Here is a 115,343-nt window from a genome sequence, read left to right on the forward strand (position 1 = left end):
CGCCGCGCGAGGCCAGCAGCCAGAGCTGGCTCAGCCACAGCAGCATGACCGGCAGCAGCAGCCAGAGACGCACGCCGTGATGGTAGAGTCGCACGTCGACCGCCGAGATATAGAGCGTGAGCACGACGACCGAGGCGTATCCGGCCGACGTGCCGAAGGACCGCAACTGCTCGATGTCCGCGACCAGGTAGCCGCGTCCGTTGGCCGGCGCGAGGCCTCGGCTGTGCAGGCTTTCAAGCTCCGCGAAGCGTTTGACGAAGGCCAGCGAAAGAAAGAAGAAGATGCTGAAGCCGCCCAGCCACGGCGAGATGGGAATCCCCGTCGCGGCCGCGCCGGCGATGATGCGGATCGTATACAGACCCGCCAGCACGATGACGTCGACCATGACCACGCGCTTGAGCAGGAACGAGTAGGCCGAGGTGACGAAGGCGTAGAGGATCAGCCAGCCGAAGAAGCCCATGGGCTCGATCAGGGGCTGGCCCAGCCGCGCCGCGGCCACCGGCAACAGCAGGGCGAGTCCGGCGGAGATGGCGAGAAACAGCGCCACGACCATCACACCGGAGATCGCCGAAAGATTGCCTGCGGCGAAGGGGCGGTTCCGCTTGCGCGCGTGCTGACGGTCGGCCTCGAGATCCAGCAGATCGTTGACGATGTAGGTTGCCGACGCGCAGAGGCCGAAGCTGACGAAGGCGATCAGCGACGCCACGATGGACCCGGCAAACCAGCTATGCGCCAGGATGAGCGGCGCGAAGATGAGGACGTTCTTCGCCCACTGGTGCAGCCGGATGGCCTTCAGCCACGCCTTGATCGGCGAGCTGGTGTCCATGAAGCTGCGGACGGGCGTGACCTTCGCGGACTTCAGCCCGGCGCGCAGGCCGGCGGTCGGGTTGGCGACCATCGGGTCCAGGCACGCGGTCAGCAGCGGGATGTCCGGGCTGGCGTTGCCGACGTAACTGAATCGGTCGCCGAAGCGCTCGCGGAAGGCGGCGAGCTTGTTCTTGCCGGCGAGGTTCACCGCGCCGTCCGACGCGAAGACCCCGGCGAAGATGTCGAGGTGTGCGGCGACGCGTTCCGCCATGACGCGGTCGGCGGCCGTGGCCAGGTAGAGTTCGCGGCCTTCCGCATGCTGGTGGTAGAGGTATTCCAGCAGTTCGCGGTTGTAAGGCAGCGCGGCGACGTTCAGCTTGACCGCCTCGTTGACGTGGCGCTTGAACGACGCCTTGCCCTGGGCGATCCAGCCGGGGATGCGCAGGACGTGACGAAAGTCCTGCCGGGCGAGCACGAGCACGGCGTCGACGAGGGTGTCGGACTTGACGAGCGTGCCGTCGAGGTCGACGCAGAGCGGCGCCAGGTCTTCGGCTGCCTTTGGGCTGTCTGCCTGGCCGTTGGTGGTTTCCTGCAAAAGACTCTCCTGTGCGCGTGCGGTCTCACGATCATAAAGCCCGCGTCGCAATTCCACGCATGCGCAGGTAGTCGGTTGTATAATAAAAGATGGTTGTTGGGCCGAGGAAGAATGGCCGAGGACCTGTGTACGTTGCGCTTAAGTCGCTGATCTCCCTGCTGGTGCTCATGCTGCTGTTCGAGGGCATGGTGACCGCCTTTCACCTTCTCAATCTGCCGAGCGATGTGGCTGTCCGTGAGGGCATCGGCCTTCTGTTGCTGACTGCCGTCGGCGGTTTCCTGGCCTTTCGCGGGATCTGGAAGCGTGCGACATGAGCGCGGCTCTGAAGTTGGAACGCTCGAAATAATAGGTTGACAATTTTTTGCTGGACCGGCTCGGCAGTTACTCTGCGCCGAGCCGCCCCGCTGCGCGCCGGTGGGTTTGCCTGCGCTCAGCTCGATGGATTACTGTGTCGGTTTCTGCCGAGGAGGCTGTATGGCGATGTTCGATTCTCTCAATAACGATGGCAATAAAAGTGGACGTCACTTCGATGCGAGTAAGTTCGACGGCCAGACGAAGATGGTTCGTTCGCTTGTCGGTATGGGTGCGGCTCTGGTCGTGCTGGTGATTGGCGCGGCGATCTTCTTCAACTATATCGCTTCGCTCACCCGGATCGGCGCGGGCATGGTGGGTGTGGAGGTCGTGCTCAGCGGCTCGCAACGTGGCGCGTCGGAGATTCCGATTCGCACCGGCTGGGTCTTTTATAGCCCGCTGCGCTCGCAGATTATTGAATTCCCGACCTACGTGCAGACGGTGAAGTGGACGCGCGATATGAACGAAGGCCGTGCGAGTAACGAGGAGATGAGCTTCAACTCGAAAGAGGGTATGGAGATCTATTCGGATGTAAGTCTGAGTTACGCCATCGAGCCCCGCCGCGTGCCGGATTTTTATGTGAAGTACCGTGTCAGCGACCTGGATGTATTCACGCACGGAATTCTGCGCGATATTGTGCGTAACTCGTTGAACGAGGTCGCTTCGACTTACTCGGTTGAACAGATCTACGGCGAGCAGAAGACGGAGTTTCTCTCTAAAGTGCAGGCGCTGATCCAAAGCAAGCTGGACCCCGTCGGTGTAGGCGTGCAGCAGTTTGGATTCATCGGCGCGCCGCGTGTCCCGACGGTGATTGCATCGGCCATCACGAGCAAGGCGCAGGCGATTCAAGATGCGGAGCGCGCCCGCAACGAACTGGCGAAGACGCAGGCGGAGGCGGCCAAGACCGTCGCCGAGGCCGAGGGCAACGCCAAGGCCGAGGTTACTCGCGCGCAGGGTGAGGCTGAGGCAAATAAGATTCGTCAGACAAGTCTTACGCCGCAGTTACTCGAACTGCGTAAGATCGAGAACCAGAAGGCGCTGATCGAACGCTGGAACGGCCAGTTACCCACGGTGCAGGCAGGCAATGGGCAGATGTTGATGGAGCTGCCGAAGATGGGTCAGTAAGTCGTTCGGGGCGATAAGAGGCCGGGCTGGATAGCTCGGCCCCTCATCTTCCACTTACCTTCCCGTCTGGAATTAAAGATAAAGCCGGAGTTATTCCGGCTTCCAGTGATCGGGCCCGGCTAAAAAGGACATAGGTTCGTATTTCGCCGCCTCAGCGGGAGTAAGTTGGTGAGTATGTGGATCGCGAGCCGAGGGTGTGGCGCCCGGGCCGGTCGACCGATACTCCGCATAAAAGGCTGTGTCGAGATACTTTGTATCTCCAGGATGCCACTCTCGCCAGCCCGCGGGCACGATATGCGCGCCCATCTCGGTATTCAGAAAGACGACCGAAGCATAGGGACGCCACGGCCTGCCAAGGTAGACATTCGTCTGGCCGGGGACTGCGGTGAGTCTGCAGCGGCTGAAGACGAAGGCGCTCCGCTGGGTGGGCGCGTACCTGCCCTGCGCGCTCAGGTAGCCGCCGGCGGCATGCTCGGTCGAACGTATCTCGCACTGATAGAAGACCGCGTTTGCATCGCCATAGCATGTGCATGGCTTCACCGCGTGGGGCGTGCTGATCGACACCCCGAAGTGGGCGCGCAACACGGACGGCATCGCGCGGCGCGACGACGATGCGCGCATCCTGCGCGCGAACCGCCGTCACCGAGAGGAGGCAGGCAAGCAGGAGACAGAGAGGAAGTGGTCGGACCATAAGGCGTCCTGTGTAGACCTGCGATGCAACATCCGTCTTGTGGCGTCGATGCGGCGGTGCGGTAGATCTCAATTTGCGTGGCTATTTTGGTACGAATTGGGTAAGATTTTCTCCGTCCCCCGGCCCCTCCAAAAATTCATTCTGGATGTTCATCCATGTCAGTCGTCTTTTCTGGTGTTGCCCTGCCGGGCGCGGCGGTGCGCCTGTGAGCCACCCGCATCGTAAACATGCTCCGCGAAATTCTCTCCGTCGGCCGACGCGCTTTGTGCCCGAGGACTCGGACAATGCTCATGGCCGCAGGCTCGATCCAGTGACCGGCCGCAAGAAGGGCGGCTCGCATCTCGGCGCGCTCTTCGTCGCGGGCGGCGGCATCTTGTTTGTCGCGTACATCTTCAACTACCAGGGCGTACAGACCACGCTCGACGGCTTCTTCAACGATCTTTATCGGGGCTCGCAGACGCATACGGGCGAGGTGCAGACGGGCTTCGACGCCGTCCTGCCGATCGTCGGCTACGTGCTGGCCGGGGTGATCGGGCTCGTGGTGTTGCGCACGCTGTTTCGCGGCGCGGGTTCTCTCTCGCAGAGCCTTCGACTCTCGCGCAGGCAGGAGGTCAGCCTGCACGATTTCTGTGCCGATGCTCAGAAGCACGACATCAGCATCAAGGTGGCGCGCGAGGCATACAAGCTGATGGAGCCGCTCTGCCGCGGCAGAATGCGGGCAGGTCTGACCGACCGTCTCGGCGGCGACCTGCGGCTCTCCGAGCTGCAGCGGGACGACCTCTACGACACGCTCCTGCTGATGACCGATCGCAAGGCCGACCCGGCCAAGGCCAGACCGGCGATGGAGACGCTGCTCGAGATGATGACGGTTGTGCAGGACAGCCCGCGCCGGTCGGTTGGGCAGTCGGTCATTCGGCCGGTCGCTGCGGCCTCGCCCGTGGTGCATCCCGTACGGCTGTCGGAGAAAGAAAAACAACTGCGTTGATGTGCGGCTAAAGTGGCATGGCGAGGGTGGGTCGTCCGACATAGGCTGGGATTGTTCCCTGCTGCGACGTCTAAATTCCGAGAAGCGAGTTTCTCCCCATGGCTGCTTTGATCTCCCGCTTTGCCTTGAGTGCCCCGACGGTGCGCCTGTGAGCGCCGCCCCGATCATGACGCCGGAGCGCAGAAAGCTGGCGCGCAAGCCGACGCTGGTGGCGCCGAAGTTCGCACCCGTGGACGTGAAGGCCAGCCGCGCGCACGATCCGGCTGACGCGCCCGACGGTCCGAAGTCGTACACCGGCCTGCTGATTGTGGCCGTGGGAGGCACGTGCTTCCTGGCCTACATCTTCAACTGGGCCGGGCTGCAGACAACGCTCGATGGCTACTTCAATGGCATCTACGCGCAGACCCAGGGCCAGACGGACGCTGTGGGCAACGGCATCGCCACGGCGGCGCCGTATGTCGGCCTCGCGGTCGCTGCGCTGCTGGTCTATATGGTCATCGCGGCGGTGATCCGGTCGATGCCCGCGAAGAAGCGCAAAGGCCCGCCGCCGAGACGCGAGCTGACGCTGCACCGCTTCGTCGACAAGGCGCGCGAGCACGCGCTGGATGTGGTGATGGCGCGCGAGCTGTACCGCATCTTCCAGGCGGAGTGTGGCGCGGGCTGCCTGCCGGCGGAGCTCGAAGACAGCTTTTCCAATGAGCTGAAGCTGCCCGAAGACCGGGTGCAGGCGATCTACATGGCGTTGCTCCAGAAGGTCGAGCGCAAGCCGGACCCGAAGGCTGGCGAGCCGAAGCTGGGTACGGTGCTGGAGCTGATGACAACCGTGCAGGCCTCGCCGCGCGGCCTGATGAAGCCGGCGGTGCTGCGTTCGGCGGCGAAGGCCGAGCAGCCGGTGGTGATGTCCGGTGCGGCGTTCGTGCGACCGGCCAGGCCGACGGCGCCGGTGGCTGCTGGGCGGTAGCGATCAGACCAGACGGATGGGGCCGGGGTACTGAGCGACCTTGGGGTCGACGGTAAGCAGCGTGATCTCTTCGACGCGAGCCTGTGCTACCAGCAGACGGTCGAAGGGATCGCGGTGGATCATGGGCAGACCGACCACGCCGAGGGTGTGCTCGACACGAATCTGTATCTCGCGAAAGTTCTTTTCAAGAAGACCGTCACGCAGCACACGAGGATGGAATTCAAAGTCCGACCGGCCAAGATTGAATTTGATCGCGGTCTCCCAGACGCTCACCGTGCTGAAGAGTACATCATCGGTCTTGTCGGCGATGAGCGCCCGAACAAATTGGGGACAACGTGCATCTCCGGATGCCCACCAGATTAGGAGATGAGTATCGAGCAGATATCTCATCCCTCGTCTTCACCCTCGAACATCGCGATGATTTCGTGATCTACAAAGTCTGGATCGAAGTTGTGGGTGCCGAGCTGGCCCTTCAAAAACCCAAACCCGCTGCTCACGATTTTGGCTTCCAGATCCACAGGGCTGACCTGCACCATCGGCTTGCCTGCCCTGGCGATGATGAACGGTTCGCCCTTGGCTGCCTTCTCGATCAGCTCGGAGAGATCGGCCGGGACTTCCTGAATATCGATGGTCTGCATGGCGCTCCCTCCGGGTGAATTTCATCTCCCTTTAGACTAGTCCACCCGGAACGAAATGCAATAGCTACTTCTGCCCGTACGTGGCGTTTGCGCCGTGCTTGCGGAAGTAATGGCGGTCCAGCAGCGCCTGCGAGACGCAGTCGGCGTTGGCGCGCAGACCGATCGTCCGATAGGCCATGCGCGCGACAGCTTCGAGCACGACGGCGTTGTGCGCGGCATCGTGCGCGGTCCGGCCCCAGACGAAGGGCGCGTGGCCATTCACCAGGCAGGCGGGCACGGCAAGCGGGTCGATGACCTCGGGATTGCGGAAGCGCTCGACGATGGCCAGACCGGTCTCGTGGACGTAGCGGCCGCCGATGGCCTCGTCGGTCAGCGGCGCGGTCACGGGCACGGGGCCGTAGAAGTAGTCCGCGTGCGTGGTGCCAAAGGCGGGAATCGGCAGGCCGGCCTGCGCGAAGCTGGTCGCGAACTCCGAGTGTGTGTGGACCACCGCGCCGATCGTCGGAAACTCGCGGTAGAGCAGCGTGTGGGTGTCGAGGTCGGAGGACGGGTTCAGGTTGCCTTCGACGATCTTGCCGTGCAGGTCGGTGACGACCATGTGCTCCGGCCGCAGATCGTCGTAGTCGACGCCCGAGGGCTTGATGACGACGAGGCCCTGCTCGCGATCGACGCCCGATGCGTTGCCGAAGGTGTAGAGGACCAGGCCGCGTTTGACCAGTTCGAGGTTGGCTTCGAGGACGTCTTTGCGGAGTTGTTCTAAAAGCATTTATTTCTCCGTGAGCTTGAAACGAAAAGCAGATTCCCTTCGGGAATGACAAACAAAAGGACAGGCAACGGCAAGTGCAAAAGCAGATCCTCCGCTGCGCGAAGGATGGCAAAAATCAAGAGGTCTGACGGGCCTTCGCGGCAACCTCGCGAAGGGTCTTGAGGATCGTGGCGAGACCCGCAGGCGTGGCTGTCTCGTCTCCGAAGGCGAAGTAGACCTGCCGATAGAGCCGGTACAGCTCCTCGTAGACCGCGGCTGCGGCGGGGTTGGGCTGGAAGCTCTTGTGCTTCGGACACATCGCCGCCTGCGCCTCTTCGATCGTCGTGAAGATGCCTGCGGCGAGCTGCGCGAAGATGCCCGAGCCGATGCTGGTCGGGATCGAGTCCGGCACCACGACCTCCTTGTTCAGCACGTCGGCGTAGACCTGGTTCAGCCGCGCGTTGTGCTGCGGTATGCCGCCCGCGTTGATGATGCGTTCGATCGGCACGCCATACTCGGCCAGCCGGTCGAGGATGATGCGCGTGTGGAAGGCGGTGCCTTCGATGGCGGCGAAGAGCTCGTCCTGCGCGGTCGTCAGCAGGTTCCAGCCGAGGGTGATGCCGCCCAGCTCGGATTTCACGAGGACCGTGCGGTCGCCGTTGTCCCAGGTCAGCCGCAACAGCCCGGTCTGGCCGGCGCGGTAGTCGTCGAGGCCTGCCGAGAGTGTTTTGACATCCGTGCCGGCGCGTTTCGCGATGGCTTCGAAGATGTCGCCGACGGCCGAAAGTCCTGCCTCGACGCCAGTGTAGCCAGGGTGGACAGAGCCGGGGACGACGCCGCAGACGCCGGGGATGAGCACGGTTTCGGGCTGCATGGCGATGATGCAGGTGCTCGTGCCGACGACGTTGACCACATCGCCCGTGCGGCAGCCCGCGCCGATCGCGTCCCAGTGCGCGTCGAAGGCGCCGACCGGGATCGGGATGCCGGCGCGCAGGCCGAGCTTCTCCGCCCATTCCGGCGAGAGGCGGCCGGCGAGATGGTCCGAGGTCAGCACCTCGCCCGCCAGCTTCTCGCGCACGCCGTCGAAGAGGGGGTCGAGCTTCGAAAGAAACGCCTGCGGCGGGAAGCCGCCCCACTTCTGATTCCAAAGCCACTTATGGCCGAGCGCGCAGACGCTGCGCTTGACCTCGGCCGGATTCGTGATGCCGGCCAGCGTCGCGGCGACCATGTCGCAGTGCTCGAACGCGCTGGCGAAGTGCTCGCGCCTGGTTGGGTTGTGGCGCAGCCAGTGCAGCAGCTTGGCGAAGCCCCACTCGTGCGAGTAGACGCCGCCGCACCACTCGATGGCTTCGAGCTTCTCCGCATGGGCCAGCCCGGTGATCTCCTGCGCCTCGTGTAGCGCGCGGTGGTCGCACCAGAGATAGTAGTCGTCGAGCGGCTGCATCTTCGCGTCGACCGGGATGACGGAGGAGCCGGTCGTGTCGAGCGCGATGGCCTCAACCTGATCGCCGGAGATGCCCGTCTCGGCGAGCACCTGGCGCATGGCGGCTGCGAGCGCGGTCATATGGTCGGCGTGCGACTGTGTGGCGTAGTCGGGGTCCTCGCGCTTGCGGTGCAGCGGATAGCTGGCGGAGGCGGTGCCGAGGCGGCCCTTCGTGCTGTCGAGCAGGGTGGCGCGTGTGCTGAGGGTTCCGAAGTCGATGCCGGCGACGATGCGCATGTTGAGCTGGAGTCCTTTGTCAGGGCGATAGGGGCCCGCGTAAGTATAGTAACCGTTTTCTCGAAATCTGTGCTTCCGCTGAAGGCCAATGTCGGTGGCCTCGGAGATCATACCCAATGGCAGACAGCGGTGTCAGTATCTATCTCGCCGACCGCGCGATGGAGACCAGTTAATATAGACCCCAGGAGTCGCGATGAAGACGGATGTTGCGTTTGGCAGGACGGGTTTGACGCTGGACTTGCCCGAAGGACCTCGGTACGAGGTGTTGCACGCGCACTCGGCCGCAGCCATTGCGGATGTGGACGCGGCTCTCGCGGCGGCGCTCGATGCTCCAATCGGCTGCGCATCGCTGGCCGAGCTGGCTCGGGGCAAGAGGACGGCGGCGATCTCGGTCTGCGACATTACGCGGCCCGCGCCGAACCGCGTCACGCTGCCGCCGTTGCTCAGGCGTCTGCACGCCGCCGGGATGCGGCATGAGGACATCACGATCTGCATCGCGACGGGTCTGCATCGCGAGGCCACGCGGGCCGAACTCGACATCATCCTCGGGCCGGAGATCGCGGCGGCTTATCCGATCCTGAATCACGATGCGAAGAACAAGGCCGCCCACCGCTATGTCGGCGATACGAAGCGCGGTACGCCGGTCTGGATCGAGCGGCCGTTTCTCGATGCCGATCTGCACATCACGCTGGGGTTTATCGAGCAGCATCTGATGCTCGGCTTCTCGGGCGGACGCAAGCTGATCGCGCCAGGCCTCGCCGCGCAGGAGACGATCAAGGTCATCCACTCGCCGCGCTTCATGCGCGAGGCGCTGGCGACCGAGGGCTCGTACGAGGACAATCCGCTGCACGCGGAGCTGCTCGAAGTGGCGCGGATGGCGCGGCACGACTTCATGCTGGACGTGACGCTCACCCAGACGCGTGAGATCTCGGGCATCTTCGCGGGCGCGCCGGAGCAGGCGCACCACGCGGGCGTGAACTTCCTGCGCGGCTCGTCGCTGGAGTATCTGCCCGAGTATGTCGACGCGGCGATCACGAGCGCGGCGGGCTATCCGCTGGACCTGACCTTCTACCAGACGATCAAGGGCGTCACGGCGGTGCAGCACATCCTGAAACCCGGAGGAAAGATTCTCGTCGTCTCGGAGTGCGCGGAGGGTATCGGCTCGCCCGAGTTCGCCGAGATGGTCGCCGGGTATGAGGGCGCGCAGAGCTTCCTGGACTCGATTGCCGACACCCCGGTCGTTCCGGATCAATGGCAGTTGGAGCGGCTGGCGCTGGTGGCGCGCAAGCACCCAGTGTCGTTCTACGCGCCGGGCACGACGCCCGCGCAGCTTGGCGGATTGGCGGCGCAGAGCTTCGCCACGGCGGAGGAAGCGGTCGACGATCTGCTCGCCGGGCTGCCCGCGGATGCGCGCATCGCGGTGATTCCCGAGGGTCCGTACGCCTTCGCCCGCGTGGCCGGATAAGGCCGGAAAAGTGATCGCCTGCATTGGTTGAGCCGGAATCAAATGCACGGTCATGCCGCCGGAGTTATAGTTCTGGCATGCGTTGTGTGGCTCGACTTTCGGTTGCTTTGCTGGCGTGCGTGGTTGCGCCTCTGCTGGGGCAGACGCCCGACGTCTGTGGGGTTCCGCCGGACGGCGCGGCGGCGGCGTATCTGCATCTCTCCGCGGGCCAGATGAAGAAGGAGCTTGTGGAGCTGCATGGGCTGAAGCCCGCCGAGGACGGCGACGCGGACGCGATCCTGCGACAGACGAGCACGGTGCTGGGCGGGATGCTGGCGCATGTTCCGAACCTGCTGGCCCAGGAGCAGTTGAGCCAGAGGACCGTCGCGCTGCCCTACGTGCTCAATGAAGCGGAGCGTTCGAGCGGGGCGAAGATGGGCGCATCGCGCAGCTCGGGCGCGCAGCAGATGAGCGGTAACTCGCGGGCGCTGGAGGGGCAGGATCTGGAGCAGGCGCTCGACGAGATGCTGACCACCTCCTCGCAGCAGAACCGCTTTCTCTATCGCGTCACCTCTGTGCCGGACCCGGTGCTGGGTCATGTGCTCGAGGAGTCCCGGACGAACGAGGCGAACGAGGCTGTGATGCTTTCGAGCAGGGCAGGCAGCCCGCACGGCATCGGGTTCAGCAAGGAGTGGCTGATGTTCATTCCGGCGAACCTGCCGCAGCTTCGTCTGCGCTTCCTGGGGCGGCAGAAGATCGACGGGCGGGAGACGCTGGTGGTGGCGTTCGCGCAGATTCCGGGAAAGGTTTCGCTGCCGGCGGAGATTCAGACCGGCGCCGGATCATGTACATACTTTACCCAGGGCGTGGTCTGGATCGACCGCGATGCCAGCCAGATCGTGCGCCTGCGGACGGATCTGCAGGCGCCCATCGAAGGCATCGGCCTGCAACGGATGCGGACCGGGACGCAGTTCTCCGAGGTGAAGATCGAAGGCGCGAACCTGTCGCTGTGGATGCCGGCGCAGACCGAGATTCTCTGGGCGACGAAGGCGAACGCCGGCGGAGAGCTGCACCGGTACTCCGGCTACAGGCTCTTCAGCGCGAAGGTGACGCTCCGGCCGGCGCCTTGAACGGTAGGTCTAAGGTGTAGGCGCGGATAGCTTGCGGACGAGGTTCGTCGTGGAGAAGCCCTCGACCGTGGCGACGATCTCGACGCGGCCGCCGTTGGCCAGGACGTCCTCGTGGCCGACGACGGACTCCACGGTGTAATCGCCGCCCTTGACCAGCACGTTCGGTTCGAGCAGCCGGATGAGTTCGAGCGGCGTGTCCTGATCGAAGAGCACGACGGCGTCGACGTTGCCGAGCGCGGCCATCACGCGGGCGCGCTCGTTTTCGCCGACGATGGGACGGCTCGGACCTTTCAGGCGGCTGATCGACGCATCGGTGTTGAGGCCCAGCACGAGCTTCGAGCCGAAGCGGCGGCACTCTTCAAGCAGGGTGATGTGGCCGACGTGGAGCAGGTCGAAGCAGCCGTTGGTGAAGACGATGGTCTCGCCGGCGGCGCGCCACTCCGCCACGCGCAGGCGGGCGCGGGAGAAGTCGAGGATTTTTTCGGCGGAGGTAAGCGTCGCCGAACGCGTCAGCGCGGCGACCAGCTCATGCGCGGCGATCGGCACGGTGCCGACCTTGCCGACGACGATGCCGGCGGCGACGTTCGCCAGTTCGACCGCCGTCTCTCGCTTCAGACCGCCGGCCAGCGCCGCGGTGATGGTCGCGATGGCGGTGTCGCCCGCGCCTGAGACGTCGAAGACCTCTCGCGCGCGGGCTGGCGAGTGGTATTCGCCTTCGGGCGCCAGGATGCGGATGCCCTTCTCGCTCATGGTGACGGTGAGGTAATCGAAGTCGTGCTCGGCGAGCAGTTCGCGCGCGGCGGCGAGCAGCTTCGGCGTATCCCAGGCGGGAACGCCGGTGGCGACCGACAACTCGGCGAGGTTCGGGCAGACGGTGGTCGCGCCCGAATATTTGTTGAAGAAGCGCGTCTTCGGATCGACGACGACGGGGATGCCGGCCAGCCGCGCGGCGCGGATGACGGCCTCGCAGATCTCGTCGGTTAGCGCGCCCTTGGCGTAGTCGGAGAGGATGACGGCGTGCATCTTCGCGGTCAGGGCGGTCGCGCGCTCCTGCAACTGCGTGGATTCGGTCTGCGGCGGCAGCTCGCGGCTCTCGATGTCGAGCCGCAGAATCTGCTGCGAGCGGCCGATGATGCGGGTCTTGGAGGTGGTCGGCAGGGTGCTGGAGACGACGCCAAGGGTGTCGACCTGGGCGGTCTTGAGAAGCTGCGCGAGCACGGCCTGATCGCCGTCCGCGCCCCACAGCCCGGCGAGGAAGGTCTGGCAGCCGAGTCCGGCGAGGTTCATCGCAACGTTGGCCGCGCCGCCGGGCCGCTCGTAGCGCTCGGCGTGGCGGATGATCGGCACCGGCGCCTCGGGCGAGATGCGCTCGACCTCGCCGAGGATGTAGCGGTCGAGCATGAGATCGCCGACGACGAGGACGCGGAGCTGAGCAAATCCGCCTTCGAGCAGATTGAGGATGGCGGGGACTTCAGGCAGCATGGTCGGGGCGAATCTCCTTCACGCCAGTGTAGCGCGGTCTATTTTTTGGAGCGAAGAATGTGTTCTCGAATACTGTTGTTTCTGAAATTTCTGTTTATACTGAAATTGAATAAATGGGGAACACGCATGGCTCTGTCGAAGGCGGCAAATGAATTCATCCTGCACTGGGGCGAGATGGGCAGCCGTTGGGGCGTCAACCGGACGGTCGCGCAGGTGCATGCGCTGCTTTATCTTTCGCCCGAACCGCTGACGGCGGAGGAGATCGGGGAGGCGCTGTCGGTTGCGCGCTCGAACGTCAGCACCAGCCTGCGCGAGCTGCAGAACTGGGAGCTGGTGCAGGCGACGCATCGCATGGGCGACCGCCGCGACTTCTTCTCGACCTCGCACGACGTCTGGCAACTGTTCCTGACCGTGCTGGAGCAGCGCGTGGAGCGGGAGATCGAGCCGACGATCGCGGCGCTGGGAAGGCTTGCGGTAGAGGCGCGCGCGGAGAATCAGCCCGAGGTGACGGCGCGCATCGCCGGCATGCATGCGTTCCTGAACGAGATGCATGGGTGGTACCGGCAGATGAGCAAGCTGCCTCCGAACACGCTGCGCAGCCTGGTGAACCTGGGGGCGGGCGTCACGAAGTGGCTGCCGGGTAAGGCGAAGGGAGAGCAATGATGGCTGCCAAGGTCAACGTCATCGCAGAGGCTGCGGCCCGGCCTGTCAGCGCCGCAGAGGCCGAGCCGAGGGTCGGGCTGGAGCAGTACTACAGCGAGGCGGGGCCGGACTATGCCGCTTGGAGCCGTGAGTTCAACATGCACTTCGGCTACTACCGCATGGGCGCGAACCCGCTTGGGCGCGAGGCGATGCTGGAGCGGATGAACGCCGAGGTGCTGGCGCGGCTGCGGGTTGAGGGTATTGGGGCGCCGAAGCTGCTCGACCTGGGCTGCGGGCTGGGCGCGACGCTGCGCAGCTTTGCGCGCCGCATGCCGCAGGCCCGGCTGCTGGGGCTGACGCGTGTGCCGTGGCAGGTGGAGCAGGCGACCGCGCTCAACCAGGCGGCAGGGTGCGGCGAGCGCGTTCGCATTATCGAAGGCGACTACGAGGATACGATTCTGCCGCGCGCCGGATACGACGGCGTCTATGCGCTGGAGAGCAGTTGTCACGCCCATGGGGCGGATAAGGCGGCGCTGCTGGCGGAGGCGCACCGGTTGCTGCGGCCCGGCGGCCGGCTGGTCGTGGCGGATGGTTTTCTCACCGGCCGCGGGTTTGTGAACGGGCTGCAGCGGCGCGTCTATCGCAAGCTGTGCGAGTGCTGGGTGATCGAAGAGCTGGCGCGGCTCGACCTCTTTACCGCGCGTCTGGAGGCGCTTGGTTTTACCGAGATCGCCGTGGAGCGTCTGCAGTTGCGGGTGGCGCCGTCGGTCCTGCACATCCCTTGGGTGACTGTGAAGTTTCTGGTAACGGACGTGCTTTTTGGCAAGGGAAAGATGACGAAGGCGCGTTGGAACAATGTGCTGGCGCCGGTGCTGCTGCCGCTGGTGGGCGCGCCGCTGGGGCCGATGGGGTATTGCATGGTGACGGCGACGAAGCGTTGAGCGGGAGACTTCCGGTCGTGCTTGTCTATGGCTGGGATAGAGTTTGAACGTGGATGGCTTCGGGTGCTGTTAGATTAGGGGGATTCACCGAACCTTTTCGCACGAGGACTCGCCCGTTGACGCTTCTGAATGCTGTTCGCCTCTCGCTTGCCTGTTGCACTCTCTCCGGCATCGTCGCCTCCGCCCAAACCCGCACGATCACGACGCCGAAGGAGTCCATCGGCTTCAACATGGGCGACGACTACATGATGGCGAACTACACGCAGGCCGAGGCCTACGTGAAGAAGCTGGCGACCGAGTCCGACCGGATGAAACTGGTCGACATGGGTCTGACGGCCGAGGGGCGGCATCAGTGGATGGCGATCATCTCTTCGCCCGAGAATCTGGCGAAGCTCGACCACTATAAGGAGATCGCGAAGAAGCTCTCGCACGCCGAGGGTCTGACCGACGCCGAGGCCCATGCGCTGGCCGAGGAGGGTCGCGCCATCGTGTGGATCGACGGCGGTCTGCATGCGTCGGAGACGGTTGGGTCGCAGCAACTGGTCGAGACGATCTACGAGCTGAACTCGCTGACCGATCCCGAGACGCTGCGCTTCCTGAAGGACGACATCGCGCTTTGCGTCTTCGCCAACCCGGACGGCATGGAGCTGGTCGCGAACTGGTACATGCGCGAACCGGATCCGAAGAAGCGCGTGATGGATGGGCCGGGACAGGGCACGCCGCGGCTGTGGCAGAAGTACGTGGGGCACGACAACAACCGCGACTTCTACATGAACAATCAGAACGAATCGATCAACATGAGCCGCGCGCTGTTTCGCGAGTACTACCCGCAGATCATGTACAACCATCACCAGACGGGGCCGGCCGGTACGGTGATCTTCATGCCGCCGTTCCGCGATCCGTTCAACTTCCACTACGACCCGCTGATTCCGCTGAAGATCGAGGCGGTGGGTACGGCGATGCACGAGCGGCTGGTCGAAGAGGGCAAACCGGGGTCGGGCATGCGGTCGACCGCGCCCTACAGCACCTGGTACAACGGCGGCCTGCGGACGGTGACCTACTTCCACAATATGACGGGCATCCTGACGGAGATCATCGGCAGCCCGACGCCTTCGCCGCTGCCGCTAATCGCCGCGCGCCAGTTGCCGACGGGCGACGAGCCGTTTCCGGTCGCGCCGCAGATGTGGCATTACAAGCAGTCGATCGACTACGAGCAGACGAACAACCGGGCGATCCTCGACTACGCCTCGCGCGAGCGGGAGCATCTGCTGTACGACACCTACCTGATGGGCAAGAACTCGATCCAGCGCGGCAGCGAGGATAGCTGGACGATTACGCCGAAGCGGATCGATGCGCTCGAAGAGGCCGCGGCCAAGGCCGCCGAGGGCAAGGAGACGCGAGGGGCGCGGGCTGCCGGGCTGCCGGCGGAGTTGTACAAGACGGTGCTGCATGATCCCGAGCATCGCGATCCGCGCGGCTACGTGCTGCCTTCGGATCAGCCTGATTTTCCGACTGCGGTGAAGTTCGTCAACGCGCTGATGAAGAGCGGCGTGACGATCGAGCGTGCGACGGCGGCGTTCGAGGCCGAGGGCAAGCACTATCCGGCGGGCTCGCTGTTCATCTCCTGCGCGCAGGCCTATCGGCCGCAGATTCTCGACATGATGGAGCCGCAGGATCATCCGAACGACTTTGCCTATCCCGGTGCGCCGCCGACCAAGCCCTACGACGCCACGGGCTGGACGCTGGCCTACCAGATGGGTGTGACCTTCGACCGCATGTATACGACGGTCAAGGGTCCGTTCGAACCGATCGCGACCGATCTGGCCGCGCCGCCTGCGGGAACGGTCTCGGGTGGAAAGAAGGTGGCGGGCTACGTCGTCAGCCACGAGTTCAACGACGCCTACACCCTGACCAACCGGCTGCTGAAGGCGAAGCTGCCGGTCTACTGGCTGAAGCAGCCGCTGAAGGTGGACGGGCAGAGCCTTGCCGCGGGCGCGCTGTGGGTGCCGTACTCGGCGACGGCGCAGGGGCTGATCGAGTCGGCGGCGAAGGAGCTGGGCGTCACCGCGCATGGCGTCGCGGCCGTGCCGGCGGGCGAGGCGCTGCTGCTGCATCCCGAGCGGATTGGCCTGTACGACCAGTACGGCGGGTCGATGCCTTCGGGCTGGACGCGCTGGCTGCTGGAGCAGTTCGAGTTTCCGTTCACGGTCGTCTATCCGCAGACGCTCGACGCGGGCGATCTCCATGTGAAGTTCGACGACCTGATCTTCGCCGATGGAACCTTCCCCAATCTCGCCGCCGATGCGCCGCGCATGGGCGCGCAGCCGAAGCCGGAGGCGATTCCGGCGGAGTTCCGTCCCTGGCTTGGCCGGATCACCGCCGAGAAGACCGTCCCGCAGATCGCGAAGTTCGTCGCCGACGGCGGCACGGTGCTGGCGATCGGCAGCTCGACGCGCATCTACAAGGCGCTGCACCTGCCGGTGCGCGACGGCCTGACCGAGGTGGTGAAGGGCAAGGAGCAGCCGGTGCCTTCGGAGAAGTTCTATATTCCGGGCTCGCTGCTGCAGGTGCAACTGGATAACACGCAGCCGGTCGCGTATGGCATGCCTTCGTCGGTGGATGTGTTCTACGACAACAGCCCGTCATTCAAGGCCTTGCCCGACGCCGCGGCGCATGGTCTGCAGACGGTGGCGTGGTATGGGCAGGGCAATCTGCTCGACAGCGGCTGGGCCTGGGGACAGGCTTATCTGAACGACACGATCGCGGTCGCGCAGGCAAACGCCGGCAAGGGCAAGGTCATGCTCTTTGGGCCGGAGATCGCCTTCCGCGGCCAGCCGCACGCTACGTTCAAGTTCCTGTTCAACGGCATCTTGTATGGGGCGGCTACGCCTGCGACTTTGCGGTAAGGGGTCTTTTCGAGAGCTTTAAGCTGGGAGCTATAAGCTTAAAGCTCCGGAGTCTATTTTGTGGAGGTAGGAGGTGCGGTTCATGGAATGCGCGACGAGCATAGCCTTGTCGGATCGAAGGAAGGCCTGGCTGGACTACCTTGTCTCCGGACCGGTAGCGTCGGCTGAGTTCATGGAAAGGCTCGATGAGCTGACGCTTCAGGAGCGAGAACAGAAGGCATACCCCAGGGGCTAAAGCCCCGCTTACCTGCTGACCGGGAGAGCCAAGGCTGAAGCCTTGGCCTACCTGAAGGCAAGAGCAACGGCAAAAGAAGAAGCAGATCCTCTACGAGGATGACAAGCAAGAAAAGCAAGAACAAAGCCCCGGGTTACCCGGGGCTTTGCTTGCTTACTTTACGAAGGATTTGAAGTAGTCGAGCGAGAGGCCGAGGCCTTCCTTGAGGAACACCTTTGGCTCCCAGCCGAGCAGATTCCTGGCCTTGGTGATGTCGGGGCGGCGGCGCGTGGGGTCGTCCTGCGGGAGCGGGTGGAAGACGATCTTCGACTGCGAGCCGGTGACGGCGAGGATCTCCTGGGCACACTCGAGCATGGTCCACTCGACCGGGTTGCCGATGTTGACCGGCGTGTGCTCGTGGGTCTTCGAGAGCAGGACGATGCCCGCGACGAGGTCCGACACGTAGCAGAAGCTGCGAGTCTGCATGCCGTCGCCGTAGATGGTGAGCGGCTCGCCGCGCAGGGCCTGCATCATGAAGTTCGAGATGACGCGGCCGTCGTTGGCCTGCAGGCGCGGGCCGTAGGTGTTGAAGATACGCACCAGGTGGGTGTCGACGCCGTAGTAGCGGTGATAGGCCGTGACGGCGGCCTCGGAGAACCGCTTGGCTTCGTCGTAGACCGAGCGCGGACCGACCGGGTTGACGTTGCCCCAGTAGGTCTCGACCTGCGGATGGACCTCGGGATCGCCGTAGCACTCCGACGTCGAGGCGTGCAGGTAGCCGGCGTCGTACTTCTTCGCGATCTCGAGCGTGTTGATGGTGCCGGCGGAGCCGACGAGCAGGGTCTCGACGCCGAGGCGATGGTAGTCGACCGGGCTGGCGGGCGAGGCGAAGTTGAAGACGTAGTCCACCTTGCCGAAGTCGAAGGGTCTGGTGATGTCGGCCTCTTCGAAGGCGAAGCGCGGCTCGTTCGCCAGGTGCGCCAGGTTGACGGGGTTGCCGGTACACAGGTTGTCGACGCCCAGGACGGAGACGCCCTCGGAGAGCAGCTTGTCGCAGAGATGCGAGCCGAGGAAGCCTGCGGCGCCGGTGACGAGAATTCTTTTTTCGGACATGCTGGAAGACCTTCCTGAAGTGCAGATCCTCGGCGGCTGCGGGAAACCTTCGAGGATGACAAGAGAAGCAACTTACGGTGACCCGGGTTTAGCGTGGCTGGGCTTTTACTCTCTCGATTGTAGGCGTTTCCAGCGCGCGCGGGAGATGCGCCTGGCTAGAGTGGGTTGCGTATGGGTACAGCAGGAACAAGCAACGGCAAAGGCCAAAGCAGATCCTTCGCTACGCTCAGGATGACAAGCATTCGGGGCGGGCGCCGTTTCTCCGAAGCAATCCAACCTACCCACGCGCGACCAGCCAGGCCTCGACCTCGGCGAGCGTATCCACCGCCAGGTAGTCGCCGGCACAGCTTTCTTCCGTGCCCTTGAGCAGGAATGCCTGGGCCAGGCCGGCGGCGTTCGCGGCGGCGATGTCGGTCGCGCGGTCGCCGATCAGGACGGACTCAGCCAGCGAGAGGCCGAACTCGCGCGCGCCGCGCAGGAGCATGCCGGGGCTGGGCTTGCGGTCTTCGTGCTCGCGCTTGTACTCGCCCAGGCCGTGCTCGGGGTGGAAGGGGCAGTGGTAGACGGCATCGAACTCCACGCCTTCGCGGCGGAACTCGGAGCGCATCCAGGCCATCAGCTCCTCATACTGGATCGCGGTGTAGAGACCGCGGCCGATGCCGGCCTGGTTGGTGACGACGATCAGTCGGTAACCCAGTCGCTGCGCCGTGCGGCAGAGGGAGAAGATGCCGTCGACGAAACGAACCTTTTCGCTCTGGTGGATGTATCCGGTCTCCACGTTGATGACGCCGTCGCGGTCGAGGTAGAGGGCTCTGGATTCGGGGTGCATGGGGTCTCTTTCGGGGATTGTGGCGGGAGACGCAGGTCCTTCGCTTCGCTCAGGATGACAGGCTTTGTGGTTGTCGGCTACGGTTCGCCGAAACTACAATTCGCCGAAGAGGATGCGCTCGACCAGGAGGCAGAGAGTGTGCTCGAGCGAGAGATGCGCCTCCTGGATGTTCATCGTGACGTTGGAGGGGACGGCGATGAGGCAGTCGCAGAGCGCGGCCATCCGCCCGCCGCCCTGTCCGGTGAAGCCGACGGTGAACATGCCCTGCTCGCGCGCCCTGGCGAGTGCGCGCAGGATGTTCGGCGAGCTGCCGGAGGTGGAGATGGCGAGGAAGACGTCGCCGGGCTGGCCGAGGGCTTCGACCTGCCGCTCGAAGAGGGCGTCCGCGCCGAAGTCGTTGCCGATGGCGGTGAGGATGGAGGTGTCGGTGGTGAGCGCGACGGCGCGCAGGGCGGCGCGGTTGGCCTTCAGGCGCACGACGAACTCGGCGACCAGGTGCTGGGCGTCGGCCGCGGAGCCGCCGTTGCCGGCGACGAGCAGCTTGTGGCCGGTCTGCATGGCCTCGGCGGTCTGGCGCGCGATCTCGACCAGCGTGCGGTGAATGGCGGGGTCGGCCTGTACGGCCTGCATAGTGGCGATGGTCGCCTGAAGCTGGGTGTAGACCAGGTCAGTCACTGCTTGGACTCCGTTTCCTTGTGCATCATACCGGTTCGCCCCGGCTCGCGGCGAAGCGCCTCCGCGAGGCAGAGCTCCAGGTAGCGCGCCTGCTCCACGCTGCCCATATGGTCCGGGTCGAAGAGGTAGTTCAGGCTGAGGCCGTCCATGATGGCGCAGATGGCGAGAAAGTCGGGCAGCTCCGGCACGGCGTGCGCGGCGTCGAGCTGCGGCAGCAGGGGGATCAGCTCAGGAATCGAGCTGCGCAGGCGCATCATGCCGTAAAGGTCGGCCAGCCGGCGGAGATCCTGCGGATGGCGGATGGCGTAGAGCTTGAATTCGAGGTTAAGCAGCGTCCGCTCGCGGTCCTCGCTTAGTTGGCTCAGATATTTGGCGAGGGCGGCGACACGCTGTTCGGTCGTCGGCAGGTCGAGCAGCAGCGGGGTCAGGATGGCCGAGTCGTGGTCGATGTTTTCCTCGAAGATGGCGAAAAAGACGTCTTCCTTATCCTTGAAGTGGTCGTAGAAGGCTCCGCGCGTCTTGCCGGCGCGGAGCGCGATCTCTTCGATCCGGGCGACCTCGAAGCCGTCACGTGCAAAGATAAACCGTGCGGAATGAAGCAGTTCCTTGCGAGTTGCGAGACCTCGCTTCTGCCTGTGAAATCTTCCCGCGCCGTCCTGGTCTATATTTTTTGCATCAACCATAGGTTGCCCTGCGTCACATCTTAGAACACAAAACATACGCCTGTGTATGTTTTCGAATATCACAGTGGAGATCGTCCAAATGAGCCAGCGGCCCAGACTTGCGCCAACAACGACCGTATTCAACCGTACCCGATGGATGCCCGCCGCCGGTGCGCTGGTTCTCGGAACTACATTTTTTATCGGCTGCGAGAAGAAGCCCGCGCCCGCCGGCCCGCCTCAGGCGATGCCGGTCTCGGTCGTGGACATCGAGCCGCAGGACGTGGCGATCGCGAACGAGTGGGTCGGCACGCTCGACGGCTTTGTGAACGCGCAGATTCAGCCGCAGGCCAGCGGCTACCTCATCAAGCAGGACTACAAAGAAGGCACGCAGGTGACGAAGGGACAGGTGCTCTTCGAGATCGATCCCCGTCCCTTCCAGGCGGCGCTCGACCAGGCCAACGGCCAACTGGAGCAGGCCAAGGGCCAGGTGCTTCAGGCGCAGGCGCAGCTTGGACTCGCCGAGATCAACGTGAAGCGCGATACGCCGCTGGCCGAGGCTCGCGCGATCGCACAGAGCACGCTCGACAACGACACGCAGCAGAAGGCGCAGGTAGAGGCGACGGTAAAGTCCGCGCAGGCTTCGGTGAGCGCGGCGCAGGCGGCCGTGAACAACGCCAAGCTGAACCTCGGCTTTACCTATGTCCGGTCGCTCATCACGGGTATCGCCGGTCAGGCGACGACGCAGGTTGGCAACCTGGTCAATCAGCAGTCGGTGCTGACCTCGGTCTCGCAGGTGAACCCGATCAAGGCGTACTTCTCGATCTCGGACAGCGAGTACATGGCGCTGACCGCGCGCGCCACGCATGGCAGCGGCGACCTGTTGAAGAACGCCGCGGCCGTGCCGTTGACGCTGACGCTGGCGAACGGCCAGGAGTATCCGGAGAAGGGCAAGATCGCCTTCGTCGACCGCCAGATGAACGCGCAGACCGGCGCCATCCGCATCGCGGCCTCGTTTCCGAATCCCGGCAACGTGCTGCGTCCGGGCCAGTTCGGCCGGGTGAAGGCGGACACCGAGGTCAAGCATGGAGCGTTGCTGGTTCCCGCCGTCGCGGTCTCCGAGCTGCAGGGCATGCAGCAGGTCTTCGTCGCCGGGCCGGACGGCAAGGCGCACAGCACGACGGTGGTGCTCGGCCAGCAGATCGGCACGAACTGGGTGGTGGAGTCGGGCCTCTCGGCCGGTCAGCAGGTCATTGTGGACAATCTTTTGAAGCTGCGCGAAGGCGCGCCGGTTGCGCCGCATGCGGCCGCGCCGACGGCCACCGCAGCCCCAGCCAGCCCTTCGGCCGGGAGGTAATCGATGTCGAAGTTTTTCATTCGCAGACCCATCGTCGCTATCGTCATCGCCATCCTGACCGTGATCATCGGTACGGTGTCGATGTTCACGCTTGCCACCGCGCAGTTCCCGGACATCGTGCCGACTGAGATTCTCGTGACGGCGACCTACCCCGGCGCCGATGCGAAGACGCTCAGCCAGGCTGTCGCCACGCCGATCGAGCAGCAGATGAACGGCGTCGACAACATGCTGTACATGGATTCGGTCAGCGCCAATAACGGCGTCGTGCAGCTCTTCGTCGACTTCGACGTGAAGACCAGCCCGGACATCGACCAGGTGCTCTCGCAGCTTCGCGTCGACCAGGCGCAGTCGCAGCTTCCGGCGCAGGTGACCACGGCCGGACTTACGGTGCAGAAGGCGCTGACCTCGCCGCTGATGCTGGTCGCGATCAACTCGCCGGGCAACAAGCTGAGCCAGGACTTCCTGACCAACTACGCGATCATCAACCTGCAGGACCAGATCACGCGCGTCAAGGGAGTATCCCGCGTGCAGATCTTCGGCGGCCAGTATGCGCTGCGCATCTGGGTCGACCCGGCCAAGCTGGCGAAGCTGGGCGTGACCGCGCCTGAGGTCATCCAGGCCATCCAGACGCAGAACAACGTGAACCCCGCCGGACAGATCGGCGCGGAGCCGATTCCCAAGGGCCAGCAGTTCACCTATACCGTCCGCACGCAGGGCCGTCTGGTGAAGCCGGAGGAGTTCGGCGCGATCATCCTGCGGGCTAACCCCGATGGATCGATCCTGCACCTGTCGGATGTGGCGCGCGTCGAGCTGGGCGATCAGGCGTATGCGATCTCCGGCCGCTACAACCAGAACCCCTCGGGTGTCATGGCGGTCTATCAGTTGCCGGGTTCGAATGCCGTGCAGACGGCCGCCGCGGTCAACGCACGCATGCAGGAGCTCTCGAAGACCTTCCCGGCCGGCATCGCCTATGACGTTCCGCTCGATACGACGAAGGCGGTCAGCTCGGGTATTCACGAGATCGTGCTGACGCTCGTCGAAGCGCTGGGCCTGGTCGTGGTCGTCGTGTTCATCTTCCTGCAGGGCTGGCGCGCGACGCTGATCCCGCTGCTGGCGGTGCCGGTTTCGCTTATCGGAACCTTCATCATCTTCCCGGCGCTGGGCTTCTCGATCAACACGCTGTCGCTGTTCGGTCTTGTGCTGGCGATCGGTCTGGTCGTCGACGACGCCATCATCGTGGTGGAGGCGGTCGAGCACCATATCGAAGAGGGGATGGACCCCGAATCGGCGACCATCAAAGCCATGGAGGAGGTGGGCGGACCGGTTGTCGCCATCGCGCTCATCCTGGCGGCGGTGTTCATTCCGACCGCGTTCATCCCCGGCATCACGGGCCGTCTGTATCAGCAGTTCGCGGTGACGATCGCCATCTCGGTGCTCATCTCGGCGTTCAACGCGCTGACGCTTTCGCCCGCGCTGGCCTCGCTGCTGCTGAAGCCGAAGAACAAGGAACAGAGGCCGGGCCTGCTGGGCAAGGGCTTCGGTCTGTTCAACAAGTTCTTCGGCCGCACGACGGACAGCTTCGTTCACACGTCCGACGTGCTGATTCACAAGTCGTACTTCGCCATGATCGGCATCGTGCTGATGGGCATCCTGGCGGTCTTCCTGGGCGGCAGTCTGCCGGGCGGCTTCATCCCGACGGAGGATCAGGGCTACATGTTCCTGGCGCTGCAGCTTCCGGATGGCGCCTCGGCGCAGCGTACCGATGCGGCGCAGCAGAAGATCACCGCCGCGTTGTTGAAGACGCCGGGCGTGCAGGGCGTCATCGCGGTCACCAACTTCTCGCTGCTCACGCAGGTGCAGAGCACCAACCAGGGCTTCTTCTTCGTCGCGCTGAAGCCGTGGGAGGAGCGCAAGAGCAAGGAAGAGCAGCTCGAATACATCACGGGTGAACTCGGCAAGCAGCTTGCGGGCAACCCCGACGGCATCGCCTTCGCCTTCCCGCCGCCGTCGATTCCGGGTATCGGAACCTCGGGCGGTGTGACGATGGTGATCGAAGATCGCTCCGGTCAGGACGATCCCGAGACGTTGTCGAAGAACCTGATGACGTTCCTTGGCGCGGTCAGCCAGCGGCCGGAGATCGCTGTGGCGATCCCGTCCTACTCGCCCGCCGTGCCGCAGCTCTTCGTCGACGTGGACAAGGAGAAGGTGCTGCAGCAGCAGGTGCAACTGACCGACGTCTACACCACGATGTCGACCTTCATGGGCGGCTACCTGGTCAACTACTTCAACCGGTTCGGCCGTCAGTGGCAGACCTATGTGGAAGCCGAAGGCACGTCGCGCGTGGACATCAACAACATCAACCAGTTCTATGTCCGCAGCGCGAACGGAAGTCAGGTGCCGATGTCCTCGCTGGTGAAGGTGAAGAAGATTACAGGACCGGAGTACATCTTCCGCTTCAACGAGTTCAACGCGGCGCAGGTGAACATCACCGGCAAGCCGGGTTACAGCTCGGGACAGGTGCGCGCGGCGCTCGAAGATGTCTTCGCAAAGACCATGCCTCCGGGCGCGGGCTTCGACTACTCCGGCATGTCGTACCAGGAGGAGCAGGCGCAGAAGGGCGTGCCGACGTGGGCCGTCTTCGCGTTGTCGCTGCTCTTCGTCTTCCTCATCCTGGCGGCCTTGTACGAGAGCTGGACGCTGCCGTTCAGCGTGCTGCTGAGCACGCCGGTCGCCATCCTGGGCGGATACATCGCGCTGCATGCCCGCCTGCTCGAGAACGACATCTTCGCGACCATCGGCATGGTCATGCTGATCGGTCTATCGGCGAAGAACGCCATCCTCATCGTCGAGTTCGCGAAATCGAACTATGAGAGCGGGCAAAGCATCTCCGAGGCCGCGCTGCACGCCGCACGGCTGCGCTTCCGGCCGATCGTGATGACCGCGCTCGCCTTCATCTTCGGCTGTCTGCCGCTGTGGACGGCGACCGGTGCGGGCGCTGCTTCGCGGCGCATTCTGGGTACGGTAGTGGTCGGCGGCATGTTGCTTTCGACCGCGATCGGACTCATCTTCATCCCCGTCACCTTCTCGGTGGTCGAGTATCTCTCGCACCGCTTCAGCAAGGGCGGAAAGGGAACGACGATGGATTCAAAGTCCGACTTCGACCCGGTCGAAGCGGGCCGCAAGGCCGGCATCCACAACCAGCCGCCGACGCAAGGAGGTCACGCATGAAGCACACTCTGGTTTGGCTCAAATCGGTGCGCAACGCCGCAACCGGAGGCCTGCTGCTGGCGGCCATCGCCGGCTGCAATGTAGGGCCGAAGTACACGCGTCCCGTGGTTCCGGCGCCGCCGGCCTTCCGCGGCGCGGACGATGCCGCGGTCGCGAGCGATGCAGCGAACTCGCTCGGCGATCAGCAGTGGTCGCAGGTCTTCAGAGAGCCTGAGCTGCAGGCGCTGATTGCCACCGCGTTGAAGAACAACTTCGATGTGCGCATCGCGGCGCAGCACATCCTGGAGCAGCAGGCGCAGGTGCAGATCACGCGCTCGCAGCAGTTCCCGACGCTGAGTGTCGGCGGCACGGGCATCGGCGCGGATATCCCCGCGTTGAACTCGGGCAGTTCGTCGAGTTCCAGCTCATCCAACTCTTCCTCTTCGAGCGCGCTCAGCAGCCCGCTGGTCGAGGGCGCGTTCACGCTTTCGGCCTCGTGGACGCCGGACTTTTGGGGTCTTTACCGCAAGCAGACCGAGGCCGCGCGCGATCAGTTGCTCGCGCAGACCTGGGCGCAGCGCGCGGTGCGTATGAGTCTCATCCAACAGGTGGTCACGGCGTATGTGCAGTTGCGTGCGCTTGACCGTCAACTCGAGATCACGAAGCAGACGCTGAAGGTGCGACAGGACTCGGTCGATCTGACCACGAAGCTCGCGAATGGCGGCTCCGTACCGCTCTCCGATCTGCGCCAGGCGGAGCAGCTCCTCTATACGGCGAGTTCGCAGCTACCGCAGATCGAGCAGCAGATTCAGCAGCAGGAGAACTCGCTGAGCGTGCTGCTGGGCGCCAACCCCGGGCCCATCGCGCACACCAGTCCCACCGCGCTTACGCCGCCGCCCGAGAACCTGCCCACGGGCATCCCATCGCAGCTACTCGAACGCCGGCCCGACATCCAGCAGGCGGAGGCCACGCTGAAGCAGGCCAACGCCAACATCGGCGTCGCACGCGCGCAATTCTTCCCGCAGCTCTCGATTAGCGGGTCGGCCGGCATCGGCGGCAACAGCTTCCCGAACATCTTCAGCAGCAACTCGCGCACGATCTACGGGCTGGGTTCGCTGGCGCAGCCGATCTTCGCGGGCGGCAAGCTGACCGGGCAGTTGAACCTGTCGAAGGCGACCAAGGAGGAGATGGTGATTACGTATCAGAAGACGATCGCCGGCGCCTTCCGCGACGTCTCGAACGCGCTGGTCGCGGTGAACAAGCAGCATGCGTATCGCGAGCAGCAGGAGAAGCTGGTCGCGGCGGCGCAGGACTCCACGCGTCTCGCACGGCTGCGGTATGAGGGTGGCGCAACCTCTTACCTTGAGGTGCTGACGACCGATTCGAGCCTGTTCTCGGCGCAGCTCAACCTGGTGAGCGCGCAGCAGGGCGAGGCGCTTACGCTTGTGCAGCTCTACAGTGCGCTCGGCGGCGGATGGCAGTAAGGCTTATTGCCATGCTTCGTCACGGGTGATGTGCATTTTGGGTAATGGGCAGCAAAAGGAGGCGATCCACACTGAGAGTGGATCGCCTCTTGATTGAAGCAACGTAGTTCGGTGAGCGGGAGCTACAGCTTCGGCATCTGCGTCGTATCCCAGCCGCCGCCAAGCGCCTTGATGAGCATCACGCTTGCGTCGAGTTGTCGCTGCATGAGGATGAGGTCGTTGCGTTGGTTGGTCAGCGCGGCGGTCTGCCAGGTGACGACCTGCAGGTAGGTGTCGACGCCGCCTTCATACCGTGTCTGGAAGAGGTCGAGCGACTGCTCGGCGGAGTCCGTGGCCTGATGCTGAAGCTGGGCCTCGTTCGACAGCACACGCAGCGCGGCGAGGTTGTCCTCCACCTGTTGAAAGGCCGTGAGCACGGTCTGGCGATAGTCCGCGACCGTTCCGTCATACTGCGCGACGGTGGTCTCCTTCGCCGAACGTCTGCGGCCCGCGTCGAAGACGGTCTGCGATAGCTGCGGCCCGACTGCCCAGAAGCGGCTCGGCCAGCTGAGCCAGTTGACCGCCGACGTGCCCTGAAAGCCCGCGATGCCGCTGAGCGAAAGCGTGGGGTAGAACGCGGCTTGCGCGATGCCGATCTGCTCGTTCGCCGCCGCCATGCGGCGCTCTTCCGCCGCGATGTCCGGACGGCGTTCAAGCAGCACGGCCGGCACCGCGCCGGGGATGTGTGGCATCGAAGGAGCCGCGATATTCAGCGGCGTCGGCGCGATGGTCAGCTCGGCCGGCGGCTTGCCGATGAGCACGGCGATGGCATGCTCATACTGCGTGCGCTGCACCTCGAGATCGGCAAGCTGAACGCGCGCCTCGTCGAGTTGCGTGCGCGCCTGTGCTACGTCGGACTTCGGCGCGGCGCCGCCTTCGAAGCGATCCTGCGTAAGCTGCAGAGCCCGCTCGTAGGACTTGACCGTGTCGGCGAGCAGCCTGGTCTGCGCATCGTCCGAGCGCAGGCCGTAGTAGTCCATGGCAAGCTCGGCGTGCAGGCTTAGACGCGCGTTTTCAAGATCGGCATCGCTGGCCTGCGCCTGCGCACGGGCAGCGGTGACGCCACGGCGGACGCGTCCCCACAGATCGATCTCGTAGTTGAGATCGACGGGCAGGGTGAAGTTGCCCGTGCCGGCATTCGCAAGGCTGGAGTTGAAGTAAGGCTGATGCGCGGAGTCGCGCACGCCCTGCACCGACGGACCTACGCCGATGGTGGGCGCCTCGCTCGCGCGTGCAAAGCCGATCTGCGCGCGTGAGGCGCGGAAGTTGGCCTCGGCCGACTTCAACGACTGGTTGGCGGTATCGACCTGCGTCTCCAGTGCGTTCAAGCCGCCGTCGTTGAACAGCGTCCACCAGTCTCCTTTCAGCTTCTGATCGCCGGGCTTGCCTTCGGTCCAGCCATCCTCCGCTGTCAGTGTGGTTGGAGCCTCTTTGAACGTTGGCGCAAGGATGGCGGCTGGCGTCTTATAGTTTGGCCCGACCTTGCAGCCGGCGAGCGGCAACAGCGCGAGCGCGAATATGTAACCGTAATGGATCTTCATTCCCTGGCCCCGCTTTCAACACGTACGCGCTCGCCCTGCGCCAGCGAGTCCGATGGGTTCTGGATGATGAGGTCCTGCGGCGAAAGGCCGGAGACGATCTCCACCGTCGCGCCGTAGTCGTGCCCGATCTTCACCGGCACAAGCTCGACATGACCATCGCGTACGACGCCGATGCGCAGGCCTTCGCCGCGGAAGAGAACGTCGCCCGCGGGCACGGTCAACGATGAGCTGGATGGAGGAATCGGCAAGTGGATGAAGGCGTATTGTCCCGTCAGCAGCTTGTGGTCGGCGTTGTTCACGTCGACTTCAACATTCAACGTGCGGCTTGCGATGTCGATCGAATCCGATGTGCGTACGACTGTACCGGCGATCTTCAGATCGGGCGAAGCGTCCGAGGTAACCTCGATCTGCTCGCCGTTCTTGACCGACGCCGCATAGACCTCGGGCACGGGAACGAAGAGACGCAGCTTGTCGGTCGAGGCCATGTGAAACAGCTCGGACTTGGCCGTGCCGCTGTCACCGCCCTGGATCAGCGCTCCTACATCCACATTGCGCGCGGTGATCGTGCCGTCGAATGGCGCGACGATCTTTTCGAACCCCTGCATCTGCTGCAGACGCCGTACGTTGGCCTGAGCCGAAGCCACGGCCGATGTGCGCGCGGTCAGATCGCTGTTCGCCTGGTCCGACTCCTGCTTCGACACAGCGTCCTTCGCGAGCAGCTTCTTCCAGCGCTCGGCCGTGATCTCGGCGATGTGCAGGTTCGAGGTTGCGGTGGCGAGATCGGACTGCGCCTGTTGCACCTGCTGGTCGAGCTCCGGCGTCTCGATGTCGGCGAGCACCTGTCCCTGGCGAACATGAGCGCCGATGTCCGCATACCAGCGGCGTAGATAGCCGTTCGTGCGGGCGTAGATGGGTGTGTCGATGAAGGCCTGCGTGTTCGCGGGCAGCACGATCTCAAGCGCCTTCGAGCCCTGCGTCGGCTTGATGACCGAGACGTCGCGGATGGCTGCGTCGTCGGTCGTCTTGACCAGCGTCTGCTCTGCATTGGCGCGCGAGCGAATGCCGAGGAAGATGAAGATGGCGAGCACGATGAAGGCCGCGCCCAGTCCGAAGATGGGACCGCTTCCGAGCTTCCTGTCGAGGTCGAGCTGGATGGGAGGCTCGGTCTGAATCTGATGTCCAGCGGCGTCGTGGCCTGGAGGAACGCCGCCTTCGCGTGTGTCGTGCATATTCTGCTGCTGTTCCATATATGTCATCCTTTCTTGATTGTCGATGCCGATGTGTCGATAGCCTTATGCGTGCTGTGGCTGCGCTTCCAGCTCTGCCTGTTCGGCGCCCGAGCCCTTCTTGACGCCATGAAGCAGGCCGAAGACCGCGGGTACGAAGATGAGTGTGGCGACCGTCGCGCAGAGAAGACCGCCGATGACGGCGCGTCCAAGCGGAGCGTTCTGCTCGCCGCCATCGCCGAGACCAAGCGCCATGGGCACCATGCCGATGATCATCGCGATGGCCGTCATGCAGACGGGGCGGAAGCGCGTGGCGCCTGCTTCGATTGCGGCAAGGATGGCGTCGCCATGGTCCTCATATCGAATCTTCGCGAACGAGACGACGAGGATGCTGTTCGAGGTTGCGACCCCCATGCACATGATCGCTCCCATCAATGCGGGCACGCTGAGCGTCGTATGCGTGAGGAAGAGAAAGACCACGATGCCGGCAAGCGCCGCGGGCAGCGCCGTGATGATAATGAACGGATCGAGCCACGACTGGAAGTTCACCACGATGAGCATGTAGACCAGCACGATGGCGAAGACGAGGCCGCCAAGCAGCGAGACATACGAGCTGCGCATGGTCTGCACCTGTCCGCGCACCTGGATGAACATGCCGCGCGGCAGGCTCTTCTCATGCTTGTGTACGATGGCTTCGACATCCCTGGCTACCGCACCGAGGTCGCGATCCTGCACGCCGCCATAGATGTCCACGACGCGGCGAATGTTGTAGTGCGAGACGATCGCCATCTCGTGATCGCGATGGATGGAGGTGAGATCGCCCAGCACCTCGGGCGTAGCGCGGGGCGTTACAGTCGTCGAATTGATGGGGATGTTCTGTACATCCTGAATGGTGTTCATGTGATACTGCGGGGTCTGCGCGACGAGGTTGTAGTCCACGCCATTCTTATAGTTCAGAAAGAACATGGGCGTGATCTGGAAGCTGCCGCTGAGGCTGTTGAGCATGCTCTGCGAGACATCGCGCGTGGTGAAGCCGCCCTGCTGGGCCTTGGTGCGATCGATATCGACGAACAGCGTGGGGTAGTCTGTGGGTTGCTGGATGCGCAGGTCCGTGAGACCGGGAACCTTCTTCAACTCCTGTAGCATCGAGGTCGCTTCAGCGGTGCTCTGTCCGATGTCGTTGGCCTGGATCTGTATGTCGATCGGCGCGGGCAGACCGAAGTTGAGAATCTGCGTGGTGATGTCGGCGGGCAGGAAGTAGAAGAGTGAGCCGGGGAACTCGCGCGGCAGGTCTTTACGGAGCTGGCGCACATAATCCGCAGTGGGATGATGCTTCTCATCGAGCGTCACCATGATGTCGCCATCGCCTGAACCCACCATGCCGTTGGTGCTGTGCATGGTGTTCATGGGGCTATAAGGCAGGCCCAGATTGTCGAGGATGTTGTTCAGCTCCTTGCCTGGAATCTTCCTGTGTATGGATGTTTCGACTTGGTCGGCGAGACGCGCGGTCTCTTCGATGCGTGTGCCGGTACGTGCGCGAAGATGCAGGATGAAGCTGCCTGAATCGGTGTTGGGGAAGAAATCCTGACCGAGGAACCCGACCAGCAGAAAGGCGCAGCAGCAGCCCAGCAGGAAGACAGGGACGAACAGTTTGCGACGCAGTACAAGACGCGTGAGCAGCAGTTGATAGGCGGTGCGCACGCGCTCGAAGACGACCTCGAACTTCCGCTGAAAGACGACGAACGGGTTGCGCGAAGGCGCGTGGCTCTTGTGTTGCAGCAGGTACATCGCCATGGTGGGGACGAGCGTACGAGAGAGGATGTAAGAAGCGATCATGGCGAACATGACTGCCTCCGCCAGCGGTGCGAAGAGGTAGCGCGAGACGCCGGTGAGGAAGAACATCGGCAGGAAGACGATGCAGATGCAGAGCGTCGAGACGAGGGCGGGCACGGCGATCTGCGCGGCGCCGTCGAGGATGGCCTCATGCAGTTCGTAGCCGTTCTCGAGGAAGCGCTCGATGTTCTCGATGGTCACGGTGGCGTCGTCGACCAGGATGCCGACGGCAAGCGCAAGACCGCCGAGCGTCATGGTGTTGATGGTCTCGCCGATGAGGCCGAGCACGATGACAGAGGAGAGAATCGAGAGTGGAATCGACACCGCGATGATGACCGTCGAGCGCCAGCTTCCGAGGAAGAGCAGGATCATCACGCCTGTCAGGCAGGCTGCGATGACAGCCTCGCGGATGACGCCCGTAACGGCTTCACGCACGAAGATGCTCTGGTCGGCGAGTGGCGTCACCTTGAGGTTGGCCGGCAAGGTCTGTGTGACGCGCGGCAGCATCTTGCGTACGCCTTCGACGACGCTGAGCGTCGAAGCGCTGCCCGATTTGAGGATGGTGATGAGCACGCCGCGCCGGCCATCCTGACGCACGACGTTCGTCTGAAACGATGCGCCGTTGCTGACTGTCGCGACATCGCGCAGATAGATGACCGCGCCGTTGACCTGCTTGATCGGCATCATCGCGAGGTCGGCGATGGAGTGCGGCGCCGCGTTGCTGCGAATGTCGTACTCTTCGCTGCCGAGCTTCGCCGTGCCGCCGGGCATGACGACGTTCTGCGCGTTCATGGCGTTCAGGATGTCGCCCGGAGCGATGCCCTTGGACTGCATCTTCTGCTGATCCATGTTGACCGTGATCTGCGGCTGCTTACCACCGTAAGGCAGCGGAGAAACAGCGCCCGGAACGGTGACCAGCGGCGGGCGTACGAAGTTGGTGCTGAGGTCCGAAAGCTGCTGCTCATCGAGTCCGCGGCCGGAGACGCCGAGCTGCAGAATGGGCACGCTCGATGCGCTGAAGTTGATGATCTCCGGCGGCAGCGTGCCCGGCGGCAGTTGCCGCAGCAGGTACTGCGAGGCGGCGGTGATCTGCGCGTTGGCGGAGTCGAGGCTGGCGCCGGGCTGTAGGAAGACCTTCACCACGGCCACACCGTTGTAGGTGGTCGACTCCGTGTGTTCGATGTTGTCGACCAGCGTGGTCAACGACTTCTCATACGGCGTGGTGAGGCGTCCTTCCATCTCCTCCGGGTTCAGGCCGGTGTATTGCCACGCGACAGCGATCACGGGAATGTTGATATTCGGAAAGATGTCGGTGGGCGTGCGCAGGATCACCACAGGGCTCATGATGAGGATCAAGAGAGCGAGGATGATGAAGGTATAGGGCCGATTGAGTGCTAATTTGACGATCCACACGGTGCGTCGATCTCCCTCTGGCGGGTTCGTAAACCATCGGAAGAACCGCGCATATCTATAGATACATCTTCCCGGGGCCACGAAGCGTAGTTTGTTCCGAAGCAAATCATCGGAAAAAACGATGCTCGCGCGGTTTTAATTTAGAGTGGAGAGATGGAACTGAGACATCTTCGATATTTCGTCGCTGTTGCTGAAAACAAGGGGTTTGGAGTGGCTGCACGCCTGCTCTCCGTCTCGCAGTCCGCGATCAGCGAACAGGTGCGCGACTTGGAGGATGAGGTCGGAACCGCACTGTTCGACCGGTCAAACCGACGCATCGGTCTAACCGCTGAAGGAGAGCAGTTTCTTGAAGATGCGCGGGGCATCCTGCGGCTCGCCGATCAGGCGGTGGAGAATATCCAACGTTCGCTTCGCGGCGAGGTGGGCACGCTGACGATCGGGTTCTTCACCGGAGGCACCGGTTCGTTCTTTCCTCAGCTCATTAAGGAGTTCCGCAGGCGGTTCAAGGGAGTCCGGGTGCAGTTGATGGAGATGCCGCCCGGTCTGCAACACCGCGCGTTGCAAAATGGCGCGCTCGATATCGGCTTCACACGGGCGGTGCAGTCGGTCGACGCACGGGTGCTGTCTTCGGAGCACTTCCAGACAGAGGCGATCTATGCCGTGCTGCCGATCGATCATCCGCTCGCGAAGCGGCGATCGATCCTGCTGCGCGATCTTGCGCAGGAGCAGTTCGTCCTGAACGACCGCAAGTATTCGCCGGCGGTCGCGGACAAGATCTTCGCGCTCTGCGCGCAGGCCGGCTTCTCGCCGCAGCTTGGGGCGAGCGCCACCAACGCGCCGGGAGCGATTGCGCTGGTGCAGGCCGGTGAGGGAATCGCGATTCTCCCCGGTGGCTCGCGCCTGCTCAACAATAAGGATGTTGTCTTCGTGCCGCTGGCCGACAAGGGCGCCACGGTCGAACTGGTGATCGCGTGGTCGTCGCAGCACGAGACGCCGGTGATCCGGTCGTTCCTGGAGCTGGCGCGGAAGAAGAGCCGCAAGACGGATCGCACAGGATGACAGGCATCTGGGCGATGCTCAGGCGGAGATTCGAACTTACTCGCAGGCGTTCTTCGGGCGATGCTTTGCGCCGGCCAGTTCGTTGAGGTAGGTCTCCAGATTGCTGTAGCCCGTCTTCCGGTCGATCTTCTGGCCGTCCGAAGTGTTGTGCGGATCGAGGCCGTGGGCGCTCTCCCAGGCGTCGGGGATTCCATCGCCGTCGCTGTCGAGCGGCGCGGCGACTGGGTGTGGTGCAGACTGCGGTCCGTCTTCCGACTCATCGGCGATGAGCTTACCCTGCTTGCCGTAGGAGAGAAGTTCGTCGATCAGCTTCCGGTCCACGGCGTCGCGGCAGAGGGAGTCGCCCGCGTCGTCGGCGACGAGCGCGACGAGATCGAGGGCCGGCACGCTGTGGACGGGAACCTCGGGTTTGGCGAACGGTTCGGCGACGACGTCGGCGTTGACCTGCTCGAAGTCGGCGGCGGTGACTGGGCGACCGTCGAGCCTGCCGTTGCGGTCGAGGTCGGCGTAGTTGCCGGTCTGGTAGGTGTGGTCGGTCTTGGTGAACTCGCCGATGAAGCCGCCGCTGGAGTTCGGACCGGCGATGAAGTAATTGTTCACCAGGTCGGCGTAGTGGCTCTCCGCTCCGTGGCCGCCGACGTATCCCGCGACGCCCCAGTTGTACACGACGTTGTTCACGTACTGGATGTGGCCCTTGCCCTTGGGGTTGCGGCTCTTGTTGTCGATCCACAGGTTGTGGCTGAGGGTGAGGTAGTCGCTTTCGCAGAGGCAGCCGAAGCGCTGCGGAACGATGCCCTGGCCGACGATGGACCTCTGAATCGTCGAGTAGCTGTTGCCATTGGTCTGAATGTTGTCCCATCGACCCCACTCGATGGACAGGTGATCGAGCATGACGTGGTCGGCGTCGGCCAGGTTCAGCGAGCTGACCTTTGGCCCCTCGGCCAGGCCGCCGCGAAAGCGCACATAGCGGATGACGATGTTGTGCGATTTGCCCATCGACACCTTTGCGCCGGCGATGGTGATGCCGGCGCCGGGCGCGGTCTGGCCGGCGATGGTCAGGTTGCTGCCGAGATCCATGTTCGACTTGAGATTCACCACGCCGTTGACGGCGAAGACGACCGTCACGTTCGATCGGCTGGCCGCGTCGCGGAACGAGCCGGGGCCGTCGTCACGCAGGTTGGTGACCGTGACGACTGGCTTGCCGCGTCCGCCGGAGGCTGTGGCGCCGAATCCCTCGGCGCCCGGGAAGGCGATGGTGTTGGATTGGGCAAGGGCGCATGCCGCGCCGAGAGGAAGAAGCAGACCGGATAGAGCGAGGAGTGATCTCACGGGTATCGAACGTCCTTGTGGCTGGGGTATTGGCGTCGTCTGGCGCGCCAGTTTTGCAGTCGAATCATTGAACCACGACGTTTTCGCGGCCGCCACGCTACAAATTTCGGCTTCGCCCGTTTGTTCCATTAAGACGATTGCTTTCAGTTGTTTATCAAGACGTTTGCTGGGGCTTTTCGGAGTGTATCGGGCGGTCCGGTCGGTGTTTCGGGCTGTGATAGATTGGTGCGCAGGGGATACCATGAGGTATGGAGATTGTCGCTCAAGCTCGAACAACTGAGGAGCTCACTCCAGACCAACTCCTGCAGGTGAGGCAGCACCTTAAAGAGGTGCTCGCAAGCCCTGCGTTTTCCGCCAGCAAACGCGCCCAGGACTTTCTACAACTCGTTGTGAACCATGCTCTTGAAGGCGAGTACGACTCGCTGCGCGAGCGGATGATCGGCGCCGAGATGTTCGGCCGGCGGGTCGACTACGACACCGGCAGCGACTCGGTCGTGCGGGTAAAGGCGACCGAGGTGCGCAAGAAGCTGGCGCAATACTATCTCGAATCGGGCGCGCACGAGGTGCGGTTGGAGCTGCCGAGCGGATCGTATGTGCCGCGTTTCGTCTTTCAGCCGGTGGAGAGCGTCGATGCGGCTGCGGTTGTGCCGGTCTCGTCGCTCGCGACGCCGACGGCTCCGTCGACAGCTTCGGGGCAGATCTCGGAAGCTGCGGTGGATCGCCCTGAGGAGGATGCGATTCATGCCGCGGCGCCGTGGAAGCGGCTGGCGCGCGTGTCGCCCTATGTCTGGGCGGGGCTGGTCCTGCTGGCGGTGGCAGCGATCTTTGGCATGCGGCGGTGGGTCTTCGGCAATGGCGCGACGGCGATCCGGTCGGTCGCGGTGCTGCCGCTCGAGAATCACTCCGGCGTTCCCGCGCAGGAGTACATCGCCGACGGCATGACCAAGGAGCTGGTGAGCGATCTGGGGCAGGTTGGCGCGCTGAAGGTCGCGACCATCGGCTCCGTGATGAGCTACCAGGGCACGCGGAAGAGCGCGACCGAGATCGGCAAGGAGCTGGGAGTCGAGGGCATCGTTCAGGGAAGCATCCTGCGCGAAGGGACGCGCGTGCTGGTCTATGTGCGATTTATCGATGCGCGTGCGAATCGTGTTCTGTGGATGCACAACTATGTTCGCGATCTGAAGAGCGCGCTGGCCTGGCAGGGCGAGGTCTCGCAGGCGATCGTGAAGGAGATCGCCGCAAGCGCGACGCCGCAGGGTCAGGCCAGAAGCGCGCACAGCCATCCGGTCGATCCGGTGGCGCAGGATCTGTATCTGCATGGCCGGTATCTGCTGGAGGCGGAGGATTGCGTGAATGCGGCGGACTACTTCCGCGCCGCGCTGAACGTGAACTCCAGCTACCCGCAGGCGCAGGCGGGTCTGGCGTTCTGCGACGGGCATCTCGGCGAGACGGACCGTATCAACTCGAACGACGCCTTCGCCAACCAGAAGATCGAGGCGCTGAAGGCGATCGAACTGGATCCGACGGTCGCGGAAGGGCACGCTGAGCTGGCTAACGCCGCGATCAACCTGAACTGGGACTGGGCGACTGCGGGCGCGGAGTTTCGGCGGGCGCTGGAGCTGAATCCGAAGTCTGCGTCGATCCATGAGGAGTACGAACGCTACCTGGTGCGGACGGGCCGTGTGCGGGAGACGCTCGCGGAGGTGCAGCGCAGCGAGGATATGGACCCGACCTCGAGCCGTTTGTATCACCTGGAGGGCGTCATTCTGTACTACTGCAGGCAGTACGACCAGGCGCTGCTGCTGGTGCAGAAGGTTCGGACGATGGATATTCCGCCGCCGAACTGGCACTTTCTGATGGGCGAGATCGACGCGGAAAAGGGCGCCTATGCCGACGCGATCTTCGAGTTCCTGCACGCCGGCAGCCGGCCGCAGACGCTGGGCCATCTGGGCAATCTGTACGCGCGGGCTGGGCAGGTCGACAATGCGCTGGCGATCATTCCGCAGCTCGAGGAGACGGTGAAGAACGAGGGCATAGGCCGGTACGAGATTGCGCTGGTCTACGCCGGACTGGGCAGGAAGACCGAGGCGTTCAAGTGGCTGGAGGAGTCGTACAAGGCCCACGACGAGGGGATTACCTATATTAAGGTGGAGCCCTGTCTCGACCCGCTGCGCGGCGATCCCCGGTTCAACGATCTGCTGAGCCGGGTTGGGCTGACGCAGTAGTTCTCCAGGGCACATGCTACCTGCGCCAGGCAGGAACAAACAACAGCCAAGGCCAAAGCAGATCCTTCGCTGCGCTCAGGATGACACGATTTGTGAGGGATTCTTATCCGTGGAGCCTGCATTCTGGTGCAGCAAACGTCCCCGATTGCCCAGCAAACGTCCTGCCAAGTAATTGAAAGTAAAGAGAAATTTGGCGGAATCGGGCGGCCAAGCCGTTAGTAGCGTGTTCAGCGGTTAAATCGCGATGTTTCAATGGCAACACTTTTTCGAGGGACAAAGCCGGCGCGGTCTACGCGATGCTTCGCTCTCGATCATCCTCCAGGCCATTGAAAGAGCTTCGCCATGAATCAGCAGATATCACGCTTCATCCGCTTTACCTTCTCCTTTGTCCTTGTGCTTCTGTTGCTTGTGGGCGGACGGCTCACCGCGCAGGAGTTTCGCGGAACCATCAGCGGAACCGTCAGCGACTCGGGCGGCGCCATTATCCCGCAGGCCGCGGTCACGGTTCGAGACACCGATACGGGCGCCGTCTATAAGGTGAAGTCGGACGACAAGGGCTTCTACTCGGCGTCGTCGCTGGCTCCGGGCAAGTACGAGGTTCGGGTGGAGTCGCCGAGCTTTCAGGCGTACATCCGCAATGGCATCACGGTGCAGGCGGGCGATCATGCGTCGATCGACGTGACTCTGACGGCGGGCGACGTGTCGCAGTCGGTCACGGTGACGTCGGATGCGCCGATGGTCGATGCGACCAACGCCGCCATCGGGCAGAGCATTTCGACGAAGGAGGTGGAAGATCTGCCACAGAACGGCCGCACGCCGGTCGTGCTGGCGCAGCTTGCGCTCGGCGTTTCGAGCACCTCGCCTCCGGCGCAGGTTCGTCCGTTCGACAACGGCGGCGCGGCGTCGATCACGGTGGCCGGCGCGAAGAACCAGACGACCGAGACGCTGCTCGACGGCTCGCCCGACACGGACAGCCAGTTGAAGGTCGCGTACAGCCCGCCGCAGGACGTGGTGCAGGAGGTCAAGGTCTATGCCTTCCAGGTGGACGCGGCTTACGGGCACTCCGGCGGCGGCATTATCAACCAGGTGACCAAGGGCGGCGGAAACCACCTGCACGGCTCGATCTACGAGTACAACCAGACGGCGGCCTTTACGGCGAACAACTACTTCAGCAAGCGCAACGGCACGCCGCGGCCCAACACGCACTACAACCAGTATGGAGCGTCGTTTGGCGGCCCGGTCTATATCCCGAAGCTCTTCAATGGGCGCGACAAGGTCTTCTTCCAGTTCGGCTATGAAGGCATCCGCGACTCGCAGCCTTCGAGCGGCTACCTGCATGTGCCGACGGACCCGGAGAAGAACGGCGACTTCTCGGACCTGCTGGCGGCTGGCGGCGCGAGCTACACGATCTACGATCCTTCGACGGCGGTGCTGGCCGGCACGACGGTGACTCGCACGGCGTTCGCGGGCAACAAGCTGACGACGCCGGTGAACCCCGTCGCGGCGGCGCTGTTGAAGTACTATCCGGAGCCGAATGTTCCGGGCGCGACGGCGGCGACGCTGAACAACTACTTCAACAACTTCGCGAGCACGGATACGTATGACAACCAGTTCGGCCGCATGGACTTCAACATCACGACGCGGAACAAGCTGTTCTTCGACGTGCGCCACAACAACCGCGTGCAGTCGACGTCGAACTACTTCGGCAACGCCGCCACCGGCGCGCTGCTGACGCGCGTGAACTGGGGCGCGGTGGTGGACGATGTGCATGCCTTCAACGCGTCCACGGTCGGGAACGTGCGCTTCAACTGGACGCGCTACGCGTCGCTGACGGGTGGGCCGAGCCAGGGCGCTGACGTGACCTCGGTCGGTTATCCTGGGTCGCTGGAGACGAATACGAACCTGAAGCAGTTGCCGAGCGTCGCCATCGGCAGCACGGGGGCGTGCAACAAGACCAGCACGGAGACGACCTTCGCCTGCCTGTTTACGCCCAACAACACGCCGAACGCGAACTGGAACGACAGCTTCCACATCTTCGGCAGCGTGACGAAGGTGCTGGGCAATCACTCCATCAAGGCCGGCGCGGATGCACGTGAGTACCGCATCGAGAATATCTCGTACGGCTACCCGACGGGGCAGTTCGTCTACGGCACGAGCTTTACGCAGCAGTCGAGCACGTCGGCGGCGGCGCCGTTCGGACAGGATCTGGCGGCGTTCGAGCTTGGCCTGCCGACCTCGGGCAGCATCAACCGCAACGTATTCACCGCGACGTGGAACCGGTACCTGGGCGTCTTCGGTCAGGACGACTGGCGCGTGGCCAAGAGCCTGACGCTGAACATCGGTCTGCGCTTCGATCACGACTTCCCGCTCTATGAGCGGCACAACCGCGCCATCTCCAGCTTCGATCCGACGTTGACGACGCCGGTGGGCACGGCTGCGGCGACGGCCTACAACGCCAACCCGATCTCGCAGATTCCGGCGGGCCAGTTCCAGGCTCCGGGCGGGGTGGTGTACGCGAGCGACGCGCGGCGCCAGCTCTACAACACGGACTCCTATACCTTCAGCCCGCGGCTTGGGTTTGCGTGGACGCCTCCGAACCTGAACGGCAAGACGACGGTCACCGGCGGCTTCTCGATCTTCGTCTTCCCGGTGCAGAACCTGGCGACGATCAACAGCACGGGTTACAGCACGACGACGGCGTATGTGGCGACGAATAACAACTACCTGACGCCCGCGACGACGATCGCCAACCCTTTCCCGACCGGCCTGATCCAGGCGGCGGGCGCGAGCGGCGGCGCGGCCACCAACCAGGGGCTGGCGACGCAGACCTTCAATCAGCATATGAAGAACGGCTACTCCGAGCGGTATGCGCTCTCGGTGCAGCAGCAGTTCGATGCGAACACGGTCTTTCAGTTGGCGTATATCGGCGCGCACTATGTGAAGCTGCAGGTGGGGTCCATCTCGTTGAACCCGATTCCGCAGCAGTATCTCAGCGCGTCGCCGGTGAAGAACGTGGCGCAGGCGGCGGTGTTGACGGGTTCTGTCGCGAATCCGTTCGCTGGGTTGCTGCCGGGCACGACGCTGAATGCGGCGACCATCGCGCGTGGACAGTTGCTGACGGCCTATCCGCAGTATCCGATCAGCGGCCTGACGCTGGCCGATGTGGACAACGGTTCGAGCAACTACAACAGCCTGAACGCGCGTATCCAACACCGTATTTCGAAGGGTCTTTCGGTGATTGCGAACTACACCTATTCGAAGAATATCGAGCAGGTGACGAAGCTGAACGACAGCGATACGAAGTACGAGAAGCGCGTCTCGTCGTTTGACTATCCGCACAAGCTGGTGATCGCAACGACGTATACGCTGCCTTACTCGGCGACGGGCGGAAGTGGCTTTGCGAGCCATGTGACGCATGCGGTGCTGGGCGGATGGGCGGTGAGTGGGATCTATCTGCTGCAGTCCGGCGCGCCTATCGGGTTCGGCAACATTATCTACTCGGGCGGTCCGCTGAACCTGAACCCGCGCCAGACCGCGCCGAAGACGCCTGCCTTCGACGTCAGCCAGTTCGACACGGCGACCGCCGACCAGCCGACGGCGTCGGTGAACGGAGTGACGGTGCAGACCAACATCCGCACGCTGCACTCCACGTTCGGGCAGTATCGCGCGGACAAGGTAAACAATATCGACGCGTCGGTCGCGCGGCAGTTCAAGTTCCGCGAACTGGTTACGGGCGAGCTTCGGATGGAGGCGTTCAATGCGCTGAACCATGCGGAGTTCGGGGCGCCGAACATGACGCCGACCAGCGGCGTGGGCACCTTCGGCACGATCAGCTCGCAGGCGAACAACCCCAGGGTGGTGCAGCTCTCGGGGCATATTCGCTTCTAACGGTTTTCTCCACAAGCCGGGCACGACACTGGCAGTACGGCCCGGCTTGTATTTTTATCTGGCACGGATTGCAGGAAGGAAATACGCGTGACTAATCGTCGAGAGATGCTTCGCCTGACCGGGATGGGCGGGGCTGCGGCAGGTTTGCTTTACTCCCCATCGCTTGGGGCTGCGCCTTTGCATGCTGCCCCGGCTCTCGTCGACTTCGACGTGCGCCGTTATGGCGCGAAGGGCGACGGCGCCACGATCGACTCGCCCGCCATCAACGCCGCCATCGATGCCGCCGCCGCGATCGGCGGGGGTATCGTGCGGTTTCCGGCGGGCACGTATGCGAGCTACTCGGTCCGTTTGAAGAGCAACATCGTGCTGATGCTCGAACCCGGCAGCACGCTGCTGGCGGCGTCCGTGCCGGAGCAGGGAACCACCACCGGCGGCTACGACGCGGCGGAGCCGAACGAGTTCGAGCAGTATCAGGACTTCGGCCACAGCCATTGGCACAACTCGCTGATCTGGGGCGAGGGGCTGCATGATATTGCGATCCTGGGCACGGGTCTGATCTATGGCAAGGGACTGTCGGTCGGGCGGAAGAACGAGCCTCCGCTGGCCGAGCTGCCGGGCGTCGGCAATAAGGCGATCGCGCTGAAGAACTGCCATAACGTGACGCTGCGCGACTTCAGCATTCTGCAGGGCGGGCACTTCGGCATTCTGGCGACCGGCGTCGACAACCTGACGATCGACAACCTGAAGGTGGACACGATGCGCGACGGCATCGACGTGGACTGCTGCCACAACGTGCGGATCGTCAACTGCAGCGTGAACTCGCCGTGGGATGACGGCATCTGCCCGAAGTCGTCGTTCGCGCTGGGCTATGCGCGGACGACGGAGAACCTGACGATCTCGAACTGCTTCGTGACGGGCAACTACAAGCTGGGCGCGATGCTCGACGGCAGCTACACGCACTTTGCGCCGGGCGAGCATGGCAGCCCGACCGGGCGCATCAAGCTCGGGACGGAGTCGGCGGGAGGGTTCAAGAACGTCGCCATCTCGAACTGCGTCTTCGACCAGTGCGCGGGATTTGCACTGGAGAGCGTGGACGGCGCGATCGTCGAGGACGTGACCTTCACGGGCATCACGATGCGGGAGTGCGCGGGGTCGGTGCTCCTGCTGCGTCTTGGGCGGCGCATGAGGGCGCCGGCGGGGACGCCGATCGGGACGATGAAGCGGATTATCATCAGCGATGTCGTCAGCTCCAACTGCAAGTCGAAGCTGGCTTCGACGATCAGCGGCATTCCGGGACACCTGATTGAAGATGTGAAGTTGAGCAACCTTTACCTGCATCACGACGGCGGCGGTACGGCTGCGGCCGCGGCGATTCTGCCGCCGGAGAAGGAGGATGCCTATCCTTCGTCGGGCATGTTCGGCGCGCTGCCGGCGCATGGATTCTTCGTGCGGCATGCGCGGAACCTGGAGTTTTCGAACATCGAGATCGCGTGCGCGACGCCGGATATGCGGCCTGCGTTCTGGCTGCAGAATGTGGATGGCGCGGACTTCTTCCGCGTCAAGACGCCGCGTATGGGGAGTCCGCGTGTCTTCGATCTGCGGGATGTGATTAACTTCAGTGTGTCTGCTGGCCGGGGTGTGAAGGATTTGGCGAAGCCCGAGAAGGTGACGGAGAAGATCGATCTGGGCTGAAGAGCCTTGTGGGTTGAAGGCGGATTACACTGTTGTCCCGAGCAAGAACAAGCAACGACAAAAGCCAATGCAGGGCCTTCACTTCGCTCAGGATGACAAGCGTTTTGGGCGTGATGAACTGAAAGGGAGATACCATGGATCGCCGCACTTTTCTGGCGCAAGCCTCCGCTGTCGTCGCCTCGGCTTATGCGCCTTCCGCTTCGGCGTCTCCCGCCGCAGCCATGCCGTATCCTGCCTTTCCCGACAAAGATCCGAAGTGGAAGCGGACGTGGGATGCGGCGCTTGAAGCGCTCGCGGGCAACATCAAGGTTGTGCCGAAGTACGATCAGCCGGTGCTGCTCGAAGGCGCGGTCTACCCCGGCGTGTGGCAGGAGTGCGCGCCGCAGGAGGGACTGGTCTACGGGACGCTGGCGCGGTACATCGCGCCGGTTGAGGGGTGTCCCGCGCCGCTCGAGATCGCGCGCAACAATCACATGGCGTTCTTTTCGCTGCAGAAGCCGGATGGTCAACTGCCCTGCTCGGTGAAGATGTTGGCCACGGGTTACGGGCAGATTCAGATGGTCGTGCCCATCGCCGCGACGGCGTGGGAGCTGGTGCAGGCGACGCACGACGAGCAGTTTCTCGCGACCGCCTACACGGCCTGTTCGCGGTGGGATGCTTGGCTACGCGAGTTTCGCGATACGCGCAAGACCGGCCTGACCGAGGGCTTCTGCATCTACGACACGGGTCACGACAATAGCCCGCGGTGGACGGGCACGCCGAAGCAGTGTCCGCAGGCGGATGCACACCTGTACGATCACACGGTCGCGACGCTGCCGCGGCTTTGTCCCGATCTTTCGGCGACAACCTACGGCGGACGCGTGGCCCTGGCCGCGATGGCGAAGGCGCTGGGGAAGAAGGACGAGGCGGCGCGCTGGCAGGCTGATGCCGAGACCATCCGCAGGCTCATCATCGACAAGCTCTACGACCCGAAGGACGCAGCGTTTTACGACCTCGACGCCCAGGGCAACTTCGTCCGCGTGCGGTCGGATGTCATCAGCCGCGTGCTGGGCGAGCATGTGCTGAAGCTCGACGACCGACACGACCGCGCGATCTTCGACGCCGTCTGGACGCGGCAGATTCATAACCCGAAGGCGTTCTGGGCGCCGTTTCCGCTGACGTCGATCGCGCAGGACGACCCGGTCTTCGTGCGGCCGATTCCGCGCAATAGCTGGGGCGGCGCATCGCAGGCGCTGACCGCGCTGCGGGCGCCACGCTGGATGTCGCACTATGGTAAAGATGTCGAGCTGAACCACCTGATGTACCAGTGGTGCGAGGCGATCAGCCGGTACACCGAGTTCCGCCAGCAGATGGATCCGCTGACGGGCGACTTCACGCGCGTGGACGCCAGCGGTTACTCGCCCGCGGCGCTGGCGTATCTCGACTTTATCGTGCGTTTACAGGGAGACGCGGGCCGCAGACACGGATAGCTGACCCGCCGGTCATTTTCTTACTGTTTCAACATCTATTCATGAATCCAAAGGACTCTTTCGCGACATCTGATTTAAAGTAGTCACGAAAGAAGTCGAACAATGAACGTTCCATCAAGCCGCCGGGTAAGCAGGACCGGCTCGCATCGCATCTTCGCACTGGTTTTTGTTGCAACCTGCATGGCCATTCCGGTTCATGCACAGATCGGGTCGGGTTCGCCCAACGCCTCGGCCCGTGTCCAGGTACAGACGCAGGCTCAGACGAAGGTCGACGAGTCGACCGAGCCGCCACCGCTTTATCCTGGGGAGGCGCTCGACCAGGATGTGGCCGTGCTGTCGAAGGTTCCTGCCGACCCCCTCTTCAGGACCGATCCCTTTCATCCGGTGCTCCGGCCGTTCGACAGCGCGATGAACGATCTGCGCAAGGCGGAGCGTCTCAGCTTTGGCGCCACGTACACCGTGGTGAATCAGTATGCGACGGTGACGCCCGAGGGGGTTCGCCATAACTGGGCCACGGGGCGATTCGACCTGGCGGGCGGCTGGAAGGCATACGACCATGGCGGCAACGCCGGATCGTTCAGCCTGCTGGTGCGTTCGGGGACGAATATCGGGGTGAGCGAGCAGTTCAACCTGAGCGACAGGCTGGGTTCGGGGCTGGTGCTGAACTGTCTGCCGGGCGGCGGCCCGCAGGAGCCGATCACGCTGAACGTACTTTACTACCGGCAGGACTTCTACCGGCGGAAGATGGCGTTCTACATCGGCAAGATTCACCCGAACGAGTTCATCAGCCTCAGCCTCTACAACAATGACGAGCGCACGCAGTTCCTGAATGCGGAGAACGACGGCAACCTGACGATTCCGTCGGACGGCACCTATGCCGGCGGCGCGGCGCTGGAGTACCAGGCGACGGAGCACATCTACATTCATGCCGTGACGGTCGACACCGAGGGCGCGCAGCAGAAGGGTCTGAAGACGCTGGCGGACAAGAAGTATATGAATGCGGTCGAGCTGGGTTGGAAGAGCGGCGCGCCGACGAAGCAGGAGCATATCTTTCGGCTGTTGCTGTGGAGAGACGACACGGCCAAGCTGGGCAGCGGCGCGGGGGCGGGCTTCGGCTCCGACTATGAGTTGAAGAGCGGCTGGGTTCCGTTTGGCCGCGTCGGCGTGGCGACCGACACGGGCTCGAATATCAAGCGCGTCTTCGATGCGGGCGTGGTGAATATCCATCCGTTTGGACGGCGTGGAGATATGTTCGGCGCATCGTTCACCCTGACCGACCCGAGCCACGGCGCGCTGCATCACGAGAGCCTGTTCGAGACGTTTTACCGGGTGCGGATGACGCAGAGCCTGGAGCTTGGACCGGACCTCGAGGTCGACATCCATCCCACGAGCAGCGCGAAGCAGTACACGACGGCGCTGCTGGGGGCGAGGATGCGGATCATCTTCTGAGTGTATTCGCTTCCTGGAGCGAGGTAAGAACATACAACGGAAAAGGCCAAAGCAGGTCCTTCGCTACGCTCAGGATGACAGGCATTTTGGGTTGATGGACAACAGGGTAAGCAGCTCTAGGCGAGGGCTTTGGGTATGGCCTCTTCCCAGCGGCCCTGCGACTTCAGGATCAGTTCGATGACCTCGCGCGCGGCGCCACGGCCGCCTCCGCGCTGCGCGGTGTAGTGGCAGACGGCCTTCAACTCAGGCACGCCGTCGGCGACGCAGACGGCGAGTCCGGCCCGGCGTGCGAGCGGGATGTCGGGCAGGTCGTCGCCCATGTACGCCGTCTCTTCTTCGGTGACGCCTGCGAGCTGCAGGCATTCTTCAAAGGCCGCGGTTTTGCTGGCCTGTCCGAGATAGACGTAAGGGACGTGCATCTCCTTCGCTCTCTGGCTGACGGCCGGCGAGCGTCGGCCAGTGATGAAGCCTGTCTGGATGCCCATGGTGTGGGCGAGCGAGAGACCCTGTCCATCCTGCGCGTTGAAGACCTTCATCTCGGTGACGACGGGCTCGCCGGAGCCGGGCGCGGAGAGGGTGGAGACGAGGCAGATGCCGCCGTCGGTGAGCGTGCCGTCGACGTCCATGAGGAAGAGCTTGATCTTGCGGGCCCGCTCCAGAACATCGGGGGAGACGGAGGCCAGTTCGGTAGCGGGCATACGGGTGCTCCTTCATGAATGACCGGCTTCAAAAGGGGTCTCGTCGGATTATAAGCCGCGGCGGCTCATGAACGCCCGACACGTTGCATGACACGATCGGTAGAGGCGGCGTCGCGGCAAATTCGCGGTTACACGAAAGGATTACCGGCGCATACTGCTCTCAAGCGTTTCGCAATGGCGTGGCTCTTCTAGACTTGGAACTTGAGAGATGAGGTCCGGTTTTATGCCACTGGCGATCGACATAAGCAGCAGTGGGAAAAGAGGCAACGTGGGAACATCACACCGTATCAAGATTCTTTGCGTGGACGATCACCCCCTTGTACGCGACGGGATCGCATTCGCTCTTCAGTTGCAGAGCGACATGGAGCTGGTCGGGGAGGCGACCGACGGTCTGGACGCCGTCAGCGCATTTCGCCGCCATCGACCGGATGTGACGCTGATGGACCTGCAGATGCCGAACATGAACGGCGTTGAGGCGACGGTGAAGATACGCGAGGAGTTTCCCAACGCAAAGATCATCGTGCTGACGACTTACTCGGGCGACATCCAGGCGTCGCGCGCGTTGAAGGCCGGCGCGGTGGGGTACATCCTCAAAAACATGCTGCGCACGGAGCTGATGGATACGATTCGTCGCGTGTATGCGGGGCAGCGACGCATCCCGGCGGAGATCGCCCAGCAGATCGCCGAACATATCAGCGCGGATGAGCTCTCCGCGCGTGAGATCGAGGTGCTGCGTCATGTCGCGGGCGGCTGCTCGAATAAGGTGGTCGCGGACAATCTGCGTCTGTCGGAGGATACGATCAAGGCGCATATGCGGAGCATTCTCGAAAAGCTGCAGGCCAACGATCGCACGCATGCCGTGACGATCGCGATGAGGCGCGGGCTCTTCGAAGGCTGACTGGTAAAGGGCGCCGGACTGCTTCGCCGGTTGAAGCTACGTAAGAGATTTGCTGGTCTATGATCGATCCCATGAGCTCGTCTTGCAAGCCCCACCATGCACGGAGCCGGACCATGAGAACGGCGCTCCTGTTCGTGTGGCAGGTTCTGCTGATGGGCTCCGTACTTCGTGGCGAGCCGAAGAAGACGCGTGCGCCCTTCCTGCCTGAGATGATTCCGCATGTGGCGCATGTGGGCTGGACCGAGCGCGACGGCGCTCCACTGAATATCGTCGCGATCGCGCAGACCGACGATGGCTATCTTTGGGTTGGCTCTCCCTTTGGGTTATACCGCTTCGATGGCGTCACCTTCGCGAGTTATCCGGTTACGCCGCTCGATGCTCCTCTGCCGGTAACCAATGTCGGCGCGCTCAGCTCCGATGGGCAGGGCGGACTGTGGATCGGTTACGATCATGGCGGCATCAGCCACCTGACGCGTACGGGCGCGCTCGTGAACTACAACCCGGAGAACGGACGCGGACCTAACTCCGCGAGTAAGTTCATCCTGCGGCCCGATGGGTCGGTATGGTGCCTGGGCGATAACAAGGTGTTGGTGCTTGACGGCGATCGCTGGGTCGACTTTGGGAGTAAGTCGGGTCTCACTCACAATCAATACCTGTCGCTTTTTTTCGACAGCCGCGGCGATCTATGGACCTCCGCGCGGGGGAAGTTATACGTTCTTCGTCATGGCGAGACACACTTCAGCTTATATCCGATGAAAAGTTTTATTATCGTCGACTTAGCCGAGGCGCCCGATGGCCGTATATGGATCAGCGATGGCTGGCGCTCGGTTCATCCGCTCGACTCGGAGACGAAGCAGATACCCACGAACGGATACGTGCGCATTGTGGAGGCGGATGGAACGCTGTGGATGGCGCAGGATTACAAGGGTGTAAGTCACGTGCGGCAGACGCAGAGCGCCGATCGCTTTTCGGAGCTGGTGAAAGAAAAAGATATGAGCGCGGAGCAGACGAACGCTATCTTCCGCGACCGGGATGGAAGCATATGGGTCGGCACTTCCAAGGGACTCGACCGCTTCAGACCCTCTGTTCTGCGCAAACTTACCAATGCCGAGATTGAATATTATCCGTCTCTCGCACGGGATGCGAGCGGCATGGTGTGGGTCGGCGTGCTCTCTCATCCGGTGGCGCACAGCGAGGGCGGCGGCCTGACAGCGGTCGGCCCATGGGTCGGCTCAAGCCCCATGATCGCGGACGACGCAAAGCGGCTATGGCTGGTGGATCCTTTTCTCAACGCGATCTTCTGCTATGGTCCAAACGGCGTGACCCATGTGCCGATACCGGCCGACGTGCATGGGGTTCCGGCACAGAGCATCGGACTCGATCGCGACGGCGCGGTGCTGGTGTCGTTCGACGGTGGCGGACTCTGGCGCTTCGATGGTGTGTGGCGGCCGGTGGTCGACATGAAGCTGCCGCTCGATGAAGACCCCATCTCGATCTTCCGCGATCCATCCGGCAAAGTGTGGTTCGGCTACACGGGCAAGGTGGCGATGCTTGACGGAGCAGGCTTCCATTTGCTGAACGATGCGCGGATCGCGGGCTTTGGCAGCTTCCTTACCTTTGCGATGTCGCATGGCAGATTATGGGCGGGTGGTTCGCAAGGCGTGGCTTACTTCGACCAAGGCTCGTTTCATTCCGTCGTACTGCAACGTGGGGGCACGCTGAAGGGTGTGTCGGGTATCGTCGAGGACGAGGCCGGCAACCTATGGTTCAACGCGAGTGTCGGCATCGTGCGGTTGAAGGCCGAAGATGTTGACGAGGCGTTGCGCGGCAGGCCGGTGGACTACGACCTGCTGGATCAGCGTCGCGGCGTCGAGGGCGTGGCGACACAACTTCGGCCGACGCCGTCCGCGGTTGCGGGCATGGATGGACTGCTCTGGTTCGCACGCCTGGGCACCGTGTTCACGATTCAGGCGGCACAGTTTTCGCCCAGCGCGGCGGCCCCCATTCCTCTGATCGAAGGCGTGTCTTTGAACGGCGTTGCCGTGAGGGACAGGGAGCATCAGACGGCGCCGCTCGCGATCGGCGCGGCGCATCTGCGCGGCCTGGAGTTCGACTACGCATCGCTCGACCTGATCGCCGCCGAGACGCTTCGCTATGAATACATGCTTGCGGGCGAAGACAAGGGTTGGCAGGAGGCTGGGTCGAGAAGGCAGGCGTTCTATAGCCGCCTTGGCCCGGGCGCGTACCAGTTCCACGTGCGCGTCTCGTCCGCGAAGGGCCAGTGGGTGGAGTTGAGTGCGCCGCTGTTGTTGACGATCCGGCCGGAGTTCTATCAGACGCTGTGGTTTCGCGCGCTCGTCGCGGTGCTGGCGCTGACGCTGCTGTATGCGCTCTACCTGGCGCGAATCGGCTATGTCACGGGGCAACTGCGGGAGCGGCTGCAGGTGCGCGCGGGCGAGCGGTTGCGCATCGCGCGCGAGCTGCACGATACCCTGCTGCAATCGATCCACGGCCTGATGCTGCGCGTTCATTTCGCGACAGACACGTTGCCCGAGGACGACGCCGTCCGCAGCTCTCTGCAACATGCGCTCAAGAGCGCCGATTCGTTGATCCTTGAAGGCCGCCGCCGTGTGCAGGATCTGCGCGAGGAGATACCCGAGGAAGGCGAGTTGACGGTGCGGATCGTGAAGGTCGCGGAGGAGCTGGAGCTTGAGAAGCTATGCTCGTTTCGGCTGGTCGAAGAGGGCAGCCCGAGGAAGCTGCAGCCGGAGATACAGAGCGAGCTATGCCGCATTGCGCGCGAGGCGCTGAGGAACGCGCGATACCACTCGCAGGCAAGCGTCGTCGAGGTGAAGCTCATCTACGAGGCCGCGCAGTTCCTGATGAAGTGCTGCGACAACGGGGTCGGCATGCCGCCGTCGATTGTGGCGACGGGGAATCGTCCAGGGCATTGGGGACTGGCCTCGATGCGCGAGCGAACGAACGTGATCGGCGGCCAGCTTCAGGTGTGGAGCTCGGCTGAGTCGGGCACGGAGGTGATCGTGAAGCTGCCCGCACGCAAGGTGTATGAGGCTCCGGCCGCGCGCTGGATTACGCTGCTGCGAGCGCTGCATCTGGTGAAGCAGGCCGCACCATAACGCAAACGGGCCAACCCATGCGGGCGGCCCGTTCGCATACGACGAGTTACGACTTGAGGAAGGCGAGCAGGTCTGCGTTGATCACATCCGCATTCACCGTACACATGCCGTGCGAGAAGCCGGGATAGACCTTGAGCGTTGCATTGGGCACGAGCTTCGCGCTCAGAAGGCCCGCCGCGGCGATGGGGACGATTTGATCGGTGTCGCCATGCAGGACGAGCGTCGGCACGTCGATCTTCTTCAGATCCTCGGTGAAGTCGGTCTCGGAGAACGCTTTGATACAGTCGTATGCGCCCTTGATGGACATCTGCATGCCCTGCATCCAGAACGAATCGCGTACGCCTTCGGAGAACTTCGCACCCGGCTTGTTGAAGCCGTAGAAGGGCGTGGGCAGATCCTTGAAGAACTGCGACCGGTCATTGACGACGCCTTCGCGCAGACCATCGAAGACGGAGAGAGGCAGGCCGCCAGGATTCTTCTCGCTCTGCACCATGACCGGGGGCACGGCGCCGATCAACACGGCCTTGGCGATACGCTTCGAGCCATGCCGGCCGATATAGCGCGCGACCTCGCCGCCGCCGGTGGAGTGGCCTATCAGCGTCACGTCATGCAGATCGAGTTTCTCGAGCAGCTCAGCGAGATCATCCGCATACTGATCCATGTGGTTGCCTTCCCAGGGCTGGCTAGAGCGTCCGTGTCCACGGCGGTCGTGTGCGATGACGCGATAGCCGTGTTGGCCGAGGAAGAGCATCTGGGCATCCCAGGCGTCCGCGCTGAGCGGCCAGCCGTGCGAGAAGACGACAGGCTTGCCCGCGCCCCAGTCCTTGAAATAGATGCTGGTCCCGTCTTTGGTTTCGATACGGTCGGTAAGCATGGATAACTCCTGTGCGTCACGAGAGCTGACGTCCGGTTGTATGGTTGTAAGTCGGCGGCTCTCGATCATAAGAGCGGATTCGTTGCTGGATAACTGTTGGGCCGACCACTTACTCCGGCGCCGTTTCTCAAGCATAGGCGTGGGTCTTATGGTGTCAAAGGCCCCTTTCGCCTAGTGGCGGCTCATCCTTTTGAGTAGCGCCGAGGAACTGGCTGAGAGATTCGTTCATGCTCGACCGGCATGGCTTCGTGTTTACGGCGGCGGCTTCTGCGCATAGCACTATGCGGCCAGCATGGAGGGCGTAAATGCTTAGGGGGTCTTGCCCTGGACTGCATCGTCGAAGACGACATGATTGCTCTCAAGCAGATTGCCGAGCGCGCGGTCGAGTGAGAGGCGAGCCTTCATCCAGTCGGAGCGCGCCGCTACCTCGGTTGAACGCGCCTGCGCAAGGTAGGCTTCGTCCTGCACGATCAGGAAGTTGGTGCTGGCGCCGACGGAGAACTTATCGATCTCGGCCTGTAGCAACTGCTGTTGAAAGTTGCGGCTCTCGACCGCTGCCGCATAGGCCTGATGCGCATTCTCAAGCGCGATGGCGGCGTTCTCGACCTGCTGGCGGATATCGTTCTCCAGCTTCTGCGCGCGGCTCTGCGCCTGTCGCACCTGGATTGCATCGCGTGCGGAGTCGGCCTGCGCGATGCGATTGCGTAATGGCATGTTGAGCTGCAAGCCGCCCTGATAGATGGTCGAAAGCCGCAGGCCGCCCTGCGAGAGCGCTGGGTTGACCGCCGTTAGACCGGTGCCGGGCGAGCCCAGCGTCTGATAGGGAACAAGCGACGAGCCGCGCGTCTGCACGTTGCCATAGACGTTTAACGAAGGCCTCACGTTATTGCGCGAGCCATTGGCCGCGATCTCGTTGGCCTTCAACTGCAGCCCGGCCTGCGCGAGGTCGGGACGGTTGGTGAGTGCGTCCTGCGTAAGGCCCGGCACGTCGAGCGCGGGCGGCGCATCGGGCACCTCGATCTTGTCGACAGGAACGATGGACAGCACATTGGCCATGGGATCGCCGAGGCTGCGCACGAGCTGCTCCCGCAGGATTGCCTCCTGCTGGCGATACTCGCCCTGCGCCTGGATGAGATCGAGGCGGCTTGAAGACAGCAGCGCCTGCGCGCGCGTGACCTCGATGGGCGCGAGCGTGCCCTGTTCAAGCTGGCTCTTATCGTCGTCGTAGAGCTTCTGCGCCGCGGCCAGCGACTCCTGCTTGACGCCGATGTTTTCGCCCAGCGAGACGAGGTCGTAGTAGAGGCGCGAGATGCCATAGATGGTCTCGAGCAACTGCTGTTCGAAGAGCAGGCGCGAGACCTTGCGATCGATCTGCGCGATGTGGACGAAGCGCAGGTTGACCGCGCTGCCGCGACCGCGCAGCAGAGGCTGCGTCAAGGTCAGCGAGCTGCTTGGCGAGTGGAATGGGTTGTACTGCGAGTTGCTCGCATAGAGCACCTGCGCGGAGTTGTCGATGTAGCCGTCGATCTGCGCGCCGGTGGAGAAGCCCTGCTGATACTCTGCTGCGAGGCCGACGTAGCTGACCGACGGAGTGGATGTGGAGGCGCCGTCTGTCGAGGAGGATGAGCTCGTCGTGCTTGTACCGCTTGTGCTGACGAGCGTGTCCTGATCTGAGCGTCTGAAGTAGCTGAGCTGACCTGTGACGACGGGATCGAAGAGCGGCACTTGCGGTCCGGAAGAGAACATGGACGAGCCGTTCTCGGAAAGGGTCTGTTGCGCGCCCGCGCCGGTCTGCGTCACCTGCGAGAGGTCGGTGATGTTGACGCTTGTGGGTGCGTTGGTTCCGGTTGTGGTTGTGATGAGTAATGGGCTGGTCATGCCGCCTTCGCCCGGCACCGTCTGTTGAATGGTGTAGTCGAGGCCGCGTAGACTGCCGCCTCCTCGAGCCCGCGTGAGATCGGTATCGGCGAGCAGCAGGTTGTAGCGGCTGATCTCGACATCGAGGTTATTTTGAATGGCAAGCTCGATGGCGTCGTGCAGGCTGAGGTAGAGCTTGCCGTCACGCACCATGCCTGCAAGCCCCAGCGGCGACGCCATGGAAAGCTCAGGCGCGCGGGCAGCATGATAAGGACCGATGAGGCTGTACCAGTGCGTGTTCAGGTTGGGCAGCGCCTCTTTGCGTGGGGACGTATCGCTTCCTGCGACAGACTGCATAAGCGGCGAAGGCGGGCTGGGAGCATGTTGCTGCTTGGCCATCGGCGGCAGGTCGCGCAGGTCCACTGTGCTCTTGTCGGGTTGAGGCAGTGGAGCGTCGGGAGCGACAGACGGACGCTGTTGCTTGGGCGCGGCCTGCTGGCCCGGAGACTGCGGCGCGCTGGGCGTGGGTGGATTCGGCGCGGTGAAGGGAGGCGGCTGCGTGCCCTGTTGCGCATACGCCGCGACCCATGGAATTGCACTCACCATCAACATGGAGGCCGCTCGTGTCAGCCGTCTCATTGCGCGCCTCCACTCTTCTTGCCCGGCGTCGATTGCGGCTTGCCGCCCTTGCTCTGTCCGGGCTTGCCTTGCTGGTTGGTGCTCTCGCTGGTGGAGTTCACGATGGATTGATCGCCGTATTGATTCGGGCCCGCATCGGGCGCCTTGTTGGTCTGCTCGCCGCCCTGGCCGATGGCCTGCTGCTCCTGCTTCTGGCTCTTCTTCGGGCGCACCTTCACGCCTTCGCGCACGCTATCCGTTACGGTGGTGACGATCCAGTCGCCTTCCTGCAGACCGCTGAGGATCTCGATCGACGGGCCGTAGTCGCGGCCGATCTCAACCGGAACCAGCTTGATCTTCTCGTCCTTCACCGTGGCGATGGAGGTGCGGTCGTCGCGCACGATGACGGCATCGCCCGGGACGGCAAGCGGCGCCTGACCGCGCGTCTGCACAAAGGTGACGACCGCGTACATGCCGGGATAGAGGCTGCCGTCGCGGTTGTCGACGTCGACCTCCGCAAGCATGGTGCGGGAGTTCTGATCGACCGACGCCGCCGTACGCGCGACCGTGCCTTGAATGGGCTTGCCCGGACGCTCCTGCACGAAGACACGGGCCGCCATGCCTGGATGCAGCGCGACCGCGTAGCCTTCGGGCACGGAGACGAGGATGCGCAATATCTTTGTCTGTGAGATGGAGAAGAGTGGGCCGCCCTGGGCCTGTCCGGTGTTGGGCGTCGCCGACTGGTTTCCGCTGCCGGACATGCCGCTGGTGTTGGTGCTGCCGACGTTGGCGGAGCCGCCGCTTGGCGTCTGCGATGAATCCATCGGAGCGGTGGATGCCGCTCCTGACGCGCCCACGAGTGCGCCGATGTCGCTGTTCCTCTGCGTGACGACGCCATCGAAGGGCGAGGTGACGCGCTCATAGCTTTGCAGCGCAATGACGCGGCGAAGATTCGCGCGATAACTTTCGGCGTTGCGCTCGGACGAGGCCACGACAGCTTGCTGCGCGAGATAGTCCGCCTCGCGCTGATCTCCGTCCTGCCGCGAAAAGACGCCCTTGTTCACAAGTACGCGCCAGCGATCCCATGTGACCTTGTTCAACGCAAGCTGCGCCTTCTGCTGCGCGACCTGCGCCTCGGCCTGCTTCAACTGTTCGCGCGCCTGGTCGACTTGCTGATCGAGGTCGGGTGCGTCGATGAGAGCGAGCAACTGGCCCTTCACGACGTGGTCGCCGATGTCGACATAACGCTTGCGCAGATAGCCGTTGGCGCGCGCATAGATGTAGGCCTGCGTGTCGGCGGAGATGGTGCCGGGAACGGTCAGTTCGCCGGGCGCATGCGTGCGCTGGACCTGGATGACTTCGACTTCAGGCTCCTCCTGCTCTCGCTCCTTCGCCGCGGCCGCGGCCTTCTTCGCCGTGCGATGACGCGGAATGTAGCCGATGAGAAAGATGATGCCGAGCACGAGCAGGCCGCCGCCGACCCAGAGGAAGATCTTGCCCCAGTTGCGATGAGTGGTTTTCTTCTTCTTGTCGAACTCCTCCTGCACCTCGCGATCGTGGCGCACCTGTTCGTGCTTCTTGTGCGCGGCTTGCCGGGCGGCGGACTCTTCGCGCTCCCACTCTTCGCGGGTCATGCGGCGGTCGGGGTTCTCTTCGATCTGGCGCAGGCGTTCGTCTTCGCTGTATCGGCGGAGTTCGAGGTCGTCGTTCTTCTTATGCTCGTCGCTCATGGATGCTTTCAGGCAGGCTGCGCCTGTCCTCCCTGATCTTGTTGGCCCTGGTCCTGCCGAGGCTGCTTGTTCTCTTCGCCTTCGTGGTAGGCGTCGTCGATCTCCTTGTCGAAGTCGCGCGGCGCGGCGGTGCGCAGCCAGGAGTACATGATGGGCACGACGAAGAGCGTGCCGAGCGTCGCGAGCAGCAGGCCGCCGATGACCGCGCGACCAAGCGGCGCGTTCTGCTCGCCGCCTTCGCCAAGCGCAAGCGCCATGGGCATCATGCCGATGATCATCGCGAGTGCGGTCATGCATACGGGACGCAGACGCGTGTAACCCGCGCTGGTCGCGGCTTCGAGGCTCGTCTTGCCGGCGGCGCGTTCGTCGTTCGCGAAGACGACCATGAGGATGCTGTTCGCGGTCGCCACGCCGATGGTCATGATGCCGCCCATCAGCGAGGGCACGTTGAAGGTCGTGCCCGTGAGAAAGAGCACCCACAGCACGCCGGCGAAGGCTACCGGCAGAGCCATGAGGATGATGAGCGGATCGAGCCAGCTCTGGAAGTTGACGGCCATCAACAGGTACACGAGCAGGATGGCGAAGACGATGCCGATGCCTAGCCGCTCGAAGGACTCGGACATGGTCTGGACCTCGCCGCGCAGTGCGAGCGTGGTGCCGGTCGGCAGCGTGCTTTGTGCGTTCGCCATGATCTTGCGGACCTCGCTGGCGACGCCGCCGAGATCGCGCTGGTCGGTGTCGGCGTAGATGTCGTAGACCGGTTGAATGTTGTAGTGGCTGATGATGGTCGGCGTAATGTCGCGCTGGAAGTTGGCGATGTTGCCCAGCAACTGGCTCGCGTTGCCGGCGGGCGAGGTGATGGGCGTGCGAGCCAGCGCCTGCAGTGAATCGATGCGGTACTGCGGAGTCTGCACGACGACCTGATAGTTGACGCCGGTCTGCGGATTCAGCCACTCGTTCGGCGCGGTCTGGCCGGTGCCGGTCAGCGAGATCAGCATGCTCTGCGCGACGTCCTGCTGGGTAAGGCCGATCTGCCGCGACTTCAGACGATCCACATTGACATCGATGGTGGGCAGCGCGACCTGCTGATGGATGTGGGCGCCGGCCACGCCGGGGATTGCCTGCACCTGCTTCAACAACTGCTGCGCGAGTTGGAAGTTGTTCTTGCCGCGACCTGCGATCTGCAGGTCGATCGGCGCGGGCAGGCCGAAGTCGAGAATCTGGTTGGTGATGTTCGCGGGCGTGAAGAAGAAGGTCGCGTCGGGAAACTTGTTATGCAGATCGGCGCGCAGCTCGCGCATGTAAAGCTGCGTGTGACGGCCGCCGGGGTTGAGCGAGATGAGGATGTCGCCGTCGGAGTCCGAGATGACGGAGCTGTCGGAGAAGGCGAGGTTGATGCCGCCGTTCGGCAGACCGATGTTGTCGAGGATGAGCTTGATCTCATCCGGCGGAATGACCTTGCGAATCTCGCGTTCGACGCTGGCGAAGTACTGCTCGGCATCGTCGGGACGCATGCCCTGCGCGGGATAGACGTGCAGGCGCATCTGGCCGGAGTCGACGTAGGGGAAGAAGTCTTCGCCGATGATGAGGACCAGAGGTAGCGAGAGCAGGACGAAGAGTCCGAAGACGCCGACGGTGAGGCCGCGATTCTCGAGCGTCCATTCGAGCGCGGCTTTATAGTTCTCGCGCCGGCGCTCGAACCAGCGATCGAACTTCGAGTGCCAGCGCCAGATGAAGTTCTCTTCCTCTTCCTTCTGCGCGGCCTCGGGGTCCTGATAGAGCGCGATCTCCTTGTCGAGCAGGAAGTGCATCATCGTGGGAATCAGGGTGCGGGAGAGAAAGTACGACGCCATCATGGCAAAGACGACGGCCATCGCGAGCGGCGTGAAGAGATAACGCGCGGCGCCCGAGAGCAGTACGACCGGCGTGAAGACGAGGCAGATCGAAAGCGTCGAGACGAACGCGGGCGCGGCTACCTGTTGGGCGCTGTCGAGGATGGCTCGCACGAGCGGTTTCTTCTCGGACATGTTGCGATGGGTGTTTTCGATCTCGACCGTGGCGTCGTCGACGAGTATGCCGACGGCGAGCGCGAGGCCGCCGAGCGTCATAACGTTGATCGTCTGCTGCAGCGCGTAGAGGATGACGAGCGAGGTCGCGATGGAGAGCGGAATCGACGCGCAGACGATGAGCGTCGAACGCCATGAGCCGAGGAAGACGAGGATCATCAATGCAGTCAGCGCGGCTGCGATGGCCGCCTCGCGGACCACCTCGCTGATCGATTCGGATACGAAGACGGACTGATCGAAGAGCGGCGTGATCTGCAGGCCCGCAGGCAGTCCGGCCTTGACCTGCGGCAACATCGCCTTCACGTTCTTGACGATGTCGAGGGTTGAGGTCTGGCCGTTCTTCAGCACGGTGAGCAGGGCCGAACGCTTGCCATCCTGTCTCACGATATTGACCTGTGGGGCGTAGCCGAGACGCACCTGGGCCACGTCCTTGACCATCACGATGGCGCCGCCAGCCGCGCGGATCGGAAGGTCGTTCAACGCGGAGACGACCTCGGGCGAGGAGTTCATCTTGACGATGAATTCACGGTCTCCCAGACGTGCGACGCCGGCGGGCAGGATGAGGTTCTGCTGGTTGAAGGCGGTCGATACATCGGATGCTGAGAGGTGCTTGGCATAGAGCAGGTTGGGGTCGACGTCTACCTGTACCTGGCGGACCTTGCCGCCGTAGGGCAGCGGGATCGAAGCGCCTTCCACATTGGCGAGACGAGGCCGGATGAACGACAGGCCAAGGTCGTAGAGATCCTCCTCGGTCAACCCCTGGCCGGAAAGGCCAAGCTGTACGATGGGTACGCTGGAGGCGTCGTACTTGATGATGTTGGGCGGAAAGGTTCCGGGCGGCATCACACGCAGGACGGTCTGCACGACCGCGGTAATCTGCGACATGGCGAGTTCGACCTTGACCGTCGGCTGAAAGAAGACGCGGATGACCGCGACGCCCTGGTAGCTGATGGACTCCGTATGCTGGATGTCGTTGACGGTCGTCGTGAGCGCGCGCTCGCAGACCGTGACGATGCGGCCTTCCATATCCTGAGGCGGCAGCCCGCTGTAGCTCCATACGATCGTAACGACCGGGATGTTGATGTACGGGTAGATGTCCTTCGGCGCTTCAATGCAGGTGCCGATGCCGAGCAGCAGCATCAGCAGCGAGACCACGACAAAGGTATAGGGCCGCCGAAGCGCCAGTCTGACGATCCACATGGTGTGCGATTCGATGCGTTGCAACATCGATCGGTTTTCCGGAGAGACGAGCTGTGGAATACGCGGCTTGACAAACTCTCAGATGAGACAGAATCTTGATAGTGCATGGACGCTGAAGCGATCAGGGAACGGCTCGACGTCAACGGGGTGAAGTTTACCTCGCAGCGTTATTGCGTCATGGCGTACCTGATGGAGCATCCCGGCCACCCGACGGCGGCGGAGATCTTCGACGGCGTGAACAGCCTGGACCCGCGGTCGTCGCGAGCGACGGTGTATCGCAACCTGAAGGAGCTGGTCGAGGCAGGCCTGGTCCGCGAGGTGGCGGTCGAGGGCCGGTCGGCGCGCTTCGACCTGAAGGAGATGCAGCATCACCACTTTATCTGCGACCGGTGTGGCGCGGTGGAGGATATGGACTGGTTCGACGTGCCGCGGCCTGCTCCGGCCTCTGTCGGCGCGCGCATCGTGCGAGAGTGCGAGCTTATTCTGCGCGGGCTTTGCGCGAGTTGCGCTCAACCACCGGGCGGAGACCGGATGAAGGTCTGACATTTACAAGCTTTGGGATAGAGCAGAAGTAGAATCCATCCCTGGACAGCAATGCATCACAACGGCGGGACGCAAACCGCCCATCACCAGCCCTATCACCATCAAGGAGCAAGTATGTCGAACGAAATGAAGTGTCCGGTGCCGCACGGCCAGCATCCCTCCGCCGCCACCACCGCTACCGAGACCTCCTCGCCCATGCACGGCGCCGTCACGCATAACTCGCGCAAGATCGTGCGCAACGCGGAGTGGTGGCCGGACCGGCTCGACCTCGCGGTGCTGCACCAGAACACGAAGCTGGCCGACCCCATGGGCGATGGCTTCGATTACGCCGAGGAGTTCAAGAAGCTCGACCTCGACGCGCTCATTAAGGATCTGAACGCGCTGATGACCGACTCGCAGCCCTGGTGGCCGGCGGACTTCGGCCACTATGGCCCGTTCTTCATCCGCATGGCGTGGCACTCGGCCGGAACGTACCGCATCTACGACGGACGCGGCGGCGCGGGCATGGGCACGCAGCGGTTTGCGCCGCTCAATAGCTGGCCCGACAACGTCTCACTTGATAAGGCTCGCCGCCTGCTCTGGCCGATCAAGCAGAAGTACGGCAAAAGCATCTCGTGGGCCGACCTGATGATTCTGACCGGCAACGTCGCGCTGGAGTCGATGGGCTTCAAGACCTTCGGCTTCGCCGGTGGACGCGCCGATGTGTGGGTTCCGCAGGAGGACATCTTCTGGGGCGCCGAGCACACGTGGCTTGGCAGCGACCGCTACCAGGGCGAACGCGATCTCGATAACCCGCTGGCCGCCGTGCAGATGGGTCTGATCTACGTGAACCCGGAAGGCCCCGACGGTAAGCCCGACCCGATCGCCTCCGCGCGCGACATCCGCGAGACCTTCGGCCGCATGGCGATGAACGACGAGGAGACCTTCGCGCTGATCGCCGGCGGACACACCTTCGGCAAGGGGCATGGCGCGCACGATCCCGGTCCGAACGTCGGTCCCGAGCCGGAAGGCGCGCCGATCGAGCAGCAGGGACTTGGCTGGAAGAACTCCGTCGGCAAGGGCCACTCGGAGGACACCATCTCGTCCGGTCTCGAAGGCGCCTGGACCAGCCAGCCCGTCAAGTGGGACAGCGAGTACCTCGACAACCTTTACAACTTCGACTGGGCGCTGAAGAAGGGTCCTGGCGGCGCATGGCAGTGGTACGCCGTGGCCGAGACGCCGAACATCCCCGATGCCTTCATCGAAGGCAAGAAGCACCTGCCCATGATGTTTACCTCGGACCTCGCGCTGAAGTTCGATCCGGCCTACGAGAAGATCGGCAAGCGCTTCCAGGCCGATCCGGCTCTGTTCGCGGACGCGTTCGCTCGCGCATGGTTCAAGCTGACGCACCGCGACATGGGCCCCATCGTCCGCTATCTCGGACCGCTGGTTCCGAAGGAAGTGCTGATCTGGCAGGATCCCGTTCCGGCGGTCGATCATGAGTTGATCGGCGAGTCGGAGATCGCCGAGCTGAAGGCAAAGATTCTCGCCTCCGGCCTGACGACCTCGCAGCTCATCTCGACGGCGTGGGCTTCGGCCTCGACCTTCCGCGGCTCGGACAAGCGCGGCGGCGCGAACGGCGCACGCATCCGGCTGGAGCCGCAGAAGAGCTGGGAGGTCAACCAGCCGCAGGTGCTGGCCAAGGTTCTCTCGACGCTCGAAGGCATTCAGCAGGGCTTCGGCAAGAAGGTCTCGATTGCGGATCTCATCGTCCTCGGCGGCTCTGCCGCTGTGGAAGAGGCCGCGAAGAAGGCCGGCTACGAGGTGAAGGTTCCCTTCACGCCGGGCCGCACCGACGCCTCGCAGGAGTTCACCGACGTTCACTCGTTCGCGCCGCTCGAGCCGACCGCTGACGGCTTCCGCAACTATCTGCGCCTGGGCCACACCCAGCGCGCCGAGGAGTTGCTGGTCGACCGCGCCCAGTTGCTGAAGCTGACCGCGCCCGAGATGACTGTGCTGGTGGGCGGCCTGCGCGTGCTCGGCGCCAACTTCCGCGGCGGCAAGGACGGCGTCTTCACCGACAAGCCCGGTACGCTGACGAACGACTTCTTCGTCAACCTGCTGGACATGGCGACGGAGTGGAAGGCCTCGACGACCGCTGAAGGCAGCTTCGACGGGCTCGACCGCGAGACCGGCGAACTGAAGTACACGGCGACGCGCGTGGACCTGATCTTCGGCTCGAACTCGCAACTGCGGGCGCTTGCTGAGGTCTACGCCGCATCGGACGCGAAGGAGACCTTCGTGAAGGACTTCGTGGCCGCGTGGGTGAAGGTGATGAACCTCGACCGCTTCGACCTCGCATAGGTTCGGAGTAAAGCACAGCATGGGCGGACGAGAGATCGTCCGCCCATGCTCGTTTCGAACGCATGATGTTTTGGTGGCGAGCACCCACCCAGATGCTCGTCATCTCGACCGGAGCGAAGCGGAGTGGAGAGACCCCCGTATTGGTTTTTGTCGTTGCTGTTCTTGTTTGAAGTTGCGGCGCGAGCGAGGACAAGCAAGAACAAAGACAAATACCGGGGTCCTTCGCTCCGCTCAGGATGACGAGCATTTTTGGGCGGGTGTGTGAAGATGCTCAGAGATACACCGCTCCAACCGATCAGTCCTGCGGGGTGAGCGGACCGTCCGGACCGAGAACGATGTAGTCGATGGGTGCGAACTCGCGGTAGTCCCGGCGCTGGTTTGGGGGCGACATCGCGCCGGGTTCAACGGTCTGCCTGCCGCGATCCTTCAGCGTCTCGCGCAGGTCGGGAACGCCGCGCAGGGTGAGGGTATCGCCGGGCTTGATCGCGAGGTGATGCGCGGTGTAGCGCGTGGAGGTCTGGCCGTCGAGGTGAGGGTCGAACTGCACGGGCGCGAGCGTGTCGGCGGCGGACCAGCGGGCCTGGCTAACGCCGTTGACGAGCAGCTCGTAGTTCGAGACGCCGGCCCAGGTGTCGAAGTACTGCACGGCGATGTCGTAGGCGCCGGCGGGCTGTTGTAGCACGGTACTGAGCGTGCAGCCGGCGTCGTTGCGGCAGACCATGGCCTTGCCGCCGGATGCGGTCTCGCTTGGCGTTACATCGATGGGCTCGTAGCCTGTGGCGGTCATGCTCTCGGCCTCGATCCGCAGGGGGTGACGGTCGACGCGGCCCTTGTCGTCGGCGATGCCGGATATGCGTTCGAACCAGGTGTCGATGGCGTCGCGCCAGACGATCGCATGGCCGGCCTGAAAGTTGAAGAGTGCGGCGACCTGGCGATAGCGTTCGGGGTCGACGCGGCCTTCGAGTGTGCTCCATGCGACCGCGTACTCGCCGGCCTCGCGCGCGCTCTTGTAGTGCGTGTCGTAGATGGATTGGATCAGGGTCTGGCCGGTGTGCAGCTTGTGGTCGTACGGCACGTGGTGGAAGAAGAGCAGCAGATCGTCGGGACAGGTCGCGAGCGACTCATACCGTGCGGCCACGAGCGGCGGATAGAGCTGCGCGTAGCCTGTGCCGGCGGCGGTGCGGTCCATGCCGATGCCGTTCTTCTCGCCGCGAATCCACTGGCCCCAGCCGTTGCGCTCGGCGGACTCAATGTCCGGACCGAAGTGGTAGCCGAGGATGTTGGTGAGGGTGCCGACGCCGTTCGGGCCGGTGTAGCCCTCGTAGACCTGCCAGCTCTTCAACTGCATCGCGTTCACGGTGCGCACGACAAGCGGATCGTTGCCCCAGGTGAGGCGCGTCCAGGTGTCCAGAATGCGGTCTAGCGGCTCGTCTGGGTTCCAGGCAAGTTTGCCGAAGCCATAGAGATTCGCCATAGCCATCGGGTGATGCATCCAGTTCGCGTCCAGCCCGGCGTTGGTGACGGAGACGAAGCCGCCCGGCCGCGGCGCGCCGCTTGCGAGCGGAAAGGCACGGCCCGTGACGATCTCTTTGACCGGTGTATGACGGCCTTCGGCGCGAAGGTCGGTGTCGAGCACCCAGCGCCACATGCTGGGCAGCCAGACCATGTGGCGCTGCTGGCCGGTGTACTCCTGCGAGGCCTGCACCTCGATGGCGACGTTGGTGTGAGGCAGCGCGGCGAAGAGTGGATTGACCGGCTCGCGCGCCTGGAAGTCGATGGGGCCTTCCTTGATTTGGATGATGACGTTCGGTTCGAAGCGTCCATCGTACTTCGCGAAGTTGTCGACGCCTGCGCGTGCGCGGTCGGCTTTCGGGTCGCGCCAGTCGAGATGGTTGTCATAGACGAAGCCGCGATAGAGCACGACGCCGTGGTGCGGCGCGAGGGCGCGAGCAAGCACGTTGGCTGCATCGGCGGGCGAGCGGCCATATTGTGCGGGCCCCTTGCGGCCTTCGGAGTCGGCCTTCACGGTGAAGCCCGCGAAGTCGGGGATGAGCGTATAGATCTCGTCGACCTTGCGCTGCCACCATGCGATCACCGTCGGGTCGAGCGGGTCGAAGGTGGGCAGGCCGCCGACTGCCTGCGGCGAGGTGAGGTCCACGCTGAGCGCGAGCCTCACACCCCATGGGCGAAAGGCGTCCGCGAGACGCGCGTACTCTTTCAGATGATCCGACGTCAGCAGGTCAAGATCCGCGTTCACGTTGTTCGCGTTGCAGCCGTTGATGCCGACCGAGGCCAGCAGACGCGCATAGGCCGAGGCCCGCGTAAGATCCTGGCGGACGTGGCCCTTCTCGAAGAAGAACGACTGCCCGGCGTATCCGCGCTCGATGCTGCCGTCGAGGTTGTCCCACTCGTTGGTCCAGCGGACCGGCGCGGCCGCGGTGCTGGCTTCGTGCGCGGGGATGGGGCGCGCGGCGGCGATCTCTTCGAGCAGGTGGAAGGCTCCGTAGAGCTCGGCCTGCGGGGTGTTGCCGGCGATGCGCAGATGGCGCCGCGTGGAGTCGATCGTATAACTTTCGAGTGTGGTGGATGCGCCGGACGCCAGCGTCAGTTCGATGCTGCCTTCGGATCGTTTTGTGACGACGTCGAAGGACCGGCCAAGCATCGCGGTGAGCCCGCGCGCAAGCTCCGCGCCTGCGCTGCGCTCCACGGGCGAGTCGCCGTGAACGAAGATGTGCGACGGGAGAGAGGCATACGGCGCGGCGGGTACGGGGGCGTAACGCAGCCATGCGGCGGAGCCATCCTCCGCAACGCATGGATACGACAACAGCAGGGCGGTCGCGAGGATGGCGTTACGTACGGCAAAGAACATCAAGGACTCCAATCGATCAGGCGGCGGGCGATTCCTACCGGGGATAAGTGCGCGGAGCAAACAAACAACGACAGGAACAGATACGGGGGTCCTTCGCTGCGCTCAGGATGACGAGCGTCTGTGGCTTACTGTCCTCCATGCCTTGCGGAGTCCGTCGCGTAGAGTTTCACGCGATAGGTGTGAACGTCTTTCGGTGCGAGGCTGAGCGAGCGGCCCTGGTTGGTCTGGTCGCCGTTCAGCCTGCGTTGCGTGGTCCACTTGCCATCGGCGTGTGTGAGCTCTTCGATGCTGGCGATGCCGCCAGTCTTCTCGTCTACATCGGGATCACGGAAGAACGAGACGGTGAGGCCCCTGCCGGAGATGTAGAACTCGTTCGGCGCGGACTCGATGACGATCATGGCGCCGTCGTCGGCGATCAGCGTCTTCGCGGGCCAGGAGCGCGAGAGCGTGGCCTCGAAGAGATAGCCGCCAAGCGCGACGGTCTGCGTGGGTCGAGGGCTGTCGGCGTGCAGGACGAGGCCGCGTGTTTTGCCCGCTGCCTGCGCCGGAACGATCATGTCGGCGAGGTTGTCGAGCGCCTCGAAGGTCTGCTGCATCGCAGGCTGGGTCTTCGGATCTGTCGAGGGCTCGAGGCTGTCGATGCCGAAGGGCGAGAAGCCGAAGGCCTTCGCCTCGCCATAGGCGTAAAAGGCGTTGACGGGGCCGGCTTCGATGCGGGCTTCGGGGACGAAGATAGGGTTGCCGGGCGTCTTGTAACGCTGGACCCAGTACTCGAAGTTGGGCCAGTAGATATCGGGCGAGTAGAGGTCGAGCGCGGGCGCCAGAGCACGGTAGACGGCGAGGTAGTAGGGATGCGGCGCGCCGCTGGGATACTCGCCCGCACGCTCCGATGGCGCGGGCAGCTGGCAGTTGACGTACATGGGCAGCGCGTAGGCCTGCTTGCCGGCGGCGGCCACGGTCTGGATGAAGCGTGCGTAGTTCCAGGCCATAAAGACCTCGTCGGCGGCGTCGCCGAAGACCTCCTTCCACGTCGCGCCCCTCGGGTTGAAGTGCGCGGCGAGCTCGGGCGAGAAGGTGTCGCGATGCTCCTTCAGGTTCGTCATCAGCGACGTGGGGACGGGCGCGGCGAAGAGCTTGTTGGCTGCGGCGGAACGGTCGCGTCCGCGTCCGAGATAGCCGACCTCGTTTTCGACCTGCACCATCAGCACGGTGTTCTGCCCGGCGTCCTTGTCTTGGATGTGCTGCATGAGTCTGGTGAAGGCGCGCGTATCGGACTTGAGGGTCTCGGGGCCAAGCGTGGAGAGGATCTCAAGCTCGGCGCCATCGGCGGAGATGGCGCGCGGAAAGCGGGTCGTATCCTGCTTGACCCATGCGGGCGTGTAGTTCGAAAAGGCGTTCTTCCAACTGCCAAACCAGAGCGGCACGATGTGCAGGTGTTCGGCGCGCGCGACGTCGATCCAGTGGTCGAGGATGGTGAAGTCGAACTGTCCTTCGGTGGGCTCGATCTGCTCCCACGCGACGGGCATCAGCACGGTGTTGACGTGCAGCTTTGCGAGCTTCGGCAGAATCGTATCGGCCTGCGCGGCGACGCCTGCGGAGGAGTTGCCGAGCTCTCCGCCGAGGATGAGATAGGGCTTGCCGTCGAGGATGAACTGGCCGCCGTCGGCGGTCTTGGCGATGTGCGGGATGTCCGCGGCGCGGGCTGGCGTCAGCGCTGCGGGGAGCAGAGAACAAACAACGGCAACGACAAGAGCGAAATACAGGGGTCCTTCGCCGCGCTCAGGATGACGAGGATTGTTGGTGATCTTTGGATTCAAGGCGGCGTCTCCTGAAAGAAGTGAAGCAATGTGAAAAAGATGAGGGTGCGGCGCGGCTGTGAGGCCGCTCCGCACCTCTCATTGGAGAAGGTGAGGCAAGCTTAGAAGGAGATGCGTCCGCTGAAGCGCATGGTGCGGTTGACGTTCGACGAGGTGACGACGCCGAATGTGCTGGGCGACGAAGCATCCACGGCGGGGTTGGCGAACTGCGGCGTGTTGGTGACGTCGAACGAATCGGCCACCAGATCGAGAGCGATGCTTTTGTAGATCGGGAAGCTCCGCTTCAGGCTGACGTCGAGATCGAAGATGCCGGGACCACGCACGCTGCCGCGGCTGGAGTTGCCGAAGCGCGCCGGACCCGTCGTGACGTTGACGTACGCCGCGGGGTTGATGTACTGGTAGCCGTTGCTCGCCGGATGACGTCCGCCAAGCACAGCCGTGACGCCCTGCACGCGATCGGCGACCTGCGTATTGCCGGGCGCATTCAGGAAGGTGGAGCTGCCGTTGATGGTGAGGGGCGTACCGCTGACGCGGCTCAGGGTCGTGCTCAGCTTCCATCCGCCGACGACGTAACCGACGACGCCATGGCTGAGGAAGTACTGGTCCTTGCCGAAGGGGAGCGAGTAAATCGTCCACCACTGGAAGTTATGCTTGCGGTCGTAACCGGCGAGGCCCCAGTTGCGGTAATAGTAAGCAGGAGAAGCGAAGACGAGTCCGCTGGCCTGGCTGTTGTCGGAGGCGTCCATCGCCTTCGAGTAGGTGTAGACGATGCCGGTCGAGAGATGCCTGGCGCTCGTCTTGGTCAACTGCGTTTGGAGACTGTTGTAGACCGAACCCTGGAAGGGCAGCAGCGAGTTGATATCGGTGTTGTTGGTGTTGGCGCCGTAGGTGGTGTTGAGCGCGCGGCCTGCCGTGCCGCCGCCTGGAGGCGCCGCGTTGATGTTCACGCTGGACTGCTGGCGAATGGCGTGCGTTCCGACATAGGCGATGTTCGTGGTGAGTCCGCGATACAGCTCGCGCTGCACGGAGAGGTTGAAGCTCTCGATGTAGCCGCGACGGAAGTTCTTCGGGATGGTGTTGGTGGAGAGCAGCGTGGGCAGGGGCAGCGAGCCGGAGCTGATATCCGGAATCGTCAGCGTGGGGATGCCGACCTGCGTGGCCGTGCTGAGCAGACCGGCGTTCAGCACGTCCGCCGGCACGTAGCTGGTGGCGCCGCTGACGCTGGTGCCGACCGTCGAAGGATAGGCCTGCAGCAGGTTGCGCAGCGTGTCTGGGTCGGTGGTGATGCCGAAGCCCGAGCGGATGACGGTCTTCGAGTTGAGGTTGTAGCTGACGCCGAAGCGCGGCACGATCATGCCCCAGCCGTTGGAGGTCTGTGCATGCTGATTGTTGGCGCCCTTGCCGCCGATCAGCACGGTGCCGACGGTGTGCGTGCCGAAGGAGTCGGTGACGGTGGAGGCGATGCTGGGGTCATAGCGTACTGTGCCGAAGTGGTCGCCGACGGGGAGGGGATAGTACTCGTACCGCACGCCGTACGAGAGCGTGAGCTTGCTTGAGACCTGGTAGGTGTCCTGTCCGTAGAACGAGAAGGTGGAGTAGCGCAGCGGCTCGGGGTTGAAGGTCTGGACGTTTTTGTAATACGTGTCGCCCTGGCCTAGGAGGAAGTCCGCGAAGGCGGCTGCCGCCGTGTTGTTGTTGGATGTGCCGCCATTGAGCTGCGTGGCGCCGCCGGTGAACTGGAACGACCCGCGGCCGGTCGCGTACGAGCCCGTACCGGGCTGGAAGTGGTTGATGGCCGCGTGCAGATACTCGCCGCCGAAGCGGAGCGAATGCTTGCCGAGCACCCACGTCAGGTTGACGTTGCCGGTGTACTGGTTGTCGCGGAAGAGGAAGGGGCTGCCGGTGTTGGCGTTGCCCAGGCTGGCGTAGGTGGTGAAGTAGAAGCCGGGCAGGCCGGCGTAGGAGGACTGCCCGTTGTAGTTCGTGCCTGGGATGCCGAGCGCTCCGGTCCCGTAGTCGCCAAGCGAGATGTCGCCTGCCTGCGCGAGTAGACGCTGACGCGTATAACCGGCGTTGGCGTCCATGAAGAGGCGCGCGGTGAAGGCGTGCGTGGCGCCCAGGCCGATGTTCTGGATGCGGCCGGTCGCGGCGCCGGGCTGCCCGCCGTCGAAGGTGCCGCCGCCGGGGTTTGGCCCGAAGACCTGCGGGTCGGTGATGTTGTTGGGCGAGATGCTGTAGTGGCCGAAGAAGCTGGTCTTCTGGGTCGGCACGTAGGTGATCTTGGTGTCGTAGTTCTCGCGCAGGAACGCGTTGACGCCAGTGCCAAAGTAGTTGTTGGTCGCGGCTCCCGCCGCGCCGTAGTTCGGCTGGGGCAGCACTGCCAGCAGCTTCACGGCCGCCGGGGAGAAGCGGCTGGGGTCGATCTTGTTGCCGTTGAACGCCGTCTTGCCCGTTCCGGTGGCGGTTCCCGTCGCGGGGTCGTAGATCACGGTGTTCGAGGTCGCCGTGGTTGAGAGAAAGGCACTGAAGTCGCCGCCGCGCATCGCCAAGGTGGGCACGGAGTAGATGCCGTTGATCGCCTTGTTCACCGACACGCGGTTGTAGTCGAAGAAGAAGAAGAGCTTGTCCTTGATGATCGGGCCACCGATGGCGCCGCCCACTTCGTTGTAGATGTTCTTCTGGCGGATGCCGGTGCGGTTCGACCAGGCCTGCGCGTTGTACTGCGCGATGGTGTTGAACTCCCACGCGCTACCGTGGAAGTGGTTGGTGCCGCTCTTCATCGTGACGTTGATGGCCGAACCGCCGGCCGCGCCCTGCTCGGCGTTGAAGCTGCCGGTGACGACGTTGATGCTTTCGATGCCGTCGGTCGGCGGCAGGTAGGCGACGAGATAGGGCAGCCACGGGTAGGCGTCGACGGCGCCGTCGATGCGGGTGGTGTTGGTTGCGTTCGAGACGCCGTTGACGTTAACCGCCTGCGCGCGCTGCGGGTTGCCGCCGGCGGAGTTCTGTTCGGCGGGCGGCGTCGAGCCGGGCACGAGCCGATAGAGGCTCTGGAAGTTGCGACCGGTCGTCGAGGTGGTGGGCAGCTCGGCGATCTGCTGCTGCGAGATGTTGTAGGCCGTGTCGGCGGTCTCGGTCTGCAGCATGGGCGCCGCGTCGGTGACCGTGATCTCCTGGGTGCTGGCGCCGACCTTCAGCGTCAGGTTCACGCGGAGGGTTGTGTTCGCCAGCAGCGCGATGCCCTCCTGTCCGACGGGCGAGAAGCCCTGCGCGGTGACGGTGACGCGGTAGGTGCCGGGGTTGAGGTCGTTGATGCTGTAGGCGCCGGTCTCGCCGGTGGTCGCGGTGTGCTCGACGCCGGTGGCGATCTCGACGGCCCTGACGTTTGCGTTCGGCACGGCGGCGCCGGTGGGGTCGGTCACACTTCCGGTCAGCGTGCCGTAGAGCACCTGGGCGGAGAGGTTCGGCGCGAAACAGGCCAGACCGAGGGGCAGAATGAGGAGCCATCGGGCGAAGGCGCCGCTCGAAGTTGCACTGGCGTAGCGTTGTGTTGGCGAAAGCTCAACGGAACGGATCGGCGATTGGAATCCGTATCCGCTTGAAGCATTTATTTTGGTCATCCTGTCCTCTCAGTACATCTGCCCCGAGGGGCCTTGCCGCATTGGCGGAATCTTTACTTTCGTGCCCTGAAATAAAGCGACAGAGCGACGTTGAATCCGCTTTTTTTGTGCGACCAGAACAATAGAGAACTTCGCTCACGGGTGACATGGTACATATGTACCAATCTCGTCGTATCGCCGTTCCTGTACACGTCTCTGTGCAACGCATATACGGTCCCGGTATACTCGGCGTCCCGGCGCTTTATCGTCGCCGTCGGCAAGGAAGGGTGGCATGAGAGCACGCGTGAGCGCCGGAATCGCACTCTTTTTGCTCTCCGCGATGCTGCCGGGCTGCCGCCAACAGGCGTCCTCCGTCGCCGTCATCCCGCGCACCACCTCCACGCTGCTGTGGGAGCCGATGCACATGGGCGTCGCCGAACAGGCGCGGGGCAGCGGCATCGACATACACTGGAACGCGCCGGCCGACGAGGGCGACTCCGAAAAGCAGCTCAACCTCTTTGCGGCGGCGTTGCGCAACTCGAGCCGCGGCATCATTCTTGCGCCGTCCGAAACATTGAACTCGCGCAGCGCGGTCCTGCAGGCGGTGTCGAAGCAGGTGCCGGTCGTGATCGTCGACGACGAGCTGGGGCCGCCGGCCGGACCGTATCTTTCCTACGTCTCGAACGACGAGACGGCGGGCACGCGATTGGCGGCGGAGCGCGTGAACCACCTGCTGAAGGGGCACGGAACGATCGCCCTGATGGGCATCAGCCCGAGAATCGAGAGCGGTCTGACGCGCGAGGAGAGCTTCGAGCGCGCGCTGGCCGCCATTGCGCCGGGCATCGAGATCAAGGTGCGCCACTTCGGCGACCTCGTCATCACGCATCAGCAGCAGATCGCGCAGGAGATTCTGGACGGCCACGAGCATGTCGACGCCATCGTCGCGCTGACCGCCGCCGCCACGCGCGGCGCGTACTATGCGCGTATCGCTACGGAGCCTCGGCCCGCCATCGCCATCGTGGGCTTTGACCAGGATCTGCTGGCGCCCATCCAACTCGGCGAAGTCGATTCGGTCATCGTGCAGAATACGCGGCGGATCGGGCAGCTCGCCATGCAGAACATGCAGGCCCAGTTGCAAGGCGCCGCCGTCGCGCCGCAGACGCTGGTCGAGCCATTGCTGATGACGCGCGAGAACATGAACAGCGAGCCGATGCAGAGCCTGTGGCCCTTCGCCGACTACGACTGGAGCCACGCCGGCGGAGGTTCGAAGTGAGACGGGCGCAGGCCATCGGGTGGCGACGGTTGCATGCCGGGTTGCTGGCGGCGCTTGCCCTGCTGGCGGCGGTGACGACGTTCGCCGCATGCGGACGGCTCGCGCGGGGGAACGCACCGCTGCCAAGCCCCAGCGTCTTCTCGCAGCCGGACGCATGGGCGGCCTACGGTGGCGACTGGGCGGCGACCGCGACCGAAATTCACAACAACTCGCAGGAGCGCGGCGCCAAGCTGATGACGCGCGCCGGCGCGTGGGGCGACTACCAGGTGCAGGCCGACCTGCAGATCGCCGAACCCTATGGCGAGGCGGGCCTGATGATCCGGTCGAGCGGCGAGGAGGAGGGCGTCGACGCCTACCACGGCTACTTCGCGGGCATCCGCACGATGGATGCGTCGTTCGAGTTTGGCCGCGCGGACTTCGGCTGGCATGCGCTGCTGCATCGCAGGCTGCCCGAAGGAGCGGACCTGCAGCGGCCGATCCACCTGCGGCTCGCGGCGGTGGGCTGCCGCTTCGCCATCGCGCTGGCGCTGGCCGACGGACGCGTCGCGGGCGGCGTGGCCGACGACCCGGACTGCCTGCGCACCGGCCGCTTCGGTCTGCGGTCGTACCTGACCAGCGTGACGTGGCGCAACCTCAGCGTCTCGCCCGCCGGACCGGCTGAGATCGCCGCTATCGAGCAGCAGCTTGCCGGTTCGCCCACGCCGGCCTCGCTGGCTTCGTCCGAGCCATACGATGCGCTTACCCTCGACCGCTATGCAACCGCCATGCGCGCCGAGGCGAAGAAGCACGCGGTGCAGCCCGGCGTGCAGCCGATCGTCAGCTTCCTGATGCAGCCCGGCCGGCATCCGCATGTCACGATCCAGGGCGTCATTATCTCCACGCCGCCCCTGACGGCGATTCAGGACGACACCAACGCGCTCATCATCCCGAACCTCGACCCGCACTCGACGGTCAAGCTGGGCGACGTCGTGGCCGCCGAAGGCACGGTCGTCTCCGAGCGTTTTCGCAGCCGCATTGACGACGCAAAGATCCGCGTGCTGTGGTCCGATACGGAGATTCCGCCGCTTGCCGTGACCGCGTCGCAGTTGACCAGCGGAACCTATCGCGGACGCTCGATCGAGGTGGAGGGGATTCTGAAGTCGGTCGCGATCCGGCCCGGCGACTACGACCTGGTGCTGCAGGATGGAGGCCAGTCGTTTCGCGCGCTGGGCTCGAAGAACTTTCAGATCGATCCGGCGGGGCTGGTGGTGGGCAGCCGCGTGCGTCTGCGCGGCGCGGCTACTTCGCTTGAGCAGTTTACCGGCGGCATCTACCCGTTCACGGTGATTACGGATCGCGTTCAGGTCGTCGCGCCTCCGCCGTGGTGGTCGCCGCGCCACATCGTGCTGCTGGCCGCGCTGGGCATCGGCTTCTTCCTCGCGGCGCAGTTCCTGCTGCATCGGGTGCAGACGTGGCACATGCGGTCCGTGCTGCGGGAGCGCGAACAGCTTGCGCTCGAGATGCACGACACGCTGGCGCAGAGCTTCACCGGGATCGCGTTTCAACTGCAGGCTGCAAGTATCGAAAGGCGCGGCGAAGGGATGATTCAGACGCACATCCGCAACGCGCTGGAGATGGTGCATGTGAGCCATCGCGAGGCCAGCCGCACGATCGCCGCGCTGCGCCCGCAGTATCGCGATGCAGCCGGCATTCTGGAGGCGCTTCGCGAGTCCGCCGCGCGGCTGAGCGATGGCGGTACGCTGCGCATCGAGACCGTGATGAATGGCAAGCCCGCGGAGCTGCCGCTCGAGATCACGGACGTCTTCGTGCGCATCGGGCAGGAGGCGATCAGCAACGCGATTCAGCACTCCGGCTGCGGCACGCTGACACTGAGCCTGACCCTCGCACGCCGGGAGGCGCAGCTTACGATCGAGGACGACGGCAAGGGCTTCGACGAGCCCCTGACGCCGCAGGGGCTCGGCATCGCCGGCATGCGCAGGCGCGCGGCCAAGGTGAAGGCAAGGCTCGAGCTGCGCACCGCGCCCGGCGAAGGCACGCGGATCGCTGTGACGGCGCAGCTTCCCGTTGCGGCAGGTTTGCTGAACAGGCTGCGCATCAAACTGGTGACGGCATCAGAGACGGAAAGAGCGGTCTAAGACATGGAACCGATGAACGAACGCAACGAACCTGCGGAGATGGAAGCTGGAGAGATGCCGGCGGCGGTCGAGAAGACGGTGTCGCCGATTCGTCTGCTCATCGTCGACGACCACCCGATCGTGCGATTTGGGTTGAACGCGCTGCTGGCGCTGCACGAGGATATCGACGTCGTCGGTACGGCGGCCGGCGGGGACGAGGCGCTGGACTTCGTGCAGCGGCATGCCGTCGACGTGCTGCTGGTCGACCTGCGCATGCCGGGCTGCTCGGGCATCGAGACGCTGAAGCGGCTGCGCGAGGTCGCGCCACGCTCGCGCTCGATCGTGCTCTCGAGCTTCGAGTACGACGAGGAGATCTACGACGCGGTGAAGGCCGGCGCGCAGGGCTATCTGCACAAGGAGTCGCATGCGGAGGACATCCTGAACGCGATCCGGCTGGTGCATGGCGGCAAGCGGGCGTTTCCACGACGCATCGCGGAGCGGCTCTCGAATAACCGGATGACCGCCGGGCTGAGCCCGCGCGAGCGCGAGATTCTGGAGCTGGTGTCGAAGGGGCTGACCAACAAAGAGGTGGCCAATACGCTGCAGCTCAGCCAGTTCACCGTGCGCAATCATCTCAATCACATCACCGAAAAGCTGGAGGCCAGCGACCGCACCGAGGCGATCTTCATCGCGATGCAGACGGGGATTATTACGGTTTCGTAGCTGCTGTTGAAAGACGGACAACGGCAAAAACCAAACGCAGGTCCTTTGCTTCGCTCAGGATGACAAGCCTTTTGGGGAGTGCTGGGCGCGTTTAGGTAATCGCTCTAGTGTCCGCTCCGCACCGGGGGCGCATCCCAGATGCGAAACTGGCCGCTGGCATGCAGCAGGCTCATCATGTACAGCATGCCGTCGAAGTAACGCTGCTGGCCGCTGGGTATGGGCGTGGTCCAAAGCTCATGCACGAAGGCCTTTGCCTGCGGCGTGTCGCTTGCGGCCAGACTGGCGACGGCGGTGGTCGCGACCATGCCGGTGGAATGCCGCGTGGAGAGCGGCTTGCCGTCGAGGGTAAATTGGTCGGCGTAGGTATGAATGCCTTGCCTCGAGAGGAACGTCTGGATGCGATCGCTAAGCGCGCGGGCGTTGGGGTTGCGGCCCCACCACGATTGATCGACCGACCAGTTGCTGGCCGTGCGCCAGGAGTCGTAGGAGAAGTTCGCCGACATGCGGTTGAACTCGGCCGCATGCGGCGTGCCGTCGAAGTTGGCGTAGTCGGACGAGAGTCCGGTGGTGGGGTTGGTCGACTTCACGAAGTATTGGCGGCTGGTCTCGGCGGCCTTCGCCCAGAACTGGCGGTCTTCCTTTGGCCCCCAGAGCGCCCATAGATCGTAGAAGGCGGGCAGGTGATAGCTCGGATCGCTGTACTTGTCGCCGCCTGTGTCCGGCACGAAGACGATCATGTTGGCGGCCTCGTCGACCATGGGGCCGACGGTCGTCACCCAGCCCGAGTGCCCGTTCGGCGCGAACGGCGGATCGCCGGGATGTATGCGAAAGGGCGGACTGCCCTTCTGCATCGGATGATGCCGCATGAGCCGCAGGAGGCGGTCTGCCTGGGCCTTGTAGTCGTAAATGCCCTGGCCGTTGCCCCAGCGATTGGCCGCGAAGTAGAGGCTCATGACGAAGTATTCTTCCCCATCGGGCGCGGGCGAGACCGAGCGCGGCGTGCCGTCGACGTTCATCGACCACGCGTAGTAACCCACCGACGGATTCGCGGGATCGGTGATAAGCATGTAGGTATTCGCCCAGTTCCAGAGCGCGTCGAACTCGGCCTTGTGGTTGGTCTCGACCGCGATCATCATGCCGTAGCTCATGCCTTCGGTACGGGCGTCGTGGTTGGCGACATCGGTCACGTAAGCGAGCGGCCCGCTGGCGTTGCGGCCGGTCTCGTAGAAGATGGCCTGCGTGTCCTTGTCGCCGTGGAAGAGCTGCGTAAAGGTCGCATCGATGCGCGCGTCGATCTCGGCCTGCGTGTGGCCGTCTTCGGCGAGCAGGTTGCGATAGTGATGCGTCGCGTAGGCGCCTTGCTGTGCTGTCGCGTTCGCGGCCAACAGAAGAAGAGACGCGGCGAGTGTGCGGAGGTGCATGGCTGCCTCGCGGTTTTGCTGGGTTCAAGAGAACAAACTCAGAGAGCTTAAAGCTGTCAGCTTTAAGCTCTCTGAGTCGTTATGTTTTCGGGTTAGACATTGTCGGTGTAGATCGAACGCATGAGCAGGTTTTCGATCTGCTCCTGCTTGCCGGAGCGCGGCTGCGGATCGATTGCCTCTGCCTCTGCCCTGGCGGCAATCTGATCGAGTGAGGTGGAGCCGTCGAGTAACGACTTTGCCTCGGGAGTCTGCCAGCCGGCATAACGCTCCGTGAGCAGCGCGTCGTACTTACCGTCCTCGATCAGCTTGGCGGCGGTGAGGAAGGCGCGTGCGCAGAGGTCCGCGCCGCCGACGTGTGCGTGGATCATGTCCTCGGCGGTGAAGCTCTGGCGCCGCACCTTCGCGTCGAAGTTGCAACCGCCCTTGCCCAGGCCGCCGGCCTTGATGACGTGGTACATGCTCATGGTCATGGTCCACAGGTCGTTGGGGAACTGGTCCGTATCCCAGCCGAGGAGCGCGTCGCCGCGGTTGATGTCGAGCGAACCGAGAATGCCGAGCGCGCCGGCGGTCGCGATCTCATGCTCGAAGCTGTGACCGGCCAGCGTGGCGTGGTTGGCTTCCAGGTTCACCCGCACCTCCTTTTCTAGACCGTACTTCTTCAGGAAGCCAAAGACCGTCGCGGTGTCGAAGTCGTACTGGTGCGAGGTGGGCTCCTTCGGCTTGGGCTCGATCAGGATCTGGCCGTCGAAGCCGATCTTGTGCTTGTACTCGACGACGAGCGAGAGGAAGCGGCCCATCTGCTCAAGCTCGTGCTTCATGTCGGTGTTCAGCAGCGTCTCGTAGCCCTCGCGCCCGCCCCACAGCACGTAGTTCGAGCCGCCGAGCTGCTTGGTGACGTCCATGCAGTGCTTGACCGTCGCGGCCGACCAGCGGAAGACATCCGGGTCGGGATTGGTCGAGGCGCCGGCCATGAAGCGCGGATGCGAGAAGAGGTTCGCCGTGCCCCAGAGCAGTTTGGTCTTCGAGCCGGACATCTTCTCGCCGAGGTAGTCGGCCATGATGTGGAAGTTCTTGAGCGTCTCGGCGAGGGTCGGGGCGGCGGGCGCCATGTCGGCGTCGTGGAAGCAGTAGAAGGGCAGGTCGAGCACACGGAAGAGCTCGAAGGCGGCATCGGCCTTGACCTTGGCCTGCGCGATGGGGTCGCCGGGCTCGTTCCAGGGACGGTGGATCGTCGGGCCGCCGAAGGGATCGGAGGCGGTCATCGCCAGCGAGTGCCAATAGGCCACGGCGAAGCGGAGATGTTCCTTGAGGGGCTTGCCGAGCACGACGCGATCGGCGTCGTAGTACCGGTAGGCAAGGGCGTTGTCGCTGGAGGGACCTTCAAACTTCACGGTTTCGAACGGGCTGAATACGGTATTGGACATGTCGATCCTCGGTGGTTGTCTAAGAGTGTAGCGGCGGTTCGCAACGTTGCCAAGCCCGCCCGGTAAAGTGTTCGAAACTACCAGTCGGTCAGCGTCCCATCCAGTTTGCGGGCAACCGGAAGATACGCTCGCTGGTAAGGATAGCGGGAGGCCAGCGCTTCGTCGATCTCGACGCCGAGACCGGGCCTGTCTCCCGGATGCATGTACCCCGCCTGGAAGCTGTAGGCATGGGGGAAGACCTCGTCGGTCAGCGCGGTGTGCGCCATGTGCTCCTGGATGCCGAAGTTGTGAATTGCAAGCCCGACGTGCAGCGCCGCGGCCATGGCGACGGGGCTGAGGTCGGTCGCGCCGTGGTATCCGGTGCGGACCTGATAGATCGCCGCGAAGTCCGCGACCTTGCGCGCATGGGTGATACCCCCGCCATGCACGACGGTCATGCGAATGTAGTCGATAAGCTGCTTCTCGATCAGCTCCTTGCAATCCCACAGCGAGTTGAAGACCTCGCCCGTGGCGATGGGCGTGGTCGTGTGCTGGCGGATGAGCGCAAAGCCATCCTGCAGCTCGGCGGGCGTCGGATCCTCCATCCAGAAGAGACGATAGGGTTCGAGCGACTTGCCCAGCCGCGCCGCCTCGATCGGCGTCAGCCGGTGGTGGACGTCGTGCAGCAGGTGGATGTCTTCGCCAGCCGCAAGCCGCACCTGCTCGAAGAGTTTGGGCGCGAAGTTCAGGTAACGCTCGGTCGACCAGAGGCTCTCGCTGGGCAGGCCGCGCTCGGCCGGTTCGTAAGCCTTGCCGCCCTTGGGCACGCCGTAGCTCGACGCGACGCCCGGCACCCCGGCCTGCGCGCGCACGGCAAGGTAGCCCTCCGCGATGTGCTTCTGGACGGAGTCGACCGCCTCGGCGATGTCCGCGCCGTTGGCGTGCGTGTAGACCAGGCAGCCTTGACGACTCGCGCCGCCAAGCAGGTTATAGACCGGCGTGTTGAGAGCCTTGCCCTTGATGTCCCACAGCGCCATGTCGACCGCAGCGATGGCCGTCATGGTCACCGGCCCGCGCCGCCAGTACGCGCCACGATAGAGGTACTGCCAGATATCCTCGATCCGCGAGGGATCGCGACCGATGAGGCAGGGGAGCACGTGCTCTTCAAGGTATGCGGCCACGGCGAGTTCGCGCCCATTCAGGGTAGCGTCGCCCAGGCCGGTGAGGCCTTCGTCCGTCTCGACGAGGAGCGTGACGAAGTTGCGATCCGGCGAGCAGACGATCAGGCGTGCGGCGGTAATCTTCATTGCAAATCCTTCCTTCAAACTTTCTTATCGCGCAATCGCCGCCGTACCCGCGATCGTGAACTGAGCCGACACGGAAGCCGCCGGCGCCTGCTTGTCCCCCGGCTGCGCGCCGCCCACCGCGACAGAGTAGCTGCCCGGCTGCACCGAGCGCACGCCCTGCGCATCGACCTCGGACAGGTCGCGCGGCGACAGGGTGAATGTCAGCTTGCGGCTCTCGCCCGGCTTCAGCGAGACGCGCTGATAGCCCTCAAGCTGCAGATGCGGCGACAACCCGCCATTGCCCGCGGCCGGGGGCACAAGATAAAGCTGCGCAACCTCTTCGCCCGCCACCGGACCCGTGTTCTTCACCTCCACCGTTGCGGTCAGCGTATCGCCGGCGCTCAGGCTCGCATGGTCGATCTTCAGATTGGCGTAGGCGAAGCGCGTGTAGCTGAGGCCGTATCCGAAGCGGTAAAGCGGCGTGCCGGTGAAGTAGCGATAGGTACGGTTCTTCATCGCGTAGTCGTCGAACGCAGGGATGTCGTCGACCGAGGCATAGAAGGTGACAGGCAGGCGGCCTGCGGGGTTGTTGCGGCCCAGCAGCGTATCGGCGATGGCCTTGCCGCCGAACTCGCCCGGATACCATGCCTCGAGGATCGCGTTCGCATGCTCCTGCGCCCAGTTCACCGCGAGCGCCGAGCCATTGAGCAGTACGACGACCATGGGCTTGCCCGTCGCGGCGACATCCTGCAGCATCTTCACCTGGCTGGCCGGCAGTTGGATGTCGGTGCGGTCGCCGCCCGCGAAGCCCGGGACCTGGATCTTCATCTCCTCGCCTTCAAGCTCCGGCGAGAGCCCGACCATTGCAACGACCAGGTCAGACGCCTGGGCCGCGGCGACGGCCTCCTTCTGCAACACGCCCGCTGGAGGCACCCACTCCAGCGTGATGCCACCGCCAAAGAGCGGCGCGCTGTGCGTGTAGACGACCTCGATGCGGTGCGGCCTGGTGTCGGCAAAGTTGACGTGGAAGCGCGGCGTGGTGCTCTCGCGACCCTCCTCGGCTGACGTCCCGTAGGCGCTTACCTCCCTGCCATCGATCTTGACGGTGAAGTGCTCGCGATCGCCGCAGGGATAGCAATGCGCGAGGCGCATGTTGAACTCGAGGTCTCCAGCCATCGGCGGCAGAAGGTAACCGGTCCAGCGCACGGCGAAGTCGTCCTGCTTCAGCCCAGCGACGGGCGAGGCGGAGTTCCAGTCGAAGTCGATCTGGTCGTCCGTGCGAACAGCAGCGGGCTTGCCTTCGGGCGCGCCGGCAAAGTACTCCGCACGGAGCCCGGCGCCATTGCCCGTTGGCTGGCGCAGCATCGTCGAAGGCACGGGCAGCGGCACGCCATCCGCATAGGGCGCGCCCTCGGCGAAGATGACCTTCGCGCCGGTGAACGCAGCGCGCAGCGCCTCGACCGGCATCTGCGGGTTCTTCGGGACGGCGTTGTAGTTGCCTTCGAGCGCCGAGAGCGACGCGGCGTTCGGCCCGATGACGGCGATGCGCTTGTATCGGCCCGGCGCCAGCGGAAGGATGCCGTCGTTCTTCAACAGCACCATCGATTCATGCGCGGTCTTAAGCGAGAGCGCGAGATGCTCGGGCGAACGATCCTCGCTGAACGGGATCTTTCCGTAGCCATCCTTTGCCGGCGGATCGAAGAGACCGAGCCGGAAGCGCGCTACGAACAGGCGTTCGAGCGTGCGATCGAGGTCGGATTCCTTCAACAGCCCTGCCTTCACGGCGTCGGGCAGCGCCTTGTAGGTCGAACCGCAGTTGGTGTCCGTGCCCAGCAGCACGCCGGTCGCGGCCGCGTGTTCCTTGTCCGGCGAGTACTGGTGCGCGTTCTTCTCGAAGAAGTCGTCCACGGCGCCGCAGTCGGACGTGATGAAGCCGGTGAACTTCCAGTCCTTGCGCAGGATGTCGTTCAGCAGCAGGTCGCTCGCGCAGGCGGGCTTGCCGTCTACCGCGTTGTAGGCGCACATGATGGAGTCGGCTTTCGCGTCGACGATGGCGCGGCGGAACTGCGGCAGATACGTGTCCCACAGATCGTGCGGCGAAGGGTCGACATTGAACTTATGCCGCACGTTCTCCGGGCCGCTGTGTACGGCGAAGTGCTTCGGCGTGGCGACCACGCGCGGATGCAGCGGGTCCGGCCCCTGCAGGCCTTCGATGAAGCGCTGGCCGAGCGTGCCGGTCAGGTAGGGGTCTTCGCCGTAGGTCTCCTGCCCGCGGCCCCAGCGCGGATCGCGGAAGATGTTGATATTCGGCGACCAGATCGTCAGTCCGAAATAAATACTGTGAACGTCGTTGCGCACAGCCTCGTTGTACTTCGCGCGGGCCTCGGTGGAGACGACCTCGCCGATACGCCCAAGCAGCGGCGCGTCCCACGTCGCGGCCATGCCGATCGCCTGCGGGAAGAGCGTCGAATAACCCGAGCGCGCGACGCCATGCAACCCCTCGCTCCAGAAGTCGTACGCCGGCACGCCGAGGCGCGGGATGGCGGGGGCGGTGTTGATGCTCTGCATCGCCTTCTCTTCGAGCGTCATGCGCGAGACCAGGTCGTGCGCGCGCGCCTCCGGAGTAAGCGCTGGGTTCTTGTACGCGGGATCGGTCTGACCGAAAGCGGCCGGCGTCCATCCGGCGAGAACGAAGGTGGCGAGAAGAAGGGTGCGCATCGACAGGGGACTCCGTAGTGCAGAATCTTGGTGCTGTAGCCTCCCGGCGCGGTAGCCGTCGGGATAAATTCCAGCCATCAAAGTAATTATGTGTACCATGTTCGATACACGATGCGCCAGCGCATTGCGTGGGAAATTGAAAGTTGGCTTATTTCCTTGAGCGCTTCGCGGGAACGAGCTTCGCCGGTCCATGCCTGGCGATTCCATGCCCGGACCGGTAGTAACCGGAGTGGCGCTGCAGCACCACCGCCACGGCGCCGCGCAGACGCGCCAGCTCGCCGTCGCCGATCGAGAGCAGCTCCGGCTCGAAGTCGACGGGAATGCCGCCGCGACTCTCCGACGTGATGAGGCTCTGCGACATAGGCCAGAAGTTGCTGATGTCGCCAGCGAAGAGAATGACGTCGGGCGCAAGCGTCGCCTTCAGCATCCGGACGCCGCGCCCAATGGCGATGGCCTGCCGGTCGATCGCCTTCTTTGCCGGCGCGTCGCCGTCCATGGCGAGCGCCACCAGCTCGCCGATCGAGAGCTTTGCGGCTGCGGGCGCCAGTTCGGCGTAGTAGCGCAGGGCCGCGCGCGAAGAGGCGAACTGCTCCCAGCATCCGCGCTGGCCGCAGCCGCAGAGTGGGCCGGCGGGATCAACGACCACATGACCGAACTCGCCCGCAAGACCGCCACGACCGGAGATCAGCCGCCCCTCGGCGAGCACCGCGGCGCCGACGCCCTCGGAGATCGTCAGCAGCACGGCGTTGCGGATCTTGTTCAGATGGCCGAACCATAACTCCGAGAGCATGCAGGCGTTGGCCGCGTTCTCGAGCTCGACTCGCAGGCCGAGCTTCGCACTCAGATCGCCGGCGATATCGTAGCTCTCCCACTGGAGATTCGGCGCCAGCAGCAGACGGTTGCTCCCAGGGTCGACGCGGCCGGGCAGGCTCAGGCCGACCCCTTGAAAGGTCTTGCCGGGGAACTGTCCGCGCAGATCCTTCATCGCACGCGCGATGGCCGCGACGCTCTGCTGCGCGTTCGACGCCAGCGGAACGACGACGCGCGAGAGGAAGCGTCCGTTCAGATCCACGACCGCGAGCACGGCCTGCGCGGGGCGCACATCCGCGGCCAGGATCGCCATCTCATCGTTGAGCGAAAGCATCGTGGGACGGCGGCCGCGCGCGGTCTTGACGATCGCGCCCTCGCGGATCCAGCGCTCCTCGAGAAGCTGCTCGACGATGGACGAGACGGTGCTGGGTTGAAGGCCCGAGGCGCGCGCCAGATCGACCCGCGAGATAGGCTGCAGCGCGCGGATGCGTTCGAGCGCGAGGTCGCGATTGACGTCGCGCGTCTGCTCGTTCGAGGCCGCCTCCAGATAGGCCAGCTCGCGAAGCGAAGGCGCGGGGCGTACGGTCGTCGTCACGGTCTTCTTCGCGGGTTTCATCGTTACTGGTTCACTCCGCTGGCGAGGAATCCGCCGTCGACGACGACGATCTGCCCCGTGGTGAAGCTGCTCCGCTCAGACGCTAGATAGAGCGCGGTGGAGATGAGTTCGTCCGCGTCGCCGAAGCGCCCCATCGGCGTGCGCAGCTTGAGCTCGCGGCCACGCTCCGAGGCCAGGATGCTGCTGTTGAGCGCGGTGGGGAAGATGCCTGGCGCGATGGCGTTCACGGCGACTCCATACGGCGCCCACTCGACCGCCAGCGAGCGCGTCAAAGCCCCGACCGCAGCCTTGCTCGCGCCATAGGCGGCAACCTCGTGAAAGGCGACAAAGGTGGAGAGCGAAGCGATGTTGATGATGCGTCCGCGGCCGCGCTCGATCATGGCGCCGCCGAAGACCTGGCAGGCGCGCAGCGTGCCCTTCAGGTTGATGTCGAAGATCTGCTCCCACAGCTCTTCGGGGCAGTCGAGCGTCGGAATGCGCTTGGTCATGCCCGCGCAGTTGATCAGCACGTCGACCACGCCGAACTCTTCGACGACCTTATCATGCAGGGCCGCGATGGAGTCGCGGCTCGACACATCGACCGACGCCGCGAGCGTGCGACGACCCAGCCTGGCGATCTCTCCCGCCATCCGCGCCGTTGCGCTCTCCGAACGCGAGGACGCGACGACATCCGCGCCAGCCTGCGCCATCCCCAGAGCCAACGCCCTGCCAATACCCGAGGTTCCTCCGATGACGACGACGACTTTTTTGTCCATTTCGAAGGAGATCATATCGCATACCCTTATCTTCGTTTTGGGCCCGATTGAGGGCATGGCTGTTTTATTGCACAGATGGAAATAAAGCGACGTGCGCGAGCCTTACCGGTTGAAGAGCTTGAGCGGAACCTCTTCGCCCATGCGCTTGTATCCGGCGGGCGAGGGATGCAGGTGATCGCCGGAGTCGAAGGCGGGAAGAAGATGATCCGGACGTGCGGGATCGCGCAGAGCCTGGTCGAAGTCGACCACCGCGTCGAAGACGCCGGAGGTGCGGATCCAGAGGTTCAACGCCTGCCGGTCGGCCTCGGAGCGCGGGCTGGGATGGTAGTAGTCCGAACCCGTGTAAGGTGTCACGGTCGCGCCGTAGACCTTGATGCCGTGGCTGTGCGCGCGCGCCGCCATCTGGGCGTACGCGCCTTCGAGCTGCTCGACCAGCGACTGGTGCACGGCTGCCGGATGCTCCTGCGTACGGTCGAGGCCGCCGAGGTCGTTGACGCCTTCGAGCACCAGCAGATAGCTGGCTCCGGGCAGCGAGAGCACGTCGCGGTCGAAGCGTGCAAGCGCGTTGGTCGCAATGCCGTCGGCCAACACGCGGTTGCCGCCGATGCCCTCGTTCAGCACGCCGGTGGAGGCCGTCGCGGCATTGCCTGCAAGGCGCCTCGCCAGCACGTCCGGCCAGCGATCGTTCGCGTCCGTCGTGGCGCCGTGCCCATCGGTGATGGAGTCGCCCAGCGTGACGACGGAGGCCGCGCCCGGCGCAGCGTTCACGTCGACGCCCGCAAGAAAGTACCAGCGGGCAAAGGTCTGCGGGGAGGGCAACGTAGCCTGCGCGACATGGTCTCCCGGCAGCAGAAACGAGGTCGCGCGAGCGCCGGCGTGGAGCGTCGGGGTCTCCGGCGCATTCAGGATCGTCATCGTGACGACGAGGTCCGAGAGCGGGTCGACGTGGAAGGCGATGGGGTCCGAGAGATAGTCCGCGCCCATGGGGATGTAGACGCGGGCCTGTCCGTGGAAGGACAGCGCGCGGTCGGTCGCGGGATCGATCGTTCCCGCTGCGCCGTCCTTGCCGCGCAGGGCGATATGCACGGAGCCCAGTTCAAGCCCGCGATTGCCGAAGGTATTCGCCAGCCGCAGCCGCAGGCGTTCGCCGCCCGCCGAGAGATGCACAACCTGCCGCAAGGTCGCGCCGTTGAGCGTGCCGGCAGGAAGCGTCTCCGTGCCATAGGGCTGCATCTGAGAGGAAGCCCACGTGCCGATCCAATGGTCTGTCGGCGCGGAGGTCTGCGCCAGCGCAGAGGCGCGGGTCAGCAAGACGGAGAACAGTCCGAGAAACAGCATCTGGCGGGCACGAACGGAAGCGGCCTTCATCGTGGTTCATCTCTCCGATTTGATTCGTTCGTCGAAAATAATCCGCCTGTCCGAAGGCGTTGAACGATAGGGCAACGATACGCAAGGATTTGAGGGGACGTCAAATGGATTCGGAATAAAGCATCCCCGAACTCCACGGCGTACGTTCATCTTGCTGATTGCGCGATGCCTCTTATAATTTTCTTGCCTGAAAGAAGTGCGTCTCACAGAGCGCGTGGTGTGGTTTCACACAAGAACGAGCAACGGCAAAGGCGAAACGCAGGTTCTTCGCTTCGCTCAGAATGACAGTCGTTTCACGTTGCGGGAACTGGGGCTGCGGCAGAGGACAGGCTAGTCGCGCGGCTTTCTTCCATGCGCGGACCGGTAATACCCCGAGTGCCGCTGCAGCACCACGGCGGCGGCGCCCCGCAGCAGCGCCAACTCGCCATCGCCGATCGAGAGGAGCCGGGGGCCGTCGCCTGCCAGCAGACCGGCCCGGCACTCGCGCTCGATGATCGCGTGCGAGAACTCCCAGAAGGTCGTGATATCGCCCGCGAACAGGATGACCTCGGGCGAGAGCGCCGCCGTAATCATACGCAGCCCCTTGCCGATCTGCTCGCTCTGCCGCTCGAGCGCCGCGAGCGCCGACTTATCCTTGTTCACGGCCAGGCCGATGAGCTCCTGCATGGTCAGCTTGCCGGCCCGTGGCTCCAGCTCCGCGTAGTAGCGCAGCGCCGCGCGGGAGGAGGCAAACATCTCCCAGCAGCCGTTCTTGCCGCACTCGCAGCGCGGGCCGGAGGTATCGACGCAGATGTGTCCGAACTCCCCCGCCAGGCCGTCGCGTCCACCGACCAGGCGGCCCTCCGCCAGCACCGCCGCGCCGACGCCCTCGGAGATGGCGATCAGCACCACGTTGCGCAGGCCGTCCACGTGGCCGAACCAAAGCTCCGAGAGCAGGCAGGCGTTGGCGTCGTTTTCAAGCTCGACGCCCAGGCCCAGCGCCTCGGCCAGCTTGCCGCCGATGTCGTAGTCCTTCCACTTCAGGTTTGGCACCAGCACGAGCCGGTTGGTCTTCGGGTCGACGCGGCCGGGCACGCTCAGGCCAACGCCCTCGAAGACCTTGCCGGGATGCTCGGCGCGCAGCCGGTTCATGCCCTCGGCGAGGATCTTCACGCTGGAGGCGGGGTCGGTCGGCAGCGGCGTCACCAGGCGGGAGAGAAAATGCCCATTCAGATCCACTACCGCCAGCACGGCCTGCGTTGGACGCACGTCCGCGACGAGGATCAGCAGGTCGTCGTTCAGCGAGATCTGCGTGGGCCGCCGACCGCGCGCCGTCTTGACCGTTGCACCCTCCTTGACCCAGCGCTCCTCCTTCAACTGCTCGACGATGGAGGAGACGGTGCTGGGCTGCAGGCCCGACTTACGCGCCAGGTCGACGCGCGAGATGGGCTGCGCCGAGCGGATGTATTCGAGCACCAGATCGCGGTTGATGTCGCGCGTCAGCTCGCTCGACGCCACCTCCACATACGCCAGTTCGCGCACCGCGCGCTGCGGAGAGGGCGCGGCCTGCGCCTTCGCGGCGGAGGCGTTCGGTCTGGTGGAGTTGCGCGGCATCGAAGTCTATTTGAACCCATTTATCGCATGCCTGCCAGTGGCAGCATCGAAAACGGTCGCGCGGATGGTACATACGACCCATGCCTGAGCGATGTCTCAGGCCTTCGGCTCTACGAGGCAGTACCCCTCGCCTCGCCGGGTCAGCAGACGGCTGGGCCTCGTGGGATCGTCTTCGATCTTCTCGCGCAGACGCCAGATGTAAACGTCGACGACCCGCCGGTCTTCGATCTCTCCGACGGGATACCAGAGGTTTTCGAGCAGCTCGTCGCGGCTAAGCACATGGCCGGGCCGATCCATGAAGTAAGCGAGCAGGCTGAACTCGCGTGGGCTTAGCTTCGAGCGCTGCTCCGCGCCCCGATGCTGAATCTCGACCTCCATGCCCTCGCGGTGGAGCTGTAGCGTTCCGCATCGGACGGGGTCGTCCTCGTGAGACAGAGCGTCCTGCGAGCGCAACAGCGCCTTTATGCGCGCATGCAGCTCACGGGCTGAGACCGGGTTCAGGATGAAGTCGTCCGCGCCGGCCTCCAACGCCAGAACACAGTCGTCCAGCGTGGCGCCGGTGGCGAGGATCAGCTTGCGACTGGATCGTATGTTCTGTAACCGGTTTATCTGCCAGAGAGAGTCCTGCAGGGCGGTGGTCCAGGGCTGCTGGTCGAAGCAGATGAGAGTTGGGCGAAGCTCGAAGGCCATCCGCGCAGCCTGCGGGAGATCCAAAGCGAGATGAGGCTCAAGCCCAGCCATGGCGCAGGCCTCGGCGAGGACAGGCGAGACCCTGGGGGACGCGGCGTTCAACAGGATGAGGATCTTGCGCGGCATCGGCTTGCTGTCCTTTCCGGTCAGGCCACGGCTGGCGCTGGAATCTCGATGTAACACAGAGAACCTTCGCCCTCGCGCGCGTCGAAGTAGATTTTGCCGTGGTTGGCTTCGATGGCGAGCATCGCGATGGCGAGGCCGAGACCTGCGCCGTCGGCGCCGGAGGCCCGCACCGCGCGTACGCGGAAGAATCGTTCGAAGACGCGCTGGCGGTCGGACTCCGCGATGCCGGGGCCTTCGTCGAGGATCGACAGGCGCAGCATGTTCTCCTCCCGCGACTCGTACGCCACCGTGATGACGCCGCCTTCGGGCGAGAACTTGACCGCGTTGTGCAGGACGTTGAGCACGCAGGTGCGCACCAGCGTGCGGTCCGCGGAGACCGGCGTTTGTGCGGCCTCCGCGCCTATCTGCCGGATCGTGACCCGCCGCTCGTCGATCAGCACATCGAGCAGCGCGACGATCTCGTCCACCAGCTCGCGGAGGTCGAAGCGTGTGGGCTGCACGACGATCTGGCCAGCCTCCGCCTTCGAGAGCAGCAGCAGACCTTCGACCGTCTGGTTCAGCCGCGAGGTCTCCTCAAGCATGCTGCTGACGGCCTCGCGATAGGCGGCCGGGCTCTGCTCGCCTTCGAGCACGCCTTCGCCCACGGCGCGAATCGAGGTGAGGGGCGTCTTCAGCTCGTGCGCCGCGTCGGCGGTGAAGCGGTGAAGCTGCGCGAAGGATCGCTCCAGCCGCGAGAGCAGCGAGTTCAATACGGTCGCCATGCGGCCAAGCTCGTCGTGCTCGTCTTCGATCTCGAGACGGCCGTGCAGGTTGGTCGCCGTGATCTGCTCCGCGCGCGAAGTCATGGAGTCGAGCGGCGCGAGCGCCCGCTGCGCGAACCGATAACCCACCAGCCCGGCGGCCGCCAGCGCGATCGGCAGCGCCAGCAGGAGCGCGAAGAGGAAATGCAGCATGCGGTCGGCCAGCGGAGCAAGACTGTAGCCGATGCGGATGAGCAGCATGCGCCCCTGCACGGGATGGCGATGGCTGATCATGAGCACGAAGGTTCCGTTCTGCAGGCGCGTCATGTGCTCGTTGAAGTTGAAGGCGCCATCGCCTTCGTCCCGCTTAGGGTCTTCGTCGCCGAGCGGCTTGCCCTGCAGCGTGGCGCTGCGATAAATCACCGTGCCGTCGTCGGCGCGCACCTCCATCAGGCGGTCGATGAGCAGGTGCGACTGGGGGTGCGAAAGATAGTCCTGCTGCAACTGCAGCGTACCGTCTTCCGCGAAGTGCAGCAGGCCTTCGACGGTCTCCATATCCTGCATCTCGTCGTGGTAGATCTGAGAGGTCAGCAGGCCGTATTGAAAGATGAAGACGACGACGAGATAGACCGCGAGCACCAGCGCAAGCACGCCAAGATGCCACAGCGTGATGCGTGCGCGAATGCTTCTGGGCCGCAGGCTTTGGGGCGTGAAGCTCATCATAGCCGCGGCTCCTCCGCACTGCCGAGGATGAAGCCGACGCCACGCACGGTGCGCAACAGCTTCACCGGGAAGGGATCGTCGAGCTTGCGGCGCAGCCGCGTCATCTGCACATCGATGACGTTGTCGATGGGGGTGAAGCGCGCGGTCTCGTGCCAAACGTCGCGTGCAAGCATCTCGCGCGAGACCGTCTTGCCGCGGCTCTGCAACAGGTAGACGAGCAGGTCGAACTCGCGCAGCGTCAGCTCGAGCTTCGTGCCGGAGCGCCACGCTGTGCGCGTATCGAGGTTGATCTCCAGGTCGTCGAGATGGACCACGGCGGCGGGCTGCGACTTCACGCCGCGGCGCGAAATGGCGCGGACGCGGGCGCAGAGCTCCTGCACCGAGAAGGGCTTGAGCAGGAAGTCGTCCGCGCCTGCGTCGAGCGCGGCGACTCGGTCCTCGACCGAGGTGTTCGAGGTCAGGATCAGGATCGGAAGCTGAAGGTTGAGCGCGCGGATCTGCTGCAGCAGCTCCATGCCGCTGCGCCGGGGCAAGCCGAGGTCGAGCACCATGAGCGCGGGACGATGACTGTGCAGCATGAAGAAACCGTCTTCCCCCGTGGCGGCGGTGATGACGTCGTATCCGGCCGCGCGCAGACCGGCGGAGATCCCGTCGGAGATCTTGGGTTCGTCCTCGACGACGAGGACGCGCTCGGGAGTGACGGCGGTGGTCAAGAGATAGCCCTATCTCATCATTGTGCAGCGCGGCGCTCGATGCAATACCTGACAGCCGCCGGACGGCGAACGTAAGGGAGTTGTCAGATGAGCGTAAGCGCCTCCGGTGGTGAAATCGCAGGTATCGAAGCGCCGGAGGTTTTGCCATGTTGATCGCACCGTTGATGACTGCCGCAGCTCTCGCCCTGAACCTCGCGTCCGCTCCCGCCGACGCCGCCCTGGCCCCGCAGACCACCCTGCCCATCGTCTTCACCCGCAGTGTGGATGCAGGCCGCGCGCACATCGGCGACGCCATCGCGGCGAAGACGACACAGGCAGTCCGGCTGGCCAACGGCCATGTGCTGCCCGCAGGCTCGCAGGTCCTTGGACACGTCACCGCCGGCGCCGCCTTCAGATACGACAGCACGCCGTACGCGAAGCAGCCCCAGGCCGAGCTTGCGTTTACCTTCGACGCCGTGGTCGACCATGGACAGCAGATCCCGTTGAAGGTCGTGGTGCGCGCGATGGCCGATCCGCTGACGGCTTCGGCGGCGTCCGAATCCTTCTCCTCCGACGACACCCTGGCGACGACCACACAGGTCGGCGGCGACCAGGTGCAGGGCTCGCAGGAGGAGGTGCTCTCACGCGATGGCGACGTGGTGGCCTATCGGCGCGGCAGCGGCGTATACGCCCACCTGATCGCAGCACAGGGCAACGCTCCACGCGGCTGCGACGCCTCGAACACCGAGCAGTCGGTGAGCCTCTTCTCCGCCTCGGCCTGCGGCCTGTATGGCTTCACGGATGTCTCGATGACCGACGCCGGCGATGGCGGCGCGGTGGTGCTCGCATCGCGGCGCCGGTCGCCAAAGATCTGGGCGCATAGCCATGCGCTGCTCGAGGTCGTCGCGGCACAGTAAAACCCTCCCCAGCGCGAAGAGGCCCGCACACGTTGCGGGCCTCTTTGCGTTTCACGCTATTTCGCTTCAGCGCGAGTCTGGGCGAAGTAGCCTGCGGCCCAGTCGGCATCGCCTCGTCCCGCTTCGATGGCTGCGTCGAAGCGATCTCGATAGAGATCGGCAAGCGGCGTCGGAACGGACGCGGCCGCCTCGCGAAAGAGTCTCGTATCCTTTGCGCCGAGCTTGACCGTCGCGCCCACCTCTGCCGGTGGATCGATCATCAGCTTGCCGTAGTTGGCGTAGAAGGGCGACTGGAAGAGTGCGCTGTTGACGGTCTCGAGAAAGATGGACGGGTCGATGCCCTTCGACTCCGCGACGGTGAAGGCCTCGGACAGTGAAGCGATCATCGACGAGATGAGAAAGTTGCCCGCGACCTTGGCCGCGTTGGCCTGGCTGGGCCTCTCTCCGACGAGGGTGATGCCGCGCGAGAAGACCTCCAGCAAAGGCCTGGCCTCGTCAATGGCGCCGGCAGGCCCGGCTACGGCAAGCCAGAGCTTGCCTTCGCTCGCGACCGAGGGGCGCCCGAAGACAGGCGAGCTGATGAGCCGCTGGCGATGCGTGGCGTGAGCCTGCTCCAGACGCTCGGCGAGCGCGACGGAGATCGTCGAAAGCGAGACGTGGATGCTATGGGCGGGCATTGCCGCCAGCACGCCCTGTGCGAAGAGAATGTCTTCGAGCGCCACGTCGTCGAGCAGCATGGTGAAGACGATATCCGCATGCTGCACGGCCTCGACGGGCGTGGCCGCGGACTTTGCACCAAGCTGCACCAGAGGCTCGCACGCAGCGGCGGTGCGGTTCCAGACGGTCAGTGAATGTTGCTTCACGAGGAGGTGGGCGATGCTGCCGCCCATCTTCCCCAGGCCCAAGAATGCGATCTGCATGTGGCTATCCCTCTTGGGGATAGGATGCAGCCTGCCGCCGCCGGCTTCAGGTTTATGCCGCGGCCAGCGGACGATTGCGATACGCCACATAGAATCCCGCAGGCACGATAAACACCGTGAGCATCAGCGAGCAGGCGAGTCCGCCGATCAGCGCCTGTGCGAGCGGCGCGTAAGACTCGCTGCCTTCGCCCAGCTTCAACGCCATCGGCAGCAGGCCGATCAGCGTTGCAAGGGTGGTCATCAGGATGGGACGCAGACGCACGCGGCACGAGGTCATGACCGCCTCGCGCACGCCCATGCCTTCGCTCAGCAGGTGGTGCGCGAACTCGACGATCAGGATGGAGTCCGAGCACGTGATGCCGGTCAGCATGACGACGCCCATCAGCGACATGACATTCAACGTCGTGCCCCACGCCAGCAGCGCGAGGATGACGCCGGTGATGCCAGGCGGCAGCGCCAGCAGGATGAGGAACGGATCGAGGAACGACCGGAACTGCGCCGTGAGAATGAGGTACAGCAGCACGATCGACAACGTGAGACCGATGCCGAAGCTCTTGAACGATGCGTTCATCGATTCGACTGAACCCGCAAGCATCACGTCGATACCCTCTGGCGGCGGATTGCGAGCGAGGATCTTATCGATCTCCGCCGTGATGGCGCCAAGGTCTTCGGTCGAGGTGCGGACATAGATGTCGACCTTGCGGCGAATCTGGTTGTGGTCGAGCTCCGTGGGCGATTCGAAGCGTTGAATGTCGGCGACCATATCGAGCCGCGTGGGCCGCGTGATGTGCTCGCCATGCAGCGGAATGGCCTTCAGATCGTCGATGGACTTGATCTGGCCTTCCTTGTACATGACGGTGAGGAAGTAGTTGTTGCCGCTGTTCGGATCGATCCATACGCTCGGCGCGATCATCTGGTTCGAGGTCAGCGCGGTGATGACGTTCGAGACCACCTCCTTCTCGCTGAGACCCAATTCGCTGGCGCGCACGCGATCAACCGTGAGACGCAACGAGGGATAGTCCACATCCTGCGGGATGTAGACGTCGGCGACGCCCTTGACGCCATGCACCTCGGCCGCGATCTTCTGCGCAAGGGCGAAGTCGCCTTTCATATCCTTGCCGCTGATGCGGATGTCGATCGGCGCGGGTGCGCCCATGTTGAGCACGCCATCGACAAGCGAACCCGAAGAGAAGAAGAGCTGCAGCTCGGGCATCTCGCGCGCGGCCCTGGCCTTCACCTCGTCGATGTAGTGGAAGCTGCTCTTCTCGTGCTCGGGCTGCAGACCCACCTGCATGAAACCGGTATGCATGGCGGAGTTCGACGAGAACAAGGATGAGAAGCCAGGGTCGATGCCGAGGTTCGAGACGATGATGCCGAGGTCATGTTTTGTAACCACACTGCGCACAATCGCTTCGAGTTTCGCGGTCTCCTCTTCGGTCGCCGTCAGTTTCGTGCCCGAGGGCGCCTTGAAGTTGATGACGAACTGGCCGGCGTCGGTGCGCGGAAAGAACGAACGCCCCAGCAGCGGAAAGAGCAGCAGACTGAGCACGAAGAGCGCGCCGCTGCCGGCGAGCGTCAGGCGCGGCCATTCGAGCACCTTCGTAATCAGCCTGTCGTAGCGAGTCAACAACTTCTCAAAAGCGCGATTGAAGCCGGCGTTGAAGCGCTCGAAGAAGCCCGGCTCATGCGTGTGCTCGCCGTGCGGACTCTTGATGAAGTTCGCGCAGAAGAGCGGCACCACCGTCATCGCAACGAAGTACGACGCGGCGAGCGAGATGACCACGGCAAGGGCAAGCGCCGAGAAGAGAAATCTGCTGACGCCAAACAGCAGGGTGACCGGAAAGAAGACGACCATGGTGGTCAGCGTGCCGGCAAGCACAGGCAGCGCAACCTCGCGGCCGCCCTTCTCCGCCGCGACCGCCGGCGCCTCGCCGCCTTCGAGGTGACGGAAGATGTTTTCAAGCACAACGACCGAGTTATCGATGAGGCGCGAGAGCGCAAGCGCCAGGCCGCCGAGCACCATCGAGTTCACCGAGCTGCCCGCGATCTGCAGAATGAAGAAGGTCGCGAGGATCGACAGCGGAATGGAGAAGAAGACGGCCAGCGTCGCACGGAAGCTGCCGAGGAAGATCAGGATCATCAGGCACGTAAGGAAGAGGCCGATGCCGCCTTCGTGCAGCAGCGTCTCGATGGCCGTGCGTACGAAGCGCGACTGATCGAACACCACTTTACTCTTGAGCGTCGGAGGTACGTCGAAGAGATGACCCAGCGTGGTGCGTACGCCGTCGACGATCGCAATCGTGTTCGAGTCGCCGCCCTGCTTGAAGATCGGCAGGTAGACCGCTCGCTTGCCGTCGACGCGCACGGTGTTGTACTGCAGGCCGAAGGAGTCTTTGGGTACTGCAACGTCGCCGACGCGAACAGGCGACTGCCCCAACATCTTGATCGGCACGGACGCGATATCCGGCGGGCCTTTGAGCAGGGAGTTGGTGTAGATGTTGTAGTCGTAGCGGCCGATCTGCACATCGCCCGCGGGCAGGATCACATTGGCGTCGTTGACCGAACGCACGACGTCCATCGGGCTGAGCTGATTGGCTTCGAGCTTGGTCGGATCGGTATAGAGCATGATCTGGCGCCAGCGTCCGCCGAAGGGCTGTGGGATGGTGGCGCCCTGCACGCTGGCAAGCTGATTGCGCACGTAGTTCTGCGCGGTGTCTTTGAGCGCGCTCTCGCTCAGACCTTCGCCCGTAAGCGTGACCAGCGCGACGGGGATGCTCGACGCATCCTGCTTGAGCACGATGGGTGGATAGGTGCCCGGCGGAAGGTCGCGGATGTCGCTCATGGCAAGCGATGCGATCGACGATGCGGCTGCATCGGGATCTGTGCCTGCGCGAAAGAAGATGCGGATGAGCGAGACGCCCGGCAGCGAGCGCGATTCCATGTGATCGATGCCGCCCGCGAAGGTGAACATGCGTTCAAGGTGATAGGTGAGATTGGTCTCGATCTGCTCCGGCGGCATGCCCGAGTAGAATGTCGCCACGGCGACGATGGGCAGGTTCACCGGCGGGAACATATCCACCGGCATGCGCGCCGTGCTGACCGTGCCGAGGATGCTGATGAGCAGGCAGAGGACAACGATGAGATACGGATTACGGATGGCGAAGCCAGACATGTGTCCCTGCCTTTTCAGTCGGGTGTTGTGGCGTTACAAGCAAGCAAATACAGGGGTACTTCGCTGCACTCAGGAGGACATGCATTGTCGGTTGCTCACGCTCGGTTGCTGCTTACTTCTTTGCGGGCGCGTCGTAGGCGGCGATGCGTGGGTCGACCGCCTGATCTTCGGCCAGGCCAGTACGACGGCCTACGACGAGCTGGTCTCCCTCGCGAAGGCCCGAGAGGATCTCGACGCGATCGGGCGTCTGCAGGCCTGTGGTCACGGCGACGATGTGGACGTGGCCATCGCGCACGATGTCCACATGCTGCGACGCGCTGCCCAGTCCGTCCACGGCATCGAGCGGCGCGCTGAGTGCGTTGGGTCTGTCGGCGAGATGCAGATGCACCTCCGCATACATACCGGGCAGCAGCTTGCCGTCCTTGTTCGGCACGTCGACCTCGGTGGTCATGGTGCGCGTCGCCATCTGCACGTCTTCGGCGAAGCGCGTGACCGTGCCCTTCAACGTCGTGCCCAGGGAGTTGACCACGATGTCCACCGGCTGGCCGGCGTGGATGCCCGCGACGGCCGTCACCGGCACCGGCAGCAGCAGGCGAAGCGTGCGATCCTCCGCTAGCTGCACCAGCGGCATGGCCTGCGTCTGCGATGCCGTGCCTGCTTGAATCATCGAACCCGTGTTCGCATAACGATGTGTGACGACACCGGCAAACGGCGCGCGGATGGTGGCGTATCGCAGCATGGCGCTGGCGCGGTCGCGTTCGGCGATGGCCTGCGCATCGCCTTGCTCCGCGGCCTGCAGACCGGACTGCGCACTGGCCAACGCCGCGGCAGCCTCGAGATCGCGCGCCTGCGCAAGGTCGATCTCCTGCCTTGGCACGAGACCGGGCTCGGACTTCGCAACGCCCGCGATGCGCGTGTACGAAAGATGGGCCATGTTGGCGCCGGCCTGTGCATGCGCGATATTGCTCTTCGCCGTGGCGATGTTCGCGGCGGCGGCGAGCAGCGCGGCGCGCGTCTTTGCGGTCTCGTCCTGCAGCTCCGGCACATCAAGCGTTGCGAGCACCTGGCCAGCCTGCACGTGATCGCCGATGTCGACGTTGATCGCCTTCACGAAGCCCGCAACCTTTGCCATGACATCGACGCTCTGGTAGGGCGTGAACTCCGCCGTCACCGTCAGGTCGTTGGCGAGATCCGCGCGTCCCACAACCGCGACCGGAACCGTAATAGCCGTTACAGGCGCGGGCGGCGCGGACTTGCAGGCGACAACACCGAGGCATACGAGCGCCAGGGTAATAGGTCCGCTTCGCCGTTGGCGTGGATGCATCAAGATCAAGGTGGCCTCCGAGGTTAGTTCAACGTTCCAGTCACGTAGTCGAGGTCGGCGCGGCGCGAGAGATAGGTATAGCGAGCATCGGCGGCATCGATCTCCGCCGAGGTCTCGTTCACCTGCGCCTCGTTCAGCTCCACGATGCTGCCCAGCCCGTTGTCGTAGCGAGCCTGCGCGAGATGCAGAGCCTGCGTCGTCTGCGCCACCAGCCGCTGCGTCACCTCGCAGGCATGCAGCGCCTCGTCGGCCATGCTGCGCGCATCGCGCACCTGCTGATTGACCCGCAGGGAAAGCTCCGCCACGTCCTGCGTACGGGCTTTTGCTTCAAACGCGGCCTCGGCCTCGCGTGCGCGGAAGAGTCCGCCGTTGAAGATGGGGATGTTCAGGTTGAAGCCCGCAGCGGCGTAGTTGTCCTGCAGCGTGCGGTCGTGAAAGGGTGTCTGCCCGGCGGCGCCCATCACCTGCAGGGTGGGCAGGCGCAGACGCTGCTCGGCCTTCGCGGTCTCTGCGGCGGAGCGCTGATCGAGACGCGCGGCATCGAGGTCCGCGCGTGTCTTCTGAGCCTGTGCTTCCAGCGCCGCCGCATCGGTCGGCGCATCGGTCGGCAACGCGATGTCGGCCAGCGGAGCCGCCACGCTCTGCGGCTCGCCCATGGCGACGGCCAGGCGCGAGCGCTGCTGCTCGACGAGGCTCTGCGCGCGTACGACGGCAAGCTCCGCCTGCGATTCGAGCGTTTGGGCAAAGCTCACATCGAGCGTCGAGCGCAGTTCGTTATTCGCAAGCTCGGTCAACTGATGCGTGACGAGATGACGGTTCGCCAGCGCGTCCTTCGCCGTGTGCAACACGGCCTCCGCGCCCAGCACGCTGTAGTAAGCCTGCCGCACGGCGAGCCGCACCTGCGCGCCGGTCAGCGTGGCCATGTCCCGCTGCGAATCCAGCCGGTAGCGTGCGCTCTGCGTCAGCGCGGCGGTGCGACCGAAGTCCGTGATGAGCTGCGCGATGCTGCCGCCATAGGCGAAGCGGTCGGAGATGGACGAGGTCGTCAACGCGCCGGCGGCGGTCGCCGTGCCTGGGTCCGCGACACGCACGCCCGTGGCGTTGAAGCTGGCCGTGGGGAAGTATCCGGCGCGGCTCTCCGCGATGCGCTGTTGCGCGGCGCGGCTGCGAAGCTCCGCGGCAAGGATGCGCGGCTGGTTGTGCAGCGCCGCTGTCTCGGCGGCTTCGAGCGTCAGCGTCTGGCCCGTCTGCTGTGCATGCGCAGACGGTGCGAAGACCAGCGCCAGCGCGAGGAGGCCGCAACGGCGCGCCGCCACTAAACGATCACCCGTGACACACCCAGCGCCGACTTGAGAATCTGCGTGGGATGCGCTTCGACGAGGCCATCCGTCACGCGCTCCAGCAGCTCCGGCAACAGCGCTTCCACCTTATCGACGTCGTCGATGAAACTGAGGATGATGGGCAGATGTTCGCCGCGCACATCGCCCCCGCCGGCGACATGCAACCTGTGATGCGAACCGAAGCCGGCATACGGACGCACCGCCGACGCGCCCGCGATACCGCGATGCTCGAGGAACGCGAGCAGCTCCATATGCAGAAAACCATGCTCGGAGCCGGTGTCGTCGTTGAGATAGAGGGTGACTTTAAGCGCGGGTCCAGCCTTCAGCATCGTCGTCTCCGTGAAGGATCGCAAGGTTCTGATCTTCACGATAGCGGCGATTGGCGCGGCTGAATCTTACGTGTGCCTGACATATTCCAACGGCTTCATTCCGGCGGGGCCGGCCTCGCGCTCGCCTGGTCCTGCCGAAACTTTCCGGGAGGCAGACCGGTAAAGCGACGGAAGAGCGTCGTGAACTGGCTCTGACTGGTAAATCCGCATGCCGCGGCGATCTCCACCAGCGGCTGTGCCGTCTCGATCAGCAGGTTCTGCGCGTGCTTCACTCGCCGGTGGCACACGTACTGATGCGCCGTGAAACCGGTCGACTGGCGGAAGAGCGTGGCGAAGTGCGAAGGGCTCAGATCGACCGTCTTCGCGAGAACTTCGAGCGAAAGCTCCTGGTCGAGATGCGTCTCCACATACTCGCGCACGCGACGTTCCCGCGCCGGCGCAAGCCCTCCCTGGAACGATCCGCGATCGCCCGGCTGCGCGCTGTAGGTCCGCAGCAGATGGGTCGCGAGCACCGTCAGCAGCGCCTTGGCGAAGGCATCCGACAGGGCGCCGGTCCTGCATTCGCGATAGAGCGCGCGGCCCAGCTCTTCGACAAACGGATCGCGCACAAGATACGTGGGGCGCAGGGCGAAGGTGTCCAGGTGAAGCACGCTTCGCGCGGTCGCGGCGAGCAGCTCCATATCGAGATAGACGTGAATGAGCGTGGCGCGCCGCTGCCACAGCGTGCGATGCGGCTCTCCGGCCGGGATGATGGTGACGCTGTTGCCGCTCAGCTCGCGTCGCGCGGCGACTTTGCCGCCGCTTCGCCACTCGGCGTGCATGTGCGCCGGTTCAAGCCCGATGGTCACCTGCACATGCTCGTGCGTGTGCTCGCGCCATGTGCTGCGCGGCTGGTCGGCGGTGTAGATGGCGAAGCCTTCGCCCTCATGCCAGAAGTGGTCCGACGGCAGGGGATCGTCGGCGCCAACCAGGATGATGCGCGTTTCGGACATTCACGGCCTTTCGCGGAGGTCTTCGCTTTGCCCGAAGATTCCGCAAGAATTGGCGGAATCGCGAAGACCCCGGCAGTCAGTTTTCAGGATACTCATATTCGTAGAGCAGCACGAATTCCGAGCATTCCAGGAGGAGAAACACATGACGACGGAAACACTTTCGCCCGCGATTTCGGCTGCCGAGCTGACGCAGGACATCCAGATCTTCGAGTACAGCAAGGCCGCGAATCCGATCGATTCCGGTGCCACGCCGCGCATCCCCATCAAGACCTTCTCCGCCGACAGCTACGCCACGGGCAGGAGCCGCGTCATCGAGCTCGACCTCAGCGCCGACCTGAAGGTGCCGTATCCCGCGACCGGCCCCAGCCTGCTCGCCTCCTTCGTCCGTATCGTGAAGGGCGACAGCCTGACGACCACCTGCGTCGCGAGCAGCGAGTTCTTCTACGTCATTCGCGGCAGCGGCTTCTCCGAGGTGACCGTCGACGGCGAGCTCAAATCCATCGCCTGGAGCGAGGGCGACTTCGTCGCGCTGCCCGGCCTTGAAGCCCGCCATACCGCCGAACAGGACACCGCGTTCTACATGGTCAACGACTCGCCGCTCTTCGCCTACCTCGGCGCGGAGAAGGGCAGGTCCCGCTTCGCGCCCACGCTGTACAAGCGCGATGTGGTGCTTGCGGAGCTGATCGAGGCGCAGAACGATCCCGAGGCCGCGACGCGCAGCCGCATCAGCGTCCTCTTGGCAAACAAGAACTTTGAGCAGACGATGACCATCACGCATGTGCTCTGGACGATGTTCGGCGTCGCGCTGCCGAACAGCCGCCAGTTGCCGCACCGTCATCAATCGGTCGCGCTGGACTTTGTGGTCGACGCGCAACCGGGCGCCTACACGTTGCTGGGCGAGGAGCTGGACAACACGGGCAACATCAAGAATCCGCTGCGCGTGGACTGGGTGAAGGGCTCGGCGTTCGTCACGCCTCCGGGCTGGTGGCACGAGCATGTGAACGCGTCGGCGCACAACGCGTACGTCATGCCGATCCAGGATGCCGGCCTGCACACCTATCTGCGCACGCTCGATATTCAGTTCTACGAAGAAGACTAACTCGCCGCTGTTCACGAGAAACGGGCTGCCCTGAGGCAGCCCGTTTTCGCGTCATGCAAACGAATTGCCCGTCGCTAATACGCATGCAGAACATGCGCATAAAGAATCGCAAGGCCGCCCGCGACAAACGCCAGCACCACGCTGTGCTTCAGCGTGAAGCGGAAGAGCCTGGACTGCTCCGCCACGCTCAACCCGGTCGCGGCTGCTGCGATCGCGATCGTCTGGATGCTGATCATCTTGCCCATCACGCCGCCGGCGGAGTTCGCCGCGGCCAGCAGCACCGGGTCGAAGCCCAGGCGGTTCGCCGTCACCACCTGCAGGTTGCCGAAGAGCGCATTGGCCGACGTGTCCGACCCCGTGAGGAAGACGCCGAGCCAGCCCAGCAGCGCGCTGAAGAACGGGAACAGCGCGCCCGTCGCGGCGAACGCCAGGCCGAGCGTCACGGTCGCGCCCGAGTAGTTCATCAGGAACGCCATCCCCAACACCGACGCAATCGTCGCCGTCGGCTTGCGAAGCTGGCGCACCACGCCCGCCAGAATGCTGAAGAACTGCGCCGGCTTCATCCGCAGCAGCCACACCGAGCACAACGTCGCGCAGAGGCACGAGGTTCCCGACGCCGAAAGGAAGTTGAAGGTAAACAGCGCGCCATAGGGTGTCGGTTTATGCACGATCGGCGTCATCTTCTGCACGACGTTATGCAACTGAGGCCACGGGATCACGACCGTCACCTTATCCAGCAGATGCGTCAGCGGCGGCCATCCCCAGAGCAGCACGAAGGCCACCAGGATGCCGTACGGCGCCCACGCATGGAAGACCTCGCCCGCCGTATACGTCGGGATCGTCTTCTCTTCGATGACCAGCTCCGCGTCATGCGCGCCATCGGAGCCGCGCCGCGCAAAACGCAGCAGCATCGCCGTCTTGCCCTCGTTCGCAACCGGCGCCGAAGCGCGCGCCCGGCGGAAGCGCAGCAGCAGAACCAGCGCCGCCATGGTGCAGAGACCCGCCAGAATATCCGTGAGCTGTGGTCCCAGGTAGTTCGAAACGCAAAACTGCACCACGCCGCAGACACCGCCCGTGAGCAGCAGCGGCACGATGATCCCGTCGGTCGAAGCGAAGCCGCCCACGGCCAGAATGATGTACGTCGGCACGATAAACGTGATCGGCGCACACAGCGCACCGACGGCCGCGCTGAGCTTCGTGACCGAAAGCCCCGTCGTACCCGCCAGCGTAATGACTGGAATGCCGATCGAACCGAACGCCACCGGCGCCGTATTCGCCAGCAGGCAGAGCGCGGCGGCGCTGAACGGCGAGAAGCCAAGCCCGATGAGCATCGTAGCGGCGATCGCGACCGGCGTACCAAAGCCGGCGGCGCCTTCGAGGAATCCGCTGAACGCGAACGCGATCAGCAGCGCCTGCAGCCTGGGGTCGGGCGTCAGCCGGCCGATGGAGTTTTTGATGACCTCGAACTGCCCCGTCTCGACCGTAATCCGAAACAGCACGATGGCCCAGAAGATAATCCAGAGGATAGGAAAGAGGCCGAACGCCGCGCCGTTCAAAGCGCTGCTGACGGCGGTGACCAACGGCATCTTGTACCCGAAGACCGCGAGCGCCAGCGAGACGATCAGGCCGCAAAGACCAGCCTGCCACGCAGGCCGGCGCAGCACGCCCAGCATCAGCAGAACGATAAAGATCGGAAGCGCGGCGAGAAAAAACGAGAACGCAAGACCATGACCGAAGAGAAGGTAGCTTTGCTGCCAGATCAAGATGAATACCTCGAATGCCGCATTCTATTTGTCGTGTCGTATCTTATCCGGCTTGCGCATTAAAAATAGAGCCGGCGCAACGCCGGAGCCGCCGGAGAGGCATGTCCACGTTGACCGCCAACCAATCTAGATATCTTCGATTCCTCCTAGTCTGCCACAACGTCCGCAGGCAGTCTTTGTGTTTCCATCGCTTCTTATGGATTCATTGGATCGATCGTCCACTCGATGGAGATTCCCCTGCTAGAGCGGATTACCTTTTGCTGGCGAGCAGCCCCAACTGTGTGTCATCCTGAGCGTAGCCGAAGGACCTGCGTTTGTTCTTGCTGTTGCTTGTTTTCGCCTTTGACGGGAGCATGAACAAGCAACGACAAAAGCCCAAAGCAGGTCCTTCACTACGCTCAGGATGACAGGCATTTGTGGGCTGCTGATTGAGGCCTAAAGGTAATCCGCTATAACGCGGGGTTGCCGGCTCGCCAGCCGCTATCGCACGGATACGACCCGCAGCCGTTCTTCCGCCAGCAGTGCGAGATAGTCGCGGATGTAGGTAGCCAGCACGAGACTGAAAGCCCCGACGACAAAGAGCAGCAGCCAGACGTGTTCCGCGAGCCAGATGCGCAGCAGAGGATAGGCCGCGATATCTCCGACGTGGTAGACAGGCGTGTCCATCGTGTAAGAGGAGAAGCGTCCATCGCGGAGCAGGCTGACGGACTGCGAGATGTCGCTCGATTGCGAGCGTTCCAGAAACACATCCGCGAAACGGTCCGCGGCTTCGTCGTTGCGCATGGCGACCACCACGATGGAGTTGCCTGCGGAGAAGGGCGACTGGATCCCTTCGAGGACCAGGTCGGGGATGCCGCCGATATTCGACGGCCGATGGTTCGCGGAGTCGTTGCCGATCAGCCGCTGCCAGTATGCGCGAAGTGTCTGGAGCGTGCCGGTGGTCTGCTGGACGTGGACTCCGTTGGCGTCGTAGGTGACGGGCAGTACGTTTTCGATCGCGTTGAAGGCTGGCTGATCGGATGTGCCGCCCAGGATGAGATAGTCGCGGCCGGAGCGCATCACGGCGTCCGGGCCGGCGACCTCGACGCGCAGCGCCGGATAGCCGGTCTGGGCGCCGCAGTGGCTCATGAGGTAAAGAAACAGCGCGATCTCACCGGCCGTGGGCGTGGTGGGGACGACGATCGTGGTGTCGGCCAGATCCGCTCTCCGGGTAAACGGAAAGCCCGCGTTGGCGAGGAGTTCCAGATTCGGCATGGCGGCCCAGTGGGCGAGGCCGCGCAGATCGACGTAGGAGTTGCGCAGAATCGCGCCCGAGAGCGCACTCGAAGCGTCCTTGTTTCCGGCGCCCGGATTGGCGGGGACAAAGTCGAAGTTGAAGAGAAAGGTATTGCCGAAGGGCCGCATGGCGGCCACGGGCAGGATCACGGACCGCTGCCGGTCGGAGAAGTCGGCGCCCGGCTGCAGCGGCGCCTCGTTGATCAGCGTCCCATTGGCGAAGACGCGCAGGAACGACCCCGCCGCCAGCGGCAACGCGTTATACCGGTAGGTGAGCTTCAGGTCGAGATTCTGCTTCTCGCCATAGTGCAGATCGGGCGGGACACGAAGATAGACCGGCAGCGGATGGCTGCCATCCGACGTCAGCGCCTGCTGGGAGCTGAGCTCCCAGAGCGAGGTGAGATGGCTGGTCGTGAGCCAGCGCGGCGCATCGTCGGGCTGGCGCTCCGCAGGCAGGGGAAAGGCGCCGATGGCGACCGACTCGCCGAGACGCGGCGTGGTCTCGCCCGGCTGCAGGTGGGCGACGGCCATCAAAGAGAGCGCGCGCGCGACGTTCAACAACTGCTCATCGTCCTGTCCGGCAAGGATCAGAGCGCTTCCCTCCGGATCGGATGGATTGGCCTTGATGTTGAGCGAACCGCCGGCCTGGGGGATATGCAGATCCGGCGGCAGGGTCGCGCCATCGCCGGCGAAGACGATGACGTTTCCCGACGGGATGTGGCCGACGCTCACCGAAAAACGAATCGGCTTGCTGCTGGCCTGGATGCCCAGCCACGAGGCGACGACGCCGGCGGCCTGCAACATCCGTGGCGAGGGTGGCGCCAGGAAGACGAACGGAATGGTGGTCGTCGTCTGCAGATCCGCATCGAAAATCGGCTGCGGCAGCAGGCTCAGGTCGTTCTTGAAGGGAATGCGGTCCGCCGCGATCAGCAGGGTGGAGCTGGCGCCGATGTTGGCGAGGACGTTCGCGCGTGCGCTGGCCTCGGACTGCAGCAGCGTGCCGCCGGTGAACTCGAAGGTGATCTCGTTGGAGCGGATGAGCAGGGCCGCCGGGATGGGCAGGGCGACAAAGCCGTACTCGCCCGGCTTCTGACGCTCCTCCGGCGCATCGATCTCGGCGATGGGGGTGTTGTTGAGCGAAATCTTGATCGTGCCGCTTCCGGGCAGCAGGTCGGGGCTGAAGTGATAGGTCAGGTTCAGCGTCGCCTGGCGTGGGACCAGCGAGTGGGGCAGGACCAGGCCGACCGACTGATACGAGTGAGGCCCGTGCATCTCGACCGCATTGTGGACGCCGGTATCCTTGAACGTGATCGCATAATTGGCTGCCTCCGCGGCGACGGGCGCGGTCGCGGGCGTAAAGAGAGTGATGCGCTGACGCACTGTCTTCTGCGGCGTCGCGGCGGACGCGGCCGCAACCGGCTGTGCGGGTAGCGGCGCCGCATCGATGGCTGGCGCCGGCGCCGTCTGCGCGCCGGGAATCTGGGCGCCCGGAATCTGGCTGGCTGGCGACTGCCCCAACAGGTTGACCGTCGCCAGAAGCGCAAGCAGGAGCGACGCGGTCGCCAACGCGGCTGCGGTCTTCTTCTTTCTTCTTGGCAGCAGGCCGCGCAGCACCTGGTTGAATCCGGTGAACGAGAGCCGGATGACGCGGGCCAGACTGACCAGCGGCCGGTCGACCTCGATCTGCGCACGGTTGCCGATCCATGAATCGGCGCGAGAATAGATGGCGCGCGTGAGAGTCTCCTGCTGCGCGATGCTGTGCGCCTCGAACTGCAGCCGGATGGAATCGTCGCGCAGGCCGACGACCTTTGCGTTGACACGGCAGTCGGTATCGTCGTCGCCGGTCTGTTCGGGGAAGGCGATCTGGATCATCTCGCCGAGGGTGAAGCGGGCTGGATTGTCCATGCGCAGGGCAGTTCCGCCGACGGAGATGTCCTGTGTCGTGCCGGAGACCGTCTCGCCGTCCGCGCCGTGCAAATTCACCTTGATATGCGCGGGAATACGGACGGAGCTGCGCCGCTGCATCTGCTCGTTCGCCACCGCCGCCGCCACGCCGAGGATGACCATGTTGAAGCAGATCCAGAGCAGATTGCTGAGCACCGTTCCGGGATGCGTGGGGTCCGTGACCAGCAGGCGGTAAGGCGCCGCGCAAAGACCGAGGAAGTTGAGAAAGAGCAGCCAGGTGGTCGGCGCGGCGATGTGCCGGTCGAAGGTCGTCTCGCTCAGCGTGCTGCCTTTGTCCGTGACATTGAACTTGCCCAGCTTGGGATTGATGAGCGCGAGCAGGGTCGGCATGAGGATGTAAGGCGCCAGCACCGTCTCGTAGATCTCGTTCCAAAAGGAGTGCCGATGCTTGCCCTGCACGCGCGAGTTCGTGATGCTCGAGATGACCAGGTGCGGCATCGCATAGGCGAGAATGGCGACCCAGTAACCGGGGATGATCGTGCGTCCGCCAAGCATGTAAACCAGCGGTGCGAGCAGGAAGATAAGCCTTGGCACGGCGTACATGAAGTGCAGCATCGCGTTGAAGTAGCAGAGACGCTGCGTGAACTTCATGCCGGAGGCCAGCATCGGGTTATCCGTGCGCAGGATCTGGATCATGCCGCGGGCCCAGCGAATGCGCTGGCCGACATGCGCCGCAAGGGTCTCGGTGGCGAGGCCCGCGGCCTGCGGAAGATTGATGTAGGCCGTATTCCAACCCTTCTTCTGCATGCGCAACGAGGTATGCGCGTCCTCCGTCACGGTCTCGGTGGCAATTCCGCCGACCTCGTTCAGCGCGGCGCGCCGGATCACCGCGCAGGACCCGCAGAAGAAGGTTGCGTTCCACAGGTCGTTGCCGTCCTGGATAACGCCGTAGAAGAGCTCCCCTTCGTTGGGGATGGACTTGTATTGCAGCAGGTTGCGCTCGAAGGGATCGGGCGAGTAGAAGAAGTGAGGCGTCTGCAGCATCGCCAGCTTCTGTTCGGCGAGGAACCAGCCGACGGTGACCTGCAGAAAGCTGCGCGTGGGCACGTGGTCGCAATCGAAGATCGTCACCAGCGGCGAGTTCATCTTCGTAAGCGCGTGGTTGATATTGCCGGCCTTGGCGTGATCGTGCTTCGAGCGTACGACGTAACCCACGCCGGCCTCTTCGGCGAAGCTGCGGAAGCTCTCGCGCGTGCCGTCGTCGAGGATGTAGACATGGAGCTTCTCCGGCGGATAGTCGATGTTGATGGCTGCAAGCGCCGTATAACGCACCAGCGAGAGCGGCTCATTATAAGTCGGGATCAGCACATCGACGTGCGGCCAAAGGTCTTCATCGGCGGGCAGAGGAATAGGCTTGCGACGAAGCGGAGAGCTGGTCTGCATGAAGCCCAGCACCATGATCAGGATCGTATACGCCTCGGCGGAGAGCAGCAGCAGCATGAGGAACGAGTCGATCGTCCAATGGTCGTTGGATTCGTCCCCGAAGAACTGCACGATCGTGTGGATACGCCACCACCCATAACGGAGCGTGGCGGCTAGCGAGAACAGCATTAACGAGATTGTGATCGCATGAGACTTCGAACCGCGGTTCAACACCAGCGCCAGCGCAATGCTGATGCCGCCCAGCACAATCTGCTTCGGCCAACTGAGATACAGACTGATGAACTGGACAAGAAAGAACGTGCCAAGCAACGCAACAGCGATGCGGAGGATGCGTGTCGTAGAACTTTGGGTACCCAGAAAGATGCTCACACTGGTTACTTTCGTGCGGAAACCCACCGCTGACAATACAACATTAGTCAAACCCGGCAACCCGGTCATGTTAGAGATGTCTGCCGTATCGCTTGAAACCTTTTGTCCGATAAGAATCGTTCCGTCTCATCGGCGCGCTGGAGCGTCGTCAGTCGATCGCCCCATTGGCCTTGAGGAACTTCAAGCTCAGGAGCATGGCCTTCTCCGACTCCTCCGTCGAAAAGCCGCCATGCCCACCCCCGGCAATGACATCCTGCCCATTCGGAATGTGAGCGGCATCGAGAGCCTTCTTCAACTCCGCAGATTGTGTGGGATCTACGGTGCGGTCACTGTCTCCGTTGACGATAAAGGTGGGCGGAAGGCCTGGGCGAATGTACGTGAGGGGCGACATCTCCCTGGCGCGGGCAAGCACCGCCGGACTGGGTTCGGGCCAGCGCTGGCCCGCCGGACGACCGGCAGCAGGCGAGGCCGCCGGCAGAGGCAGGTCGAGGCCAAGCCACTGATGGGTAAAGTCCGTACTGCCATGCTGCTTGAGACCCGCGACCAGGTCGGTAGGCCCATAATCGTCGAGCACGGCGGCGACCGGCGGCTGATCGGTGCATCCCGCCGGGTTGAACGACGCGGGAGCATAGCCCGCCATCAGCGCCAGATGTCCGCCAGCCGAGCCTCCCCACACGATCACGCGGTTCAGGTCGAAGTTGTACTTGCCGGCATTGGCCTTTACCCAGGCCAGCGCGCAGCGAACGTCCTGGATCGCCGCCGGGGCTGGCGCGTCGATCGCATTGCGATACTGCACGGTTACGACGCTTGCGCCCGCGGCAAAGAACCCACCGAAGCTGCTCGATGAGCTGGGGCGATCGCCTCGCAGCCAGCCTCCGCCGTGGATCTGAACGACGACCGGCGTCGGTCTGGGCGAGGGCGTCCGATACACGTCAAGGTGAAGGTCGATCGTTCCAGACGGCCCCGTGTTCGGCACAGGCTCGCGGATCCCCTTCGGCACGCCGGGATCGGGAGAGGCGGCAGCGCTGGGATTGTGGATGAGCGGGACCGTCGCGAAGACGATGTTGTCCGTCTCCGTCACCTTCACGGACCTCCAGCTCGCGGGGTTCGCCCAGGCCTCAGCCTCTGTTGTCGACTGAGAGCAGGCCGCGACGCACGAGGCTCCCAGCATGAACGCTGCAAGCGATCTTCCTACAATAACAACTGCGCTTACCCGCATACGTCTTCACCGTCCTGGTTGGGACCACCATCCTATCTTGGGGCAACGGGAAGTTTCAAACCCCAGGGGTAAACCGGATAGAACTCGTCAAAAGAATCTTTATGTAAAGATACTTCATCTACTGAATGTGACCGGATAAGCACAGCCGGACGGATGGAGGCTTCGCATATGACCGATGTACCGACCGCAGGCCAGCTTTGGATCGTTCTGGTTCGCTGCACCAAGGCGCTCACCGAGCACGTGGAGCAGAGCGTCGCCGAGGCGGGGTTGGTCCTGACCGACTTCATGATCCTCGAGGCTCTGCTGCACAAGGGGCCGCTGACGATCACGGAGATTCAAAGCAAAATCCTGCTCGCCAGCGGATCGATGACCGCTGCCGTGGACCGGCTGGAGCGCAAGGGATGCATCGTGCGCCGCTCCATCCAGCAGGATCGCCGCGCCCGCCAACTGGAGCTGACGCCAGACGGCCGCGCGCTGATCGAGCGAATCTACGCCAGCCACAAGGCCGAGTTCGAGGCTCTGATGAGCGTGCTCGGCGACGACGAAAGGCGCCAGACCTACGCCAGCCTGAAGAAACTTGGGCTGCACGCAGCGGCGGCGCACGCGAGAAGGTAATTCTCTCCTGCATATCGCAAGCGATATCGCAAACCGTTTTGTACGAAAGGAACACCATGAAGACGCCCATCGCAGGTCTGCACCACGTTACCGCCATCGCCTCCAACCCGCAGCGCAACCTCGACTTCTACACCGAGGTCCTCGGCCTCCGCTTCGTCAAGAAGACCGTCAACTTCGACGATCCGGGCACATATCACTTCTACTTCGGCGACGATACCGGCAAGCCGGGCACGATCCTCACCTTCTTCCCGTGGCCGCACGCGAAACGCGGCCGTCTGGGCGCTGGCGAAGTCGCCGCGACTGCCTTTTCCATCCCGGCCGGCTCGCTTCCCTACTGGACCGACAGGTTGGGCAAGCACTCGGTCGATTTCGCGCAGAGCGTGCGCTTCGGCTCGCCAGTGATCGCCTTCGCCGATCCCGACGGCATGGGTCTGGAGCTGGTCGAAAACACCGAGGCGCAACCGGGCGTCGCGCCGCGCTACTCCGACGTTCCGGCCGCGTACGCCGTGCAGGGTTTCTACGGCGTTACGCTGCTGGAGCGCCGCGTGGAGCCGACCGCCAGCGTCCTTGAAGTGATGCAATATAAGGAGATCGCACGCGAGGGCGACCGGGTTCGCTTCTCCCCGGCGGGCGATGCGCTCGGCCGGGTCGTCGATCTCTTGATCGACCGCGACGCCGAGCCCAGCCGCATGGGTGCGGGCACCGTGCATCACATCGCCTTCCGCAACACAGGCGACGAGGACCAGCTCGCCTGGCGCGAGACCCTCGCGCCCATGGTCGGCGTGACGCCGGTGCAGGAGCGCACCTACTTCCGCTCGATCTACTTCCGCGAGCCGGGCGGCGTGCTCTTCGAGATGGCGACCGACACCCCGGGCTTCCTGATCGACGAGCCGGTGGAGGCCCTTGGCGAGGCGCTCCACATCCCGGAGTGGTACGAGCCGCAGCGCCCGGCCATCGAGGCGCGGCTCACCCCGCTGACGCTGCACAAGTTCAACCGCACTTCGGAATCGGAATCGGAATCGGAATCGGAGGCAGCCCAGTGAACCGGAACCCACACGCAGCACAGCCCATCCTGCAGGCAGGAGCTCCGCTGGCGAAGGCCGCCGGAGCCCTGATCCTGCTGCACGGACGCGGCGCCTCGGCCGAGGATATCCTCGGTCTGGGCGCGGCCATCTCCCCCGGCAATCTCGCCCTGATCGCCCCGCAGGCGGCGGGACACACCTGGTATCCGTACTCCTTCCTCGCGCCGCGCGAGCAGAACGAGCCGTTCCTTTCGTCGGCGCTGGCGCAGGTGGAGGCGGCGCTCGAACTGGCGCTGGCGGCAGGCATTCCCGCCGAGCGGGTCGCACTCTGCGGCTTCTCGCAGGGCGCCTGCCTGTCGACGGAGTTCGTGGGTCGCAATCCCCGGCGATACGCTGCCCTGCTGGCGTACACAGGAGGCCTGATCGGCCCGCTCGACGAGCCGCTCGCCCTCAGCGGCGATCTCGCCGGTACGCCGGTCCTGCTCAGCTCCGGCGACCCGGACCCGCATGTGCCCTGGCAGCGCGTGGTGCAGTCGGCCGAGCTGCTGACCGGCATCGGCGGCATCGTGACGACGCGCCGCTACGCCGGACGCCCGCACACGGTGCTCCAGCAGGAGGTTCGCGAGGGTCAGGAGCTGCTGAACCTCGCCTTTCAAACGGCGTTATAAGAAAGGCCGGCCGTTCAGGGATTCTGAACCGGCCGGCTGTCTTGTAGCGAATCTGAACTAGACCCGTCCCGCAAACTCTCGCAGTTCGGTATTGATCTTCAGCTTCTCGCCTTCCTTGATGAAGAGCGGAACCTTGATCTCGAGGCCGGTCTCCATCTTCGCCGGCTTGGTGCCGCTGCCGCTCGAAGAGTCGCCCTTGCCGCCCGGCTCCGTCTGCTCAACCACCAGCTCGACGAAGATCGGAAGCTGCACGCCGATCGGATTGCCGTTGTACTTGTTGATCTGCACCATCGTGCCTTCGACCAGGTAGTCCATCGCGTCGGCGAGCTGCTCTTCGGTCAGGGTCAGGGTCTCGAAGCTCTCCTGGTCCAGGAAGTACGCGCCGTCATTATCGCTATACAGGTAGCTTGCCGGAACCAGCACAAGGTCAGGTTCCTTGAACTTGTCGTCCGCCTTGTAGGTCTTTTCGAAGACCGCGTTGGTCAGCAGGTTGCGCATCTTCAGGCGAACGAGCGTCTGTCCGCCGCGCGCGGTCGGAGTGCTGATGTCGGAGCCCATGCAGACGTAGGGCGTGTTCTCAAGCTCAAAGACCATCTTGCGCTTGATGTTGATTGCGTCGAGTAGTACGGCCATCCCTTGAGTATAAAACGAACTTCGACCCCAAAGAGGTGTCATCCTGAACGGAGTGAAGGACCTGCTTCTCGCCCGGAGCGGCTTTGCAGCCACAGGGAAAAAGCAGATCCTTCACTCCGTTCGGATGACACCTCTTTGGCGGGATGCTAACCCTTCGCCCCGGCCTCGAGCGCGCCTTCCATCAGCGCGGCCCAGCGCGCCACCGGCTCCGCATACACCCCGGTGATCGCATCCCGGCTGCCTTCGAGCGCCGCAAGCTGCACGGCGAAGTTCCCCACCGTCGAGCTCTCCGGCGCGCCGCGAAAGACCTCCAATCCGGTCGCCTCAGCCGTCAGCCGGTTCAAAAACAGATTCTGGCTTGCCCCGCCGACGATGAACAGACGCTTGAACTGCTTGCCGCTATGCAGCGAGATGCGGTCCAGCACCTTCGCATACCGCGCCGCGAGACTATAGAAGATCAGACTGGCAAACGCCGGAGCATTGCTTGCGCTCTCATCCAACGGATCATGTCCGCGCTTCACCCGCTGCGCGTTGATCCGCTGCGGCATCCGCTCCGGCAGCAGCAGCTCGGGGTCGTCGACATCGAGCAGATCGTGCGGCCTGGGCAGCTTCTCCGCCGCCGCGACCAGATCGACGATGTTCCAGTCCGTGCCCTCGCTCGCCCACTGCTCCATGCACTGCTTGATCAGCCACATGCCGTTGACGTTCTTGTGAAAGCAGACCCGGTCGCCCACCGCGCCCAGATTCGTGAAGTTCTCTGCGCTCGGCGCATGGCCGTTGCGCGGCTGCTCCAGCAGCGTACCCACCAGCGACCACGTACCCGAGCTGATGTACGCCCAGTCGTTGCCCTGCGCGGGGATGCCTGCAATCGCCGACGCCGTATCGTGACACGCCGGCGCGACCAGCACCGTATCCGCGAACGCCGGCAGCTCCGCCAGCGGTCCCGATAGCCTGCCGACCTCGGTTCCCGGCGGAACCAGCTTCGGCGCGCAAGCCATATCCAACTGCGCGGCCGAGAAGATCTCGCGGCACCACTGCCGCTTATGCAGCTCTACCAACTGTGTATGCGTGGCGTTCGTAAACTCCGCCACGCGCGCGCCGCCCCATCGCGACAGGATGTACTCCGGCAGGTTCAGCCACTGCTGGCCTTCCGGAAGTTCCGCGAGCGCATCGGCATGAAGCTGATAGAGCGTATTGATGCGCATCAACTGGATGCCTGTCAGCTCGCGCATCCGCTCCGGCCTGGCCTTGCGGTGCAGCGAGCGTTCGGCCTTGATCGTGCGTTCGTCGCGGTAGCAGAAGGGGTCGGCCAGCGCCGCCCCATCTGCATCCACGCGAACGTAGTCCACCGCCCAGCCGTCGACCGCGATGGAGCGCACTCCCTCGGTCGCCAGCCCGGCGCAGAGCCGCAGGCCGTGCTCCAGACCGTGCACGATCATCGACAGATCCCAGCGCAGACCGCCGCCCTGCTCCTCCGGGAGCTCCCGCGGCGCGTTGGGAAAACGATGCACCAGTGTGATCACCGGCCTCGTTCCCTCCCAACGCAGCAGCGAGACACGACAGCTCTCCGCCCCGAGATCGACCGCGATCGACGCCCGCACGTCCTTCGGCGCAAGCGCCTTTTCGAGCGCCTTCTTCATCGCAGGAACGCCTCGACCAGTCCTCCGTCGACCGGAATGATGTGGCCGGTGGTGACGCGCGCCGCCGGACCCGCCAGGAACAGGATCGCCTGCGCGTTGTCCTTCGGGTCGATCGGCACATGCGTCAGCGTGCGCTTGGCGTAGAAGTGCGCCAGCACATCGCGCAGCTCCTCGTCGTTCATCGTCTCGGTGAAGGGCAGGTTGTACTTCTTCAACGAAGCAAGCACGCGGTCGCGCGGGAACATCGTCGAACCCTTGACCACCGTCGCCGGGCTGATGCCGTTGACGCGCGTCTTCGGCGCCATCGACACCGCAAGTTCGCGAACGAGGTGGCTCAGCGCCGCCTTGCTCACGTCGTACGCCTCGCTGCCGCGCTTGGCCACAACCGCATTCGCCGAGCTGGTCAGCACGATGCTGCCATCCAGACCCTGTTCGTCGAAGTACCACTTCGCCTCGTCCGCCAGCAGGAAGTTCGAGGTCACGTTGACTTCAAGCGTCAGCGCCCACAGAGCTTCGTTGATGATGCCGTCCGGAGGCGCCGGGAAGATCGCCGCCGTGTTGATGAGGATGTCCAGACCGCCGAAGGCCTTGATCGTCGCCTCGAGAGCCGCCTTGATCGCCTTGCGGTCGCGGATATCGATGGCGGTGAACGTAACCGCTTCCTTGCCCGCGATCGCCTTGGCCTCTTCAGCCACGGCCTCGGCGCCCTTCGTGTCGCGGTCCGCGACGACGATGTGCGCGCCACGCTCGGCCGCCAGCAGCGCAACCTCGCGTCCGATGCCCGAACCGCCGCCGACCACCAGCACCACACGGCGGCTCAGCTCTTTTTCAGCCGGCATACGGCGAATCTTCGCCTCTTCCAACGCCCAGTACTCGATCCGGAAGGCCTCGCTGGCCGGCAGAGCGACGTAGTTCTGGTGCATCTTGAACGCCGACGCAGGAGCCGCCGGACCAGCCTGCGGAATGTCCGGGCAGACCGTGTTGCCGCCCAGCGCGCCCGCGCCCTGCATCACGCCGATCGCGTTGATGTAGAACTCGCCGGTGATGCGGGCCTCGGTCTTGTTCTTGCCGAAGCTGAACATGCCGACGCCAGGGATCAGCACGACCGTCGGGCTGGCGTCACGCAGCGCCGGAGAGTCCGGCAGCGCGTGCGCCTTGTAGTACTCGGCATACTCCGCGCGGTAGGTCTCGAGACCAACCTCGATCAGCTCCTTGATCTCCTTCGGGTCGCCGGCCGGATTCCAGTCGATGAACATCGGACGAATCTTCGTGCGGATGAAGTGGTCCGGGCAGCTCGTACCCAGATGCGCCAGCGCCTTCGCGGCGTCCGAATTCACAAAGTCCAGCACCTTCGGCAGGTCAGAGAAGCTGCCGATCCAGCGCTGCTTGCGGCTCACAATGCCGCGCAGATACGGGAACACCTTGGCGGCGATCTCAGCCCGATCCTCGCGCGTCTCCGTCTTCTTGCCGCCGAACATCTTGTAGTCGTCCACCTTCGCATGACGCTCGATGAACTGGCCGATCTGGTCGACGATGGTCACGGTGTTCAGATAGCACTCGCGCTGCGTCTCGCCCCACGTAAACAGGCCGTGCCCGCCGAGAACGACGCCATCGCAACCCGGTGTGTCGGCGACGATCTTGCGCAGCATCATGCCCAGCTCGAAGCCGGGACGCTGCCAAGGCAGCCACGCCAGCTTGTGACCGAACTCCGCGTTGAACTCCTCCATCTTGATCTTGCCGTTGGCCGAGGCCGCCAGCGCGATGCCCCAGTCCGGGTGCAGGTGGTCGACGTGCGGGAACGGCAGATACGCATGCAGCGGCGTGTCGATCGAGGCCGCGACGGGGTTGTTGCCAAACGTACACAGCGGATACATCCCGACCATGTTGTCTTCGGTCTCGACGCCCTGGTAGGCGTTCTCGAGCGCCAGCACCTTATCGAGATAAAGCGTCGCAAAACCCGCGCGCTTGATGCTGCCGAGGTCGCCGCCGCTTCCCTTCACCCACAGTACGGTCTTGTCCTTGCCGTCCAGCGGGTCCTTCGTCTCCAGCTTCGAGCTTGTGTTGCCGCCGCCGAAGTTGGTCAGGCGAAGGTCGGATCCCAGCAGGTTCGAACGGTAGCGCAGAAGCTCCGGTCCATCCAGCTTCGCCGCGGTTGATTCGTCCCAAAGATCCTTGAGGAAGTGCAGTTCACTCTGTGCCATTTTGCGAAGCTCTCCTGTAACTTGCGTCATTCCAATGCACGAACATCATTCCACACCGAAGACCAATAGAGCAATTCTTTCCGATGTGAATTATTTCCCCGCCGATTGATGGGCCATCTATAAAGAGGCTCTCCATGCCTCACCCAAACCGCGCTTCCTCCTGAGCGAAGCCAGCGACCCCGGCATTTGTGGTCGATTGTTCCTGCTCGTCGCCGACGCGGCGCCCGGAGAACGCTCCAGCCGCCATATCTTAGGCCTCGACATTAACTCTTGTATAGTTTGCGCATGGCCGTGCGCATGAAGGACATCGCGGAGGATCTCGGCGTCTCCATCGTCACCGTATCCAAAGCGTTGCGGAATCACCCCGACATCGCCGCCGCCACGCGCGAGCGCGTCCTGCAGCGCGTCAAGGAGCTCAACTACCGGCCCAACCTGATGGCGCGCAGTCTGGTCACCGGCCGCAGTTCGCTCGTCGGCCTGATCGTGCCGGATCTAGTACATCCCTTCTTTGCCGAGATCGCTCGTTCCCTCTCGCTTGCCCTGCGCCGGCAGAACTATTTCCTGATCGTCTGCGCGTCGGATGGCGATCCGGAGATCGAACGGCAGGTGATCGAGCAACTGCTGGCGCACCGGCTCGACGCGCTCGTCGTCGCCTCCTCGCAGGACCGGCCGGACGCGCTGCGCGAGGTCGCCGCCCAGGGGCCGCCGCTCATCCTGCTCGACCGCTACTTCCCCGGCTTCGCCAACAGCTTTGTCGGCGCGGACGACCTGAAGATCGGTCAGCTCGCCGCCGAACACCTGCTCGCCACCGGCCGGCGCCGGATCGCGCACATCCGCGGCCCGCGCAACAGCGTGGGCGATAGCCGCGCACAGGGTTTCCGCGAGACGCTCGCGGCCAACGGCGCCGGACTGCCCGACATGTACGTCGTCGCGCCCGAGATGGTCGACACCGACGGCCGCGCCACCGGCCACGCCGCCATGAGACGCCTGCTCGCCCTCCAACCCCCGCCCGACGCGCTCTTCTGCTTCAACGACAACATCGCCCTCGGCGCCATGTCTGCCGCGCTCGAGTCGGGTCTGCGCATCCCCGACGACATCGCAGTCGTTGGCTGCGGCAACTACCACTTCGATGACAGCCTCCACGTCACCCTGACCAGCATCGACCAGAGCAGCCAGGAGATTGGACGACGGATTGCAAAGCTGATCCTCGGCGCGCTGTCCGCCGGCGCGCCCGCCAAACCAAAGCGAATCATCCTTCAGCCAAGGCTGGTCGAGCGCGCCTCCTCCAGGTTGTCGGGGCCGCGTCCATAAATGCGCAAGAGCGCAGCTATCC

General features: G+C 64.0%; 77 protein-coding genes. 31 read left to right on the forward strand and 46 right to left on the reverse strand.

All coding sequences use genetic code 11. The annotated features are described in order from the left end of the window. Nucleotides 1-1,402, reverse strand: a 1,402-nt coding sequence (locus CHB87_RS18765) for a UbiA family prenyltransferase (RefSeq protein ID WP_089409988.1), incomplete at its 3' end; no start/stop codon positions are given. Between the two features lie 125 nt (nucleotides 1,403-1,527). Here CHB87_RS18765 and CHB87_RS18770 point away from each other — a divergent pair. Together CHB87_RS18770 and CHB87_RS18775 are read left to right on the forward strand one after the other, a co-directional pair. Continuing rightward, nucleotides 1,528-1,716 carry a hypothetical protein gene (locus CHB87_RS18770; RefSeq protein WP_089409989.1) on the forward strand — a complete coding sequence of 63 codons (189 nt, stop codon included), beginning with the start codon at nucleotides 1,528-1,530 and terminating at the stop codon, nucleotides 1,714-1,716. Nucleotides 1,717-1,882: 166 nt separating this feature from the next. Next, the gene (locus CHB87_RS18775; protein WP_245818088.1) at nucleotides 1,883-2,878 is read left to right on the forward strand and encodes an SPFH domain-containing protein; all 996 of its coding nucleotides are present in this window, start codon (nucleotides 1,883-1,885) and stop codon (nucleotides 2,876-2,878) included. A 90-nt stretch (nucleotides 2,879-2,968) separates the two neighbouring features. Here the strand turns inward: CHB87_RS18775 and CHB87_RS18780 are convergent, their stop codons facing one another. After that, the gene (locus CHB87_RS18780; RefSeq protein ID WP_176441859.1) at nucleotides 2,969-3,472 is read right to left on the reverse strand and encodes a pectinesterase family protein; all 504 of its coding nucleotides are present in this window, start codon (nucleotides 3,470-3,472) and stop codon (nucleotides 2,969-2,971) included. A gap of 362 nt (nucleotides 3,473-3,834) precedes the next feature. On the opposite strand from CHB87_RS18780, the gene CHB87_RS18785 reads away from it, so the two are divergent. Both CHB87_RS18785 and CHB87_RS18790 read left to right on the forward strand, forming a co-directional pair. Next, the gene (locus tag CHB87_RS18785) at nucleotides 3,835-4,554 is read left to right on the forward strand and encodes a hypothetical protein (protein WP_142988431.1); all 720 of its coding nucleotides are present in this window, start codon (nucleotides 3,835-3,837) and stop codon (nucleotides 4,552-4,554) included. A gap of 148 nt (nucleotides 4,555-4,702) precedes the next feature. Further along, nucleotides 4,703-5,515 carry a hypothetical protein gene (locus CHB87_RS18790; protein WP_089409993.1) on the forward strand — a complete coding sequence of 271 codons (813 nt, stop codon included), beginning with the start codon at nucleotides 4,703-4,705 and terminating at the stop codon, nucleotides 5,513-5,515. 3 nt (nucleotides 5,516-5,518) lie between these two features. Here CHB87_RS18790 and CHB87_RS18795 read toward each other — a convergent pair whose 3' ends face one another. The 4 genes from CHB87_RS18795 to CHB87_RS18810 form a co-directional block, all read right to left on the reverse strand. Beyond that, nucleotides 5,519-5,905 (reverse strand): type II toxin-antitoxin system VapC family toxin, encoded by a 387-nt coding sequence (locus tag CHB87_RS18795; RefSeq protein ID WP_089409994.1) that lies wholly within the window; start codon nucleotides 5,903-5,905, stop codon nucleotides 5,519-5,521. Continuing rightward, nucleotides 5,902-6,153, reverse strand: a complete 252-nt coding sequence (locus CHB87_RS18800) for a type II toxin-antitoxin system Phd/YefM family antitoxin (RefSeq protein ID WP_089409995.1) — start codon at nucleotides 6,151-6,153, stop codon at nucleotides 5,902-5,904. The genes CHB87_RS18795 and CHB87_RS18800 overlap by 4 nt, the downstream gene beginning before the upstream one ends. 64 nt (nucleotides 6,154-6,217) lie before the next feature. Beyond that, nucleotides 6,218-6,919 (reverse strand): L-ribulose-5-phosphate 4-epimerase, encoded by a 702-nt coding sequence (locus tag CHB87_RS18805; RefSeq protein WP_089409996.1) that lies wholly within the window; start codon nucleotides 6,917-6,919, stop codon nucleotides 6,218-6,220. 115 nt (nucleotides 6,920-7,034) lie between these two features. After that, on the reverse strand, nucleotides 7,035-8,618 hold the full coding sequence (locus CHB87_RS18810; protein ID WP_089410078.1) for a ribulokinase: 1,584 nt from the start codon (nucleotides 8,616-8,618) through the stop codon (nucleotides 7,035-7,037). A 193-nt stretch (nucleotides 8,619-8,811) separates the two neighbouring features. On the opposite strand from CHB87_RS18810, the gene CHB87_RS18815 reads away from it, so the two are divergent. Both CHB87_RS18815 and CHB87_RS18820 read left to right on the forward strand, forming a co-directional pair. Next, a complete protein-coding gene (locus tag CHB87_RS18815; protein WP_089409997.1) occupies nucleotides 8,812-10,083 on the forward strand; it encodes a nickel-dependent lactate racemase family protein in 1,272 nt (423 codons plus the stop codon). A gap of 86 nt (nucleotides 10,084-10,169) precedes the next feature. After that, nucleotides 10,170-11,192 (forward strand): hypothetical protein, encoded by a 1,023-nt coding sequence (locus CHB87_RS18820; protein WP_142988432.1) that lies wholly within the window; start codon nucleotides 10,170-10,172, stop codon nucleotides 11,190-11,192. A gap of 9 nt (nucleotides 11,193-11,201) precedes the next feature. Here the strand turns inward: CHB87_RS18820 and rfaE1 are convergent, their stop codons facing one another. Next, the gene (gene rfaE1 / locus CHB87_RS18825) at nucleotides 11,202-12,674 is read right to left on the reverse strand and encodes a D-glycero-beta-D-manno-heptose-7-phosphate kinase (protein WP_089409999.1); all 1,473 of its coding nucleotides are present in this window, start codon (nucleotides 12,672-12,674) and stop codon (nucleotides 11,202-11,204) included. A 126-nt stretch (nucleotides 12,675-12,800) separates the two neighbouring features. Between rfaE1 and CHB87_RS18830 the strand changes: the two genes are divergently transcribed. The 3 genes from CHB87_RS18830 (at nucleotide 12,801) to CHB87_RS18840 (ending at nucleotide 17,163) form a co-directional block, all read left to right on the forward strand. Further along, nucleotides 12,801-13,337 carry a GbsR/MarR family transcriptional regulator gene (locus tag CHB87_RS18830; RefSeq protein WP_089410000.1) on the forward strand — a complete coding sequence of 179 codons (537 nt, stop codon included), beginning with the start codon at nucleotides 12,801-12,803 and terminating at the stop codon, nucleotides 13,335-13,337. Then, the gene (locus tag CHB87_RS18835; RefSeq protein WP_089410001.1) at nucleotides 13,334-14,257 is read left to right on the forward strand and encodes an SAM-dependent methyltransferase; all 924 of its coding nucleotides are present in this window, start codon (nucleotides 13,334-13,336) and stop codon (nucleotides 14,255-14,257) included. Before CHB87_RS18830 ends, CHB87_RS18835 begins: the two co-directional genes overlap by 4 nt. Before the next feature lie 116 nt (nucleotides 14,258-14,373). Then, entirely contained in the window at nucleotides 14,374-17,163 is a 2,790-nt protein-coding gene (locus CHB87_RS18840; protein WP_245818089.1) for a M14 family metallopeptidase, read from the forward strand. 388 nt (nucleotides 17,164-17,551) lie between these two features. On the opposite strand, the gene CHB87_RS18845 is transcribed toward CHB87_RS18840, so the two are convergent. From CHB87_RS18845 to CHB87_RS22780, 4 genes are all read right to left on the reverse strand, one after another. Next, nucleotides 17,552-18,490: a UDP-glucuronic acid decarboxylase family protein gene (locus CHB87_RS18845; protein WP_089410003.1), complete on the reverse strand. Its 939-nt coding sequence runs from the start codon at nucleotides 18,488-18,490 to the stop codon at nucleotides 17,552-17,554. A 277-nt stretch (nucleotides 18,491-18,767) separates the two neighbouring features. Next, nucleotides 18,768-19,319 carry a D-glycero-alpha-D-manno-heptose-1,7-bisphosphate 7-phosphatase gene (locus CHB87_RS18850; RefSeq protein ID WP_089410004.1) on the reverse strand — a complete coding sequence of 184 codons (552 nt, stop codon included), beginning with the start codon at nucleotides 19,317-19,319 and terminating at the stop codon, nucleotides 18,768-18,770. A gap of 93 nt (nucleotides 19,320-19,412) precedes the next feature. Next, nucleotides 19,413-19,994, reverse strand: a complete 582-nt coding sequence (locus tag CHB87_RS18855; protein ID WP_089410005.1) for a D-sedoheptulose-7-phosphate isomerase — start codon at nucleotides 19,992-19,994, stop codon at nucleotides 19,413-19,415. After that, complete coding sequence (locus CHB87_RS22780) at nucleotides 19,991-20,677, reverse strand: TetR/AcrR family transcriptional regulator (RefSeq protein ID WP_089410006.1); 687 nt, start codon at nucleotides 20,675-20,677, stop codon at nucleotides 19,991-19,993. Before CHB87_RS22780 ends, CHB87_RS18855 begins: the two co-directional genes overlap by 4 nt. A gap of 136 nt (nucleotides 20,678-20,813) precedes the next feature. Between CHB87_RS22780 and CHB87_RS18865 the strand changes: the two genes are divergently transcribed. From CHB87_RS18865 to CHB87_RS18875, 3 genes are read left to right on the forward strand one after another with little or no spacing between them, the layout of a single operon-like run. After that, nucleotides 20,814-22,010, forward strand: a complete 1,197-nt coding sequence (locus CHB87_RS18865) for an efflux RND transporter periplasmic adaptor subunit (protein ID WP_245818090.1) — start codon at nucleotides 20,814-20,816, stop codon at nucleotides 22,008-22,010. Between the two features lie 3 nt (nucleotides 22,011-22,013). After that, nucleotides 22,014-25,238, forward strand: a complete 3,225-nt coding sequence (locus CHB87_RS18870; RefSeq protein ID WP_089410008.1) for an efflux RND transporter permease subunit — start codon at nucleotides 22,014-22,016, stop codon at nucleotides 25,236-25,238. Further along, nucleotides 25,235-26,701 carry an efflux transporter outer membrane subunit gene (locus CHB87_RS18875; protein ID WP_089410009.1) on the forward strand — a complete coding sequence of 489 codons (1,467 nt, stop codon included), beginning with the start codon at nucleotides 25,235-25,237 and terminating at the stop codon, nucleotides 26,699-26,701. The genes CHB87_RS18870 and CHB87_RS18875 overlap by 4 nt, the downstream gene beginning before the upstream one ends. A 122-nt stretch (nucleotides 26,702-26,823) precedes the next feature. Here the strand turns inward: CHB87_RS18875 and CHB87_RS18880 are convergent, their stop codons facing one another. The 3 genes from CHB87_RS18880 to CHB87_RS18890 are packed head-to-tail and all read right to left on the reverse strand — an operon-like array spanning nucleotide 26,824 to nucleotide 32,753. After that, a complete protein-coding gene (locus CHB87_RS18880) occupies nucleotides 26,824-28,281 on the reverse strand; it encodes an efflux transporter outer membrane subunit (protein WP_089410010.1) in 1,458 nt (485 codons plus the stop codon). Next, nucleotides 28,278-29,528 (reverse strand): efflux RND transporter periplasmic adaptor subunit, encoded by a 1,251-nt coding sequence (locus CHB87_RS18885; protein ID WP_245818091.1) that lies wholly within the window; start codon nucleotides 29,526-29,528, stop codon nucleotides 28,278-28,280. Before CHB87_RS18885 ends, CHB87_RS18880 begins: the two co-directional genes overlap by 4 nt. Nucleotides 29,529-29,573: 45 nt before the next feature. Then, nucleotides 29,574-32,753, reverse strand: a complete 3,180-nt coding sequence (locus tag CHB87_RS18890) for an efflux RND transporter permease subunit (RefSeq protein ID WP_089410012.1) — start codon at nucleotides 32,751-32,753, stop codon at nucleotides 29,574-29,576. A gap of 153 nt (nucleotides 32,754-32,906) precedes the next feature. Here CHB87_RS18890 and CHB87_RS18895 point away from each other — a divergent pair, with 153 nt between their 5' ends. Then, complete coding sequence (locus CHB87_RS18895) at nucleotides 32,907-33,812, forward strand: LysR family transcriptional regulator (RefSeq protein WP_089410013.1); 906 nt, start codon at nucleotides 32,907-32,909, stop codon at nucleotides 33,810-33,812. 36 nt (nucleotides 33,813-33,848) lie between these two features. Here the strand turns inward: CHB87_RS18895 and CHB87_RS18900 are convergent, their stop codons facing one another. After that, nucleotides 33,849-35,141 (reverse strand): hypothetical protein, encoded by a 1,293-nt coding sequence (locus CHB87_RS18900; RefSeq protein ID WP_089410014.1) that lies wholly within the window; start codon nucleotides 35,139-35,141, stop codon nucleotides 33,849-33,851. 389 nt (nucleotides 35,142-35,530) lie between these two features. Between CHB87_RS18900 and CHB87_RS18905 the strand changes: the two genes are divergently transcribed. The 5 genes from CHB87_RS18905 (at nucleotide 35,531) to CHB87_RS18925 (ending at nucleotide 45,864) form a co-directional block, all read left to right on the forward strand. Further along, entirely contained in the window at nucleotides 35,531-37,366 is a 1,836-nt protein-coding gene (locus tag CHB87_RS18905; protein WP_245818093.1) for a TPR end-of-group domain-containing protein, read from the forward strand. Between the two features lie 342 nt (nucleotides 37,367-37,708). Beyond that, complete coding sequence (locus tag CHB87_RS18910; protein ID WP_089410016.1) at nucleotides 37,709-41,254, forward strand: carboxypeptidase-like regulatory domain-containing protein; 3,546 nt, start codon at nucleotides 37,709-37,711, stop codon at nucleotides 41,252-41,254. An 87-nt stretch (nucleotides 41,255-41,341) separates the two neighbouring features. Further along, entirely contained in the window at nucleotides 41,342-42,946 is a 1,605-nt protein-coding gene (locus CHB87_RS18915; RefSeq protein ID WP_245818094.1) for a rhamnogalacturonidase, read from the forward strand. A 134-nt stretch (nucleotides 42,947-43,080) separates the two neighbouring features. Continuing rightward, nucleotides 43,081-44,415: an MGH1-like glycoside hydrolase domain-containing protein gene (locus CHB87_RS18920; RefSeq protein WP_089410018.1), complete on the forward strand. Its 1,335-nt coding sequence runs from the start codon at nucleotides 43,081-43,083 to the stop codon at nucleotides 44,413-44,415. Nucleotides 44,416-44,595: 180 nt separating this feature from the next. Beyond that, nucleotides 44,596-45,864, forward strand: coding sequence for a carbohydrate porin (locus CHB87_RS18925; RefSeq protein WP_089410019.1), 1,269 nt, complete (start codon nucleotides 44,596-44,598; stop codon nucleotides 45,862-45,864). A gap of 116 nt (nucleotides 45,865-45,980) precedes the next feature. Here CHB87_RS18925 and CHB87_RS18930 read toward each other — a convergent pair whose 3' ends face one another. Beyond that, nucleotides 45,981-46,562 carry a KdsC family phosphatase gene (locus CHB87_RS18930; protein ID WP_089410020.1) on the reverse strand — a complete coding sequence of 194 codons (582 nt, stop codon included), beginning with the start codon at nucleotides 46,560-46,562 and terminating at the stop codon, nucleotides 45,981-45,983. A 301-nt stretch (nucleotides 46,563-46,863) separates the two neighbouring features. Between CHB87_RS18930 and CHB87_RS18935 the strand changes: the two genes are divergently transcribed. Further along, the gene (locus CHB87_RS18935) at nucleotides 46,864-47,460 is read left to right on the forward strand and encodes a response regulator transcription factor (RefSeq protein ID WP_425432493.1); all 597 of its coding nucleotides are present in this window, start codon (nucleotides 46,864-46,866) and stop codon (nucleotides 47,458-47,460) included. Nucleotides 47,461-47,573: 113 nt separating this feature from the next. Further along, nucleotides 47,574-50,597, forward strand: a complete 3,024-nt coding sequence (locus tag CHB87_RS18940; RefSeq protein ID WP_176441860.1) for a sensor histidine kinase — start codon at nucleotides 47,574-47,576, stop codon at nucleotides 50,595-50,597. Nucleotides 50,598-50,643: 46 nt separating this feature from the next. On the opposite strand, the gene CHB87_RS18945 is transcribed toward CHB87_RS18940, so the two are convergent. The 4 genes from CHB87_RS18945 to CHB87_RS18960 all read right to left on the reverse strand — a co-directional run bounded on the left by CHB87_RS18945 (nucleotide 50,644) and on the right by CHB87_RS18960 (nucleotide 58,942). Continuing rightward, nucleotides 50,644-51,471, reverse strand: coding sequence for an alpha/beta fold hydrolase (locus CHB87_RS18945; protein WP_089410023.1), 828 nt, complete (start codon nucleotides 51,469-51,471; stop codon nucleotides 50,644-50,646). A gap of 309 nt (nucleotides 51,472-51,780) precedes the next feature. Beyond that, nucleotides 51,781-53,967: a TolC family protein gene (locus CHB87_RS18950; RefSeq protein WP_089410024.1), complete on the reverse strand. Its 2,187-nt coding sequence runs from the start codon at nucleotides 53,965-53,967 to the stop codon at nucleotides 51,781-51,783. Then, nucleotides 53,964-55,676, reverse strand: a complete 1,713-nt coding sequence (locus CHB87_RS18955; RefSeq protein WP_089410025.1) for an efflux RND transporter periplasmic adaptor subunit — start codon at nucleotides 55,674-55,676, stop codon at nucleotides 53,964-53,966. The genes CHB87_RS18950 and CHB87_RS18955 overlap by 4 nt, the downstream gene beginning before the upstream one ends. A gap of 8 nt (nucleotides 55,677-55,684) precedes the next feature. Next, nucleotides 55,685-58,942 carry an efflux RND transporter permease subunit gene (locus tag CHB87_RS18960; protein WP_089410079.1) on the reverse strand — a complete coding sequence of 1,086 codons (3,258 nt, stop codon included), beginning with the start codon at nucleotides 58,940-58,942 and terminating at the stop codon, nucleotides 55,685-55,687. Between the two features lie 105 nt (nucleotides 58,943-59,047). On the opposite strand from CHB87_RS18960, the gene CHB87_RS18965 reads away from it, so the two are divergent. Together CHB87_RS18965 and katG are read left to right on the forward strand one after the other, a co-directional pair. Next, nucleotides 59,048-59,485 (forward strand): Fur family transcriptional regulator, encoded by a 438-nt coding sequence (locus CHB87_RS18965; RefSeq protein ID WP_089410026.1) that lies wholly within the window; start codon nucleotides 59,048-59,050, stop codon nucleotides 59,483-59,485. Nucleotides 59,486-59,599: 114 nt separating this feature from the next. After that, nucleotides 59,600-61,828 (forward strand): catalase/peroxidase HPI, encoded by a 2,229-nt coding sequence (gene katG / locus CHB87_RS18970; protein WP_089410027.1) that lies wholly within the window; start codon nucleotides 59,600-59,602, stop codon nucleotides 61,826-61,828. Between the two features lie 295 nt (nucleotides 61,829-62,123). On the opposite strand, the gene CHB87_RS18975 is transcribed toward katG, so the two are convergent. The 3 genes from CHB87_RS18975 to CHB87_RS18985 form a co-directional block, all read right to left on the reverse strand. Beyond that, the gene (locus CHB87_RS18975) at nucleotides 62,124-64,697 is read right to left on the reverse strand and encodes an alpha-glucuronidase family glycosyl hydrolase (RefSeq protein ID WP_089410028.1); all 2,574 of its coding nucleotides are present in this window, start codon (nucleotides 64,695-64,697) and stop codon (nucleotides 62,124-62,126) included. 125 nt (nucleotides 64,698-64,822) lie between these two features. Then, nucleotides 64,823-66,514 (reverse strand): GH35 family beta-galactosidase, encoded by a 1,692-nt coding sequence (locus CHB87_RS18980; RefSeq protein WP_089410029.1) that lies wholly within the window; start codon nucleotides 66,512-66,514, stop codon nucleotides 64,823-64,825. Nucleotides 66,515-66,615: 101 nt separating this feature from the next. Continuing rightward, on the reverse strand, nucleotides 66,616-70,134 hold the full coding sequence (locus CHB87_RS18985; RefSeq protein ID WP_089410030.1) for a TonB-dependent receptor: 3,519 nt from the start codon (nucleotides 70,132-70,134) through the stop codon (nucleotides 66,616-66,618). A 271-nt stretch (nucleotides 70,135-70,405) separates the two neighbouring features. Between CHB87_RS18985 and CHB87_RS18990 the strand changes: the two genes are divergently transcribed. The 3 genes from CHB87_RS18990 to CHB87_RS19000 are packed head-to-tail and all read left to right on the forward strand — an operon-like array spanning nucleotide 70,406 to nucleotide 74,223. Then, on the forward strand, nucleotides 70,406-71,386 hold the full coding sequence (locus CHB87_RS18990; RefSeq protein ID WP_089410031.1) for a substrate-binding domain-containing protein: 981 nt from the start codon (nucleotides 70,406-70,408) through the stop codon (nucleotides 71,384-71,386). After that, nucleotides 71,383-73,521, forward strand: a complete 2,139-nt coding sequence (locus CHB87_RS18995; protein ID WP_142988434.1) for a sensor histidine kinase — start codon at nucleotides 71,383-71,385, stop codon at nucleotides 73,519-73,521. Before CHB87_RS18990 ends, CHB87_RS18995 begins: the two co-directional genes overlap by 4 nt. A gap of 12 nt (nucleotides 73,522-73,533) precedes the next feature. Then, nucleotides 73,534-74,223 (forward strand): response regulator, encoded by a 690-nt coding sequence (locus tag CHB87_RS19000; RefSeq protein WP_176441861.1) that lies wholly within the window; start codon nucleotides 73,534-73,536, stop codon nucleotides 74,221-74,223. A 104-nt stretch (nucleotides 74,224-74,327) separates the two neighbouring features. On the opposite strand, the gene CHB87_RS19005 is transcribed toward CHB87_RS19000, so the two are convergent. From CHB87_RS19005 to CHB87_RS19055, 11 genes are all read right to left on the reverse strand, one after another. Beyond that, a complete protein-coding gene (locus tag CHB87_RS19005) occupies nucleotides 74,328-75,644 on the reverse strand; it encodes a family 8 glycosyl hydrolase (protein WP_089410034.1) in 1,317 nt (438 codons plus the stop codon). Nucleotides 75,645-75,736: 92 nt separating this feature from the next. Then, a complete protein-coding gene (gene xylA, locus CHB87_RS19010; RefSeq protein WP_089410035.1) occupies nucleotides 75,737-77,068 on the reverse strand; it encodes a xylose isomerase in 1,332 nt (443 codons plus the stop codon). A 77-nt stretch (nucleotides 77,069-77,145) separates the two neighbouring features. Next, nucleotides 77,146-78,354: a D-mannonate dehydratase ManD gene (manD, locus tag CHB87_RS19015; protein WP_089410036.1), complete on the reverse strand. Its 1,209-nt coding sequence runs from the start codon at nucleotides 78,352-78,354 to the stop codon at nucleotides 77,146-77,148. A gap of 24 nt (nucleotides 78,355-78,378) precedes the next feature. Further along, nucleotides 78,379-81,051 (reverse strand): glycoside hydrolase family 3 C-terminal domain-containing protein, encoded by a 2,673-nt coding sequence (locus CHB87_RS19020; protein WP_089410037.1) that lies wholly within the window; start codon nucleotides 81,049-81,051, stop codon nucleotides 78,379-78,381. Nucleotides 81,052-81,199: 148 nt separating this feature from the next. Continuing rightward, a complete protein-coding gene (locus CHB87_RS19025) occupies nucleotides 81,200-82,477 on the reverse strand; it encodes an ROK family transcriptional regulator (protein ID WP_089410038.1) in 1,278 nt (425 codons plus the stop codon). A gap of 2 nt (nucleotides 82,478-82,479) precedes the next feature. Continuing rightward, nucleotides 82,480-83,247: an SDR family NAD(P)-dependent oxidoreductase gene (locus tag CHB87_RS19030; protein WP_089410039.1), complete on the reverse strand. Its 768-nt coding sequence runs from the start codon at nucleotides 83,245-83,247 to the stop codon at nucleotides 82,480-82,482. Between the two features lie 87 nt (nucleotides 83,248-83,334). After that, nucleotides 83,335-84,600: an SGNH/GDSL hydrolase family protein gene (locus CHB87_RS19035; protein ID WP_089410040.1), complete on the reverse strand. Its 1,266-nt coding sequence runs from the start codon at nucleotides 84,598-84,600 to the stop codon at nucleotides 83,335-83,337. Nucleotides 84,601-84,930: 330 nt separating this feature from the next. Continuing rightward, a complete protein-coding gene (locus CHB87_RS19040; protein ID WP_089410041.1) occupies nucleotides 84,931-86,193 on the reverse strand; it encodes an ROK family transcriptional regulator in 1,263 nt (420 codons plus the stop codon). Between the two features lie 96 nt (nucleotides 86,194-86,289). Further along, nucleotides 86,290-87,009 (reverse strand): winged helix-turn-helix domain-containing protein, encoded by a 720-nt coding sequence (locus CHB87_RS19045; RefSeq protein ID WP_089410042.1) that lies wholly within the window; start codon nucleotides 87,007-87,009, stop codon nucleotides 86,290-86,292. Between the two features lie 20 nt (nucleotides 87,010-87,029). Then, a complete protein-coding gene (locus CHB87_RS19050; protein ID WP_089410043.1) occupies nucleotides 87,030-88,472 on the reverse strand; it encodes a sensor histidine kinase in 1,443 nt (480 codons plus the stop codon). Continuing rightward, nucleotides 88,469-89,185, reverse strand: coding sequence for a response regulator transcription factor (locus CHB87_RS19055; protein WP_089410044.1), 717 nt, complete (start codon nucleotides 89,183-89,185; stop codon nucleotides 88,469-88,471). The genes CHB87_RS19050 and CHB87_RS19055 overlap by 4 nt, the downstream gene beginning before the upstream one ends. Before the next feature lie 146 nt (nucleotides 89,186-89,331). On the opposite strand from CHB87_RS19055, the gene CHB87_RS19060 reads away from it, so the two are divergent. Further along, nucleotides 89,332-90,081, forward strand: a complete 750-nt coding sequence (locus CHB87_RS19060; protein ID WP_089410045.1) for a hypothetical protein — start codon at nucleotides 89,332-89,334, stop codon at nucleotides 90,079-90,081. Nucleotides 90,082-90,137: 56 nt separating this feature from the next. On the opposite strand, the gene CHB87_RS19065 is transcribed toward CHB87_RS19060, so the two are convergent. From CHB87_RS19065 to CHB87_RS19090, 6 genes are all read right to left on the reverse strand, one after another. Further along, the gene (locus CHB87_RS19065; RefSeq protein WP_089410046.1) at nucleotides 90,138-91,001 is read right to left on the reverse strand and encodes an NAD(P)-dependent oxidoreductase; all 864 of its coding nucleotides are present in this window, start codon (nucleotides 90,999-91,001) and stop codon (nucleotides 90,138-90,140) included. 52 nt (nucleotides 91,002-91,053) lie between these two features. Then, nucleotides 91,054-94,173: an efflux RND transporter permease subunit gene (locus CHB87_RS19070; protein ID WP_089410047.1), complete on the reverse strand. Its 3,120-nt coding sequence runs from the start codon at nucleotides 94,171-94,173 to the stop codon at nucleotides 91,054-91,056. Nucleotides 94,174-94,285: 112 nt separating this feature from the next. Then, nucleotides 94,286-95,497: an efflux RND transporter periplasmic adaptor subunit gene (locus tag CHB87_RS19075; RefSeq protein ID WP_089410080.1), complete on the reverse strand. Its 1,212-nt coding sequence runs from the start codon at nucleotides 95,495-95,497 to the stop codon at nucleotides 94,286-94,288. Nucleotides 95,498-95,520: 23 nt separating this feature from the next. Continuing rightward, nucleotides 95,521-96,813, reverse strand: coding sequence for a TolC family protein (locus CHB87_RS19080; RefSeq protein WP_089410048.1), 1,293 nt, complete (start codon nucleotides 96,811-96,813; stop codon nucleotides 95,521-95,523). Next, on the reverse strand, nucleotides 96,813-97,190 hold the full coding sequence (locus CHB87_RS19085; RefSeq protein WP_245818096.1) for a DUF190 domain-containing protein: 378 nt from the start codon (nucleotides 97,188-97,190) through the stop codon (nucleotides 96,813-96,815). Before CHB87_RS19085 ends, CHB87_RS19080 begins: the two co-directional genes overlap by 1 nt. 71 nt (nucleotides 97,191-97,261) lie before the next feature. Then, entirely contained in the window at nucleotides 97,262-98,158 is an 897-nt protein-coding gene (locus tag CHB87_RS19090; RefSeq protein ID WP_089410049.1) for an AraC family transcriptional regulator, read from the reverse strand. Nucleotides 98,159-98,300: 142 nt separating this feature from the next. On the opposite strand from CHB87_RS19090, the gene CHB87_RS19095 reads away from it, so the two are divergent. Beyond that, the gene (locus CHB87_RS19095) at nucleotides 98,301-99,257 is read left to right on the forward strand and encodes a cupin domain-containing protein (protein ID WP_089410050.1); all 957 of its coding nucleotides are present in this window, start codon (nucleotides 98,301-98,303) and stop codon (nucleotides 99,255-99,257) included. A 74-nt stretch (nucleotides 99,258-99,331) separates the two neighbouring features. Here CHB87_RS19095 and CHB87_RS19100 read toward each other — a convergent pair whose 3' ends face one another. The 3 genes from CHB87_RS19100 to CHB87_RS19110 all read right to left on the reverse strand — a co-directional run bounded on the left by CHB87_RS19100 (nucleotide 99,332) and on the right by CHB87_RS19110 (nucleotide 107,099). Continuing rightward, nucleotides 99,332-101,020, reverse strand: coding sequence for an L-lactate permease (locus CHB87_RS19100; RefSeq protein WP_089410051.1), 1,689 nt, complete (start codon nucleotides 101,018-101,020; stop codon nucleotides 99,332-99,334). 480 nt (nucleotides 101,021-101,500) lie between these two features. After that, nucleotides 101,501-106,012, reverse strand: a complete 4,512-nt coding sequence (gene bcsA, locus CHB87_RS19105) for a UDP-forming cellulose synthase catalytic subunit (protein WP_245818098.1) — start codon at nucleotides 106,010-106,012, stop codon at nucleotides 101,501-101,503. A gap of 148 nt (nucleotides 106,013-106,160) precedes the next feature. After that, the gene (locus tag CHB87_RS19110) at nucleotides 106,161-107,099 is read right to left on the reverse strand and encodes an alpha/beta hydrolase (protein ID WP_176441862.1); all 939 of its coding nucleotides are present in this window, start codon (nucleotides 107,097-107,099) and stop codon (nucleotides 106,161-106,163) included. Between the two features lie 300 nt (nucleotides 107,100-107,399). Between CHB87_RS19110 and CHB87_RS19115 the strand changes: the two genes are divergently transcribed. Genes CHB87_RS19115 through CHB87_RS19125 form a run of 3 tightly spaced genes read left to right on the forward strand, consistent with a single transcriptional unit; the run spans nucleotide 107,400 to nucleotide 109,536 of the window. Further along, nucleotides 107,400-107,846: a MarR family winged helix-turn-helix transcriptional regulator gene (locus CHB87_RS19115; protein ID WP_245818100.1), complete on the forward strand. Its 447-nt coding sequence runs from the start codon at nucleotides 107,400-107,402 to the stop codon at nucleotides 107,844-107,846. A gap of 56 nt (nucleotides 107,847-107,902) precedes the next feature. Continuing rightward, nucleotides 107,903-108,889 carry a ring-cleaving dioxygenase gene (locus CHB87_RS19120; protein WP_089410055.1) on the forward strand — a complete coding sequence of 329 codons (987 nt, stop codon included), beginning with the start codon at nucleotides 107,903-107,905 and terminating at the stop codon, nucleotides 108,887-108,889. Then, nucleotides 108,886-109,536, forward strand: coding sequence for an alpha/beta hydrolase (locus CHB87_RS19125; RefSeq protein ID WP_089410056.1), 651 nt, complete (start codon nucleotides 108,886-108,888; stop codon nucleotides 109,534-109,536). Before CHB87_RS19120 ends, CHB87_RS19125 begins: the two co-directional genes overlap by 4 nt. A gap of 57 nt (nucleotides 109,537-109,593) precedes the next feature. Here the strand turns inward: CHB87_RS19125 and efp are convergent, their stop codons facing one another. From efp to CHB87_RS19140, 3 genes are all read right to left on the reverse strand, one after another. Continuing rightward, the gene (efp, locus tag CHB87_RS19130; protein WP_089410057.1) at nucleotides 109,594-110,169 is read right to left on the reverse strand and encodes an elongation factor P; all 576 of its coding nucleotides are present in this window, start codon (nucleotides 110,167-110,169) and stop codon (nucleotides 109,594-109,596) included. A gap of 146 nt (nucleotides 110,170-110,315) precedes the next feature. After that, nucleotides 110,316-111,809 (reverse strand): rhamnulokinase, encoded by a 1,494-nt coding sequence (locus tag CHB87_RS19135; protein WP_089410058.1) that lies wholly within the window; start codon nucleotides 111,807-111,809, stop codon nucleotides 110,316-110,318. Continuing rightward, nucleotides 111,806-114,010, reverse strand: a complete 2,205-nt coding sequence (locus tag CHB87_RS19140; RefSeq protein WP_089410059.1) for a bifunctional rhamnulose-1-phosphate aldolase/short-chain dehydrogenase — start codon at nucleotides 114,008-114,010, stop codon at nucleotides 111,806-111,808. Before CHB87_RS19140 ends, CHB87_RS19135 begins: the two co-directional genes overlap by 4 nt. Nucleotides 114,011-114,295: 285 nt before the next feature. Between CHB87_RS19140 and CHB87_RS19145 the strand changes: the two genes are divergently transcribed. Beyond that, complete coding sequence (locus CHB87_RS19145) at nucleotides 114,296-115,321, forward strand: LacI family DNA-binding transcriptional regulator (protein ID WP_089410060.1); 1,026 nt, start codon at nucleotides 114,296-114,298, stop codon at nucleotides 115,319-115,321. The last annotated feature ends 22 nt before the right edge of the window (nucleotides 115,322-115,343 follow it).

The sequence above is a fragment of the Granulicella rosea genome (assembly GCF_900188085.1).
GTDB lineage: Bacteria > Acidobacteriota > Terriglobia > Terriglobales > Acidobacteriaceae > Edaphobacter > Edaphobacter rosea.

What these genes read in the sequence shown, in the direction of transcription:
- CHB87_RS18775 (WP_245818088.1), top strand. Translation starts at nt 1,883, where the DNA reads ATGTTCGATTCTCTCAATAACGATGGCAATAAAAGTGGACGTCACTTC.
- CHB87_RS18780 (WP_176441859.1), bottom strand. Translation starts at nt 3,472, where the DNA reads ATGCCGTCCGTGTTGCGCGCCCACTTCGGGGTGTCGATCAGCACGCCC.
- CHB87_RS18795 (WP_089409994.1), bottom strand. Translation starts at nt 5,905, where the DNA reads ATGAGATATCTGCTCGATACTCATCTCCTAATCTGGTGGGCATCCGGA.
- CHB87_RS18800 (WP_089409995.1), bottom strand. Translation starts at nt 6,153, where the DNA reads ATGCAGACCATCGATATTCAGGAAGTCCCGGCCGATCTCTCCGAGCTG.
- CHB87_RS18805 (WP_089409996.1), bottom strand. Translation starts at nt 6,919, where the DNA reads ATGCTTTTAGAACAACTCCGCAAAGACGTCCTCGAAGCCAACCTCGAA.
- CHB87_RS18810 (WP_089410078.1), bottom strand. Translation starts at nt 8,618, where the DNA reads ATGCGCATCGTCGCCGGCATCGACTTCGGAACCCTCAGCACACGCGCC.
- CHB87_RS18815 (WP_089409997.1), top strand. Translation starts at nt 8,812, where the DNA reads ATGAAGACGGATGTTGCGTTTGGCAGGACGGGTTTGACGCTGGACTTG.
- rfaE1 (WP_089409999.1), bottom strand. Translation starts at nt 12,674, where the DNA reads ATGCTGCCTGAAGTCCCCGCCATCCTCAATCTGCTCGAAGGCGGATTT.
- CHB87_RS18830 (WP_089410000.1), top strand. Translation starts at nt 12,801, where the DNA reads ATGGCTCTGTCGAAGGCGGCAAATGAATTCATCCTGCACTGGGGCGAG.
- CHB87_RS18835 (WP_089410001.1), top strand. Translation starts at nt 13,334, where the DNA reads ATGATGGCTGCCAAGGTCAACGTCATCGCAGAGGCTGCGGCCCGGCCT.
- CHB87_RS18845 (WP_089410003.1), bottom strand. Translation starts at nt 18,490, where the DNA reads ATGTCCGAAAAAAGAATTCTCGTCACCGGCGCCGCAGGCTTCCTCGGC.
- CHB87_RS18850 (WP_089410004.1), bottom strand. Translation starts at nt 19,319, where the DNA reads ATGCACCCCGAATCCAGAGCCCTCTACCTCGACCGCGACGGCGTCATC.
- CHB87_RS22780 (WP_089410006.1), bottom strand. Translation starts at nt 20,677, where the DNA reads ATGGTTGATGCAAAAAATATAGACCAGGACGGCGCGGGAAGATTTCAC.
- CHB87_RS18865 (WP_245818090.1), top strand. Translation starts at nt 20,814, where the DNA reads ATGCCCGCCGCCGGTGCGCTGGTTCTCGGAACTACATTTTTTATCGGC.
- CHB87_RS18870 (WP_089410008.1), top strand. Translation starts at nt 22,014, where the DNA reads ATGTCGAAGTTTTTCATTCGCAGACCCATCGTCGCTATCGTCATCGCC.
- CHB87_RS18875 (WP_089410009.1), top strand. Translation starts at nt 25,235, where the DNA reads ATGAAGCACACTCTGGTTTGGCTCAAATCGGTGCGCAACGCCGCAACC.
- CHB87_RS18880 (WP_089410010.1), bottom strand. Translation starts at nt 28,281, where the DNA reads ATGAAGATCCATTACGGTTACATATTCGCGCTCGCGCTGTTGCCGCTC.
- CHB87_RS18885 (WP_245818091.1), bottom strand. Translation starts at nt 29,528, where the DNA reads ATGGAACAGCAGCAGAATATGCACGACACACGCGAAGGCGGCGTTCCT.
- CHB87_RS18895 (WP_089410013.1), top strand. Translation starts at nt 32,907, where the DNA reads ATGGAACTGAGACATCTTCGATATTTCGTCGCTGTTGCTGAAAACAAG.
- CHB87_RS18910 (WP_089410016.1), top strand. Translation starts at nt 37,709, where the DNA reads ATGAATCAGCAGATATCACGCTTCATCCGCTTTACCTTCTCCTTTGTC.
- CHB87_RS18920 (WP_089410018.1), top strand. Translation starts at nt 43,081, where the DNA reads ATGGATCGCCGCACTTTTCTGGCGCAAGCCTCCGCTGTCGTCGCCTCG.
- CHB87_RS18925 (WP_089410019.1), top strand. Translation starts at nt 44,596, where the DNA reads ATGGCCATTCCGGTTCATGCACAGATCGGGTCGGGTTCGCCCAACGCC.
- CHB87_RS18930 (WP_089410020.1), bottom strand. Translation starts at nt 46,562, where the DNA reads ATGCCCGCTACCGAACTGGCCTCCGTCTCCCCCGATGTTCTGGAGCGG.
- CHB87_RS18940 (WP_176441860.1), top strand. Translation starts at nt 47,574, where the DNA reads ATGAGAACGGCGCTCCTGTTCGTGTGGCAGGTTCTGCTGATGGGCTCC.
- CHB87_RS18945 (WP_089410023.1), bottom strand. Translation starts at nt 51,471, where the DNA reads ATGCTTACCGACCGTATCGAAACCAAAGACGGGACCAGCATCTATTTC.
- CHB87_RS18950 (WP_089410024.1), bottom strand. Translation starts at nt 53,967, where the DNA reads ATGAGACGGCTGACACGAGCGGCCTCCATGTTGATGGTGAGTGCAATT.
- CHB87_RS18955 (WP_089410025.1), bottom strand. Translation starts at nt 55,676, where the DNA reads ATGAGCGACGAGCATAAGAAGAACGACGACCTCGAACTCCGCCGATAC.
- CHB87_RS18960 (WP_089410079.1), bottom strand. Translation starts at nt 58,942, where the DNA reads ATGTGGATCGTCAGACTGGCGCTTCGGCGGCCCTATACCTTTGTCGTG.
- CHB87_RS18965 (WP_089410026.1), top strand. Translation starts at nt 59,048, where the DNA reads ATGGACGCTGAAGCGATCAGGGAACGGCTCGACGTCAACGGGGTGAAG.
- katG (WP_089410027.1), top strand. Translation starts at nt 59,600, where the DNA reads ATGTCGAACGAAATGAAGTGTCCGGTGCCGCACGGCCAGCATCCCTCC.
- CHB87_RS18975 (WP_089410028.1), bottom strand. Translation starts at nt 64,697, where the DNA reads ATGTTCTTTGCCGTACGTAACGCCATCCTCGCGACCGCCCTGCTGTTG.
- CHB87_RS18985 (WP_089410030.1), bottom strand. Translation starts at nt 70,134, where the DNA reads ATGACCAAAATAAATGCTTCAAGCGGATACGGATTCCAATCGCCGATC.
- CHB87_RS18990 (WP_089410031.1), top strand. Translation starts at nt 70,406, where the DNA reads ATGAGAGCACGCGTGAGCGCCGGAATCGCACTCTTTTTGCTCTCCGCG.
- CHB87_RS19000 (WP_176441861.1), top strand. Translation starts at nt 73,534, where the DNA reads ATGAACGAACGCAACGAACCTGCGGAGATGGAAGCTGGAGAGATGCCG.
- CHB87_RS19005 (WP_089410034.1), bottom strand. Translation starts at nt 75,644, where the DNA reads ATGCACCTCCGCACACTCGCCGCGTCTCTTCTTCTGTTGGCCGCGAAC.
- xylA (WP_089410035.1), bottom strand. Translation starts at nt 77,068, where the DNA reads ATGTCCAATACCGTATTCAGCCCGTTCGAAACCGTGAAGTTTGAAGGT.
- manD (WP_089410036.1), bottom strand. Translation starts at nt 78,354, where the DNA reads ATGAAGATTACCGCCGCACGCCTGATCGTCTGCTCGCCGGATCGCAAC.
- CHB87_RS19020 (WP_089410037.1), bottom strand. Translation starts at nt 81,051, where the DNA reads ATGCGCACCCTTCTTCTCGCCACCTTCGTTCTCGCCGGATGGACGCCG.
- CHB87_RS19025 (WP_089410038.1), bottom strand. Translation starts at nt 82,477, where the DNA reads ATGAAACCCGCGAAGAAGACCGTGACGACGACCGTACGCCCCGCGCCT.
- CHB87_RS19030 (WP_089410039.1), bottom strand. Translation starts at nt 83,247, where the DNA reads ATGATCTCCTTCGAAATGGACAAAAAAGTCGTCGTCGTCATCGGAGGA.
- CHB87_RS19035 (WP_089410040.1), bottom strand. Translation starts at nt 84,600, where the DNA reads ATGAAGGCCGCTTCCGTTCGTGCCCGCCAGATGCTGTTTCTCGGACTG.
- CHB87_RS19040 (WP_089410041.1), bottom strand. Translation starts at nt 86,193, where the DNA reads ATGCCGCGCAACTCCACCAGACCGAACGCCTCCGCCGCGAAGGCGCAG.
- CHB87_RS19045 (WP_089410042.1), bottom strand. Translation starts at nt 87,009, where the DNA reads ATGCCGCGCAAGATCCTCATCCTGTTGAACGCCGCGTCCCCCAGGGTC.
- CHB87_RS19050 (WP_089410043.1), bottom strand. Translation starts at nt 88,472, where the DNA reads ATGATGAGCTTCACGCCCCAAAGCCTGCGGCCCAGAAGCATTCGCGCA.
- CHB87_RS19060 (WP_089410045.1), top strand. Translation starts at nt 89,332, where the DNA reads ATGTTGATCGCACCGTTGATGACTGCCGCAGCTCTCGCCCTGAACCTC.
- CHB87_RS19065 (WP_089410046.1), bottom strand. Translation starts at nt 91,001, where the DNA reads ATGCAGATCGCATTCTTGGGCCTGGGGAAGATGGGCGGCAGCATCGCC.
- CHB87_RS19070 (WP_089410047.1), bottom strand. Translation starts at nt 94,173, where the DNA reads ATGTCTGGCTTCGCCATCCGTAATCCGTATCTCATCGTTGTCCTCTGC.
- CHB87_RS19075 (WP_089410080.1), bottom strand. Translation starts at nt 95,497, where the DNA reads ATGCATCCACGCCAACGGCGAAGCGGACCTATTACCCTGGCGCTCGTA.
- CHB87_RS19090 (WP_089410049.1), bottom strand. Translation starts at nt 98,158, where the DNA reads ATGTCCGAAACGCGCATCATCCTGGTTGGCGCCGACGATCCCCTGCCG.
- CHB87_RS19095 (WP_089410050.1), top strand. Translation starts at nt 98,301, where the DNA reads ATGACGACGGAAACACTTTCGCCCGCGATTTCGGCTGCCGAGCTGACG.
- CHB87_RS19115 (WP_245818100.1), top strand. Translation starts at nt 107,400, where the DNA reads ATGACCGATGTACCGACCGCAGGCCAGCTTTGGATCGTTCTGGTTCGC.
- CHB87_RS19120 (WP_089410055.1), top strand. Translation starts at nt 107,903, where the DNA reads ATGAAGACGCCCATCGCAGGTCTGCACCACGTTACCGCCATCGCCTCC.
- efp (WP_089410057.1), bottom strand. Translation starts at nt 110,169, where the DNA reads ATGGCCGTACTACTCGACGCAATCAACATCAAGCGCAAGATGGTCTTT.
- CHB87_RS19135 (WP_089410058.1), bottom strand. Translation starts at nt 111,809, where the DNA reads ATGAAGAAGGCGCTCGAAAAGGCGCTTGCGCCGAAGGACGTGCGGGCG.
- CHB87_RS19140 (WP_089410059.1), bottom strand. Translation starts at nt 114,010, where the DNA reads ATGGCACAGAGTGAACTGCACTTCCTCAAGGATCTTTGGGACGAATCA.
- CHB87_RS19145 (WP_089410060.1), top strand. Translation starts at nt 114,296, where the DNA reads ATGGCCGTGCGCATGAAGGACATCGCGGAGGATCTCGGCGTCTCCATC.